Annotated in this window: 92 protein-coding genes, 1 tRNA gene and 1 pseudogene; 52 read left to right on the forward strand and 42 right to left on the reverse strand. The window is 71.0% G+C overall.

The genetic code is table 11. The features are described from left to right. Positions 1 to 223 (reverse strand): annotated as a pseudogene (locus CF165_RS52265) (hypothetical protein); the annotation flags it as partial. A 111-nt stretch (positions 224 to 334) separates the two neighbouring features. Then, a tRNA-Leu gene (locus CF165_RS44900) sits at positions 335 to 418 on the reverse strand. Positions 419 to 1,013: 595 nt separating this feature from the next. Here CF165_RS44900 and CF165_RS44905 point away from each other — a divergent pair. Continuing rightward, positions 1,014 to 1,583 carry a cellulose-binding domain-containing protein gene (locus CF165_RS44905; RefSeq protein ID WP_240522103.1) on the forward strand — a complete coding sequence of 190 codons (570 nt, stop codon included), beginning with the start codon at positions 1,014 to 1,016 and terminating at the stop codon, positions 1,581 to 1,583. A 74-nt stretch (positions 1,584 to 1,657) separates the two neighbouring features. Beyond that, positions 1,658 to 1,819 (forward strand): hypothetical protein, encoded by a 162-nt coding sequence (locus CF165_RS51515; RefSeq protein ID WP_158226928.1) that lies wholly within the window; start codon positions 1,658 to 1,660, stop codon positions 1,817 to 1,819. On the opposite strand, the gene CF165_RS44910 is transcribed toward CF165_RS51515, so the two are convergent. Both CF165_RS44910 and CF165_RS44915 read right to left on the reverse strand, forming a co-directional pair. Then, a complete protein-coding gene (locus CF165_RS44910) occupies positions 1,816 to 1,995 on the reverse strand; it encodes a hypothetical protein (RefSeq protein ID WP_093953712.1) in 180 nt (59 codons plus the stop codon). The two genes, CF165_RS51515 and CF165_RS44910, sit on opposite strands and share 4 nt — an antisense overlap. 38 nt (positions 1,996 to 2,033) lie before the next feature. Further along, positions 2,034 to 2,633 carry a DUF3156 family protein gene (locus CF165_RS44915; protein WP_093953713.1) on the reverse strand — a complete coding sequence of 200 codons (600 nt, stop codon included), beginning with the start codon at positions 2,631 to 2,633 and terminating at the stop codon, positions 2,034 to 2,036. Between the two features lie 105 nt (positions 2,634 to 2,738). Here CF165_RS44915 and CF165_RS44920 point away from each other — a divergent pair, with 105 nt between their 5' ends. After that, on the forward strand, positions 2,739 to 3,173 hold the full coding sequence (locus tag CF165_RS44920; RefSeq protein ID WP_093953714.1) for an Hsp20/alpha crystallin family protein: 435 nt from the start codon (positions 2,739 to 2,741) through the stop codon (positions 3,171 to 3,173). 200 nt (positions 3,174 to 3,373) lie between these two features. On the opposite strand, the gene CF165_RS44925 is transcribed toward CF165_RS44920, so the two are convergent. From CF165_RS44925 to CF165_RS44930, 3 genes are all read right to left on the reverse strand, one after another. Further along, positions 3,374 to 3,820, reverse strand: coding sequence for a nitroreductase family deazaflavin-dependent oxidoreductase (locus CF165_RS44925; RefSeq protein ID WP_240522104.1), 447 nt, complete (start codon positions 3,818 to 3,820; stop codon positions 3,374 to 3,376). A gap of 56 nt (positions 3,821 to 3,876) precedes the next feature. Continuing rightward, the gene (locus tag CF165_RS51950) at positions 3,877 to 4,053 is read right to left on the reverse strand and encodes a hypothetical protein (protein WP_167441762.1); all 177 of its coding nucleotides are present in this window, start codon (positions 4,051 to 4,053) and stop codon (positions 3,877 to 3,879) included. An 89-nt stretch (positions 4,054 to 4,142) separates the two neighbouring features. Beyond that, positions 4,143 to 4,505, reverse strand: a complete 363-nt coding sequence (locus CF165_RS44930) for an ArsR/SmtB family transcription factor (RefSeq protein ID WP_093953716.1) — start codon at positions 4,503 to 4,505, stop codon at positions 4,143 to 4,145. A gap of 54 nt (positions 4,506 to 4,559) precedes the next feature. On the opposite strand from CF165_RS44930, the gene CF165_RS44935 reads away from it, so the two are divergent. Then, positions 4,560 to 5,546 (forward strand): cation diffusion facilitator family transporter, encoded by a 987-nt coding sequence (locus CF165_RS44935; protein WP_093953717.1) that lies wholly within the window; start codon positions 4,560 to 4,562, stop codon positions 5,544 to 5,546. A gap of 13 nt (positions 5,547 to 5,559) precedes the next feature. Here the strand turns inward: CF165_RS44935 and CF165_RS44940 are convergent, their stop codons facing one another. Further along, the gene (locus tag CF165_RS44940) at positions 5,560 to 6,756 is read right to left on the reverse strand and encodes an MFS transporter (protein ID WP_093953718.1); all 1,197 of its coding nucleotides are present in this window, start codon (positions 6,754 to 6,756) and stop codon (positions 5,560 to 5,562) included. Then, positions 6,753 to 7,535 (reverse strand): DeoR/GlpR family DNA-binding transcription regulator, encoded by a 783-nt coding sequence (locus tag CF165_RS44945; RefSeq protein WP_093953719.1) that lies wholly within the window; start codon positions 7,533 to 7,535, stop codon positions 6,753 to 6,755. The genes CF165_RS44940 and CF165_RS44945 overlap by 4 nt, the downstream gene beginning before the upstream one ends. A gap of 123 nt (positions 7,536 to 7,658) precedes the next feature. Here CF165_RS44945 and CF165_RS44950 point away from each other — a divergent pair, with 123 nt between their 5' ends. Continuing rightward, complete coding sequence (locus CF165_RS44950) at positions 7,659 to 8,246, forward strand: TetR/AcrR family transcriptional regulator (protein ID WP_093953720.1); 588 nt, start codon at positions 7,659 to 7,661, stop codon at positions 8,244 to 8,246. On the opposite strand, the gene CF165_RS44955 is transcribed toward CF165_RS44950, so the two are convergent. Then, positions 8,243 to 9,346: a Gfo/Idh/MocA family protein gene (locus CF165_RS44955; protein ID WP_093953721.1), complete on the reverse strand. Its 1,104-nt coding sequence runs from the start codon at positions 9,344 to 9,346 to the stop codon at positions 8,243 to 8,245. The two genes, CF165_RS44950 and CF165_RS44955, sit on opposite strands and share 4 nt — an antisense overlap. Beyond that, positions 9,343 to 10,077: a sugar phosphate isomerase/epimerase family protein gene (locus tag CF165_RS44960; protein ID WP_093953722.1), complete on the reverse strand. Its 735-nt coding sequence runs from the start codon at positions 10,075 to 10,077 to the stop codon at positions 9,343 to 9,345. The genes CF165_RS44955 and CF165_RS44960 overlap by 4 nt, the downstream gene beginning before the upstream one ends. Before the next feature lie 210 nt (positions 10,078 to 10,287). Here CF165_RS44960 and CF165_RS44965 point away from each other — a divergent pair, with 210 nt between their 5' ends. Both CF165_RS44965 and CF165_RS44970 read left to right on the forward strand, forming a co-directional pair. Continuing rightward, positions 10,288 to 10,488 (forward strand): hypothetical protein, encoded by a 201-nt coding sequence (locus CF165_RS44965; RefSeq protein ID WP_093953723.1) that lies wholly within the window; start codon positions 10,288 to 10,290, stop codon positions 10,486 to 10,488. A gap of 99 nt (positions 10,489 to 10,587) precedes the next feature. Beyond that, positions 10,588 to 11,442, forward strand: a complete 855-nt coding sequence (locus CF165_RS44970; protein WP_093953724.1) for an SAM-dependent methyltransferase — start codon at positions 10,588 to 10,590, stop codon at positions 11,440 to 11,442. A gap of 1 nt (position 11,443) precedes the next feature. On the opposite strand, the gene CF165_RS44975 is transcribed toward CF165_RS44970, so the two are convergent. The 4 genes from CF165_RS44975 to CF165_RS44990 form a co-directional block, all read right to left on the reverse strand. Next, on the reverse strand, positions 11,444 to 14,299 hold the full coding sequence (locus CF165_RS44975) for an RICIN domain-containing protein (RefSeq protein WP_093953725.1): 2,856 nt from the start codon (positions 14,297 to 14,299) through the stop codon (positions 11,444 to 11,446). Positions 14,300 to 14,427: 128 nt separating this feature from the next. After that, entirely contained in the window at positions 14,428 to 15,399 is a 972-nt protein-coding gene (locus tag CF165_RS44980) for an ABC-2 membrane transporter-related protein (RefSeq protein WP_093953808.1), read from the reverse strand. Beyond that, positions 15,396 to 16,280, reverse strand: coding sequence for an ABC transporter ATP-binding protein (locus tag CF165_RS44985; protein ID WP_093953726.1), 885 nt, complete (start codon positions 16,278 to 16,280; stop codon positions 15,396 to 15,398). Before CF165_RS44985 ends, CF165_RS44980 begins: the two co-directional genes overlap by 4 nt. A 9-nt stretch (positions 16,281 to 16,289) precedes the next feature. Further along, complete coding sequence (locus CF165_RS44990) at positions 16,290 to 16,685, reverse strand: GntR family transcriptional regulator (RefSeq protein ID WP_093953728.1); 396 nt, start codon at positions 16,683 to 16,685, stop codon at positions 16,290 to 16,292. Between the two features lie 120 nt (positions 16,686 to 16,805). Here CF165_RS44990 and CF165_RS44995 point away from each other — a divergent pair, with 120 nt between their 5' ends. The 3 genes from CF165_RS44995 to CF165_RS45005 all read left to right on the forward strand — a co-directional run bounded on the left by CF165_RS44995 (position 16,806) and on the right by CF165_RS45005 (position 20,285). Next, on the forward strand, positions 16,806 to 17,579 hold the full coding sequence (locus CF165_RS44995; RefSeq protein ID WP_093953729.1) for a cyclase family protein: 774 nt from the start codon (positions 16,806 to 16,808) through the stop codon (positions 17,577 to 17,579). After that, positions 17,576 to 19,195 carry a thiamine pyrophosphate-binding protein gene (locus CF165_RS45000; RefSeq protein WP_093953730.1) on the forward strand — a complete coding sequence of 540 codons (1,620 nt, stop codon included), beginning with the start codon at positions 17,576 to 17,578 and terminating at the stop codon, positions 19,193 to 19,195. The genes CF165_RS44995 and CF165_RS45000 overlap by 4 nt, the downstream gene beginning before the upstream one ends. 91 nt (positions 19,196 to 19,286) lie before the next feature. Further along, positions 19,287 to 20,285: a hypothetical protein gene (locus CF165_RS45005; protein ID WP_093953731.1), complete on the forward strand. Its 999-nt coding sequence runs from the start codon at positions 19,287 to 19,289 to the stop codon at positions 20,283 to 20,285. Here CF165_RS45005 and CF165_RS45010 read toward each other — a convergent pair. From CF165_RS45010 to CF165_RS45020, 3 genes are all read right to left on the reverse strand, one after another. After that, positions 20,282 to 21,481 (reverse strand): MFS transporter, encoded by a 1,200-nt coding sequence (locus CF165_RS45010; RefSeq protein WP_093953732.1) that lies wholly within the window; start codon positions 21,479 to 21,481, stop codon positions 20,282 to 20,284. The two genes, CF165_RS45005 and CF165_RS45010, sit on opposite strands and share 4 nt — an antisense overlap. A 369-nt stretch (positions 21,482 to 21,850) precedes the next feature. Then, positions 21,851 to 23,080 (reverse strand): HNH endonuclease signature motif containing protein, encoded by a 1,230-nt coding sequence (locus CF165_RS45015; protein WP_093953733.1) that lies wholly within the window; start codon positions 23,078 to 23,080, stop codon positions 21,851 to 21,853. Positions 23,081 to 23,290: 210 nt separating this feature from the next. After that, a complete protein-coding gene (locus tag CF165_RS45020; protein ID WP_093953735.1) occupies positions 23,291 to 23,737 on the reverse strand; it encodes an Lrp/AsnC family transcriptional regulator in 447 nt (148 codons plus the stop codon). Positions 23,738 to 23,888: 151 nt separating this feature from the next. On the opposite strand from CF165_RS45020, the gene CF165_RS45025 reads away from it, so the two are divergent. Then, complete coding sequence (locus tag CF165_RS45025; RefSeq protein ID WP_240522105.1) at positions 23,889 to 27,254, forward strand: indolepyruvate ferredoxin oxidoreductase family protein; 3,366 nt, start codon at positions 23,889 to 23,891, stop codon at positions 27,252 to 27,254. On the opposite strand, the gene CF165_RS45030 is transcribed toward CF165_RS45025, so the two are convergent. From CF165_RS45030 to CF165_RS45040, 3 genes are all read right to left on the reverse strand, one after another. Then, complete coding sequence (locus CF165_RS45030) at positions 27,235 to 27,861, reverse strand: response regulator (RefSeq protein WP_093953736.1); 627 nt, start codon at positions 27,859 to 27,861, stop codon at positions 27,235 to 27,237. The genes CF165_RS45025 and CF165_RS45030 overlap by 20 nt on opposite strands. Positions 27,862 to 27,925: 64 nt before the next feature. Beyond that, positions 27,926 to 28,432 (reverse strand): histidine kinase, encoded by a 507-nt coding sequence (locus CF165_RS45035; RefSeq protein ID WP_093953737.1) that lies wholly within the window; start codon positions 28,430 to 28,432, stop codon positions 27,926 to 27,928. Between the two features lie 121 nt (positions 28,433 to 28,553). After that, positions 28,554 to 29,195, reverse strand: a complete 642-nt coding sequence (locus CF165_RS45040; protein WP_093953739.1) for an FMN-dependent NADH-azoreductase — start codon at positions 29,193 to 29,195, stop codon at positions 28,554 to 28,556. An 82-nt stretch (positions 29,196 to 29,277) separates the two neighbouring features. Between CF165_RS45040 and CF165_RS45045 the strand changes: the two genes are divergently transcribed. Beyond that, positions 29,278 to 29,751, forward strand: coding sequence for a MarR family winged helix-turn-helix transcriptional regulator (locus tag CF165_RS45045; RefSeq protein WP_093953741.1), 474 nt, complete (start codon positions 29,278 to 29,280; stop codon positions 29,749 to 29,751). Between the two features lie 3 nt (positions 29,752 to 29,754). Here CF165_RS45045 and CF165_RS45050 read toward each other — a convergent pair whose 3' ends face one another. From CF165_RS45050 to CF165_RS45060, 3 genes are read right to left on the reverse strand one after another with little or no spacing between them, the layout of a single operon-like run. Continuing rightward, positions 29,755 to 30,339 carry a CPBP family intramembrane glutamic endopeptidase gene (locus tag CF165_RS45050; protein WP_093953742.1) on the reverse strand — a complete coding sequence of 195 codons (585 nt, stop codon included), beginning with the start codon at positions 30,337 to 30,339 and terminating at the stop codon, positions 29,755 to 29,757. Then, on the reverse strand, positions 30,336 to 31,232 hold the full coding sequence (locus tag CF165_RS45055; protein ID WP_093953743.1) for an NAD(P)H-binding protein: 897 nt from the start codon (positions 31,230 to 31,232) through the stop codon (positions 30,336 to 30,338). Before CF165_RS45055 ends, CF165_RS45050 begins: the two co-directional genes overlap by 4 nt. 10 nt (positions 31,233 to 31,242) lie before the next feature. Then, positions 31,243 to 32,166, reverse strand: coding sequence for a DMT family transporter (locus CF165_RS45060; RefSeq protein ID WP_093953744.1), 924 nt, complete (start codon positions 32,164 to 32,166; stop codon positions 31,243 to 31,245). A 73-nt stretch (positions 32,167 to 32,239) separates the two neighbouring features. On the opposite strand from CF165_RS45060, the gene CF165_RS45065 reads away from it, so the two are divergent. After that, the gene (locus tag CF165_RS45065; protein WP_093953745.1) at positions 32,240 to 33,163 is read left to right on the forward strand and encodes a LysR family transcriptional regulator; all 924 of its coding nucleotides are present in this window, start codon (positions 32,240 to 32,242) and stop codon (positions 33,161 to 33,163) included. Positions 33,164 to 33,235: 72 nt separating this feature from the next. Here CF165_RS45065 and CF165_RS45070 read toward each other — a convergent pair whose 3' ends face one another. Further along, positions 33,236 to 34,129, reverse strand: coding sequence for a LysR family transcriptional regulator (locus CF165_RS45070; protein WP_093953747.1), 894 nt, complete (start codon positions 34,127 to 34,129; stop codon positions 33,236 to 33,238). Positions 34,130 to 34,213: 84 nt separating this feature from the next. Here CF165_RS45070 and CF165_RS45075 point away from each other — a divergent pair, with 84 nt between their 5' ends. After that, the gene (locus CF165_RS45075; RefSeq protein ID WP_093953748.1) at positions 34,214 to 35,173 is read left to right on the forward strand and encodes a threonine/serine dehydratase; all 960 of its coding nucleotides are present in this window, start codon (positions 34,214 to 34,216) and stop codon (positions 35,171 to 35,173) included. Here the strand turns inward: CF165_RS45075 and CF165_RS45080 are convergent. Beyond that, the gene (locus CF165_RS45080) at positions 35,115 to 35,933 is read right to left on the reverse strand and encodes an LLM class flavin-dependent oxidoreductase (protein WP_093953749.1); all 819 of its coding nucleotides are present in this window, start codon (positions 35,931 to 35,933) and stop codon (positions 35,115 to 35,117) included. The two genes, CF165_RS45075 and CF165_RS45080, sit on opposite strands and share 59 nt — an antisense overlap. 83 nt (positions 35,934 to 36,016) lie before the next feature. Then, the gene (locus tag CF165_RS45085) at positions 36,017 to 36,856 is read right to left on the reverse strand and encodes a peptidoglycan-binding domain-containing protein (protein WP_093953751.1); all 840 of its coding nucleotides are present in this window, start codon (positions 36,854 to 36,856) and stop codon (positions 36,017 to 36,019) included. A 482-nt stretch (positions 36,857 to 37,338) separates the two neighbouring features. On the opposite strand from CF165_RS45085, the gene CF165_RS45090 reads away from it, so the two are divergent. The 3 genes from CF165_RS45090 (at position 37,339) to CF165_RS45100 (ending at position 39,142) form a co-directional block, all read left to right on the forward strand. Further along, positions 37,339 to 38,391, forward strand: coding sequence for a C40 family peptidase (locus tag CF165_RS45090; RefSeq protein WP_093953752.1), 1,053 nt, complete (start codon positions 37,339 to 37,341; stop codon positions 38,389 to 38,391). A gap of 61 nt (positions 38,392 to 38,452) precedes the next feature. Further along, positions 38,453 to 38,875: a hypothetical protein gene (locus CF165_RS45095; protein WP_093953753.1), complete on the forward strand. Its 423-nt coding sequence runs from the start codon at positions 38,453 to 38,455 to the stop codon at positions 38,873 to 38,875. A gap of 66 nt (positions 38,876 to 38,941) precedes the next feature. Then, positions 38,942 to 39,142 (forward strand): DUF3072 domain-containing protein, encoded by a 201-nt coding sequence (locus CF165_RS45100; RefSeq protein WP_093953754.1) that lies wholly within the window; start codon positions 38,942 to 38,944, stop codon positions 39,140 to 39,142. A gap of 25 nt (positions 39,143 to 39,167) precedes the next feature. On the opposite strand, the gene CF165_RS45105 is transcribed toward CF165_RS45100, so the two are convergent. Continuing rightward, positions 39,168 to 39,599, reverse strand: a complete 432-nt coding sequence (locus tag CF165_RS45105; protein ID WP_093953755.1) for a PrsW family glutamic-type intramembrane protease — start codon at positions 39,597 to 39,599, stop codon at positions 39,168 to 39,170. A gap of 234 nt (positions 39,600 to 39,833) precedes the next feature. Between CF165_RS45105 and CF165_RS45110 the strand changes: the two genes are divergently transcribed. Next, the gene (locus tag CF165_RS45110) at positions 39,834 to 40,112 is read left to right on the forward strand and encodes a hypothetical protein (protein ID WP_093953756.1); all 279 of its coding nucleotides are present in this window, start codon (positions 39,834 to 39,836) and stop codon (positions 40,110 to 40,112) included. A 41-nt stretch (positions 40,113 to 40,153) separates the two neighbouring features. After that, positions 40,154 to 40,330 (forward strand): hypothetical protein, encoded by a 177-nt coding sequence (locus CF165_RS51955; RefSeq protein ID WP_167441763.1) that lies wholly within the window; start codon positions 40,154 to 40,156, stop codon positions 40,328 to 40,330. 4 nt (positions 40,331 to 40,334) lie between these two features. On the opposite strand, the gene rho is transcribed toward CF165_RS51955, so the two are convergent. After that, positions 40,335 to 41,396 carry a transcription termination factor Rho gene (gene rho / locus CF165_RS45115; protein ID WP_093953758.1) on the reverse strand — a complete coding sequence of 354 codons (1,062 nt, stop codon included), beginning with the start codon at positions 41,394 to 41,396 and terminating at the stop codon, positions 40,335 to 40,337. A 339-nt stretch (positions 41,397 to 41,735) separates the two neighbouring features. Here rho and CF165_RS45120 point away from each other — a divergent pair, with 339 nt between their 5' ends. Then, positions 41,736 to 42,158, forward strand: a complete 423-nt coding sequence (locus tag CF165_RS45120; RefSeq protein WP_093953759.1) for an ATP-binding protein — start codon at positions 41,736 to 41,738, stop codon at positions 42,156 to 42,158. 376 nt (positions 42,159 to 42,534) lie between these two features. On the opposite strand, the gene CF165_RS45125 is transcribed toward CF165_RS45120, so the two are convergent. Further along, positions 42,535 to 42,747 carry a hypothetical protein gene (locus tag CF165_RS45125; RefSeq protein ID WP_093953761.1) on the reverse strand — a complete coding sequence of 71 codons (213 nt, stop codon included), beginning with the start codon at positions 42,745 to 42,747 and terminating at the stop codon, positions 42,535 to 42,537. Positions 42,748 to 42,901: 154 nt separating this feature from the next. Then, the gene (locus CF165_RS53585; RefSeq protein WP_093953762.1) at positions 42,902 to 45,136 is read right to left on the reverse strand and encodes an extracellular catalytic domain type 1 short-chain-length polyhydroxyalkanoate depolymerase; all 2,235 of its coding nucleotides are present in this window, start codon (positions 45,134 to 45,136) and stop codon (positions 42,902 to 42,904) included. A 154-nt stretch (positions 45,137 to 45,290) separates the two neighbouring features. Between CF165_RS53585 and CF165_RS45135 the strand changes: the two genes are divergently transcribed. The 3 genes from CF165_RS45135 to CF165_RS45145 are packed head-to-tail and all read left to right on the forward strand — an operon-like array spanning position 45,291 to position 47,766. After that, on the forward strand, positions 45,291 to 46,145 hold the full coding sequence (locus CF165_RS45135; RefSeq protein WP_093953763.1) for a helix-turn-helix transcriptional regulator: 855 nt from the start codon (positions 45,291 to 45,293) through the stop codon (positions 46,143 to 46,145). A 41-nt stretch (positions 46,146 to 46,186) separates the two neighbouring features. After that, positions 46,187 to 47,050, forward strand: a complete 864-nt coding sequence (locus tag CF165_RS45140) for an oxidoreductase (protein WP_093953764.1) — start codon at positions 46,187 to 46,189, stop codon at positions 47,048 to 47,050. Then, on the forward strand, positions 47,047 to 47,766 hold the full coding sequence (locus CF165_RS45145) for an SDR family oxidoreductase (protein WP_093953765.1): 720 nt from the start codon (positions 47,047 to 47,049) through the stop codon (positions 47,764 to 47,766). Before CF165_RS45140 ends, CF165_RS45145 begins: the two co-directional genes overlap by 4 nt. 4 nt (positions 47,767 to 47,770) lie before the next feature. Here the strand turns inward: CF165_RS45145 and CF165_RS45150 are convergent, their stop codons facing one another. Then, positions 47,771 to 48,613, reverse strand: a complete 843-nt coding sequence (locus CF165_RS45150; RefSeq protein WP_240522106.1) for an NAD(P)H-hydrate dehydratase — start codon at positions 48,611 to 48,613, stop codon at positions 47,771 to 47,773. Positions 48,614 to 48,617: 4 nt separating this feature from the next. Continuing rightward, positions 48,618 to 49,337: a histidine phosphatase family protein gene (locus CF165_RS45155; protein WP_093953768.1), complete on the reverse strand. Its 720-nt coding sequence runs from the start codon at positions 49,335 to 49,337 to the stop codon at positions 48,618 to 48,620. A gap of 82 nt (positions 49,338 to 49,419) precedes the next feature. On the opposite strand from CF165_RS45155, the gene CF165_RS45160 reads away from it, so the two are divergent. Then, positions 49,420 to 50,646 (forward strand): PP2C family protein-serine/threonine phosphatase, encoded by a 1,227-nt coding sequence (locus CF165_RS45160; protein ID WP_093953770.1) that lies wholly within the window; start codon positions 49,420 to 49,422, stop codon positions 50,644 to 50,646. A gap of 19 nt (positions 50,647 to 50,665) precedes the next feature. Here the strand turns inward: CF165_RS45160 and CF165_RS45165 are convergent, their stop codons facing one another. Then, positions 50,666 to 51,049: an STAS domain-containing protein gene (locus CF165_RS45165; RefSeq protein ID WP_093953772.1), complete on the reverse strand. Its 384-nt coding sequence runs from the start codon at positions 51,047 to 51,049 to the stop codon at positions 50,666 to 50,668. Positions 51,050 to 51,216: 167 nt separating this feature from the next. Here CF165_RS45165 and CF165_RS45170 point away from each other — a divergent pair, with 167 nt between their 5' ends. From CF165_RS45170 to CF165_RS45190, 5 genes are all read left to right on the forward strand, one after another. Then, complete coding sequence (locus CF165_RS45170; RefSeq protein ID WP_093953774.1) at positions 51,217 to 51,585, forward strand: STAS domain-containing protein; 369 nt, start codon at positions 51,217 to 51,219, stop codon at positions 51,583 to 51,585. Further along, positions 51,585 to 51,965 carry a SpoIIE family protein phosphatase gene (locus tag CF165_RS53165; RefSeq protein ID WP_240522107.1) on the forward strand — a complete coding sequence of 127 codons (381 nt, stop codon included), beginning with the start codon at positions 51,585 to 51,587 and terminating at the stop codon, positions 51,963 to 51,965. The genes CF165_RS45170 and CF165_RS53165 overlap by 1 nt, the downstream gene beginning before the upstream one ends. Then, positions 51,962 to 52,408 (forward strand): ATP-binding protein, encoded by a 447-nt coding sequence (locus CF165_RS45180; protein ID WP_093953775.1) that lies wholly within the window; start codon positions 51,962 to 51,964, stop codon positions 52,406 to 52,408. The genes CF165_RS53165 and CF165_RS45180 overlap by 4 nt, the downstream gene beginning before the upstream one ends. Before the next feature lie 70 nt (positions 52,409 to 52,478). Then, entirely contained in the window at positions 52,479 to 56,558 is a 4,080-nt protein-coding gene (locus CF165_RS45185; RefSeq protein ID WP_093953776.1) for a SpoIIE family protein phosphatase, read from the forward strand. Between the two features lie 386 nt (positions 56,559 to 56,944). Continuing rightward, a complete protein-coding gene (locus tag CF165_RS45190; protein WP_093953777.1) occupies positions 56,945 to 57,679 on the forward strand; it encodes a GAF and ANTAR domain-containing protein in 735 nt (244 codons plus the stop codon). Between the two features lie 19 nt (positions 57,680 to 57,698). Here CF165_RS45190 and CF165_RS45195 read toward each other — a convergent pair whose 3' ends face one another. Next, positions 57,699 to 58,109: an ATP-binding protein gene (locus tag CF165_RS45195; RefSeq protein ID WP_093953810.1), complete on the reverse strand. Its 411-nt coding sequence runs from the start codon at positions 58,107 to 58,109 to the stop codon at positions 57,699 to 57,701. A gap of 108 nt (positions 58,110 to 58,217) precedes the next feature. Between CF165_RS45195 and CF165_RS45200 the strand changes: the two genes are divergently transcribed. Continuing rightward, positions 58,218 to 61,484: a glucodextranase DOMON-like domain-containing protein gene (locus CF165_RS45200; protein ID WP_093953779.1), complete on the forward strand. Its 3,267-nt coding sequence runs from the start codon at positions 58,218 to 58,220 to the stop codon at positions 61,482 to 61,484. Between the two features lie 33 nt (positions 61,485 to 61,517). Next, positions 61,518 to 62,081 (forward strand): DinB family protein, encoded by a 564-nt coding sequence (locus CF165_RS45205; RefSeq protein ID WP_093953781.1) that lies wholly within the window; start codon positions 61,518 to 61,520, stop codon positions 62,079 to 62,081. Between the two features lie 3 nt (positions 62,082 to 62,084). Here CF165_RS45205 and CF165_RS45210 read toward each other — a convergent pair whose 3' ends face one another. Further along, a complete protein-coding gene (locus CF165_RS45210) occupies positions 62,085 to 62,939 on the reverse strand; it encodes an SDR family NAD(P)-dependent oxidoreductase (RefSeq protein WP_093953783.1) in 855 nt (284 codons plus the stop codon). Positions 62,940 to 62,970: 31 nt separating this feature from the next. On the opposite strand from CF165_RS45210, the gene CF165_RS45215 reads away from it, so the two are divergent. After that, complete coding sequence (locus CF165_RS45215) at positions 62,971 to 63,585, forward strand: TetR/AcrR family transcriptional regulator (RefSeq protein ID WP_093953785.1); 615 nt, start codon at positions 62,971 to 62,973, stop codon at positions 63,583 to 63,585. A gap of 64 nt (positions 63,586 to 63,649) precedes the next feature. Further along, positions 63,650 to 64,480: an alpha/beta fold hydrolase gene (locus CF165_RS45220; RefSeq protein WP_093953786.1), complete on the forward strand. Its 831-nt coding sequence runs from the start codon at positions 63,650 to 63,652 to the stop codon at positions 64,478 to 64,480. Here the strand turns inward: CF165_RS45220 and CF165_RS45225 are convergent. After that, the gene (locus CF165_RS45225) at positions 64,467 to 64,838 is read right to left on the reverse strand and encodes a DUF742 domain-containing protein (protein ID WP_093953787.1); all 372 of its coding nucleotides are present in this window, start codon (positions 64,836 to 64,838) and stop codon (positions 64,467 to 64,469) included. The two genes, CF165_RS45220 and CF165_RS45225, sit on opposite strands and share 14 nt — an antisense overlap. A gap of 270 nt (positions 64,839 to 65,108) precedes the next feature. On the opposite strand from CF165_RS45225, the gene CF165_RS45230 reads away from it, so the two are divergent. From CF165_RS45230 to CF165_RS53175, 14 genes are all read left to right on the forward strand, one after another. Continuing rightward, positions 65,109 to 65,690 carry a dihydrofolate reductase family protein gene (locus CF165_RS45230; RefSeq protein ID WP_093953788.1) on the forward strand — a complete coding sequence of 194 codons (582 nt, stop codon included), beginning with the start codon at positions 65,109 to 65,111 and terminating at the stop codon, positions 65,688 to 65,690. A 91-nt stretch (positions 65,691 to 65,781) separates the two neighbouring features. Further along, positions 65,782 to 66,741, forward strand: coding sequence for an LppU/SCO3897 family protein (locus tag CF165_RS45235; protein WP_143268842.1), 960 nt, complete (start codon positions 65,782 to 65,784; stop codon positions 66,739 to 66,741). A 661-nt stretch (positions 66,742 to 67,402) separates the two neighbouring features. After that, a complete protein-coding gene (locus tag CF165_RS50785) occupies positions 67,403 to 68,800 on the forward strand; it encodes a hypothetical protein (protein ID WP_143268843.1) in 1,398 nt (465 codons plus the stop codon). 63 nt (positions 68,801 to 68,863) lie between these two features. After that, positions 68,864 to 70,099 (forward strand): helix-turn-helix domain-containing protein, encoded by a 1,236-nt coding sequence (locus CF165_RS45240; protein ID WP_093953790.1) that lies wholly within the window; start codon positions 68,864 to 68,866, stop codon positions 70,097 to 70,099. Positions 70,100 to 70,103: 4 nt separating this feature from the next. Continuing rightward, the gene (locus tag CF165_RS45245; protein WP_093953791.1) at positions 70,104 to 70,661 is read left to right on the forward strand and encodes a flavoprotein; all 558 of its coding nucleotides are present in this window, start codon (positions 70,104 to 70,106) and stop codon (positions 70,659 to 70,661) included. A gap of 103 nt (positions 70,662 to 70,764) precedes the next feature. Continuing rightward, entirely contained in the window at positions 70,765 to 71,037 is a 273-nt protein-coding gene (locus CF165_RS45250; protein ID WP_034286343.1) for a hypothetical protein, read from the forward strand. Between the two features lie 35 nt (positions 71,038 to 71,072). Further along, positions 71,073 to 71,534: a hypothetical protein gene (locus tag CF165_RS45255; protein WP_093953792.1), complete on the forward strand. Its 462-nt coding sequence runs from the start codon at positions 71,073 to 71,075 to the stop codon at positions 71,532 to 71,534. Positions 71,535 to 71,780: 246 nt separating this feature from the next. Next, a complete protein-coding gene (locus CF165_RS45260; protein ID WP_093953793.1) occupies positions 71,781 to 72,041 on the forward strand; it encodes a hypothetical protein in 261 nt (86 codons plus the stop codon). Between the two features lie 40 nt (positions 72,042 to 72,081). Further along, entirely contained in the window at positions 72,082 to 72,288 is a 207-nt protein-coding gene (locus tag CF165_RS53170; protein ID WP_439098553.1) for an AMED_5909 family protein, read from the forward strand. Positions 72,289 to 72,613: 325 nt separating this feature from the next. Further along, on the forward strand, positions 72,614 to 74,167 hold the full coding sequence (locus tag CF165_RS45270) for an FtsK/SpoIIIE domain-containing protein (protein ID WP_093953794.1): 1,554 nt from the start codon (positions 72,614 to 72,616) through the stop codon (positions 74,165 to 74,167). After that, complete coding sequence (locus CF165_RS45275) at positions 74,164 to 74,550, forward strand: hypothetical protein (RefSeq protein WP_093953795.1); 387 nt, start codon at positions 74,164 to 74,166, stop codon at positions 74,548 to 74,550. The genes CF165_RS45270 and CF165_RS45275 overlap by 4 nt, the downstream gene beginning before the upstream one ends. Then, positions 74,550 to 76,145, forward strand: coding sequence for a replication initiator (locus CF165_RS45280; RefSeq protein WP_093953796.1), 1,596 nt, complete (start codon positions 74,550 to 74,552; stop codon positions 76,143 to 76,145). Before CF165_RS45275 ends, CF165_RS45280 begins: the two co-directional genes overlap by 1 nt. A 27-nt stretch (positions 76,146 to 76,172) precedes the next feature. After that, positions 76,173 to 76,373 carry a helix-turn-helix transcriptional regulator gene (locus CF165_RS45285; protein WP_439098552.1) on the forward strand — a complete coding sequence of 67 codons (201 nt, stop codon included), beginning with the start codon at positions 76,173 to 76,175 and terminating at the stop codon, positions 76,371 to 76,373. A 94-nt stretch (positions 76,374 to 76,467) separates the two neighbouring features. Then, positions 76,468 to 77,775 (forward strand): tyrosine-type recombinase/integrase, encoded by a 1,308-nt coding sequence (locus tag CF165_RS53175; RefSeq protein WP_240522108.1) that lies wholly within the window; start codon positions 76,468 to 76,470, stop codon positions 77,773 to 77,775. Between the two features lie 38 nt (positions 77,776 to 77,813). Here CF165_RS53175 and CF165_RS45295 read toward each other — a convergent pair whose 3' ends face one another. Beyond that, complete coding sequence (locus CF165_RS45295) at positions 77,814 to 79,175, reverse strand: NAD-dependent succinate-semialdehyde dehydrogenase (protein WP_093953798.1); 1,362 nt, start codon at positions 79,173 to 79,175, stop codon at positions 77,814 to 77,816. 111 nt (positions 79,176 to 79,286) lie between these two features. On the opposite strand from CF165_RS45295, the gene CF165_RS45300 reads away from it, so the two are divergent. After that, entirely contained in the window at positions 79,287 to 79,724 is a 438-nt protein-coding gene (locus tag CF165_RS45300) for a hypothetical protein (RefSeq protein WP_093953799.1), read from the forward strand. Beyond that, positions 79,721 to 80,164, forward strand: coding sequence for a hypothetical protein (locus CF165_RS45305; protein WP_240522109.1), 444 nt, complete (start codon positions 79,721 to 79,723; stop codon positions 80,162 to 80,164). The genes CF165_RS45300 and CF165_RS45305 overlap by 4 nt, the downstream gene beginning before the upstream one ends. On the opposite strand, the gene CF165_RS45310 is transcribed toward CF165_RS45305, so the two are convergent. Both CF165_RS45310 and CF165_RS45315 read right to left on the reverse strand, forming a co-directional pair. Beyond that, a complete protein-coding gene (locus tag CF165_RS45310) occupies positions 80,119 to 80,556 on the reverse strand; it encodes a L,D-transpeptidase (RefSeq protein WP_093953800.1) in 438 nt (145 codons plus the stop codon). The genes CF165_RS45305 and CF165_RS45310 overlap by 46 nt on opposite strands. A gap of 69 nt (positions 80,557 to 80,625) precedes the next feature. Continuing rightward, a complete protein-coding gene (locus CF165_RS45315; RefSeq protein ID WP_093953801.1) occupies positions 80,626 to 81,543 on the reverse strand; it encodes a hypothetical protein in 918 nt (305 codons plus the stop codon). Positions 81,544 to 81,665: 122 nt separating this feature from the next. On the opposite strand from CF165_RS45315, the gene CF165_RS45320 reads away from it, so the two are divergent. Beyond that, entirely contained in the window at positions 81,666 to 81,983 is a 318-nt protein-coding gene (locus CF165_RS45320) for a hypothetical protein (RefSeq protein ID WP_093953802.1), read from the forward strand. Between the two features lie 43 nt (positions 81,984 to 82,026). On the opposite strand, the gene CF165_RS45325 is transcribed toward CF165_RS45320, so the two are convergent. After that, complete coding sequence (locus tag CF165_RS45325; RefSeq protein ID WP_093953803.1) at positions 82,027 to 82,608, reverse strand: DUF4760 domain-containing protein; 582 nt, start codon at positions 82,606 to 82,608, stop codon at positions 82,027 to 82,029. 385 nt (positions 82,609 to 82,993) lie between these two features. Between CF165_RS45325 and CF165_RS45330 the strand changes: the two genes are divergently transcribed. After that, positions 82,994 to 83,869, forward strand: coding sequence for a helix-turn-helix domain-containing protein (locus CF165_RS45330; RefSeq protein ID WP_093953804.1), 876 nt, complete (start codon positions 82,994 to 82,996; stop codon positions 83,867 to 83,869). A gap of 51 nt (positions 83,870 to 83,920) precedes the next feature. On the opposite strand, the gene CF165_RS45335 is transcribed toward CF165_RS45330, so the two are convergent. Next, positions 83,921 to 84,298, reverse strand: a complete 378-nt coding sequence (locus tag CF165_RS45335) for an STAS domain-containing protein (protein ID WP_093953805.1) — start codon at positions 84,296 to 84,298, stop codon at positions 83,921 to 83,923. A 174-nt stretch (positions 84,299 to 84,472) separates the two neighbouring features. Between CF165_RS45335 and msrA the strand changes: the two genes are divergently transcribed. Further along, entirely contained in the window at positions 84,473 to 84,988 is a 516-nt protein-coding gene (msrA, locus tag CF165_RS45340; protein WP_093953806.1) for a peptide-methionine (S)-S-oxide reductase MsrA, read from the forward strand. The last annotated feature ends 40 nt before the right edge of the window (positions 84,989 to 85,028 follow it).

Consider the following 85,028-nt stretch of genomic DNA (forward strand, 5'->3'; position numbering starts at 1 on the left):
CGCCGGGCAGCCAGCCGAGAGCGGCAAAGACCGCGCGATCGGCAACGCGGCCCCGGCAGTCCACAGCAGCCAGCCCGTACACGGTGCTGCTCGCGCGCGGCACCGGAACGACCGGCAGTGGCAACGTCCGGCGACCTGCCACCGGGCCAGAAGGTGCGCCCGTGGCATGACCGTCGTCAGGAAGAGCTGGAAGGACCAGCGGCTTGATCACGGCGCCGGTCACAACGACCACCCCGACCGAAGACGGCGGGATGGCCAGGAAAACGCTTGATCAGCGTGTTGAAGTGCGTTCGAGCACTGATACGTCAGATGTGGCAGGCTTGCCACGAAAGTGTGTCCGAGGGGGGACTTGAACCCCCACGCCCGTTAAGGGCACTAGCACCTCAAGCTAGCGCGTCTGCCATTCCGCCACTCGGACCTGCTGAAGAAAGAGTATACGGCCACCCGGCCCGGTCGTTCAGGGGGGTGCGGATCGACGCCGCCGGACGCCTGGCAAGATCGGTGAGTTTTCCGTCTCCCGTATCGATTCAGGCTCTCCACCTCGGCGAACACGCCCCGAATGTACGCCTGGCACGCGCTCGCCGGACTCTGCGGCGGGAGGCTGAGCCTTGACACTGCGGGGCGCCTGACCGAGGGCGGTTCCGCGTGATCGGTCTCCTCGGGGATGGCCGATAACGCCACGTCTGTCCAAACGGTTTACAAGACCGTCGCGGCTTCCTAGGATTCGCCGGGCAAGCCAGCGCGTTCGAGCGCCCGCAGGGACTGGAGGTTCCGGTATGGCGCGCGCCGGCCGGCGGCAGGATGATCAGTTCTCCGTTGATGAGCTTCTTCGGGAGACCGGGGCTGTTCCGCGGTCGCTCGAGGGGACGGTTCCGACCCTGCGAGTCCGGGAAGACGACACCGGTGAGGGCTACCGGGAACGGCTCGAACAGCGGGCGCGTGAGGCCGCTGCCGCTCAGCAGCGGGCCGGGCGGCGGATTCGGTGGGTCACCGCTGTCTGTGGTGCCGTTGTCGTGCTGGCCAGTCTGGTGATCATCGCCGTCACCTCCGAAAGCTCGCCGGGCCGGCAGACGGCGCTCGCTCCGGATCCGCTCGCTCCCGCGACCACGACTCCACGTGCCGTTTCCAGCGCTCCGGCCTCCAGTGCGAGTCCGACGCCGGTGCCCACCGTGCTGCGGCAGACCGCCGCCTCCACCTCGGCGGCCTCGTCCACGCCCCCCGCCAAGCCTCCGTCGCAGGCCGCGCCCCCGCCCGTGCCGGTCGCCTCGTGCACCGTGCACTACGCCGTGACCGACCAGTGGAACAACGGCTTCACCGCGGGCGTCGCCGTCACGAACACCGGCAGCGAAACGATCTCGCCGTGGACCGCCGGGTGGACCTTCACCGCCGGCCAGCGGGTGACGCACAGCTGGAACGGCGACTACTCGCAGAGCGGCTCCCGGGTCACCATGAAAGCCGTCTCCTACAACCTCACCCTCGCTCCGGGTGCGACCGTCAACATCGGGTTCAACGGCGCCTTCGACCACGGCAACCCGGCTCCCGGCGCGTTCACCCTCAACGGCGCCCGCTGCGACATCACCTGATCCGGCCCGCCGCGGTTGACGCCGGCGGCGCGCGGGTAGCCGCCGGGGATCGGCTACCCGCGGGAGGAACCACCATGTCGGAGCCCCACCACGAAACCGGCGAGCTGGACTCGAGCGGCAATCCCGTCGACGATCCGCCCCGGCGCGACGACCCCGACGGACCGCTCGAGGACGACGACGCCAAAGCGCGGCCCGGCCACCCCGGTTCGCAGGAGAACTTCCGCGGCGGCGACTAGGTCGTTTCCTCGGGACGGCGGCGGCCCAGCGTCGCTTCCGGGTGCTCGGTGCGGCGGTCGGAGTCGCGTAGTACCTCGCGTGCCTGGCCTTCCGGGTCCGCGCTGTCGACGGCCTTCTCTTCGGGCAGCAGTTCGGCGCGGGTCTCCGCCCGCTCGGCGATCTCGTCACGTGCCATATCCGGCTGGTACCCGCGCCGGCGCTGTCTCAGACACCTCAATCCCGCGAGCGGCGGTTGCCGGCGGCGTCGCGGCGGAGCCGGTCGGTGTGGGCCGAGATCTCCCCCAGCTGCTCGGCCAGTGCGCCGGTCAGGTGCGGCTGCGCGGCGGCCAGCGGCGGGAGCAGCCTCGCCGCGTCGTCGTCGCCGAGGGCCGCGCCGATGCGGTCCGCGCTCTCCTGTGCCGCCGGGCCTAGGCCGTCGAGCGTGCTCACCCGGCCGGCGAGCTGGCGCAGGATGGCGGAATTGCGCCGGGCCCAGTCCGCGACGGCGCGGTCGCCCGCCCGCCGGTCACGCTCCGCGTCGACCCGCGCCTCCCCCGTCTTCTCCCCCGTGTGCGACGGCTGCAGCCTCAGGTAACGGCGTTCCGCGGCCTGGCGGCTCGCGACGCCCAGCGCCGGCGCCAGCGCCACCCAGCTCGTGCCGGCCGCCCTGGCCGCGGCGATCAGCTCCGGTTCCCAGCCCGCGAGTTCCTCGCGCAGCAGGCGAAGCCCGGACAACGCGGTCAGCAGCTGGTCCTGGTCCGCCGAGCCCGTGCGGGCGGCCGCGACCACCTCCTGGAGCCGGCGCAGTGCGCCGGCGGGATCGATCCCTTCCATCCGTCATCCTTTCGACGACCTGTCTCTTGTCATCGTTTTGACGACATGCTAGAACAGAACCGCGTGTTGACACCAGAGTCGTCGAGCACCAGGAGGTGGATCTCCATGTTGATGCGCACTGACCCGTTCCGCGACCTCGACCGGTTCGCCCAGCAGGTCTTCGGCTCCCCCGGTACCTGGTCGAAGCCGTCCGCGATGCCCATGGACGCCTACCGCGCCGGCGACGAGTTCGTGGTCTGCTTCGACCTGCCCGGTGTCGATCCCGGCGCGATCGAACTGGACGTCGAGCGCAACGTCCTCACCGTCAAGGCCGAGCGACGGCCCCTTCCGGCCGGTGACGACGTCCGGATGCAGGTCTCCGAACGGCCGCTGGGCGTGTTCTCCCGCCAGCTGTTCCTCGGCGACACCCTGGACACCGAGCACATCACCGCCGGTTACGAGGCCGGCGTGCTGACCCTGCGCATCCCGGTCGCGGAAAAGGCCAAGCCGCGGCGCATCGAAATCACCGGTACCGGCGAACGCAAGGAGATCAAGGCCTGACCCGCCCGAGGCGGGGCCGCGAGCGCGACCCCGCCTCCACGGTGCCGAGGAGGGTTTGCGTTGACCGTACAAACCATGACCGGCGAGCAGGCCGCCCCGGTGACCGCATTGCTGACAGAGCTGCTGGAACGGATCGCCGCCGACGTGCCGGGCGCCCTGGGCACGGCGGTGTCCGTGCACCAGCGCGGCGGCCCGCTGACTCAGGCCCGTTCGACGCGGAAGACCGCGATACGGCCCGCCGCCGCCGCGACCGCGTCCGGTGTCGGCGCGTCCGCGAGGCCGGTCGTGACCAACCGCTTCCCCACGCTCGGCGGGCTCGTCTCCACCAGCTTGCGCAGGACGGGCCGCCGCTCCTCGACCGGCAGTTCGGTCAGCCGCGCGGTGGAGGAACGCCGGCCACGGGTGAGCGTCACTTCGGCCGCGGCCCGCACGTTCGCCACCCAGGCCGCCTTCGGATAGGCCTGGAAGATGTAGCGGTCACCGTCGATGGGGATGACCGCGATCGGGAACGTGCGCGGGACGCCGGTGCGCCGTCCGGGCACGGTGAGCAGTTGCATCGGGCCGAAGGCGACGCCGAGCCGATGCAGTCCCACGACGATCTTGTTGCCGGCGTTGACCATCCGGCGGTAGCTCTGCGCTGTTGTCATGCCACGACGGTACACCAGATCATATGACTTTCATATGATCTGGTTCTCGTAGTCGGTCACTCGCGGTCGGGGCCGGGTTTCGGCTCCGGCGGCAACGGGTCCGGCACGGGCGTCCCGGGTTCCGGCCGGTCCGGACCGGGGCCGGGCGACACCGGCTCCGGCCCGACGGGAGCGGGCTGGATCGGCTCGGGCGGCACCGGAGGTGCGGTCAAGCGAGCTTCTGCGATCGGCATCGGTCATCCCTCCGCCACGCTGCGCCGCCCGCGGTTCGGACGGCGATCACCCGCGGGTTACCCGGTCCGGCCGCCGGGGTAACGGAAGGTCAACTGGTCCGCGGGCGGTGCGAGTGCTTGGGCGAGGTGATCTCGCGGTCCACGTGGTCCGCGTGGTGCAGCGCCTGAGCCAGCAGGCTCCGCACGTGGTCGTCGGCCGCCGAGTAGTACACGAACGTGCCTTCGCGGCGGCCCCTCACCAGGCCCGCCAGGCGGAGCTTCGCCAGGTGCTGGCTGACCGCCGTCGGGGCCGCGCCCGCCAGTTCGGCCAGGCAGGCGACCGACGATTCTCCCTGCAGCAGCGCCCACAGCACCTTGATCCGGGTGGGGTCGGCCAGCAGCCGGAACGACTCCGCGGCCAAGTGGACCTGCTCTTCGGCAGGCATGTCGAAGTCCGGCAGCGAGGCGTGCATGCGCACAACCTTACTACTTGCGTATATGCGTGTATGCGCAGATACACTCATCTCATGACGGGACACGGGCATGGACACGGGCATCGCCACTCGCGGTGGCGCCCGCACAGCCACGACAGCGCCGACCGGGTCGACCACGCCCTCGAAACCAGCCGGCGCGGCGTGCGCGCCCTCGTGTGGTCCTTCGCCGCGTTGTTCGTCACGGCCGTCGCGCAGCTGGCGCTCGTCCTGGTCACCGGTTCGGTGGCGTTGCTGGGCGACACGATCCACAACTTCGCCGACGCGCTGACCGCCGTCCCGCTCGGCATCGCGTTCCTGCTCGGTCGCCGCGCGGCGACCCGCCGCTACACCTACGGCCTCGGCCGCGCCGAGGATCTGGCCGGGGTGGTCGTCGTGCTCGTCGTCGCGGCTTCGGGAGCGATCGCCGGCTACGAATCGGCGGTGCGGCTGTTCGACCCCCGGCCGGTCGGGCACCCGTGGGTGATCGCCGTGGCCGGCCTGATCGGCTTCGCCGGCAACGAACTGGTCGCGCGGTACCGGATCTCGGTCGGCCGCGAGATCGGCTCGGCCGCCCTGGTCGCCGACGGGCTGCACGCCCGCACGGACGGCTTCACCTCGCTGGCGGTCGTCGCGGGCGCGGCGGGCGTCGCTTTCGGCTTCCCCCTGGCGGACCCGATCGTCGGGCTCGGGATCACGGTCGCCATCCTCTTCGTCCTGCGCGACGCGGCGAAAGAGGTGTTCCGGCGGCTGCTCGACGCCGTCGACCCGGCGTCGGTCGAGCTGGCCGAGCGGACGGCCCGCGACGTCGAGGGCGTGCTGGCCGCCCGGGACCTCCGGATGCGCTGGATCGGGCACCACCTGCGAGCCGAACTGGCGGTGACGGTGGCGGCGGACCTGACGGTCGAAGCCGCCCACGCGCTCGCCCACGAGGTGGAACACCGGCTGCTGCACACGATCCCCCGCCTGACCGCGGTGGTGGTCCACACCGAACCGGCCACCGGGGCCGACCGGGCGCACGAAACCGTTGCCCACCACCGCTGATCCCGATGGGCGTTCAGGAGCAGACGGGCTGTTCCGCCGGCTCCGGCTTCGGGCTCAGCACCCCGGCGAACACCGCGGCCAGCACGCACAGCACCACGGGCACCGCGAAGGTGACGTTCAGCGGCATCCACCGCGTCAGTCCGCCGATGAGCGCCGGACCCGCCAGCAAGCCGACGTAGCCCAGGCCGACGACGCGGGCCATCAACGCGCCCGAAGCCCGGGTGTCCAGGTTGCCCGCGGCCGTGAACAGCTGGGGGACGCCACCCGAGAGGCCGAGGCCGAACAGGGCCCAGCCGACCAGGGACAGCGGCACCCACGGGGCCGCCGCGGCCGTCGTCAGGCCGACCGCCGCCAAGGCCGCGCCGTAGCGGACGATCGCCGCCGGGCCCGCCCAGGCCGCGACGCGGTCGGTCAGGAACCGGCCGGTCGTCATCGCGACCGCGAACGCGCCGTACGCCAGGGCCGCGGTCGACGCCGACGTGCCGAGCACCTTTTCCATGTGCAGCGCGGCCCAGTCGTTCGCCACGCCCTCCGAGAGCATCAGCGCCAGGGCCAGCAGGCCGAGCAGCCACACCGTCTTGCCCGGCGCGCGGCGGCGCACCGGCTGCGGTGTCTCCGGCGAGCCCGCCGGCTCCGGCGCGTCGGACGGCTCCATCAGGAACCGCGCGGAGGCCAGGGAAAGCAGCAGGCACAGCGCGCCCGTGCAGGTGAGGGTGACGCCGGTGGGCACGCCCGCGCCGAGCGTCGCCGCGCCGATGACCGCGGCGATCGCGCCGCCGATCGACCACATCGCGTGGAAGGCCGCCATGATCGGGCGCGGGTAGGCGCGCTCGACCACGACGGCGTGCGCGTTCATGCCGACGTCGATGGCGCCGTTGCCGAAGCCGAACAGGGCGAGCGCGAGCCCCAGCGTCCACCACGAGTCCGCGAATCCGGGGCCGCACAGCGAAAGGCCGAGGAAGATCCCGGCGGCGGGCACCAGCCGGCGGTGCCCGAGCCGGTCGGCGAGCGGTCCCGCCACCTGCATGCCGGCGAACGCGGCACCGCCGAGCACCAGCAGCAACGCGCCCAGTGTGCTGTGCGAGATGCCGGTCGCGCGCTCGACGTTCGGGATGTGCACCACCCACATGCCCATGCCGAACCCGTTGAGGCCGAAGTACAGGAAGGTCGCGAACCGGGCGGCGCGCGGGCGGGGCGGGGCGGTCGTCATCGGCTCTCCGTGGGGGTGGGGACGGCGACGTGCACGAGCACACCGCGTTCGGCCAGCGCCGCGCGCTGGTCCTCGGGTGCGCCCGGATCGGTGATCACCACGTCCGGGCGGTCGGCGGGGCAGACGTGGGCGAGCGCGGCGCGGCCCCACTTGGCGCCGTCGGCGAGCACGATCGCGCGGGCCGCGACGGCCAGGGCCTGCTGCTTGACCTCGGCGTCGCCGAGGTCGAAGGCGGTGAGCCCCGAGCCGACGTCGAAGGCGCACGGGCTCAGCACCGCGACGTCGAACCGCAGGGCCCGCAGCGACGCCAGCGTCAGCGGGCCCACCAGGGCCTGCTCCCCTGGCCGCGGCTCGCCGCCGGGCAGCAGCAGCCGGACGCCGGGCGCATCGGCCAGCTCGCGGGCCGCGTGCAGGGAAAGCGGCATCACCGTGATCGTGCGCCCGCGCAGCAACCGGGCCAGTTCCAGCGCGGTGGTGCCGCTGTCGAGCACGATCGTCTCGCCGTCGCGGATCAGCTCGGCCGCCGCCACCGCGATGGCCCGCTTCGCCTCGATCGCGGCCGTCGCGCGGGCGGCGAACGGTGGTTCGATCCCCGACGGCGACGCCGGGACGGCCCCGCCGTGCACGCGCCGCAGCACGCCCCGCGAGGCCAGCTGGTCGAGGTCGCGCCGGACGGTCATCTCCGATGCGCCGGTCGCCTCGGCCAGCTCGGCGACACCGACCTGGTCCGCGGCGCGCAGCCGCTCGACGATGACCCGTTGCCGTTCCGCGCTCTTCACGCCGCGATGCTCGCAAGCCGCACGCGTTCGCACAACCGAATTGTTCATCCGATCACGCAGATTGTGCGAACGCGCGGTGCGGCATGATGGGGCCGTGGACGCCGCCGAGACGATCGCGACCCCGTGACCGGGGGTTACCTGAAGGGCCGGATCCGCCGCGAGGACATCATCACGGCGGCCGCCGCGGCGTACGGCGAACTCGGTTACCACGGCTCGTCCCTGCGCGCGATCGCCAAGCGCGTCGGGATTTCGCACGCCGGCCTCCTCTACCACTTCCCCACCAAGGAAGCGCTGCTCGCCGCCGTGCTCGAACGGCGGGACGCCGAGGACTCCGAGCGCGAACAGCTGACGGTGCCGCCCGGGCTGGATGTCCTGCGGCACTTCCTCGCGCTGGCCGAGTACAACGTGCGCCACCCCGGCATCGTCGACCTCTACTCGCGGCTGGCCGCCGAAGCGGTCGCCCCGGACCACCCCGCGCACGAGTACTTCGTGCGCCACTACCGGGCCGCGCGCGACGGCGTGCACGAGTCGTTCGCGGCCCTCGCCGCCCGCGGCGAGCTGCGCGCGGGCGTCGAACCCGGGATGGCGGCCCTGACGTTCATCGCGCTGATGGACGGGCTGCAGGTGCAGTGGCTGACCACGCCCGGCGACGTGGACCTCGTCGGCTCGCTCCGCCGCTACCTGCAGAATCTGCTCACCGTCCCGCTCTAGAGGGTCTTCGCGTACGGGTCCCAGCCCGCCGGCAGGGCGGGCGGGACGGCGGCGGTGCTGCCGACCTCCACGGACTGCCCGCGGGTCAGGGACTCGTCGATCGCCAGCATCGCGTCGAGCACGTGGTAGGCCAGCTCGCCGGACGCGCGTTCCGGCACACCGGCCCGGATCGCCCTGGCCAGTTCCAGCGTGCCGGTGCCCCGTGAGGCCGCGTGCCCGTGGGACGCCAGTTCTTCCGGCTCGTCCGCCCCGGACCGGTACAGCCGCGTCGGGCCGTCGAACCGGTTGGGGTCCGGCAGCACGGCGGTGCCGAGCGTGCCGGTCAGCTCGACGAACCCGACCCGCCTCAGCGCCGAATCGAAGCTCAGCACGAGCTGGGCGGAGCTGCCCGCCTCGAACTCGACGAGCGCGGTGACCGTGGTCGGCACCGTCACCGGGAACGCGGTCCCGGCCCGGGGGCCGGACCCGATGACGCGGGTTTCCCGCGCGCGGCCGCCGGCTCCGGTGACGCGCCGGATCGGGCCCAGCAGGTGCACCAGCGTCGTCAGGTAGTACGGGCCCATGTCGAGCAACGGCCCGCCGCCGGCCTGGAAGAGGAACTCCGGGGCCGGGTGCCAGCTCTCCGGCCCGGGCACCTGGAACAGTGCCAGTGCGGTGAGGGGACGCCCGATCCGTCCCGCGTCGAGGGCCTGGCGCGCGGTCTGCAACCCGGCGCCGAGGACGGTGTCGGGCGCGCCGGCCACGCGCAGGTTCTTCTCGCGTGCCCGATCCAGCAGCTTGCGGCCGGTCTGGCGGTCGAGGGCCAGCGGCTTCTCCGCCCAGACGTGCTTGCCCGCCTCCAGCGCGGCGAGCCCGACCTCGACGTGCGAGGCCGGAAGGGTCAGGTTGACGACCAGCTCGACGTCCGGATCGCCGAGCAGTTCGGCCACCGTGCCCGGACGCGGCACGCCGAACCGGGCCGCCTGCGCCGCCGCGCGGCCGGGGTCGAGGTCCGCGATCCGCAGCACCCGGACGTCCGGGAAGCTCGTGAGGTTCTCGAGGTAGGTGCCGCTGATGGTGCCGGCGCCGACGACCCCCACGCCGACCGGGCCGCCGGTCACCGGACAGCGCCGGTCAGGAACGCGTGGCTGGCGGCGAGGGCCTCGAAGAGGTCGCCGTCGAAGGCGTCGAACTCGACGACGCGCAGGGCGTCCGGCGCGGCGGCGAGCACTTCGGCGACCGGGACCCGGCCCTGCCCGGCAGGGACCTGGCCGGTGGCGTCGGTGGCGAGCCCGCCGTCCTTGACGTGGATCGCGCGGACGCGGTCGCCGAGGCGCCTCAGCAGGGCGGCCGCGTCTTCGCCGCCCGCGGTCGCCCAGTAGGTGTCGACCTCCAGCGCCACGGCCGGATCGAGCTGGTCGGCGAACACTTCGAACGCGCTGCGGCCGTCGATCCGGGATTCCAGCTCCCACCAGTGGTTGTGGTAGCCGACGCGGACGCCGTGCTCGGCGGCGAGCTTGGCGGCGGTGTTGAGCGCTTCCGCCGTGGCCGAGATGTCGGCCGGGTCCTGCCACCGCTCCGGCCGGACCAGCGGGTCGATCACCAGGCCGATGCCCAGCTCGGCCGCGGCCGCGAACACGGCGGGCTGGTCGGTCCCGATCAGCCGGGCGTGCGCGGTCGGCGCGGTGAGGCCGTTCGCGGGCAGGCCGGACCGCAGCGCTTCGGCGTTCTCGACGACGCCGTACGGCTCGACCTGCGTGAAGCCGATCGCGGCGAGCCGCCGCAGGGTGCCGGCGGGATCGGCCGCGAAAGCGTCGCGGACCGAATACAGCTGCACGGAAAGCAGGCTCATCCCGGCTCCAGACGTCACGGTGGCGGCCCGCCCGCCACGGCTTTCCTCAATTCCTACCACCTGGTCGAAATTCGCACCAGGCTCACGTAGGCGCCTATCTTCGGAAGCTGTCTTGAGAAGCGGAGTTCGCCAGGCGGAGTTTTGGCGAGCGGCCGATGGGGCAGTAACCCGAAGAGGCGAACCCGAGGACCGATCCGGGAGGTGCGGCGAGTGGACAGGGCAGGGGACGAAACGGACACGCCGGCCTTCGGCCATCCCGCGTTCCGTCGCGACCTGACCGAGCTGTCCGAGGCCGCGCGGGACCTCGACCGCCGGATCGACCAGCACCTGGAACGCCTGCGCCGGGAACGCGGCCAGCGTCTCCGTGCCTATGACGACATTCCGGACCAGCGGCTCCGCCCGAGCGGCTGACCGGGCGACCTCGCGTTTACCGCTCGGACGCGGCCTACTACGCTGGGTGGCCCAAACGCCGGCCGCCAACGCCGCACACTGAAGTCCTGCGAGGTCGCCATGTCCGACACGCCACCCGCGCTGTCTCCGAGCCAGAAGCCGGTGGGGGTCGACCCCGACCGCCCGAGCATCGCGCGCATCTACGACGGGTTCCTCGGCGGCAGCAACTTCTACGAAGTCGACCGCGTGGTGATGGAGAAGATCCGCGCGGCCGTGCCGGAAGCGGTGGACATCGCCCGCGGCAACCGCGGGTTCCACAACCGCGCACTGCGGATGCTGGCGAACCAGACCAAGATCCGGCAGTACGTCGACTGCGGGTCCGGGCTGCCGACGGCGGAGAACACCCACCAGATCGTGCAGCGCATCGACAAGGACCACACGGTCGTCTACGTCGACAACGACCCGGTGGTGCTCGCGCACGGCCGGGCGCTGCTCGTCGAAAACGACTTCACCCACATGGTCGAGGCCGACATCTTCAAGCCGCAGGAGGTCCTGAGCCACCCGGACGTGCTGCGCCACATCGACTTCACCGAGCCGGTCGCACTGCTGCAGGTCGGCACGATGCACCACTTCGAGGGTGACGGCGTCGTCGACATCATGCGCGAGTACATCGACGCGCTGCCGTCGGGCTCGTACGTCGTGCTGTCGCACTTCTTCGACCCCGAAGTGCCGGAGCTGACCGAGATCGCCAAGCGCATCGAGCAGATCCTCGTCCAGGGTCCGCTCGGCGCCGGCCGCTTCCGCACCCGCGCGGAGATCGAGGCGATGCTGGACGGCCTCGAGCTGATCCAGCCGAACGCGACGTCCGAGCCGGGCCTGGCGGTGTGCGACGAGTGGTGGCCGGACGGTCCCCGGCTGACGCCGCTGAGCGGCTCGGCCCGCTGCGTAGCCGGGGTCGTCGGCCGCAAGCCCTGAGCTAGCGCAGCCGCCACAGGTGGTCCGCCGTCCCGCTGTCGGCGTACTGCACCACCTGCGCACTGTCCGCAGTGGACATCCCGTCGACGCCGAGCACCTTGCCGGAGTTGCGGTTCACGATCCGGAACCAGCCACTGCCGTCGTCACGCAGCCGCCACTGGTGATCCGCCGAGCCGTTGTCGGTGAACTGGACCACCGCCGCGCTGTCCGATGTGGACATCTGGTCCACCCCCAGCACCTTGCCCGAGTTCGCGTTGCGGATCAGGAACCAGCCGTCCGCCGACGGCTCGAAGCTCCACAGGTGGTCGGCCGTGCCGTTGTCGGCGAACTGGACGACGCGGGCGCTATCACCCGTCGACATCCGGTCGACACCGAGGACCTTGGCCGAATTCCGGTTCTCGATCCGCACCCGGCCGTCCGGCACCAGCCGCCAGAGGTGGTCCGCCGTGCCGCTGTCAGCGAACTGCACCACCTGCGCACTGTCCGCAGTGGACGCCCCGTCGACGCCGAGCACCTTGCCGGAGTTGCGGTTCTTCAGCCGCCAAGAGCCGTCGCCGTTGTCGACCGGCTGCCACAGGTGGTCCGCGGTGCCGTTGTCGGTGAACTGCACGACCGGTGCGCCGTCCGCGGCGGACATCAGATCCACGCCGAGCACCTTCCCGGAGTGGTGGTTGCGGATCCGGTACCAGCCGTCGCCGTTCGGGACCAGGTGCCAGAGGTGGTCGTCGGTGCCGTTGTCGGCGAACTGGACCACCCGCGCGCTGTCCGCAGTGGACATCCCACCGACACCGAGCACCTTGCCGGAGTTGCGGTTCACGATCCGGAACCCCGCGCCACCGCCACCCGGTAGCCACGGGTGCCCGTCCGGCGCGGCCGTCGGGAGCGACGTCACGCGGAGGCGGGCGGCGCCCATCGGGATCAGCGTGACCGTCTCGACCGGGGCGTCGCTGCGCGCCGGTGACGGCTGCAGCGGCGTCACGACGTGCTGGTCGTCCGTGGTCCATTCCGCGATCTTCCGTGCGGGCGCGGTGATCTTGACCGGCACGGTGTCCGGGGTGAACGGGTTCGCGGGCAGCGGCCCGCCGGACGCGGAGAAGGTCAGCGCGGCATCGGTGGTCAGCCCGTAGTTCCACGGCGTCGTCGCGTGGACGGCGTACTCCGGGAACTGCGCGGTCCCGCCGAGCTGTTCGTAGCTCTCGCCGATCTTCAGCGAGTACGTCAGCGGGCCGTGGTCGACCGACACGGAATCATGGTTCGCCGACCACGTCCGCGTGGTCGTGCGCTGCGGCAGCGTGAGCGTGACGACGTCGCCGTCCGCCCAGGTCCGGTCGACCTTCGCGAACCCGGGCCCGGCCGGGGCCGCGACCGGCGCCCCCGCCACGGTGACCCGCGGCGCGGCGCACCAGGCCGGGATCCGCAGGTACAGCGGGAACGCCAGCCGGCGCGGCGTGCGGACGGTGAAGGTGATCCGCTCGGAGAACGGGTAGTCGGTGTCCTCCGTGACGGTCACCGAGGTACCGTCCGCGACCTTCGCTGTGACACTGCTGGCCGCGTACATCGCCGCGACGAGCCCGTTGTCCGGAGTCGCGAGCCACAGCTCTTCGGTGAAGTACGGCCAGCCCATGCCGTAGTTGTGCGGGCAGCAGCGGTACTGCTCGACGCCCGGCAGGTAGGCCTGCATGGCGATGGTGTTCTGGAACTGGCCTTCGCTCTTCGGCACGTTGTCGAGGTCGACGCTGTTCGCGCTGGTGATGTAGTGCACCGCGCGGCCGGCCGGGTCGAGCGCGGCGGGCAGGGAGTTGAACGCGAGGTCCTCGCAGCGGTCGGCCCACACCGGGTCGCCGGTCAGCCGGGTCAGCAGCTGGTGGCTGGCCATGAACTCGACGATCCCGCACGTTTCGAAGCCCTGCCGCGGATCGCCGAAGCCGGGCCGCGCGTTCTCGTCGCCGGCGAAACCGCCGCCGGCGAACTGGCCGTAGGCCGCCATGATCGTGGCGTAGTCCGAGTAGGTGGCCTGGGTCAGCGACGCGGCGCCGGAGCGCAGCGCGTACTGCGCCGGCTCCCGGAACCCCTGGGCGACGTTGACGTTGTGCAGGCTCGGCAGGTTCCCGACCCAGTTCGCGCTGTAGGCGTGGATCTTGTCGGCGAGGTCGAGCAGGAACGCGTCGCCGGTGCGGTTGAACAGCCAGAAGACGCTGTCGAGCCCGTCGCCCCAGCGGACGGACACCCAGCTGGAGTCGAACGCGCTCTTGCCCTGGGCGTTCATGTACCGGAGGAACCGGGTGAGGAACGGCACGATCCGCGCGTCGCCGGTGGCCTCCTGCCAGGACCGCAGCGCCTGAAGCAGCGGCAGGTACGGCCAGAAGTCGGGGCCGTTGTTGAGCTTGGTCCGCAGCATGACCGGGCCGAAGAAGCCGTCGGCCTGCTGGGTGGCGAGGATGGCGTCGATCCAGCGGCGGGCCGTCGCGAGCGCCGTCGCGTCGCCGGTCAGCACCGCCAGGTCGACGTAGCCGCGAAGCCAGTACGGCACCTCTTCCCAGCCCTCGCCCTCGGGGTGGACCCAGCCGCTGGTGGCGAAGTTCAGGTAGTGCGACGTCTCGGCGTAGTGCCCGCAGAGGCCGTCGAGCTGCAGCCGCAGCTGCCAGGCGAGCCAGCCGCGGGCGGTGACCGCGCCGGGCGGGAGCCGGAGGAAGGCGGCGGGTTTCAGCGGCGCCGCGTTCGGCGTGTACAACCCGCCCTTCGCGGGCGCGACCTTCCGGCAGCGGAGCACAGCGGCCCCGGCTGCCGGGGTGTTCGCCCCGGTCAGCAGGGTGGCGGCGACGGCTCCGGCGACGAACTGCCTGCGGCTCAGCGACACGGGACCAGCCTCCGCTCATCTTTACAACGTTGTAAAAGACAGTCTGACCCATCCGATACAACGTTGTAAATCCGCCGTTCGCCGTACCACCCGTGACGGCCGGCTCGGGCGGCCGTCACGGGTGAAGGTCAGGCGAGGGTGCGGAGACGGCGGAACGCGAAGAACACCAGCGCCGCCGTCAGCAGCACGAAGATGCCGGTCTCGATGCCCTGGAAGGTCCAGAACCGGTCGCCCGGCTGGTACCGCAGCCAGTTGTAGGCGCCCGGTCCGGCCCCGGTGTTGCCGCAGCCGCTCGGTGGGCACGGGCCGATCTGCGCGCCCGGCAGCACCAGCTCACCCGCCGCATTGCGGACGCCGTTGTCGAGGACCCAGTCCCCCGAGGCGGGGTTCGGCGTCTGCCGTCCTCCCGGCGGGAACGAAAAGGTCTGGGCCGGCAGGTACCGCGGCCGGGCCAGGACCTCGACCGCCACGCGGATCGCCGCGAACCCGACCAGGGCGATCCCCATGGCGGGCAGGACTTTCCGCCAGTACGTCCCGGCGAAGACGCCCAGCGCCAGCGCGAACAGCGTGTACGCGACGGGAACGATCCCCTGGACGTCGAAGAAGATGTAGGTCAGCCGGCCGGTGCTCGCCGAGGCCAGCGGCTGGAACCACCAGGACACGCCCAGCGCGTACCCGACCGCCAGCACGGCGGTGATGGCGCCGAGCAGGCCGAACTTGACCAGCGCCCAGCGCAGGCGGCTTACCCCCTGTGTCCACACGAGACGGTGCGTGCCCTGCTCGACCTCGCGGGCGACCAGCGGCGCACCGAAGAACACGCCGACCAGGACCGGCAGGACCACGAACAGGACCGCGACGAACCCCATGCCGCTGAACTGCTGCTGGAACTGGTGACCCAGGCTGTCGCACCGGCTGACCGCTTCGGTCTGGGTGATCATCGACGCGCTGCCGAGCGCGGCCCGGCACGCGGGCAGGCCGAGGCTGTCGTACTTCGTGTGCATCGTCAGGCCCGTGGGCACCATGATCGCGGCCAGCGCGACCAGCGCACCGAGGGTGAACAGCGCCTGCTTGCGGTGCTGGCGCCAGGTCAGCCAGATCATGCCGGCACCCCCCACGCGGCCGCGCTCACCCGGGCGTCGGCGTCGTCGAGGTAGGCCAGCACCACGTCTTCCAACGTCACTTCGTGCTCCGTCCACAGTGGATCGATCGGGCCAGCGCCGCGGCGGACGAGCAGCGTCGACTGGCGTTCGGTGTGGCTCGCCCGGACCACCTCCGCCACCCCGGCGACGGATTCGCTGCCCGCCCGCGGGCCGACCAGCGTGCGGTGCGCGTCGAGCAGTTCCTCGACCGCGCCGGTCAGCCGGACGCGCGAAGCCTGCAGGACGACCAGGTAGTCGCAGGTGCGTTCGAGGTCGGCGAGCAGGTGGGAGGACAGCAGCACGGTGGTCTCGCTGTCGGCGACCGCACCCATCAGCGCCTGCATGAACTCACGGCGGGCGAGCGGGTCGAGGCTCGCGATGGGCTCGTCGAGCAGGAGCAGCCGGGGGCGCTTGGCCAGGGCCAGCGCCAGCGCGACCTGCGCCCGCTGGCCGCCCGACAGCTTGCCGACCGGCTTGTCCGGCGGGATGCCGAGCCGGGCGAGCCGTTCGCGGGCGAGCGCGGTGTCCCAGCGGCGGCGGTTGAGCTTGCCGCCCATGGTGATCAGCTCGGCCGCGGTGAAGTCCCGGTACAGCGGGGTGTCCTGCGCGACGAACCCGATGTCGGCGAGCACGGACCGCGGGTCGCGCCCGAACACGCGCACCTCCCCCGCGTCGGGCCGCGACAGCCCGACGGCCAGGTGCAGCAACGTCGTCTTGCCCGCGCCGTTCGGGCCCACCAGCGCGGCGATCCGCCCGGCGGGCAGCTCCAGCGCACAGTCCCGCAACGCCCAGGCGCGCCCGTACCGCTTGCCCAGCGCCCGGGCTTCCACCGCCAGTTCCATTCCGGACTCCTACCCCAGTTCGTGCGGCACCCTGGTGCCGCGAATCGTGGTCTCGATCAGTGCCGCGATGTCGTCGGCCGACATCCCGGCGGCTTCGGCGCGCTCCAGCCAGGCCACCAGCTCGTCCCGAAGTTGCGCCTGACTGCCCAAGGACGGGCCGGCCAGGCTGCCGGTGACGAACGTGCCCACCCCCGGCCTGCCCTCGGCCAGCCCTTCCAGGACCAGCTCCCGGTAGGCCTTGAGCACGGTGTTCGGGTTGATCGCCAGCTGCTGGGCCACTTCCCGCACCTTCGGCAGCTGGTCGCCGGAGCACAGCAGGCCGACCCGCAACGCCTGTTTCACCTGGACGACGAGCTGCATGTACGTCGCGACCCGGGAGCGGCCGTCGAGGACGAACTCGATCACCCTGCCTACCCTCCTATTGTCTTACGACATTAAGACAACACCCTCGGTCGAGGGACTGTCAAGGAGGAGCGGGCGGGCATAGGGTCTCGATCGGACGCACACCGGCACCGGGAGGCAGGCATGTCGTTGTTGGACGGGCTGAGCAAGGCGATCGCCGGCGGCGCGATCGAGATCGTCGACCTCACCGCTCCCCTGAGTTCGAGCACCCCGATCCTGCAGCTTCCGGAGCCGTTCGCCAACACCATCCCGTTCCGGCTGGAGGAGATCAGCCGCTACGACGAGCGTGGCCCGCGCTGGTACTGGAACGACATCCACACCGGCGAGCACACCGGCACCCACCTGGACGTCCCGGTGCACTGGGTGTCCGGAAAGGACGGTCACGACGTCTCGGAGGTGCCGCTGAAGACGCTCGTCGCCCCCGCGGTCGTGCTGGACTTCTCCGCGCAGGCGGCACAGGACCCGGACTTCCTGCTCTCCGTCGACGACGTCCGGGCGTGGACGGCCGGGCACGGGCCGCTGCCCGACGGCGGCTGGCTGCTGTACCGCACCGGCTGGGACGCGCGCAGCGGCGACCAGGAGGAGTTCCTCAACGCCGACGAAGCCGGCTCGCACACGCCGGGCGTCTCGCCGGAGTGCGCGCGGTGGCTCGCCGAAGAAACGCCGATCACCGGGCTCGGCGTCGAAACCGTGGGTACCGACGCGGGCCAGGCACCCGGGCTCGAGCCGATGTTCCCGTGCCACGAACTCCTGCTGGGCGCCGGGAAGCACGGCCTGACGCAGCTGCGGAACCTGGCCTCGCTGCCGCCGACCGGCGTGCTGCTGGTGGTCTCGCCGCTGCCGATCGTCGGCGGCTCCGGCAGCCCCGCCCGCGTGCTGGCGCTGGTGGAGCGGTGAACGTCGCCGAGCTCGTCGGCCGCACCCTCGCCGGCCTCGGCGCCGGGACCGCGTTCGGCGTGGTGGGCAGCGGCAACTTCGAGGTGACGAACGCGCTGCGCGCGGGCGGCGTCCGGTTCGTCGCCGCCCGGCACGAAGGCGGCGCGGCGAGCATGGCCGACGCCTACGCCCGGATCAGCGGCAAGGTCTCGGTGCTGTCGCTGCACCAGGGCTGCGGGCTGACCAACGCCATGACCGGGATCACCGAGGCGGCCAAGAGCCGGACGCCGATTCTGGTGCTCGCCGCCGATTCCGCGGGGTCGTCGGTGCTGTCGAACTTCCGCGTCGACCAGGACGGCCTGGCCGCCGCGGTCGGTGCGGTGCCGGAACGCGTGCACTCTGCCGCGAGCGCGGTCGCCGACACCGTCCGGGCCTTCCGGACGGCGCGCCAGCAGCGCCGGACCGTCGTGCTGAACCTGCCGCTCGACGTCCAGGCGCAGCCCGCGCCGGCGCAGCCTTCACCGCCGTCGGTTCCGGGGCCCGCGCCGGTGCGGCCGGACGCCGGTTCGGTGGCCGAGCTCGCCGATCTGCTCGCCGCCGCCGAGCGGCCGGTGTTCATCGCCGGCCGTGGCGCCCGCGGGAGCCGGAGACCGTTGCGGGCCTTGGCTTCCCGGTCCGGGGCACTGCTGGCGACGTCCGCCGTCGCGCACGGGCTGTTCCACGGCGAGGAGTTCGCGCTGGGCATCTCGGGCGGGTTCTCGTCGCCGGTGGCCGCCGAGCTGATCGTGGGGGCGGACCTGGTCGTCGGCTGGGGGTGCGCGCTGAACATGTGGACGACCCGCCACGGGACGCTGCTCAGCCCGCACGCGAAGCTCGCGCAGGTCGATGTCGAGCAGGCGGCCCTCGGCGCGCACCGCCCGATCGACCTCGGCGTCGTCGGCGACGTCGCCTGCACCGCTTCGGACGTTCTCGCCGTGGCGAAGGAGCGCGAGGGGTATCGCACGGCAGACGTCGCCGCCCGGATCGCGGCCGGGCGCTGGAACGACGTCGAGCACGACGACCTTTCCCGCGGCGGCCGGATCGACCCGCGGACGCTGAGCAAGCTCCTCGACGAGCTGCTGCCCGCGGAGCGGATCGTCTCGATCGACTCGGGCAACTTCATGGGTTACCCGAGCGCGTACCTCTCGGCGCCCGACGAACAGGGGTTCTGCTTCACGCAGGCGTTCCAGAGCATCGGGCTGGGCCTGGGCACGGCGATCGGCGCGGCGCTCGCCCGCCCGGACCGGCTGCCGGTGCTCGGCACCGGCGACGGCGGGCTCCACATGGCACTGTCCGAACTAGACACCGCCGTCCGGCTCGGCCTGCCGCTGGTCGTGATCGTCTACAACGACGCCGCCTACGGTGCGGAGATCCACCACTTCGGCGACGCCGACATGTCCACGGTCCGGTTCCCCGACTCCGACTTCGCCGCCATCGGCCGCGGGTTCGGCTGCGCCGGGGTGACCGTCCGGTCGGCCGAAGACCTCTTCGCCGTGCGCGAGTGGCTCGCGAGACCGCGTACCGCACCCCTGGTGATCGACGCGAAGATCGCCGACGACGGCGGTTCGTGGTGGCTGGCGGAGGCGTTCCGGCACTGACCCGCCCTTGACAGCGGCCCGGGCGGGACTGAATGCTGGCCGAGTTGTCCTACAGTCGTAGGACAGTGGGGGAACTATTCCGGGAGCTTCCATGCGCCTCTTCCGTACGGTCCTGGCCGTGCTCGCGGCCGCCACCCTGGTGGCGGCTCCGGCCGACGCGGGCCAGCCTCGGCCGCCGTCCGATCCCGCCGGCGCCCTGCTCGCCGCGTTCGACGACCACGCGATCGTCGCTAAGTCGAGCCCGGACGTCGGGACGTTCCTGTTCGACCTCGTCCGCGACCCGCGTGTCCCGGGCAAGGTGAACGACATCGTCGTGGAGTGCGGGAATTCGCGTCTCCAGCCGTTGCTCGACGCCTACATCGACGGCGGCGACGTCCCCGACGTCAACCGCGTCTGGCGGGACACGACCCAGCCGAGCTGCGGGTTTTCGACGTTCTACGAACAGCTTTTCGCCCTGGTTCGGCAAGTCAACACGACGGTGCCGGCGGCGCGGAAGATCCGCGTGCTGGCGGGCGACCCACCGATCGACTGGAGCGCCGTCCACGCCCCGGCGGACCTGGAGCCGTTCCTGGACCGGGACGCGTCGATCGTGTCCGTCGTGAAGACGCAGGTGCTGCAGAAGCACCGCAAGGCGCTGATGTTGTTCGGCTTGGGACACTTGACGCACGACGGCGGCAGCGGCGCGGTGGCGCAGCTGGAGCGCGAGTACCCGGGCGCGGCCTACGTCGTCGCGGACCACCGCGGGTTCGCTTCGGACAACACGAGGCTCGAGCAGCGGCTGGGGTCGTGGCCGGCCTTGGTGCCACTGAAGGGTTCCTGGCTGGGCACGCTCGACACAGCGTACTTCCCGACGAACCGCGACTATCCGCCGGGCACGCGCGGATATCCGGGCGTGGACGCGTACCTGTACGAGGGCCCGGCCGGTCTGCTGCTGCGCGAACCGCTGTCGGCCCGCGCGGTGCTGGACCAGGACTACCTCGCCGAGCTGCGTCGCCGGGCGACGGCGGTGGACGCGCCGCCGGACTCGATCGAGTGGCCGGAGACGTTCTTCGAGCGGGAACGCACGTCCGGGGTTCTGCTGCGCGGCTAGCCCGGCTGCCAGTCGAAGGGGCGGCGAGCGAGCGCCAGGGCGAGGGCGCTCGCGACGCCGAGGACGCCGGCACCGAGCAGGACGCCGGTGATGCCGACGAGGGTGGCGGCGGTGCCGGCGAGAGCGGTGAAGATGATGAGGCAGATGTCCTGGCCGCTGCGGGTGACACCGATGAGGCGGCCGTGGAGGTGGCGTGGACCGCCTTCGTGGAGGGCGGCCAGCAGGACGATGCTGAGGACGTTCCAGGCCCAACCCCCGCAGGCACGCAGGAGTGAGGCGACGGCGAGCCACGGAACGGCGGGCAGGAGCCCGAGCGCGAGCCCGGCGACGGCGAGACAGCCTACGGTGGCCCATTTCGCCGAGGCCCGGCGGCGGAGCAGGCCGACGGTCAAGCCGCCGAGGATGGCACCGACGGCGGTGAAGGTGCTGAGGATCCCGTAGCCGCGCGGCCCGCTGTGCAGGAACTCCGTGGCGTAGACGACCACGACGGTGTTGCTCGTGCCGAGGATGACACCGATCACGCACTGGACGAGGAAGGACGTGCGGACGGCGGGCGTGCGCCGGGCGTAGGCGATGATCCCGGTCGCGGTCGCCTCCTGGCGGTGGAGCCGGCGACGCGGCGGCAGGGCGACGAACGTGGCCACGGCGGAAAAGACGAACGTGGCGGCATCGATCAGGTAGGCGTCACGCGTGTGGCCGAGGGCGACGAGGGTGCCGGCGAGGAAGGGCGCGGCGAGCTGGCCGAGCCGCCGCGTGGACATGATCACGGCGTTGGCCCGCAGCAGCGGACCGGGTTCGGTGAGCGGAATGCAGGCTTGCTGCCCGACGAGCAGCGCCCGCCCGGTGACCCCGACGACCAGCGCGAGCGCGGCGACCGCCGGAAGAGCGGTGGCATAGGCGAAGACGACGAGCCCGGCGGTGGCAAGGTTGCCGAGCACGAGCCAAGCCCGCGCGGGGAGCCGGTCGATCAGCGTGCCCCCGGCGATCGCACCGACCAGGTTGCCCGCACTGAAGGCGACGAGAACGAAGCCCACGGTCCGCGCGGACCCGGTGGAGACGTACAGGTCGGCGATGAACGCCACGAAGAACAGGACATCGCCGAACTCGGACAGCCCGGCACCGGCGGCGAGAGCGACCAACCGGGAGTTGACGCCTTTGCTGGCCGGCGGAGCGCTCGGTGCGTCGGGCGTCGTCATGTCGGGGTCTTCTCACCGCCCAAGGTGCTGGTTGCCGGGCTTCGGTCAGCGGTGGTGCGGTGTGACACGGGCGGGCCCCCTCGTTGCTCGGCACGTGTTCTTCGCGCTTTCCATGCTGCAGGCGGAGCCCGTCCCCTTCAACCTCGACGGGCGCGGGTGACGGCGGGGCTGGTGGCGGGGCGGTTCGCCAGCGGGTGGGAGGCGGGCTGGATTTGCGAGGTCGCTCGCCGTCGCTGAGCAACTGGCTGAGGCCGCGTTGTGTGCCTCTGGCGGAGAACGGCCGGAGTTCGCGGAGTTCGGCGATCCGGCGTTGACGCATGTGGGTGTGGGCCCGTAGCCGTGTGGCTGCGGGCCTGTCCCATGCTGTGGTTATGCCGCGAAGGGCAAGGGTTGGTGCAGGTTGTTGCGCCTCGGTTTTCGACGCTTGTCCAAGAACACCGGAGGTAAGAACTCCGGGAGACCGTCAGCGGCGATCCGGACCTCCCACCCCGAGCGGTGCAGCAGCCGATGGTGGTGGGCGCACATCAGCACTAGATTGCCCAGCTCCGTCGGACCACCATCCGCCCAGTGACGGATGTGGTGACCGTGGCAGTGCCGAGGTGGCCGATGACACCCCGGGAAGGCACAGCCCCGATCACGCAGGTACAGGGCGTGGCGGATCGCTCGGGGCACCAGGCGACGCAGACGCCCCACATCGAGAGGTTCACTGCGGGTGCCGAGGACGGCGGGAATGATCATGCAGTCGCAGGCGTGCAGCCGGGCTTCGGCGGCGGAGATCGTTCCGGTATCGCCGAGGAGGGCGGTGCCGATACCGGTCTTCAGGTCGGTCAGGGAGACCGCGACCATCACGTGGGCGCGGTCCCCGGCCTGCATCGGCAGGTCCGGGGTGTTCAACGCCAGGTCGATCGCGTCGGAGAAGGCGTCGCCGTAGCGTTCCTGCGGCGACCGCAAATCCGGGCCCTCGCCGGCGGGGCGGCGCTGGGCCAGCGAATCCAGCAGGGCGCTGGCGCGGGCACCGGTCTCGTCATCGAGCTTGCCGTTAATCTCCCAGATCCCGGTCCGTTTCCGCCGCAGGGAGAGTTCCCGGGTCGGGGTGGCCGGTTCGGTGTCATCGGGTTCCGCACCATCGGGGTCGAGGTGGGCCAGGATCCGGGCGCCGAGCGCGGCGACCTGCCGATGCCCCGCCTCGGCGGCGAAGGTCAGCAGATGCCGCTCGGCGCCCTCCCGGTGTTCGGGTGGGATGTCCTGCAGGACCCCGGCAATCACGTCGATCATCGGGTTGCTCAGCTGTCCCGACCGGGCCACCACCCCCGTCGCGGCCGCGACCGCCGGAATCGGGGTGCCATCCAGGCTCAGGCCGGGGTTGACCGCCCGTGCCCGCTTCACCATCCGCTCGGCCGAAGATTTCGGGACATCCGCGAGATGCTCCAGCAACCGGGGAACCGACCGGTAGCCGAACAGCTCCAGCACACCCCGCTGCTCGATCTCGACCAGCAGCGCACCGAGTTCGGCTTCGGCGGACCGGATGCACGCGAACAGCGCACCGATGCGGTCGGCCAGGGCCACCGCATCGGACTGCCAGAGCGCGTGTTCGGTCATAACTCAAGATTACCGGCAATCGAACACCTGTCATCACACGAACAGGTAGCAACAAAGCAGAACTGTCACAGCGGCGGAACACCCCACGAAAGAGGCGGCAGAGGGACTCGATGCGTGGGGAATCGGCGCTGGCGACCACAAGGACAAGCAACCACGACAAGCGCCGATTTCCCACGCCACGGCGAAGCCGCATCTTGAAACCCAGGAACGTCAATTCCCCCGAGACCACGATTCCAAGGCGATCAGAGTCTTCGTACCGGTAACCTGATGATGCCGCCGAATCTCATCGATGGTTTTCTGCAGATGAGCCATATCCCGAACGCGCAGCCAAACGAGCGCATCCGGATCACCGGCGATCGTGAACACCGCCTGAGCCTCGGGCATCCGGGTGGTCGTGTGCAGGATCTCGTCGACCTTCGTGTTGCCGACGAAGCGAAGCTCGGTGAACGCCTCGATCCCCCAACCCAGCTTGGCGTGGTCGACCTGGACGGTGAACCCGGTGATCACCCCGGTCTCCCGCAGCCGGTCGATGCGCCGCTTGACGGCGGCCGTCGACAGCGTGACGCGGCCGGCGATGTCGGACAGCGTCCGGCGGGCGTCCTCGCGCAGCAGGCCGAGGATCTCGTGATCGGTGGCGTCGAGCAGCTCTTCAGGCATGCGCTCCAGCATAGCGAAACGCAAAAATCAGGACCAATCGAAGCAAAGGACTGCTGAAAGTTGCGTCCAAAGCACCAAAACAGCACAGCCTGTTGCGCGCCTGTGGCCCACGTCGCACTGTGCCCGAAAGCCGAGGCGAAGGGAGCGCGCCGTGGAGACGTTCACGCTGGAGGACCGCTATCTGCGGGAGGCGGGGACCGTGCACCTGACCGGGGTCCAGGCCCTGGTCAGGCTGCTGTTCGACCGCGTCCGCCACGACCGCGCGCTCGGCGGCGACCCCGCCGTGTTCGTCTCCGGCTACGAAGGCTCGCCGCTGGCCGGGTACGACCTCGAACTCGGCCGCCGCGCGACGCTGCTGGAGAAGCACGACGTCGTGCACCGGCCCGGCCTCAACGAGGAGCTGGCCGCCACGTCGGTCATGGGCAGCCAGCTCGTCGCGAGTGCCGGTGGACGAAGGGGTGTCACCGGCTTCTGGTACGGCAAGGCGCCCGGCCTCGACCGGGCCTCCGACGCCCTCCGCCACGCCAACCTGGCCGGCACCGACCCGCGCGGCGGCGCCGTCGCGCTCGTCGGCGACGATCCCAACGCGAAGTCGTCGACCGTTCCCTGCGCGTCCGAGCTCGCCCTCGCCGACCTCGCCATCCCGATCTTCTACCCCGCCGACCCTCAGGACGTCCTCGACCTGGGGATGCACGCGGTCGAGCTGTCGCGGGCCAGCGGGCTGTGGACGTCGATGAAGATCGTCGCGAACGTCGCCGACGCGTCCGGCACCGCGACCGTGAGTCCACAGTGGACCGTGCCGGAAATCGGGAAGGCCTACCGGCACGCCCCGACGTCACGACTCCTCGGCGCAAGCCTCGCCGAACTGGAACGCAGCCTCTTCACCGTCCGGCTGCCGCTCGCCCTCGAATACCTGCGCGCGAGCGGGATCAACCGGATCACCGCCCGCGGACCGGCCGACCGGATCGGCATCGTCTCCGCCGGAAAGTCCTATTTGGACCTCCAGCAGGCACTGCGCACGCTCGGTCTGGACGAGGAAAAGCACGGCATCCGCATCCTCAAGCTCGGCGCGATCCACCCGCTCGAACCGGGCATCGTCCGCGAGTTCGCCGACGGCCTCGACGAGATCGTCGTCGTCGAAGAGAAGCGCGCGTTCGTCGAAACCGCGCTCAAAGAGGTCCTCTACGGCGTTCCCGGCGCACCGAGGATCACCGGCAAGAAGGACCTCGACGGCCGGACGCTGTTCACCGAGCTCGGCGAGCTGGACCCGGACGGCATCGCCGCCGGCCTGGCCAAACGCCTGCCCGAAGGCATCCCGTCGGTCGACGCGTACCGGGGACGCCGTCGCCGCGAGCGCATCTCGGTCCCGCTGCTCGCGCGGACGCCGTACTTCTGCTCGGGCTGCCCGCACAACTCGTCGACGAAGGTCCCGGAAGGCACGCTGGTCGGCGGCGGCATCGGCTGCCACACCATGGCCCTGTTCATGGAGCCGGACCAGGTCGGCACCGTCCTCGGCGTGACGCAGATGGGCGGCGAAGGCACCCAGTGGATCGGCATGGCGCCGTTCGTCGAGGCTGACCACTTCGTCCAGAACATCGGCGACGGCACGTTCACCCACTCCGGCAGTCTCGCCGTGCGCGCGGCGGTCGCCGCCGGGGTCAACGTCACGTACAAGCTGCTCTACAACTCCGCCGTGGCGATGACCGGCGGCCAGGACGCGGTCGGCGGGCTGCCGGTCGAAAAGGTCGCGGAGCTGCTGCTCGTCGAAGGGGTGAAGCGGGTCGTGATCACCAGCGACGCACCGGCGAAGCGCCGGAAGCTGCCTGCCGGCGTCGAGGTCCGCGACCGCTCGGAACTCCTGGCCACGCAAGAGGAACTGGCCGCGATCAAGGGCGTCACCGTGCTCATCCACGAGCAGGAGTGCGCGGCCGAAAAGCGCCGGAAACGCCGTCGCGGCAAGCAGACCGCGCCCGCGACGCGCGTGGTGATCAACGAGCGCGTCTGCGAGGGCTGCGGCGACTGCGGCACCAAGTCCAACTGCCTGTCCGTGCAGCCGGTGGCGACCGAGTTCGGCCGCAAGACCGCGATCCACCAGTCGTCGTGCAACGTCGACTACTCCTGCCTCGCCGGCGACTGCCCGTCGTTCGTCACCGTCGTGCCGACCGGGCGCAAGCAGCGCCGGAAGCTCGCCGACCTGACCGCGGACGCCGTCCCGGCTCCGCCGATCGAGCCGAAGGACTTCACCGTGCGGATCACGGGCATCGGCGGCACCGGCGTGGTCACCGTGACACAGATCCTCGCCACCGCCGCGGTGCTCGACGGACGGCACGTCCGCACGCTCGACCAGACCGGGCTCGCGCAGAAGGGCGGCGCCGTGGTCTCGGACCTGAAGGTGACGGCGGAACCGGTCGAGCAAGCCCCGAAGCTGGCCGCCGGGGAATGCGACCTCTACCTGGCGTGCGACGCGCTCGTCGGGGCGGACGCGGCGAACCTCGCCGTGACCGACCCGGCCCGCACGACCGCCGTCGTCTCCACCACCCAGGTCCCGACCGGCCGGATGGTCGTCGACACGACGGTGTCCTTCCCGGACCCCGGCAGCGTCCTCGCGCCGCTGGAAACCGCGGCGGCACGCACCGTTTCGCTGGACGCCCGCGGCCTGGCCGAGACGCTCTTCGACGACGACCAGTTCGCCAACGTGCTGCAGCTGGGCGCCGCCTACCAGACCGGGGCCATCCCGCTCCCGGCCGCGGCCATCGAGCGGGCGATCGAGCTGAACGGCACCGCGGTCGCGGCGAACCTGCAGGCGTTCCGCCGCGGACGCCGGCTCGTCGCCGAGCCCGAAGCGCCCCGCCCGGCGCCGCGGCGTCCGGTCGCGCAACCCGCCGTGCGGGCGCTGGTCCACGCCGAGCCCGGGTCCGAACTGGCACGGCTGCTCGACATCCGGGTCCCCGACCTGGTCGCTTACCAGGACGAGGCCTATGCCCGCGCGTACGCCGAGTTCGTCGAGCGGGTGCGGGTGCTGGAGGATGGGCCGACGGAGATCACCGAAGCCGTCGCGAAGCACCTGTACAAGCTGATGGCGTACAAGGACGAGTACGAGGTCGCGCGGCTCTCGCTGGATCCGGCGTTCACCGCCGGGCTCGAGGAGGAGTTCGGCGACGGCACGCGGTACGCCTTCCGGCTGCACCCCCCGGTGCTGCGGGCGCTCGGGATGCGGCGCAAGATCAGCCTCGGCCCGTGGTTCCGGCCGGCTTTCCGGCTGCTGCACGCGCTGCGCCGGCTGCGTGGCACCCGCCTCGACCCGTTCGGCCGGGCGCACGTCCGGCGGGTCGAGCGCGAGCTGATCGACGACTACCGCGGCGTGGTCCTGCGGGCGTTCCGGAGCCAGGACCGGCAGCGGGTGCTCGCGCTCGCCGAACTCCCCGACGTCGTCCGCGGCTACGAAGACGTGAAGCTGGCGAACGTGGCCCGCTACCGCGAACGGCAGGCGGAAATCCTCACGCGCGCAGGTAACTGAGCATCGACTGGGTTTCGTCGGGGACGCGCAGCTTCGCGCTGACGTCCCCGGCGTGCCGCCGCGCGGCCTCGGTGCCGATGCCGAGCAGCCGCCCGATCGTCGGCACCGAGTGGCCTTCGGCCAGCAAGGCCACGACCTCGCGTTCGCGCTCGGTGAGCGTCGCCACCGGGTCGCCGGGCCGCGGCCTGGCCAGCTGGACGGCGACGACGTCCCGGTCCAGCACCGTGCCCCCGGCGGCGACGCGCCGCAGCGCGTCGAGGAACTCGTCGGGCTTGCCCACCCGCTCCTTCAGCAGGTACCCGGCTCCCCCGCCGCCGGCGGCCAGGAGGTCACCCGCGTAGCCGTCCTCGACGAACGCCGAAAGCGCGAGGATCGCCAGGCCCGGCACCCGGCGACGCGCCTCGAGAGCAGCGCGGAGCCCTTCGTCGGTGAACGTCGGCGGCATCCGGACGTCGACGACGGCCAGGTCCGGCGCCGCCGCCTCGACCGACGTCACCAGGTCGCCGGGGTGGTCCACGGCGGCGACGACGTCGAAGCCTTCGCTGCGCAGGAGCAGCACCAGCCCCTCCCGCAGCAGGGCGTCGTCCTCCGCGATCACGATGCGCACGGCGGCTGCCTCCTCCCGTCCACGTCATCCCTGCCTGGATGTACGGACGCGCGGGCGGAACCGTTCAGCTGTCGCCGGACCAGCCGCTCAGCCGGGTCAGCAGGCGCTCGAGCACCTGCGGGTCCGCGGCCACCGGGTCGCCGGAGACCGGCTCGTCGACCAGGGTCCGGCGGTCCTGCCGCCGCGGCAGGCGCACCTGCCGCGCGGTCATCCCGCCGGGCAGCGGCAGCTCGCACCACGTCGTGCGGCCGCCGCCGTCGGCGGGCGAGACGCCGACCCGCTCGCCGAGCCGGGCCTGCGGTTCCGCCAACCCGGGCACGTCGTCGTCGACCTCGATGGAAAGCACCTCGGCGCGGAGCCGCAGCCGCAGCGTGACGAAGGCCGGCGCCTTCGGGTCACTGGCGTCGATCACGGCCTGGACCAGCCGTTTCGCGGTGCCGGTCACCTGCTCCAGCATGGGCATGAGTGACCAGTCGGTGAGAATCAGGCGGACGAAGAGCTCCGTCACCGGCAGCGCGCTGGGCTGCGCGACGAGCCGGATGTCGTCCATCTGGGAGGTGTGCGCGCTCAACCCTGACCTTCCTCACCCAGGTGTGGCCGTTCCGGGTCCAGCATCTTGCCACCCGGCACCCGCGGCACGGTACCGGCCGGGCCGGCGTCGCCACCTTCGGGGCCACCCCGAGCGCGCCGGGTCAGACGCGGGCCGGCACCCACAGCTCGTCGATGGCGCGTTCCGCCGCCGCGAGACTCTCCTCGGCGAGGGGAATGAGCTCCGCGAGAGCCGGGCGGACCGGCGCCAGCGTCAGCTCCGCCGTGATGAACCGCGGCTCCAGCCCGGTCAGCGAGACGCCGTGGGACAGCCACTGCTGGGCGTGGTCCCAGCCTTCGCGGGGCGTGCCTTCGCCGTACCCGCCGCCGCGGGAGGCCAGCACGATGAACTCCCGGCCGCCGAGCAGGCCGGCGTACGTCTCGGGGTCGACCGAAAGGCCCGGGGCGATGAGGTGGTCCGCCCATGCCTTGACGCTGCTCGGCGGCCCGAAGTTGTACAGCGGCAGGCCCAGCAGCACCGCGTCGGCCGCTTTCACTTCGCCGACGATCTCCACGGTTCGGGCCCAGGTCGCCGCCTGCTCCGGGGTGTGCTGCTCCGGCGGCACCCGGCCGGCCAGGCCGCCGGCCGCGTCGAGGTGGGGCAGCGGGTCCGCGCCCAGGTCGCGGTAGGTGACCGTGCCGTCGGGGTGCGCGGCCCGCCACGCCGCCGCGGCCCGCGCGGTGAGGCGGCGGCTCACCGAACCGTCGCCCTGGATGCTCGAGTCGATGTGCAGGAGATGTGCCATGTCGTTAGCCACCCATAGATCGTTGGTGTTGGACAAACTATTGATAGCACATCGACCATTGCTGTGCCCATATACTGGGCGCATGACCTCGCTGCCGGTCGTCAACCAGCCGCCCCACCGGTGCGGTGCGCTGGTCGACCACCTCGCCCGCCGGCTGCGGCTGCGCAGCGAGTCGGTGCTGGCCCCGCTCGGGCTGCGGCCGCGGCACCTCATCGCGCTCACCGTGCTGCGCGACCAGGGCGGCAGCTCGCAGCAGGATCTGGCGAAGATCCTGGAAATGGACGGCACCAACGTCGTCACCCTGCTCAACGAGCTCGAGACCGAGGGCCTGATCGAGCGGCGCCGCTCCCCCGCGGACCGCCGCCGCCACCTCGTCGAGCTCACCGACGTCGGCGCGAAGCTGCTCGTGCGCGCCGAGTTCGCGCTCACCGCGGTCGAGGACGAGGTGTTCCACGCCCTCAGCCACGACCAGCGCGAGACGCTCTACGAGCTCCTGCAGCAGGCCGCCAGCAGGACCGGCGTGGAAGCCTGCCGGGAAAACACCGCCGGCTGCTGAGCTTCAGTCCGACGGCGGGAAGAGCCGCGGCAGGAACCCGAGCATCAGCGCCGACCAGGTCACGTGCGTCAGCAGCGGTGCCTGCACGCCGCCCGACCGGTGGCGTTGCGCGGCGAACAGCGTCCCCATCACCGCCGACGCCAGCACCAGCGCGGGATTCCTCGTCGCCGTGGTCGAAAGCACGTACACCACGGTGGACCCCCGCGCGCCGAGGCCGTCGTAGAGCGAGCCGCGGAAGAACAGCTCTTCCGCCGCGCCCGTGACCAGCGTCGCCGCCGCCACCGACGCCGCCGGGCCGCGGTGGGCGTGGTCGAGCACGCCGGCGATCGCGCGGCGCAGCGGCGGGATGCGCCGGGCCACCAGGGCGCACCCGTAGAACACGCCGAACGCGGCCGCGCCCGCGGCCACCGGCTGGACGACGTCCCGGCGGCCCCGGGGCACCGGCCCGGCCGCGCGGGCGCCGGCGAACCACGTCGCCGCGACCGACGCGGTGAGGACGGGGAACCGGCGCGACCCGGGACGGCTGGCCAGCGACGCGCCGAGCAGCCCGGATCCGGCGGCCGTCACGCCGGCGAGGAACGCCTTCACGCCGTCCGCCTGCTCTTCGCCCGCTCGCCCAGTGCCTGCAGCACGGCGTCGTCGTAGCCCATCGGCTCGAACTCGACGATCCGGCGGATCGCGTCGTCGCGGACGACGACCTCGTTGGTCATCGAGTCGATCAGGGCGCGCCCGGTCGTGACGTCGATGTCCGTGACCAGCGAAAGCCAGTACGACGACAACCGCGGGGACAGCAGCGGCACCGGCAGGATCAGCAGCGGCCTGCCCTCGATCGCCGCGACCCGCTGCAGCATGTCCCGGTAGGCCAGCACCTCGGGGCCGCCGATGTCGAACGTCCGCCCTCCGGCCTCCGGGTGGTCGAGGACGCCGACCAGGTAGCGGACGACGTCGGCGACCGCGATGGGCTGGGTGCGGGTGCCGACCCAGCGCGGGGTGACCATCGCCGGCAGGTGCTCCACCAGCTGGCGCGTCAGCTCCCACGACGTGCCGCCGTGGCCGATCACGATCCCGGCGCGCAGCACCGTGACCGGGACGCCGGTCTCTCCCAGCAGCCGCTCGACCTCGCGGCGGCTGGCCAGGTGGTCGGACAGCGAGTCGTCGTCGTCCCCGAGGCCGCCGAGGTAGACGATCCGGTGCAGGCGCGCGTCCGCCGCCGCGCGGGCGAACGCGCGCGCTGCATCCGCGTCGCGGCGCTTGAAGTCCGCGCTGTCGAGGGAATGCACGAGGTAGTAGGCGGCTTCGGCGCCTCGGAGCGCGTCACGCAGGGAACCGACGTCGGCGACATCGCCGCGGACGGCTTTCCCGGCACCGCGGTACTTCGCGGGGTGGCGGGTCATGGCGAGCACTTCGTGCCCGGCCGCCTCCAGCGCGGGGCACAACCGGGCGCCGACGAACCCCGACGCCCCGGCCACCAGCACCCGCATGCTCCCGACGTTAGCCGGAACGCCCTTCGCGCGCAGGTCGCCCGCGCCCGGCGAAGCAGACCGCGGCGACGACCGCCGCGCAGCCGGTCAGCTGCGCCCACCCGGGCGTCTCCCCGAGCAGGCCGACGCCCAGCAGCACCGCACCGACCGGCTGCAGCAGCATGAGCGTCGCCCCGGTGGTGGCGGACATCCGGGGCAGCGCGGCGGAGATGAGCAGCCAGCCGGCGAGCTGGCCGACCCCGGCGAGCGCGAGCAGCCAGCCGAACGCGGGCCAGCCCGGCGTCAGGTCGAGCGTGCCGCTCGGGAGGCCGAGCACGACGGCGACCAGGCCGGCCGAAACCGTCGCCAGCACCAGCGAGTGCACCTGCGCGCCCGTGCCGCCGCTGAGCCGGATCAGGAACAGGTAGCCGGCGTATCCGGCACCGGCGAGCAGCGCGGCGACCGCGCCGGTGACCGGGTCCGAGCCGAACGAGCCGGTGCCGGCGAACCCGCCGGCCAGCACGACCCCGCCGAGCAGGATCGGTGTCGTGACGAGGAACCGCTTCGACGGCCGTTCCGCCAGGAAGGCGAACGCCAGCAGCGGCACGATCACCACCTGCACGGCGAGGAGCACCGTCGCGATCCCGGCGCCGACCCGCGGGATCGCTTCGCCCCAGAGCACGAAGTCCAGGCCGAGCCCGGTACCGGCCAGCAGCGGGAACAGCACGCGACGGCGCTGTGCCGGGCCCGCCTTCCGCCGTTCGCGCCCGGCGAGCACGAGCAGGACCGGCAAGGCCAGCAGGCAGCGCCAGAACGCGCTCGTGCTGCCGCTGGTGTGCGAAACCTTGATGAAGACCGACGACAGCGAGATGCAGAAGCTGCCGAGCGCGGCCAGCAGGCGCGGGTCGAGGCGCCGGGTCAACGAAGGAGCCGGATGGGGGGCGGTCGTGGTCACCCCTTCAGCCTGGTAGCCCTGACTGTCAACGACAAGCGAATGTTTCTGCGCGGAATTCGGTAGGATCACTACCGTGTTCGGACTCGAGCGGATGCGCGCGCTGCACGCCGTCGCCACCCAGGGCTCGGTCGCCGCGGCGGCCGCGTCCCTGCACGTCACGCCGTCGGGGGTGTCGCAGCAGCTGGCGAAGCTGGAACGAGAGGCGGGCCAGCCGCTGCTGGAGCCCCGCGGCCGCGGCGTCCGGCTCACGAAGGCCGGCCAGGTGCTGGCCGGGCACGCCGAGCGGATCCTCGCGCAGGTCGCCGACGCGAGAGCGGACCTGGAGCTGCTGCGGGAGGACGTCATCGGGCCGCTGCGGATCGGCGCGATCCCGACGACGGTGCACGCGCTGCTGCCGCCCGCCCTGGCCACCCTCGCCGAGCGGCACCCGCGGCTGGAGGTGACGCTGCACGAGGGCGAAGCGGAACAGACCATGCCCCAGGTGCCGGACGGCGACCTCGACGTCGCGGTGGTGGAGAGCTGGACGGACCGCCCGACGGTGATCCCGCCTTCGACGACGCGCATCGAGCTCTTCTCCGACGTCGCGGACCTGGCCCTGCCCGCCGGGCACCGGCTCGCCCGCCGCAAGGCGGTCGATCTGTCCGAAGTGGACGATCTGCCGTGGATCGGCTGGAGCGCCGGGTCCGGCTGCTACGACTGGCTGGTCCAGGTCTTGCGCAAGCAGCGGCTGGAGCCGCGGATCAGCTGCACGGTCGGCGGCTACCCGACGCAGCTGGCGCTCGTCGCGGGCAACGTCGGCGCGGCGCTCGTGCCCCGCCTGGCCCGTGACCGGGTGCCCGAAGGCGTCCGCATCCTGGCCACGCGCCCGGCGCTGACCCGGACGATCTACGCGATCTGCCGCGCGGGCGAAGAGGACCACGGCGCGGTGCGCGCGTGCCTGGACGCGCTCCGGACGGCGTCCGCGCGCTTCGGGAGCACGGGGCGCCCGGCCGGCTGACCCCCCTCAGCATCGTCGCCGCACCCGGATGCAGTGAATGACTCATTCCTGTCGCCGGACGACAGGAATGAGTCATTCACAACGTCGGCGCAGCAGCTCGGCCATCTCGGTCACCAGCTTCCCCGGCCGCCGGTGGTGCACCAGGAAGATCTCCCGCACCGGCCGCGCGTCCACCGCGTCGCGCACCTCGATGCGGGCCGGGCCCACCCGGCCGAGCACGCTCTCCGGCACGAACGCGATCCCCAGCCCGGCCTCGACCAGCGCCAGGATCACCTGGTAGTCGCGCGTTTCGTAGGCGACCCGCAACGCCACCCCGGCGGTGCCCGCCAGCTGCTCCAGGCAGGCGCGGTTGGGCACGCCCGGGCTGCCGGAGATCCAGTCCTCCCCGGCCAGCGACCGCAGCGTGAGCCGGCGGGCGCGAGCCTTCGCGTGCCCCTTCGGCAGGATCAGCCGGAACCGCTCCGAGCGCAGCAGCGACCGCGTCAGCCCGCGCGGGTCGGGCAGCGGCGCCCCGGGGTAGCGGTGGGTGATCAGCAGGTCCAGATCACGCGAGCTGACCAGGCCGTACCCGTCGGGCGGCTCCAGGTCCAGCAGCCGCAGCGCCACCGCGGGGTGGTCGCGGCGGAACCGCGCGAGCGCGGCGGGCACCAGGGTCGTGCCCGCGCTGGCGAACGTGCCGACGGTGAGCTGCGCCGGTTCCTCGCCGAGCAGGCCGCGGACCGTCCGCTCGGCCGTGCGCAGCTCCCCGACGATGGTTTCCGCGTGGGCGAGCAGCGCCTCGCCGACCGGTGTCAGCGACACTCCGCGGGGATGGCGATTCAGCACTGACGCGCCGACGTCCCGCTCCAGCTTCGCCAGCTGCTGCGAGACCGCGGACGGCGTGAACGAAAGCCGCTGGGCCGCCCCGGCGATCGAGCCGGCGTGCGCGACCTCGGCGAGCAGGGTCAGGCGGTGGGCGTCGAGCACGTCAGCCTCCAGCCATAAGCAACGCTAATGCCAGTATAGGAGACGCCGCTGGTGCTTACGGCTCGCCGCGCGCATGCTGAAGCCATGATCAGCACTGCCGATGTCGAGCTGGCCGCCGCGCGGATCCGGGGCCGGGTCCGCCGGACCCCGGTGTTCGCCGCGGACGACGGCCTGTGGTTCAAGCTGGAACAGCTGCAGCACACGGGGTCGTTCAAGGCGCGCGGCGCCTTCAACCGGATCATCGCCGCGGGCGAGCTCTCGGCGGCCGGGGTGGTGGCCGCCTCGGGCGGCAACGCCGGTCTCGCCGTCGCCCACGCCGCCCGCGAATTCGGCCTGGCCGCGCGGGTTTTCGTGCCGGCGACCGCGCCCGTGGTGAAGGTGGCGAAACTGCGGCAGCTGGGCGCGGCCGTCGAACTGGTCGGCGAGAAGTACGCGGAGGCCTACGACGCCGCCGTGAAGCACGCGGCGGATTCCGGCGCGCTCTTCTGCCACGCCTACGACCAGCCGGACATCTGTGCGGGGCAAGGAACCCTCGGCCTGGAACTGCTGGAGCAGGCCGGCGAGCCGGACACGATCCTCGTGGCGGTCGGCGGCGGCGGGCTGCTGGCCGGCGTCGCCGCCGCGGTCGAAGGCCGGGCGCGGGTGGTCGGCGTCGAACCGCGCTCGTGCCCGACGCTGAACGCGGCGCTGGCCGCGGGAGCACCGGTGCCGGTCGAGGTCTCCGGCGTCGCCGCCGACTCCCTGGGCGCGACCCGGCTCGGCGACATCGCGTTCGCCGTGGCCACCCGCACCGGCGCCGGTTCGGTGCTGGTGGACGACACCGCGATCCTCGAGGCCCGCGCGGCGCTGTGGGACCGCTACCGCCTCGCCGTCGAACCCGGCGGAGCGACGGCGTTCGCCGCCCTGCTCGACGGCGCCTACCGGCCGGCGCCGGGCGAACGGGTCGCCGTCGTGCTCTGCGGCGCCAACACCGACCCCGCGACGCTCACTTCCCCGACAGCCGCTCCACCAGCGGCGCGAACTGCTCGAGGAACGCGCTGTTGACGCTGATGTAGGACACGCCGAATTGTTCGCGACGACGTTCGAGCTCCTCCGCCATGGCGTCGACGTCGCCCCGCAGCATCCCGAGCGAGTCGTGCTCGATGAGCGTCTCGGCGTCAACGCCGATGAAGCCGCGGATCCACGGCGGGACCTCGTCGCCGACGACCCAGATGTTCATCGCGAACTCGAGGTCGCGGTCGCCGGCCGCCGCACGGATTTCCCCGACGTACTCCGCCATTTCTTCGCGGGTCGTCAGCACGCCGCCGGCGAGCGTGACGATGTCGGCCTTCATCCCGGCGAGGCGGCGCGCCTTCGGCCCGCCCGCGGCGATCATCACCGGCGTGTGCGCGTCGCCGTCGAGCCGCCGGACGTGGTCGACGGTCTCGGAGATCGAGTCGAGGCGCTCCTGGCCGGAGCCGTACGGCAGCCCGAGCTCTTCGGCCTGCTGCCGCATTTCCGGGCGTCCGGTGCCGAGCCCGAGCTCGAACCGGCCGCCGGTGACGACGGTCAGGCTGTGCGCCTCCCACGCTGCCGCCCGCGCGGTGCGCAGCGGGCTGGCCAGGACGAACGACCCGACGCGCAGCTCGGTCGTCGCCGCGGCGGCGGCCGCGAGCGCCGCGGTCGGTGTCGGCAGGTTCAGGTTGTCCGGGCACAGCAGCGTCGAATAGCCGAGTTCTTCGGCGCGGCGAGCGGTGGCGAGCCATTTCGCGCCGCCTTCGGTCGCTCCCGCGACCACGCCGAACCGGAACGCCTTCTGTGGCATCGAAGCACCCCCAAGTCGTTGGTCCTTCGATCAAACCACCGGTGCGCCCGGCCGTGCCACCACGGCCGGGCGCGCGCCCGGCATCAGCCGCGCTGGTACTCCTCCCAGGTGACCTTCGTGACCTGGGGGCCGTCGTCGGCGCCGCGGCCGGCGAGGCCGTTCATGCCCAGGTAGTAGTCACCGGTCTGGTGCTGCGCACCCGACGACAGGTCCGGGTCGGAGACCGCCATGGCGTGGATGTGGTAGTCGAAGCCCTGCGCCGGCGTGCGGAGCCAGGCCGCGAACCCGACCTTGCGCAGCGCGGTCAGCAGCTTCGTCCGGTTCGCCGAGGACATGCCGGACACCGAGATGTCCATCGCGCCGCCACCGTCGTGCGTGCCGGCCGAAGCGTCCACGCCACCCGGGTTGTACGAACCCTGGGTGAGGGCGACCTGCGAGCCGTAGATCCCTTCCGCGGCCACGAGCATCGCCTTGGTGCGGGTGTTGAGGGTCTTGCTGTGGTAGGTCACCTGGCTGCCGGCGGAAACCGGGTTCGTGACCGTGTACCGGTTTTCGCCGAGCTTCTCCAGCGACGTCTTACCGGGCAGGCCGGAAGCGTCGATCCCGGTGTAGCCCAACGACTTCTGGTACGCCGAATACGCGTCGATGGTGCTGGTGCCGAAGTAACCGTCGACGAACTGGCTCGCCAGCAGCCCCTTCGCCTGCAGCGCCTGCTCGACGAGCAGGACGCTGTCGTGCGCGCCCGGCGTCAGGGTGTCGTCGGCACGGCGCGGGTCGATCTGGGCCGCCTTGAGGACGGCCTCCATGTTCGCCGTCGGCAACGCCGTCGTGACCGCGGTCTCGGCCTGAGCCGGTGCGGCTACGGCAAAGGTTGCAACTGCCGCAGAAGCCAGTGCCGTCAGGACGGCGGCCTTCGTGAACATCTTTTTCCTCCACTGTTGGGATTCGCTTACGACGAGAAGGATCACGCAACCGGATACAAGGGACGTACAAACCGGATCCGCCCCAACGGGAATCTTGTAGACGTCCACAAAGGACGCGCTGTCCCGGTTGCGCGTCACCCTCGGTCGCCGGGTGACACCAGAGCGTTGTAGCAGGAAGTAATGCCGCCCACACCGGTTTCGCGTTTCCGCTGGTCCAAGCGTGTTAGCGACTGTCACGGAGAGTTCCGGTGCTCCTGAGCTGGACGTTGTCGTGCTCATTTCGTAACCTGTTCGAGATCTCGCGGCCCCCGGTCGTCACGAGACGGCGACGCGAGATCGCCGCCGATACCCCCTGCCGGGTAGCGGAACCCACTGCGGGCTCTTCCTGTTGCGGTCGAGCGCGCGCCGGGCACGGGCGAGGCCCCCGACTCGCCCTTCCGGTACCCGTCGGCGGCCGATCAGCAAAGGAGACCCGCGCGAGAATGCGTTCGCATCCGATCAAGCGCGTGGTGTCAGGTGTCCTCGCCGCGGCTTCGGTGATCACCCTCGTCACCGTGGCCCAGCCGACGGCCACCGCCGCCCCCGTCCCCGTCCTCCAGGCGCCGCCCACCGGGTCGGACGCCCTCGCCAAGTACCGCGACCTCGCGGCACAGGCGGAAAAGCTCAACGAAGACCTGCTCCGGGCCCAGGACGACCTGACCGCCAAGCAGGGCCAGCTCGACAAGGCCAACGCCGACGTCACCGCCGCGAAGAACAGTGGCGCGCAGGCCATCGAAGCGAAGCGGACGTACCAGTCCGAAGTGGACAAGTTCGCCGACGCGTCGTTCACCAGCGGCGTCCAGATGAACAAGCTGTCGGCCCTGCTGGCCGGCACGTCCACCCAGGACTTCCTGGACCGCTCTGCGGCGCTCGAGGTCATCGCGACCGACAAGAACGCCGCGATGGGCAACCTCACCACCGCCGCCGACAAGGCCGAGGCGGCCGAGAAGGCGGCAGCCGACGCGGCGAAGCGAGCGCAGGACGCCCGCGACGCGGCGGCGAAGCTGGCTTCGGACATCCAGGCCAAGAAGAAGGACCTGCAGGCCCAGATCGACCAGATCGAAGCCCAGAGCCGCAACCTCAGCAGCGCCGACCGGGCCGCCCAGAAGGACACCGGCGGCTCGGCACCGAACGTCAAGGCGCCCACCGCGGCGGCGCAGACCGCCGTCAACGCGGCGCTGAGCAAGCTCGGCAGCGCCTACGTCTGGGGCGCCACCGGACCGAGCACGTTCGACTGCTCAGGTCTCATGCAGTGGGCGTACAAGCAGGCGGGCATCACCCTGCCCCGCACGTCGTCGGCGCAGGCCGGCTTCGGCACGCCGGTGTCGCGGGACCAGCTGCAGCCGGGCGACCTGGTCGCCTACTACTCCCCCGTGTCCCACATCGGGATGTACATCGGCGACGGCAAGATGGTGCACGCGCCGACGAGCGGCGACGTCGTCAAGATCTCGCCGCTGCTGAGCGAGTACGCGGGCGCGACCCGGCCGACGGCCTGAGCTCGCGCGAGTGCCCCGTTCCGGGAGGTGTAGAAATCCCCGAACGGGGCACTTTCCGCGCATGGTCGACAACTACGACACCGCGACGGTCGAGGCCGTCGGCAAGGTGACCGAGGCGCTCGAGACGATCGAACGCGCCCGGGGGCACCTCTACTCGTTCCACCAGCTGACCGGCGGCGCGGACCTGGTGCTCGGCGCGGCCGTGGAGAAGCTCGAGAAGGCCGGCCACCAGGACTGGGCGCGGCGGATCTCCGAAGAGCTCATCGGGCTCAACGTGTTACCCGATCGGTGGACGTTCCAGGTCGTCGAAGAGTACGACGACGGCTACTACAAGACGTGCCGCGACTTTGAGCGCGAGCTGCTGGCCGCCCTCACCGACGGCCGCCGCCACCTGCACGAACAGCAGATGAAGGACGACCGCCGCACGCACGGCAGGCCGGGTCACGAGGCGGGCGCGCCGAGCAGGCCGCCGGCGGGCGCGTGACCGGCGATTGTCGGACCCCTGAGCTACAGTCGAACGAAGACGAACAGATGTTCGATTGGAGGAGCGATGGCTGACCAGGTGGAACCGAACCCCGAGAAGGACCCGAGCGAGTGGACGACCGGTGACGAGCCGATGACCGGCCCGCAGCGGTCGTACCTGCAGACGCTCGCCCAGGAGGCGGGCGAAGAGGTGCCGGACAACCTCACGAAGGCCGAGGCGTCCGCTCGGATCGACGAACTGCAGAAGGCGACCGGGCGCGGCAGCTGAGGGCGGGTTTCGGCTGGTCCCGGCGTCACCGTGGCCGGGACGCCGGGATCCGCCACAGCACCGCGGCCGCCCGTTCCCCGCGCCGGGCCCGGGCCCGGACGGCGAGCAGCCACCCGATGCCGATCACCGACACCAGGGCGAGCCCGCCCCAGGAGAGCAGGGTGAAGACGTCGGCCTGCAGCGCGGTCGGCTGCGGCTGGTAGCCCTGTTCCAGCTGGACGTACTGCCACGGCGTGCCGGTGAGCAGCAGGGTCAGCACGAGGGCGATGCCGTGCATGGCGTCCCACAACGCGTGGAGCAGGGCGACGCCGAGGTAGCTGAGCAGCAGGCGGAGCGTCAGGGCGAAGTGTCGGTGGTCGCTGGCCGAGAACAGGACGCCGCCGAGGACGGCGGTCCACAGGCCGTGCCCGACCGGGGCGAGCACCCCGCGCAGCAGCTCGGTCTGGACGAGATCCATGAGCGAGAGGCTTCGGCCCTCGGGGTTGGCGGCCTGGGCTGGCCGCGGCTGCGCACCCGGCCGGGCAGGTGCACTCTCGCGGCGAACCCGCGGCCTGCCTGCGCGCGGCGTTCGATACTACCCACCTCAGCGCTGAGCACCGATCCGTCCGCATGTGCCCGAGACCACGGCATACCGGCCTCCGGGCGCGGGTAATCAACACGGAGATGCCCTACTCCCGAAGGAGGACATCCCGTGTACCTGATCGTGTTGCTCGTGACCATTGCCGGACTGGTCGTGCTCGGCGCATGTGTGCTGCGAGAGCTGCCCAAGGCGTACCCTCTCACCGCGAAGCGCACCCTCGTCGTGGCGTGGCTGGTGGCCGCGGGCGGGATCGCCTGGTGGGCCGCCGCTCCCGGTGCCGGGCCGGTCGTCGTCGCCGTGGTCGGGTTCGGCTTTGTCGTGGCCACTTTGAACCGCGCGCCCGAACGGCCGTCCTATCCGCGTTCCACGCCCTACCAGCCACCCCGCTGACCGGCGCGGTTGACGATCCGGCTCCGGGGTATCACCCGGGCATGTCCCAACCGAACGAACAGCAGCCCGAGATCGCCCGGCCCGGCGCGCCCGATCCCGGCCGGGCGGACGACAACCTCTACCGGCCCGGGGAAGGCGAACCACCGGACAGCGCCGAAGAAGCCGAAGGCGTGGGACAGAAAGTGATCGGCGAGCTGCGGGAACGTCGCGAAAACTGAAGGCTCAAGCCGCTGCGGGCAACGCCGCGCCCGTCACGCGCAGCAGGAACTCGGCGTTGGACCCGGTCTTGCGGAGCTGGTCCAACAGCTGCTCGATCGCGTGCGGGCCCGGCAACGCCCGCCGGACTTCGCGCATCGCGGCCAGTTCGCCCGGCGTCACCAGGAGTTCTTCGCGCCGGGTGCCGGAGGCGGCGAGGTCGACCGCCGGGAAGACCCGCCGCTCGGCGGTTTTGCGGTCCAGCTTGAGTTCGGCGTTGCCGGTGCTCTTCAGCTCCTCGAAGAACACCGTGTCCGCCAGCGATCCGGTTTCCACCAGCGCCGTCGCGACGATCGTGAGTGAACCGCCGCCCTCGACGTTGCGGGCGGCGCCGAGGATCCGCTTCATCGGCTGCAACGCGGCCGCGTCGACGCCGCCGGAGAGCGTCCGGCCGGACGGGCGCACCGAAAGGTTGTACGCGCGGCCGAGCCGGGTGAGCGAATCGAGCAGCAGCACGACGTCTTCGCCGCGCTCCACCAACCGTTTCGCGCGCTCGACGGCGAGTTCCGCCACCGCGACGTGTTCGGCGGGCGGACGGTCGAAAGTGGACGCGATCACCTCGCCGCGCACGGTCCGGCTCAGCTCGGTGACCTCTTCCGGCCGTTCGTCGGCGAGCAGCACCAGCAGCCGGCAGTCCGGGTGGTTGGCCGCGACGCCGTGGCCGATTTCGCGCAGCACCGTGGTTTTTCCGGCTTTCGGCGGCGAAACGACGAGAGCGCGCTGGCCCTTGCCGAGCGGGGTGACGAGGTCGATGACGCGCGGCAGCAGCCGCGTCGGCGTTGTTTCGAGCAGCAGCCGCCGGTCCGGGTGAACCGGGACGAGGTCGGCGAAGTCGGGACGCGGCTCGCCGGGGTCGGCGCCGTTGACGCTCGTGATCTCCTCGGTGGTGCCGGTGATTTCGTCGCCGGGGCGCAGTTTGTGCTTGCGGACCAGGGAAAGTGGCAGGGCGACGTCGTCGGGCGCCGGTCGGTAGCCGGGCCGGACGAACGCCGTTTTGCCGGACAGGTCAAGGATTCCGTGAAAGGACATGGGTGTCTCCTGGGATGAGGGCCGGCGCGCGAACAGCTGACCGGGGAACGAGGAAAGAGGCCGAACGGCCTGGATCCGGGAGCTTCCTCCGGGCGGCCGACGGCCGGCATCCGCGAGGAGCACGTCCACTGTAGCGAGCCATCTCACGAAACACAACGGGTAAGACCCCGTGGCGCTGGGTAGCCCACAGGAGAAGCCCGCCGAAACGGGGAAACCCCGGCTGTCCGATGGGAGCGGATCGTGTATCGACATACCCCGGAAACTGCCGTCGACACCGGCGAAAACACCGACGCGGACCAAGCCGGGACCACGGCCCCGGTACGCCATACCCCCGGAGTCGTGGTCGTGTCGACCTTCGAAGAACTCGCGCCGGCCCTGCCCAACGAGATGGCCGACCTGCGCCGCAAGCTGACCGGCTGGCTGGGCGAGCTCCCGCTCGACCCGGGCAGCACGCACGACATCACGCTGGCCACGTACGAAGCACTGGCGAACGTGGCGGCCCACGCCTACCCGGACGGCCACGGCTGGGCGCGCCTGGAAGCCGAGCGCACCGGCGACACGGTGACGGTCACGGTCACCGACACCGGCTGCGGCATCCCCTCGACCCGTCCCCGGGTGGCGGGCCTGCGCACCTCCGGTGGCCGCGGCCTGCTGTTGATCGACCAGGTGACGGACCAGTCCGACATCGACTCCGGCACCCACGGAACGACGGTCCGGATGACCTGGCGCCCGGCCACGCTCCGAGACCCCGGCGCGGCCTGAACCGCGGTAAACCCGCGGAGGGCAACCGCCCGTGGCTCACGAAGGTGGCAGGACTTCCCTGGACACCGGAGCGCTGAAGGCTCGCGCATGGTGGACGGCACCAGCCGCAGCCCCGCGGGACACAGCTCAGCCACTCAGCCTGCCGCGCAATACAGCACCGCAAGCCAGGTCGACCCGGCAAGAAACCCGCCGCGGCAGCACTCAGCCTGCCAGCGCAACACAGCACCCCAAGCCAGGCCGCCCCGGCAAGAAACCAGCCGCGGCAGCACAAATCAGCTCGGCCTGCACCCTCTGCCCACCCTGCCACCGCCGATGCCCCCGCCCGGCGCTGCCTCTCCCCCTCCAAGCACGCCGCGAAAGCGCGCCGCGGCCACCCTCAGGCCGCGCCGGCCAGGCGGACCAGGCGGTTGCGCGGGTAGGAAACCAGCTCCCGCTCCTCGTCCGTCGTGAAGATCTCGACGGAATCCTCCAGCAGTTCGGCCGAATTCACCTGCAGCTGCCACGCGGGCAGCCCCGGTGCCGGCTCGTGCCAGAACCACTGGCCCTTGGTCAGCTGGTGCGCCGGGACCGTCGCGTCGTCCGTGTTCATGTGATGAGGCTAGCCGCCACCACCGACAGTTTCCGCACGGCCCGGGCCCGGTGATCACCGGTGTGACGACGAGCACTTCCACTGTGGACACGGGGCTGGACAGAAGGCTGGACACGGGCGGTTCCGCCGCGCCTGGCGGAACCGCCCGTGAGCGTCAGCCCACCGCGCAGGTCACGGTCGGCGCCGTCAGGTTCCCACCGTGCTCGACGGTGAAGCCGATGACGTTGCCGCTGCCGTTGGGCCTCGCCGTCAGCACGTATCCCGTGCTGTCCCAGGTTCCCGTGTAGTTCCAGCTGCCGATGACCTTCTGGGGCGCGTGGAACGTCACCGTGAGCACCCAGTTGTTCGTCCCCGACACCGACACCTGGCCGTTGAAGCCGACGTTCCACTGCGCGGTCGTGGCGTAGACCGCGGTGCAGCCGCCCGGCTGCGGGGTCGTGGTGGTCGGCGTCGTTGGCGTGGTCGTCGGGCCGCCGTCCGGCGGTGCGCCGTTGTTCAGCGCGTCGAGCACCGCGGTGTAGGCCGCCTTCTTCTGCCCGTTGCCGTCGAACAGCAGCGGGGTGGCCGACGCCCGCCAGGAGTCCGTGTCACGGATTCCCCACACCGTCATGCCGGTGCACCGCGCAACCGCCAGGCAGGCCTGCGTGACAGTCCGGTAGTTGTTCGCCTGCGCGGTCCCCGAGCCTTCGATGTCCAGCTCGGTGATCTGCACGTCCACGCCGAGGCCGGTGAAGTTCTGCAGCGTCGTCTGGTAGTTCGACGGCACCGGGCTGTTGCCGTTGAAGTGCGACTGGAAGCCGACGCAGTCGATCGGCACGCCGCGGGACTTGAAGTCCTGCACCATGCGGTACACGGCCTGGGTCTTCGCCTGGCTCCAGTCGTCGGTGTTGTAGTCGTTGTAGCAGAGCTTCGCGTCCGGGTCGGCCGCCCGCGCGGCGCGGAACGCCGCCTCGATCCAGTCGTCGCCGGTGCGCTGGAGGTTGGAGTCGCGCCGGGCGCCGGAACCGCCGTCGGCGAACGCCTCGTTCACCACGTCCCACGCGTAGATCTTGCCGCGGTAGTGGGTCATCACCTGGGTGATGTGGTTCAGCATCGCCTGCCGCAGCGCCGAACCCTCCATGCTCTGCATCCAGCCGGGCTGCTGCGAGTGCCAGGCCAGCGTGTGCCCGCGCATCCGGGCGCCCTGGCTGGTCGCCTGGTTCACGATCCGGTCCGCGTTGGCGTACGAGAATTGGCCCTGCGAAGGCTCGGTCGCGTCGATCTTCATCTCGTTCTCGGGCGTGATCATGGTGAACTCGCGGCTCAGGATGCCGGTGTAGACGCTGTCCGAGAGCTTGCCCGCCGAAACCGCGGTGCCGAAGTAACGCCCGGTCCGCGCCGCCGCGCTGCCCAGGGTCGTGCCGGCGGGCGCCGACGACGTCGTCGTCGTGGGTGTCGTCGGTGTCGTGGTGCCCGGGCCGCTGCTGTTCAGGCCCAGGAACGCGATCGCGTACTGCACCATCCCGCTCTGCGGCAGGGCGTGCCCCACACCCTGGACGCTGATGCCCTCGACCGGCGCCTGCGTGCCGGTGCCGCCGTAGCGGGTGCGTGTCCAGCCGGACTGGGGCGAGTCACTCGACGACGGCGTCTGGCTCACGCCCTGCAGGTTCGTCCACTGCTTGATCTCTTCGCCGAAGTTGGGGTAGCGCAGGGTGTCGTCGGCCGTGCCGTGCCACAGCTGCATCCGCGGGTAAGGGCCGCTGCGCCCGCCGCTCATCTGCCGGGCCTGGTCGCCCCACTGCTGCGCGGTCTTGGTGATCTGGCCGTTCGCGCACTGGCTGTTCCAGCTGGACCCGTCGGTGGTGCCGAAGCAGCCCGCGGGCACGCCCATGAACGCCGAGCCGGCGGCGAACACGTCCGGGTACTCCGCGGCGAGCACGTTCGTCATCATCGCGCCCGAGGAGAACCCGGTGACGTACACGCGGGAGGAGTCGACGTTGTAGCGCTGCTTGGCCCAGTTGACCATCGAAAGGATGCCGACGGGGTCGCTGCCGCCGCCGCGGGTGAGGGCCTGCGGCGAGGAGACGTCGAAGCACTGCCCGCTGCGCGTGGCTTCCGGGAACACGATGACGTACCCGTACTGGTCGGCGGCGGTGACGTAGTCGTGGGCGGAGCCGTTGAACACCGCCGACGCCGAACCGGTGCAGTAGTGGATCGCGACGAGCAGTGCCGGGCGGCTCGCGACGTGGTCCGGGACGTAGGTGTACATGTTGAGGTTGCTGGGGTTGCTGCCGAAGTCGGTCACCCGCGTCAGCGAGGCCGCGGACGCCGGCTGCGCCGCCACGACCAGCACGATCGCCGTGGCGATCGACAGCATGGCGGCGGACAGAGCGGTGAGGAGCCTTCGCACTCGAGGCCATCCTTTCCGGGGGCGGGAGAGGAACTGCGACGATGGTTCGTCTCCGTGTCCGGGCGGTCAACGATTATCGCAATGTTTCGACGCCTTTCGAGGGTGGGTGCGACACGGCCACCCTCTCCGGCTTGATCGGAGTTAGGCTCGAACCATGGCCAAGGAAAACGCGCTCGGGGAGTTCCTCCGCGCCCGCCGTGAGCAGGTGCGGCCCGAAGACCTCGGCCTGCCCGCCGGCGGGTCGCGCCGGGTGGCCGGGCTGCGGCGCGAGGAGGTCGCGCTCCTGGCCGGGGTCAGCACCGACTACTACGTCCGGCTCGAGCAGGGCCGGGAGCGGAACCCGTCGGCGCAGGTCGTCGACGCGCTGGCCCGCGGGCTGGCGCTGGACGACGACGCCGTCGCCCACCTGCACCGGCTGGCCCGGCCGGCCCCGAAGGCGCGCCGTCGCGCGCGGCGGCGGGAGCAGGTCAGCCCGAACCTGCTGCGCCTGATGGAGGGCTGGCCGGGCACGCCCGCGGTGGTCCTGGACCGCTGCCTGACGGTGCTGGCGCACAACGCGCTGGGCAAGGCCCTGTTCGACGGGCACACCCACAGCGGTGACCTGGTCCGGCTGGTGTTCCTCGACCCGGACGCGCGCGAGTTCTACCCGGACTGGGAGCGCGTCGCGGTCAACACCGTCGGCGGCCTGCGCGCGGCCGCCGGGATCGACCCGGACGACCCGCAGCTCGTCGAGACCGTCGGTGAGCTGTCGGTCAAGAGCGAGGCGTTCCGCCGGCTGTGGGCCCGGCACGACATCCGGCAGAAGACCCACGAAACCAAGCGGTTCCACCACCGCCTGGTCGGCGAGCTGGTCCTGAGCTACGAAGCGCTGACCGTGAACAGCGCGCCCGGCCAGCAGCTGATCGTCTACCAGGCCGAGCCGGGCAGCCCGTCGGAAGCCGCTTTGGCGCTGCTGGGCAGTCTCACCGCCGAGACGGCGGAAGCCCCGGAAAACGCCAACCGGAAGTAATCACCCTTTCTTTCGTTCCACAATGGACGGAGTACTTCGTCATGCCTGAAAACCCCCATCCCGACAACACTGTCTGGTTCATCACCGGCTGCTCCACCGGCCTCGGCCGCGCACTGGCGTCCGCCGTGCTCGGCCGCGGGCTGCGGGCGGTCGTCACCGCCCGTGACCCGGCGCAGGTCGCCGACCTGGCCGCCGGACACGGCGACCGCGCGCTGGTCCTGCCGCTCGACGTCACCGACCACGCGCAGGTCGTCGACGCGGTGAAACAGGCCGAATCGGCGTTCGGCCGGATCGACGTCCTGGTCAACAACGCCGGCTACGGCTACCTCGCCGCGGTCGAAGAAGGCGAGGACGACGAGATCCGCAAGCTGTTCGACACCAACGTCTTCGGCCTCGCCGACGTCACCCGCGCGGTACTGCCGGGCATGCGGGCGCGCCGCGGCGGGCACGTCGTCACCGTGTCGTCGCTCGGCGGCCTGGCCGCCTTCGGCGCGACCGGCTACTACCACGCGACGAAGTTCGCCGTGGAAGGACTTTCCGAGTCACTGGCCGCCGAGGTGGCCCCGCTGGGCATCAAGGTGACCATCGTCGAGCCGGCGGCGTTCCGCACCAACTGGTCCGGGCCCTCCATGCGGCAGTCGGCGATCCACATCGACGACTACGCCGAGACGGCGGGAGCCCGCCGGGCGGCGACCACGGCGACGTACGGCCACCAGCCGGGCGATCCGGTGCGCGCGGCCGAAGCGGTCATCGACGCCGTCGGCGCCGAAGAACCTCCGCTTCGCCTGCTCCTCGGCAAGGCCGCCTACGACATCGCCACCGCCCGGCTCGGCACCCTCCGCTCCACTTTCGACACCTGGCGCGAGACCACCCTCGGCGCCGACTTCCCGGAAGGAGCCCCGTGAAAACCGTCCTCATCACCGGCGCCAGCAGCGGCATCGGATACGCCACCGCGCTGCGGCTGGCCGGCGAAGGCCACCACGTCGTGCTCGGCGCCCGGCGGGAAGACCGGCTGACGACGCTGGCGAAGGAGATCCACGACGCCGGCGGCACCGCGGACGTGCACCGCCTCGACGTCACCGACCGCGCCGAGGTCGCCGCGTTCGCCGACACGGCGGTGAAGCAGCATGGGCGGCTCGACGTCTTCGTCGCCAACGCCGGCGTGATGCCACTGTCGCGTTTGGACTCCCTGCTCGTCGAGGAGTGGGACCGGATGATCGACGTCAACGTCCGCGGCCTGCTGCACGGGATCGCGGCGGCCCTGCCGCACTTCCGGCGGCAGGGCTCCGGGCACTTCGTGACGATCGCCTCCACCGGCGCGCACGAGGTGGTGCCGACGGCCGCGGTGTACTGCGGCACCAAGTACGCCGCCCGGGCGGTCACCGAAGGGCTGCGCCTGGAGGCGGATCCCGGCATCCGCGTCACGACCGTTTCGCCGGGCGTCACCGAGTCCGAACTGGCCGACAGCATCACCGAGGCCGGGGCGAAGGCGGCGATGCGGGACTACCGCGCGGTGACCCTCCCGCCGGACGCCATCGCCGCGGCGATCTCGTACGCGATCGGGCAGCCGGACGGCGTCGACGTGAACGAGGTCGTCGTCCGGCCGACCGCCCAGCGGTAGCCGCTCAGCGCTCCAGTTCGGCGATGACCCTCGGGATCTCCGCCACGAGCTCCCGGGCCAGCAGCCCGGTGCTGCCGGTGTCGGGGATCAGCCGCTGGCCGGCCACGGCGTGGACGTGCGTCGCCCAGCAGGCCGCCTGGTCGACGGCCGCGCCGCGGGCGAGGAAGCCGCCGGTCAGGCCGGCCAGCACGTCGCCGCTGCCGGACGTCGCCAGCCCGACGTGGCCGCTCCCGTCCCGCCAGGTGCGCCCGCCCGGCTCGGCGACCACGCCCATGAGCAGCACCACGCCGCCGTAGCGCCCGGCGATCCGCACCGCCGTCTCCAGGTCGTCGACGTCCTTCTCCTCGCAGCCGTCGAGGAAGGCGGCTTCGACCCGGTTCGGGGTGAGCAGGAGCCTGCCCGCCAAGGGTTCCGCCAGCGCCGGGTCCCGGCTCAGCGCGCCGAGGGCGAACGCGTCGAGCACCACCCGCGCGTCCGGGGCGATGGCGGGCACCAGCCGCCGCAGCAGGTCTTCGGTCTCGGACACGCCGGTGAGGCCCGGACCGACGACGACGGTGCCGGCCCCGGGCAGGACGTCGGCCAGGCGGTCGACGGCGTCGCCGCCGATCGCGCCGGACGCCGTCTCGGGCAGGCCGAACACCGACGACTCGGGCACCGAAACGCCGATGGCGCTCGCGTGCCGTTCGGCGACCGCCAGCTGAAGCGTGCCCGCTCCGGCGCGCAAGGCGGCGGTCCCGGACAGTGCCGGCGCCCCCGGCACGGTCCTCGCTCCGCCGACGACGAGGACGGTTCCGCGGTCCTCGGTGCCGATCCGCCTGTCCCGCAACAGGGCCGGGCTGATCGGCACCGGGTCAGGAGAGCTGTTCGGCTGCATCGTCGTCCGCCGTCGGTGGGGTGCCGGTCGCGTGCAGGTGGCCGACTTCCTGGGCGAGGACCATCGTGAACCCGCCGTCGCGGTCGCGTTCCCAGGCCGTCACCGAGCCGTTCGGTACCTCGGTGGCGTCCGCGGCCCGCAGCAGGTCGGGTTCCGGCAGGCCTTCGAGGAGGTAGCGCAGGGCGAAGACCGTCATCTCGTGCGCGGCCAGCAGCACCCGGCCGCCGGGCCGCTCGACGCTCAGCTCGGACAGCAGCGACCGCACCCGCAGCACGACGTCGGCCCAGGACTCGCCGCCCGGGGGCCGGTAGTAGAACTTGCCCAGCCGCCGCTTGCGCCGCAGTTCGTCCGGCCACCGCTCGCGGACGCCGTGCGAGGTGAGCAGGTCCAGCACGCCGAGCTCGCGGTCGCGCAGCCGTTCGTCCGGGACGACCGCGACGCCGTCCGGCGCGGCCAGCCGGGCGGTGTCCCAGGCCCGGCGGTAGGTGGAGGTGACCACGACGTCCAGCGGGCGCCCCGCGAGGAACTCCCCCGCGGCCTTCGCCTGCTCCTCCCCCAGTTCGCTGAGCGGCACGTCGGCGTCACGCTCGGCGATGTCGATCACGTCCGCCCCCGCCGACTCCGCCTCTTCCCGTGCCACGTTCCCGGTGCTCTGTCCGTGCCGGAGCACGCCCACCCATTCCAAGTCGACGCTCACGCCGGGCTGGATACCCCGGCGGACCCGCCGTCGAAACCCGGGATGGTTAGGCGTGCGAAAGGCTTGCGGTTAGGGTCGTTCCATGTCGCGAAGTCTCGACGCCCACGACCGGCTGCAGCAGCTGGAGACGATCATCGGTGCCCCGGCCGAGCACCTCGGCCTGACCGAGCTGCTCACCGAGACACTGCGGCGCCTGCGCGATGCCATGGAGGTCGACACCGCGACCGTGCTGCGGTACCAGGCCAACGGCCGTCAGCTCGTGGCCTACGCCGCGGCCGGCATCGAGGAGGAGGTCCACCAGGGCGTGCGGGTGCCGGTCGGCAGCGGGTTCGCCGGCAAGGTCGCGCTCGAACGGGCCCCGGTCATCATCGACCACGTCGACGAGACCACCGTCGTGAACTCCCTGCTCTGGGAACGGGGTTTGCACTCCCTGCTCGGCGTGCCCATGCTGGCCGGGAGCGAGCTCGTCGGCGTGCTGCACGTCGGTTCCGTCGCGCCGCGGCAGTTCGGGGAATCCGAAGTGGCCACCATGCAGCTGGTCGCCGATCGCCTCGCGATGGCGATCCAGGTGGAGGCGCTGGAGGAGAACCGCACCGCGACCATGGCGCTGCAGCGCAGCCTGCTGCCGAGCAGCCTGCCCGAGGTGCACGGCCTGGCCTTCGGCGCCCGGTACGTGCCCGGCGCGGAAACCGGCCTCGGCGGCGACTGGTACGACCTGTTCTCCCTGCCGGGCGACCGGCTCGGCATCGTGATGGGCGACGTCTCCGGCCACGGCCTCGAAGCGGCCGTGATCATGGGACGGCTGCGCAGCGCCTTGCGTGCCTACGCGCTCGACTGCGAAAGCCCGGCCGAGGTGCTCGCCAAGCTCGACCGGAAGGCCAACCACTTCGAGCACGGCGCGATGGCCACGGTGGCCTACGGGATCATCGGCCCGAGCCGGGAGGCGCTGACGTTGTCCCTCGCGGGGCACCTGCCGCCGGTGCTGGCCGTGCCCGGCGAAGAAGCGGGCCGGCTGGTGGACGTGGCCCCGGACCCGCCGATCGGGCTGACCATCGGCCGGCCCGACCGGCGTACCAGCGTGGTCGGACTGCCGCCCGGCGCGGTGCTCGCCTTCTACACCGACGGCCTGGTCGAGCGGCGGGACCGTCCGGTGGACTCCGGCATGCACCAGCTCGAGGCGGCGGTGCGCCCGGGAGAGCCGGAGCGCGTCTGCGCGCGGATCATGGCCGTGATGATCGGCAACCGGGCGGCCCAGGACGACGTCGCCCTGCTGGCCATCCAGCGCCGGACCGTCCCGACCGGGACCTGAGCCGCGGCGGGCACGACGCTCAGCCCCCGGCCAGCGCCGCCTCACGGGTCGGGAACAGTGAGAGGCTTTCCTCGAGTCCGGTCAGCTGGATCGGGCGCAGGGTCGCCCGGCCGGACGCGACGATCCGGACCGCGGTGCCGGGTCCGGCGTTGCGGTGGATCGTCAGCAGGGCGGTCAGGCCGGGCGAGGCGAGGAACTCGACGCGGCTCAGGTCGACCACGAGCACCGGCGGCTGGTCCGCCAGCGCGGCGTCGGCGGCCTGGACGACAGCGGGCGCGGTGGTCGTGTCCACGTCTCCGGCGACTTCGACGACGACCGCTCCTTCCTGCTCCGTCCGGGCGATCCTGAACTCTCCGAACGGCACAGCGGTGGCCGAGCTTTCGGTGTGGGCGTGCTCGGTCATGGTGTTTCTCCTGCCCTCAGCAGCACCACCGGAACTTCCGATGGGCGTGCGTGATCACGAAGGCTGTCTGCTCAACCGCTCCCCATCATGCCCGCCCTGGCGACACGCCGCCGTGTCAGCGCCCGTTGCGCTTTTCGCCGCGCCCGCGAGCAGGCAGGATGGGCGCCATGGCCGAAAGAGACGTGACCGGGGCCTCGTTCGGTGACTCGGGGTCGGTGGTCCTGGAGGACCACGACGGCGCGGCGGTCCTGCGCGTCGACGGCGCTCTCGACCTCGCGCTGGCGCCGAAGCTCCGGCAGCTGGCCGAACGCGCCGCCCGGCTGCGGCCGTCGAAGGTCGTCATCGACCTGACCGGCGTGACTTTCCTGGCCTCGGCCGGGATGGCCGAGCTCGTGCGGGCGCACCGCGGGCCGGCCGCGCCGGCGCCGCTGCGGGTGGTGGCCGGCAGCCGGATCACCCTGCGGCCGCTGGAACTGACCCGCCTGATCGACGAGCTCGCGATCTACCCGTCGCTGTCCGAGGCGCTGGCCTCCTGATGACGTCCCCGCCGGAGTTCGACGCCGTGCGCCGGGCGTTCGACGCCGACGGCGGGGAGCACGGCGCAGTGGTCTATACCACGACGAACGGTACCGACCGGATCGTGCAGTACGCGACCGACGCGGCCACAAAGGCGACCGGAGCCGGCTTCGGCGCGTCCGGCGCAGATCTGGTGCTGGACACCGACGGGCTGGTCGAAAGCCGCACCCGCGACCTCACGGTCGGTGTCGAATGGCTGCCGGCGGGTATCCCGCAGGTGCTGACCGCCGACGACCTCGGCACGGCCTGGGACAAGCTCGTCGAGGAACTGACCCACGGACGGCACGACGACGACATCGCCGTCATCCACGTGCGCCACCGCGGAGAGGACGGAACATGACGGACCCCCTCCCCCCGGGCGCGCCCGCGCCCCCGGCCTCGTTCCACCGGCGCACGGCCGCGGTGGCCGACCGGCTGCCGGACCTGCGCGAAGCACTGGGCCGCTGGCTGGACACGCTCGACCTGGGCATCGAGCGGCACGAAGACGTCGTCCTCGCCGGCTACGAGGCGATGGCGAACTCGGCCGAGCACGCCTACCGCGACCGCGAACCGGGCCCGATCGACGTCCGGGCCGAAGCGCTGCCCGGGCGGCTGACGGTGACGGTCAGCGACTACGGCACCTGGCAGCCGCCGTCGGAGACGAACGGGCTGCGCGGCCGCGGCCTGCTGCTCATCGACAGCCTCGCCGACCACTGCGCCCAGGTGCACCGCGAGGACGGCACGACGGTGACGATGACCTGGCTGACCGGCGATCTTCCGGCGGCGCCTCACCCGGACGCGTGAGCCCGCTGCGCACGGCAGGACGGGTCCCGGACGGTTAGGCTCGCGCGGGGCCGCGTGAACCGGGAGTGTGATGAGCGTCGGGAGCGAATCCGGCCACCGTGCCGCGTTTCCCGGGACCAGCCGGATGGCCGCCCGGATGCGGGACTTCGACTGGGCGTCGTCCCCGCTGGGCGAACCGCGGGACTGGCCGGCCAGCCTGACGACGGCGGTCCGCATCTGCCTCACCTCGCGCTTCCCGATGATCGTCTGGTGGGGCCCGGAGCTGCGGTTCCTCTACAACGACGCGTACCTGCCGCTGCTGGGCGGCAAGCACCCCGCGCTGGCCAAGCCGGGCGCGGAGGTCTGGGGCGAGATCTGGCACATCGTCGGCCCGATGCTGGCCGGCGTCATGGCCACCGGCGAAGCGACCTGCTCGGAGGACCTGCTGCTGCCGATGAACCGGCACGGCTACTGGGAAGAGACCTACTGGACCTACTCCTACAGCCCGGTGCACGACGACGAGGGCACCGTGCGCGCGGTGTTCACCGCGGTCACCGAGACCACCGAGCGCGTCGTCAGCGAGCGCCGGCTGGCGACGCTGCGCGAGCTCGGCGCCCAGGCGGGGGTCGCCCGCACCGTCGGCGAGGCCTGTGAGCTGGTCGCCGGGGTGCTCGGGCGAGCCGGCGCCGACGTCCCGTACGCCGCGATCCACGTCCGCGACGGCGAAGGCGGGCCGGTGCCGGCGGCCGTCACCCCCGGCGGCGAAGGCGCCGGCGACGTGGCCGCCTGGCCGCTGGCGGAAGTGCTCGCCGACGGCGTGCCGCGGGCGGTGCCGGACGGCGCCATCGGCGAGCTGCCTTCGGGTGGCTGGTCCACGCCGCCCACCGAGGCGGTGGTGCTGCCGTTGCCCGGGGACGCCGATGACGCGGTGACCGGCGTGATCGTGCTGGCGGCGAGCGCCGGGCGCCCGCTCGACGAGTCCTGCCGGACGTTCCTCGGGCTGGTCGCCCAGCAGACGACGGCGCTGGTCAACGGCGCGATCGCCTACCAGGTGCAGCAGCAGCGCGCCGAGGAGCTGACCGCGCTCGACGAGGCGAAGACGACGTTCTTCGCCAACGTCAGCCACGAGTTCCGGACTCCGCTCACCCTGATCCTGGGCCCCGCGGCCGAGCTGCGGGAGGCGCTGGGCGACGCCGGCGAGCGGGTGCGGGAGGAGGTCGACGTCATCCACCGCAACGCGCTGCGGCTGGGCCGGCTGGTGAACACCCTGCTCGACTTCTCCCGCATCGAGGCGGGCCGGATGCAGGCCCGCTTCGAGCCGGTCGACCTCGCCGCGCTCACCGCGGAGCTGGCGAGCGTCTTCCGCGCCGCCGTCGAGCGGGCCGGGCTGGCCTTCGAGGTCGACTGCGCCCCGGTGGGCGAGCCGGTGCACGTCGATCGCGGGATGTGGGAGAAGGTCGTCTTCAACCTGCTGTCCAACGCGGTCAAGTTCACCTTCGACGGCACGATCCGCGTGAGCACCAGCCTGACGGGCGGGCACGCCGTCGTCGCGGTGTCCGACACCGGGATCGGGATCGACGCGGTGGAGCTGCCCCGGCTGTTCGAGCGGTTCCACCGGATCCCGTCGGCGCGGGCGCGCTCGAACGAGGGCAGCGGGATCGGCTTGGCGCTGGTGCGGGAGCTCGTCGGCATCCACGGCGGCGGTGTCACGGTGGAGAGCACGCCGGGCGCCGGGACGACGTTCCGGATCCGGCTGCCGCTGGGCACCCGGCACCTGCCCGCCGAGCACGTCGTCAGCGAACCCTCGGCCCGCGGGATCGCGGCGGACACCGCGGAACCGTACGTGCAGGAAGCCCTGCGCTGGCTGCCGGACAGCCGCCCCGCACCCGGCGCCGCGCCCGCGGTGGCCCCGGGCGCACGGGTGCTGGTCGCCGACGACAACGCCGACATGCGCGGCTACCTGGTCCGGCTGCTGCGCGACGACTACGCGGTGACGGCGGTGCGCGACGGCGTCGAAGCGTTCGCCGCCGCGTCCGCCGAGCCGCCCGAGCTGATCATCAGCGACGTCATGATGCCGCGGCTGGACGGCCTCGGCCTGCTCGCCAAGCTGCGGGGCGACCCGCGCACCGCCGCCGTGCCCGTGCTGCTGCTGTCCGCGCGGGCCGGGCAGGAGGCCGCCGTCGACGGGCTGGCCGCCGGGGCCGACGACTACCTCGTGAAGCCGTTCTCGGCACGGGAGCTGCTCGCGCGCGTCCGCACGACCATCCGGCTGGCCCGGCTGCGGACCCAGCATTCGCGGTGGCGCGCGGCGATGATCGACTCCCTGCAGGAGGGGTTCTTCGTCTGCGACGCCGACGGGCAGGTCGTGGAGATCAACGCCGCCTGCGCCGAGCTGCTGGGGTTCGGCCCCGAGGGGCTGCCCTACGCGCCGCCGCATCCGTGGTGGCCGGGCCGCGACACCGATCCCGTCGCCTACCGGCAGGTCGCCGACGCCTTCGGCCACGCGCGCGACGAGCCGTCAGGCAGCTTCGTGCTGCCGCTGCGGCACCGGGACGGGCACCGGGTGTGGGCTGCGGTCGCCTACAACGAGCTGCACGACGACGAAGGACGGCGCCGGCTGGTCGGCACGATCCGCGACGTCACGGCCGAGCGCTACGCCGTGCAGCGCGAAAGCGCGCTCGCGTCGATGAACCAGCGCCTGGCCGAGGTCAGCGGGGTTCCGGAGGTGCTCCGCACCGCGCTCGAGCTGCTGCGCGAGCTGTGGCAGGCCGAGCGCGTCCTCGCGGTGAGCCGGCCGCACGACGGCGAACCGGAGCTCACCTCGACCGATCCCGCCGACCGGCGCTGGACGGACCTCGCCGCGCCGCTGCGCGCGACCCTCGACCACGTCCGCTCGCTCCCGGCGCTGCACGCGAGCCCGGCCGGCGGCGGCGCGGGCACCACCCTCGACCACCCCGGCGGCCGGCTGACGCTCTGGGTCGAACCCGCGCCGGGACGTCCGTTCGGCACCGAAGACCGGACGCTGCTGGCGCTGCTGGCCGGGACGCTCGCCCACGCCCTGCGCCGCGCCCACCGCGACGACCGGCAGCGGGAGGTCGCCCTCGCGCTGCAGCGCTCGATCCTCGGCCCGGCCCGGCTGCCCGACGGCTTCGCGGTGCGCTACGAGCCGGCGAACCCGCCGCTGGAGGTCGGCGGCGACTGGTACGACGTCATCGCGCTGGCCGGCGACCGGATCGGCATCGTCGTCGGCGACTGCGTCGGCCGGGGGCTCGCGGCGGCCGCGGTGATGGGCCAGCTGCGCAGCGCCTGCCGTGCGCTGCTGCTGGAGGCCGGCAGCCCGGCGCACACGCTGACCGCGCTCGACCGCTTCGCCGATCGGCTCCCGGGTGCCTTGTGCACCACCGTGTTCTGCGGGGTCCTCGACCCGGACGGCGGCACCCTCACCTACAGCAGCGCCGGGCACCCGCCGGCCACCCTCGTGCACCGGGACGGCGCGGCGCAGTTCCTCGACGAGGGCGGCAGCGTCCCGCTCGCCGTCCGCCTCGACGGTCCGCGGCCGGAGGCCACGGCGGCCGTGCCGATCGGCTCGCTGCTGATGCTCTACACCGACGGGCTCGTCGAACGCCGCCGCGAGTCGCTGGACGACGGCATTCAGCGGGCCACCGAGATCGCCCACGACGTGCGGGACGCCGAGCTGCCCGACCTGGCGGCCACCCTGATGAGCAGGCTCCGGCCGGAGGACGGCTACGAGGACGACGTCGCGCTGCTGCTCTACCGCCGGTCGGTGCCGCCGCTGGCCCTGGACTTCCCGGCGCACCCGGACAGCCTCGCCTCCACCCGCCACTGGCTGCGCGCGTGGCTGGCCAACGCGGCGATCGAACCGGACCTCGCGCAGGACGTGCTCGTCGCGGCGGGCGAAGCCTGCGCCAACGCCGTCGAACACGCGTATCTCGGCGGCACCGGGGCGGCCGCGCACCTCGCGGCCCGGCTCACCGGCGCGCACCTGGTCGTCACGGTGACCGACCACGGGCGCTGGAAGCAGCCGCCGCCGGACAACCACGTGCTGCGCGGGCGCGGGGTGCCGATGATGGAAGCGCTGGCCGACGTGGTCACCTTCCGGCACGGCGCGACCGGGACCACCGTCACGCTGGAATGGAGGATCGGTTCGTGACGACGGCACTCACACTGGTCGTCGGCCCGGACGAAGACGGGGACCGGGTGCTGACCGCCACGGGCGCCGCGGCTGCTCGACCGGGTGCTGCGGGTCTCCGGGCTCACCCAGGTCACGAAGGTGCTGATCCGCTGAACGGTTGGCGAACCGCCCACGGGGTATGCCTGCCGCAGCGACGGCCCGTTCGGTGGGTTGTGCGGCCGGCTGTCGTCAGGTGGCCCCGGCGCCAACCCACGACGTTCAGCAGCGAGCGCCGGGCCGGAGCCACCGCCCCTCGGGGTCGGATGTTACGGAGGACGCGCCGGACGCGAGTAAGGTTTTGATGTTGGCGTTGAAACCGCAGCCGTCCGACATCTGCAGCATCCGTCCGGGACGGAGATGACCGAGTGACCGGTGAGCCGATCCTGCCCGAGCACCTCGACGAGCTGACGGCCGCCATGGCGGACCTCACCGGCGCACTGGAGACCGAGCCCGCCGAGGCCGAGATCCTCGACGCCGTCTGCGCCGAAGCCGTCCGCGCGGTGCCCGGCGCCGACCTGGCCAGCATCACGGCGATCCGGGACGGCGATCCGGAGACCGCGGCGTCCACCGACGACCGCGCCGTCGAAATCGACAAGGCCCAGTACGCGGCGGCCGCCGGCCCGTGCCTGGAAGCGGCGGAGACCGGCAAGATCGTCCGCGTGCCGCTCGCGACAGCCGGGGCGGAGTGGCCCGAGTTCACCGCCCGCGCCCGGGAGCTCGGGGTCGGCAGCTACCTGGCCGCGCCGCTGCGCGTCGACGAGCACCTTTCCGGCGCCCTCAACCTCTTCGGCTACGGCGACCACGGGTTCGCCGAGACCGACTCGCAGCTGTTGAAGCTCTACACCACGGTCGTCTCGTTCGGGTTGCGCACCACGCGGCGCTACCACCAGGCCCGGCGCCGGACGTCCGACCTCGAGGCGGCGATGCGGTCACGCGCGGTGATCGAACAGGCCAAGGGCATTTTGATGGCCGTGCACCGGATCAGCGCCGATGACGCCATGAAGCGTCTCGTCACGGAATCGCAGCACACCAACGTGAAGGTGCGGGACGTCGCGGCGAGGTTCGTCGAAGAGCTGTCCTCGGTGCCCTCGCGCGGCTAGCTGTATTCGGCGGCGCGGGTCAGGCGGTGTGGCGGGCCGGGAACGGCCAGGTGAGCGTGATGACGGTGCCGTTGTCGGTCGACCGGAGGTCGAGCCCGTCGACCAGGGCCTGGATCAGGCGCAGGCCGCGGCCGTCGTCGGTGCGTTCCGCCAGCGAGGCCCAGCGGCCCTGGTCGGCCACGGTGACGATCAGCACGTCCTGGTCGATCCGGGCGCGGATGTCGATCAGCCCGGGACGGCCGTGGTAGGCGTGGCCGAGCACGTTGGCCATCGCTTCCCAGCAGGCCAGGACGACGTCGTCGGCCTGCCGCCCGACCTCGTCGCCCGCGCGCCGCCGCAGCCACGACACCAGGTGCCGCCGCAGGCTCGGCAACGTCCGTGGCGAAATCGTGCCGCGGTACCGCCAGCCGTCCGTTCCCAGCTCTTCCACGTTCACCTCCCCGGGGGACTCTCAGGTTTCCTACCCACCGTGACGGATCTTCAATCAGCTGCCGTTCGGACCTGGTGCGGCCCGGGCCGGACGTGGTCGGATGTGCGGATGACTCGGTCGACGTCGTCCGTGGTGCTGTGCGCGGTGCTGGCCGCGGCCGCCCTCCTGCCCGCCCCGGCCGCCACCGCCGACACAGCCACCACCGGCCCGGGCGCGGTCTCGCACTTCGGCCTGGCGCGCAAGGACTGCCTGGGCACCGCGCGGAACACGACCAGCAAGGCGTGGTTCACCGTGGCCGGCGGGGTGCTGTCCGACGTCTACGCGCCGGTGATCGACAACACGAACGTCGAGACACTGCAGTTCGCCGTCACCGATGGGCGCAGCTTCACCGATCTGCAGGCCCGGGACATGACCTACACCGTGCGCACGAGCGCGGGCGGGATGGCCTGCGAGGTGACGTCGACCGCGCGCAGCGGCGCCTACCGGCTGGTCACCGAGTACCTGGCCGACCCGGCCCGGACCGGCGTGCTCATCCGCACCCGGCTTGAGCCGCTGCGGGGTTACGGGCAGGACCTCAAGGTTTACGTGCGGTTCGACGCGAGCGTCAACGGCAACGGCGGGGGTGGCCCGGCCAACGGCGGCGGCGACACCGCCACCGTCGACGCGGCGACGAGCGCGCTGGTCAGCGCCGACGCGAACACGGTGTCCAGCGCGCCGGCCCGCGACTACGGCACGCCGCTGGCCGCGGCGCTGCGCGCCGACCGGCGGTTCCTGGCCACCGGCAGCGGGTTCGCCGGCACCGCGGCCGACGGGCTGGCCCAGCTCGACCGCGACCACCGGCTCACCGATACGACGCCGTCGGCGGTGAACGGCAACGTCGTGCAGACCGCGCAGCTGGACCTGTCTCCGCGTCAACCGGCCGTGCTGGCGCTCGGGTTCGGCACGGACGCCCGGGCCGCGGTCGCCACGGCCGGTGCGAGCCTGCGGACGCCGTTCGACCAGAGCTACCGCCGGTACGCGCGCGAATGGCGTGACTACGACAACGGGCTGACGCCCTTGCGTGGCAAGGACTCTGACGCCTACTTCCAATCCGTCAACGTGCTGAAAGCCAGTGAGGACAAGACTTTCCCCGGCGCGGTGGTCGCCTCCCTCGGCAGCCCGTGGGGGCAGGCGGTGTCCGCGGGCGACGCGCCCGGCGGCAAACCGGTCTACTTCGGTTCCTACCGCGAAATCTTCGCCCGCGACCTCTACGAAAGCTTCTCCGGGCTGCTGTCCGCCGGCGACCGCGAGACGGCGCGGGCGAGCGTCCGCTGGCTGTTCGCGCGCCAGCAGCAGCCGGACGGCCGGTTCCCGCGCAACTCGCTGCTCAACGGCAAGAAGGCGCCCGACTCCGGCGGCGACCAGCTCGACGAGAGCGCGTACCCGATCCTGATGGCGTTGCAGGCCGGGCTCGACCGCGACCGCACGCTCTACACCGAGCACATCCGCGCGGCCGCGGACTTCGTCGTCGCGCACGGGCCGGCGTTCGGCTCGGAGCGCTGGGAGGAACAGGGCGGCTACTCCCCCTCGACGATCGCCGCCGAGATCGCCGGGCTCGTCGCCGCGGGCGTGATCGCCGACCGCAACGGCGACAGTGCACGCGCGAACGTCTACCGCGCCACGGCGGATCACTTCCAGCGCAATATCAAGGGCTGGACGGTGACGTCCACCGGGCCCTACGGCGGCCGGTACTTCCTGCGGCTGACCAAGAACGGCAACCCGGACTCCGAGTGGTTCTACAACCTCGGCAACGGCTCGGTCGACGCCGACCAGCGCGCGGTCGTCGACGCCGGGTTCCTCGAGCTGACGCGCCTCGGCGTGCTGCCCGCGAACGACCCGGACGTCGCCGCGTCGCTCGCGGTCGTGGACCGCGTGATCAAGCGGGACACCCCGGCCGGCCCGGGCTGGTACCGCTACGGCACGTCGGCTCCGGGCAGCGAAGACGGCTACGGCGACTGCTACGAGCCGGACCCGACGAACTGCGGCCCGACCGGTGCGCCGTGGCCGTCGACGAACACCGGGTCCGGGCACCTGTGGCCGGTGCTCGCCGGCGAACGCGGCGAGCAGGCCGTGCAGACCGGGGACCGCGCCGGCGCGGCCGCCCTGCTGCGCGCGATGCGGGCCCAGACCGGCGGCACCGGGCTGATTCCCGAGCAGATCTGGGAAAACCCGGCGCTGCCCGCGTCGCCGTACGGCTCGGACCCGAAGACGGCGTCGATCGGCTTCACGCCGGGGCAGTCCGTCGGTTCGGTGGCGCCGCTGAGCTGGGCGCAGTCGCAGTCGGTGCGGCTGGCCAGGGCCCTCGACGACGGACGGCTGCCCGAGCAGCCCGCCGAAGTCCGTTCGCGGTACGTCCACGCGCCGGCCGCCTTGGCCGTCACCCTCGACGCGCCCGCGTCGGTGTCCACCGCGACCGCCGTGGTCACCGGCACCGCGCCCGCCGGCAGCCGCGTCGACCTCGCCGTCTCGGCCACCGACGCGGGAACGACTTCGGTGCTGTCGGTCCGCGCTTCCTCGGCGGGGACGTTCAGTGCGACGGTGCCGACACCACTCGGCGCGAGCGTGGTCACGGCGGCCGCGACGGGCGCCGGGACCGGGTACGCGCAGAAGACCATCAGCTCGGACTTCGTCACCGGCACGGTGCTGCTGGACACCACGGACCCGGACGGCGACGACAACGGACCGGGTACCTACACCTACCCGACGGCGGGCGACTTCCACGCGGGCGCGTTCGACCTGCAGCGGTTCCAGGTGATCGATTCCGGCACCACCCTGGTGTTCCGGGCGCAGGTCCGCGATCTGTCGCCGACGTTCGGCTCGCCACTGGGCGCCCAGCTGCTGACGATCTACGGGCACGACCCGGCCGCGACGGCGACGTCGACCGCGGCACCCTTCCCGAGCCGGGCGTACACGATCGCGGCGCAGGACGCGTGGAGCCGGCGCATCGAGGTCCAGGGCTTCGCCGAACCAGCGCTCGTCGACGCTTCGGGCGCTTCGCTCGCAACGCCGTCAGTGCAGGCTTCGCAGGCGACGCGGTACATCACGGTCAGCGTGGCGAAGGCGGCGTTCGGGACGCCGGGCCCGGGCTGGACGTTCGCCGTGGTGCTCACCGGGCAGGACGGCAACTCCCCCGACCAGGCCCGGCCGTTCACGCCGACGTCGGAGCAGTACACGTTCGGCCTCTGCGCGGCCGGGGGCACGGCGCCGATCTGCGCCGCGGACCCGGCGACCGCGCCGAAGGCGTTCGACGTGCTGACGCCGTCCGGCGTGGACCAGAAGGCGGAGCTGGACCCGACGCGGGGGCCGGTCGCGGTGCGCGGCGTGCCCGTGGGCTGATCTGACACGGGGTTGACCTGGCATGGTGGAGCCATGATCGACGAGTTCGCGAAACAGTACCTGCACGGCGATTTGCGCGAGATCCGCGAAGAGATGCTCGGAAAGCTCGACGGGCTCGGCGAATACGACATCCGCCGTCCCCTGACCGCGACCGGCACCAACCTGCTCGGTCTCGTCAAGCACCTGACGCTGACCGAAGCCCGGTACTTCGGCGACATCTTCGGCAGGCCGTTCCCCGAACCGCTGCCCCGGTGGGACGACCGCGCCGTGCGCGGCAAGGACATGTGGGCGACCGAGCACGAGACGCGGGACGAGATCATCAGCCGGTACCGGCAGGCGTGGGCCCACTCCGACGCGACGATCACGGAACTGGCCGTCGACACGCCGGGGCACGTGCCCTGGTGGCCCCGGCCGGACGTGATGCTGTTCAACATCCTGGTGCACGTCCTCACCGAGACGAACCGGCACGCCGGGCACGCCGACATCCTGCGTGAACAGCTCGACGGCGCGCTCGCCAGCGACGGCCACCACGACGCGGAGTTCTGGGCGTCCCGGCACGCGGAGATCGAACGCGCCGCCCGAGCCGTCGCCCAGTGACGGTCAGGGCAGCGGGTCGAGACCGGTCAGCTTGACGCTTTCCGTCCACAGCCGCGCGGCGGCCGCTTCGTCGGTCAGGTTGGCCCACAACGGTTCGAGCCGCGGCCTTCCCCGCAGCCCGAAGACCCGCGGCCCCCACAGCTGCCCGCCTTCGACGTCCGGGCCGAGCACCGCCCGGACGGCGGGCCGTGCGCCGGCGTCCTTGCCGTGCAGCAGAACCCGGGCCGGCACCCCGCTCAGCCACTGGCCGGTGGTCCGCGTGTGGACCGGCGGCCGCGACGGCGTCAGCGAGTCGAGCGCGCCGCCGGGGTGGGCGAGCACGCTGAGCCGCTTCGAGCCCGCGGCCCGCAGCCGCCGGTCGAGTTCGAGCGCGAACAGCATCTGCGCGAGCTTGGAACGCTCGTAGGCGCGCTTCGGGTGGTAATCGGTTTCGCTTTGCAGGTCGGCGAAGTCGAGACTCGCGGACTTCGCCGCGAAGCTGCCGGTGGTGACGATGCGCGCCTCCGCCGTCAGCACCGGCATCAGCCGGGCGACCAGGGCGAAGTGGCCGAGGTGGTTGGTGCCGAACATCAGCTCGTGGCCGTCCGGGGTCTCCCGGCGCGGCGGGTCGTCGAGCGCCACCCCGGCGTTGCACACGACGGCGTCGAGCTCGCCGGTGTCGACCGGTTCGAGGGCGGCCAGGTCCATCCGGACGTGCCCGGCCCGCGCGCCGGCGACCCGGGAGCGGATCGCGGCGACGGCGGCTTCGGCTTTCGCCGGGTCGCGGCTGCCGATCACCACTTCCGCGCCCGCCGAGGCCAGCTGCTCGGCCACGAAGTAGCCGATTCCGGCATTGCCCCCGGTCACCAGTACCCGCATCCGTCCCCCTCGTCGTGCCAAGCTGTCCCCCGTGGACAACGCTACCGACCCGGGTGGGGCGGGCTACCGACGGTCGGCCGGCTCGCCGCGCGGCGAGGCCCGGCGCCGGGAGCTGCTGGCGAAGATCACCGACGACGTCGCCGAGAACGGTCTGGTGGACTTCTCGCTGCGGCGCGCCGCGCGGGCGGCCGGGACGACGCACAAGGTGCTGCTCTACCACTTCGAAGGCGCCGAAGACCTGCTCCGGCAGGTGGTCGCCGCCCTGCGCGAGCGGCGGGTGGGGAACGCGCTGGCGGCGGTCGCCGGCTCGTCGTCGACCCTGGCCGACCGCGTCCGCGCGGCTTGGGAAAGCCTGCGCGACGAGGAGACGCAGCTGCGCCGCGTGCTCGACCAGGCGATGGGCCTGGCGATGTACGACCCCGGCCGGTACGCGGCGCTCGGCCGCGGCGCGTCGCAGAAGTACCTGCCGACGCTCGTGTCGTTCTGCCCCGAGGGCTGGCCCGAGCGGCGGAAGCTGGAGGTCGCCTCGATGATCCTCGCCGCGTTGCGCGGCTTCTTGGTGAACCTGCTGATCGACGACGACTTCGCGACAGCCGGCTTCGAGGCGTTGCTGCGGGCCGTCGAACGGGAGGAAGCGGCTCCCTGATTCTCGACAGTTTGCGAACCACGTGGTTCACTTCCGGCGGGGGTCACTTCACCGGGAGGCCGGGATGCAGGTCGAGCTGTCCGCGGGAACCATCGAGTACACCGACACCGGCGGCACGGGCCCGGTCGTCGTCTTCGTCCACGGGCTGCTGATGGACGGCTCGCTGTGGGACGGCCCGGTCGCGGAGCTCGACGGCCTCCGCTGCGTCGTCCCGACGCTCCCACTGGGCGCGCACGGGCACCCGATGCGCGAGGACGCCGACCTGTCGCTGCCCGGCATCGCGGCCCTGCTCGCGGAGTTCCTCGAGCGCCTCGACCTGCCGGACGTCACGCTGGTCGGCGTCGACACGGGCGGCGCACTGGTGCAGCTGCTGATGGCCGGCGGCGTCTCCCGGGTGAGCCGCGTGGTCCTCGCGTCGTGCGACGCGTTCGACAACTTCCCGCCGGGCCTCACCGGCAAGACGCTGTTCCTGACCGGGAAGCTGCCGCCGGGCTTGTTCGGGCTGTTCATGCAGCAGCTGCGCCTGCGCCCGGTGCGACGGCTCCCGATCGCGTTCGGCTGGCTGACGAAACGCGGCGACGCGGTCACGCGCGGCTGGCTCAGGCCGCTGCTGAGCCAGGCCGCCATCCGCCGTGACACGGTCCGCGTCCTGCGGGCGGCCGCGGCGTCACCGGGAATCCTGCTGGAGGCCGCCGAGCGGCTGCCGGGCTTCGACCGGCCGGCGCTCGTGGTCTGGGCCACCGAGGATCGCGTGATGCCCCCGGAGCACGGCGAGCGCCTGGCCGCCTTGCTGCCCAAGGGAAAGCTCGTCGAGGTGGCCGACAGCTACACGCTGCTGCCACTGGACCAGCCGGCGGAGCTGGCGCGGCTGATCAGGGAGTTCACAGCCGGCTGAGGCCGTGCAGGATCCGTTTCATGAGGTCGACGCTCGGCCGGTTGCCGACGCCCATCTTCGCGGTGTGCACGGCGACCAGCCCGCGGTCGGCCAGGTCGGACAGCAGCACCCGGGCGACCCCCAGCGGAATCCGCCGCCGCGCGGCGACCTCGGCGACCGACTGCGAAGTGCGGCACAGCACGCAGATTTCCGACTCTTCCTGCGAACTCCCCCGCGTGATCGCCCGCCCCCGCGCGGTGGTCGAGACGAGCGTCTCGACCGGAAGGTCACGCGTCGGCCGGGTCCGGCCATGGGTCCGGAAGTACGGACGGACGAGCCCCGCCGCCCCTCCGTCTTCGAGCGCGGTCCCCCAATGCACAGCGAACTCCTCACGGCGATTAATCCCTGTAGGCGATTATTCGACACGGTGATCGACTGCGCCGCAATCGACCGAACAGAGCAACGCCGGGAAAGCCGCAGGTCAACCGCTCACCAGTGAACGGGTTCGGCCATCCGTGGCCCTCGTTCACAGAGGGATTATCAGATCCCTGACAACCCGGCCCCGCCGGAGCCACCGACAACTTTTTTTGTCTTGACAACTCGCACTGTCCGAAGCAGGCTTACGGGCAAGCCAACCAGGGAGCCGCAAATGAGAAACCTCAAGATCATCGAGCACATCTCGCTGGACGGCGTGATCCAGCACTCCGCCGACGACGGCGATTTCCCCTACCCGGACTGGACTGCGCCCTATCGAAGCCCCGAAGGCCGGGACGCGATGCTCGCCGCCCACGGCGACCGGTTCGATCTGCTGCTCGGCCGCCGCACGTACGACATGTGGTCGGACATCTGGCCGAAGGCGCCGAGCAACCCGATGGTGGACCGCCTCAACGCGGCCACGAAGTTCGTCGCGACCCACCGTCCGGACAGCCTCGAATGGGGCCCGGCCGAGGGCCTGGGACAGGACGTCATCGAGGGCGTCCGCCGGGTGAAGTCCGCGGACGGCCCGGATCTCGTCCTTTCGGGCAGCTCCACGTTGACCTCGCCGCTGCTCGAACACGGGCTCGCCGACGAAGTCCTGCTGCTCGTCTACCCGGTTGTGCTGGGGACGGGGAAGCGCTTCTTCTCGGAAGGCACTCCGGCGCAAGCATTCGAACTGGCGGACACGAAAGCCATGCCGTCGGGCATCATCCTGACCACATACCGGCTCGTGGGGGCATTGAAGACCGCATAATCAGCCGAAGCCGGACTCGGGTGACGGAATGACCTCCGGTTAAGATTTGGCTGCCGATCATGTGCAGACCTGGGGGAGACCTTCCGTGACGATGCCCGAAGACAGACCGCAGCAGCCCGCGCCGGAAGCGAATCCCTTCCAGCCCCCGAACCCGGGGGCTGCCCTGCCGCAGTACCCGCCCACGCCGTACCCGACTCCTCCGCCAGTCGGCTTGCCGCCCAAGAAGCGCGGTGGCGTCAAACTCGCGCTGCGGATCGGTATTCCCCTCGTGTTCCTCGCGGTCGTGGTCGTGGTCGGGCTGACCTCGTCCACGGCCAAGAGCAGCAACGTGGGCGACTGCCTCAAGGGCAACACGGACGACGCCGACAGCGTGACCTCGGTGGCTTGTGGGCCGGAGGCCAGCTACAAGATCGTCGGCAAGGTCCCGGACCAGTCTCGCCTGGCACTGACCCTCGGCGGCGGCTGCGACCAGTTCCCGACCGCGACCGTCGCGTACTGGGAGGGCGTCGAGTCCTCGAAGGGCACGCTGCTCTGCCTGGAAGACGTGAAGAACCCGGGCAAGGGCATGCCGCTGGTGGGCGACTGCGTCAAGGGAGACCTCTCCGATGCCGCCCACACCGAAAAGGTCCCTTGTGGACCGGAGGCGGCCTACAAGGTCGCCGGTGTCGAGAACGGCGGCGCGCTGGGCGGGTTCACGACCGCGGTCTGCGCCAAGGTCCCGTCCGCGGCCGCCTCGATGGAGTGGAAGAGGCAGGGCAGCCTGTCGTCGAAGATCCTGTGCCTGGAAGACCTGAAGAACCCGGACAACCGGAAGCCCGCCGTCGGCGAGTGCATGGCGACCGGCGCCAACGACGAGCTCCACCTCGCCCCCTGCAAGAAGGGTGCGGCGAAGGTACTCGGCCAGGTGGACGGCCTGACCAAGATGGACGGCCTGTCGAAGACCGTCGAGGAGATCTGCAAGGACTTCCCCGGCTCGGACCAGGCGGCTTCCTGGAGCATGCAGGGCTCCCTCGCGACGACCACCTTCTGCATGCAGTCGGTCAAGAAGTAGGGATTGGTGGCTGGTTTCGTAAATAGCAGTAAACAGCAGGTCAGAGGCGTATCGGTTTCTTGTTCACGAACTATCCAGGCGGTCAGCAGGCCTGGGGTCGTTCTTGGGCGGACCGCCTCTGACCTGCTCTTTTGCGTCTGTTGGGTCCGGTTGCGTCCGGGCCTGTCTGGACGTCTGACGGCCTGTAGACGGCCTGGCTCCTCGCTGCCGCTGTGCCCGTCTGGCCTGGTGGCGGCCCTCCCCCGTCTTCCTCGTCCCCGCTGCTGTTAGCACCGGAGGGCCGGTGTCAAGGGTGGGCGCTTGCGTCCATCGCGCAGCGACGCCGTAGGCGCCCTTGATGGCGGTCGGCCGGTGTTAAACGATCGCTGACGAGGAAGCGGGTCACCCGATCGTGACGCCGAACGGCGTAACACTGATCGACTCGGCGACGTCTCTGGGCGTATGTGGACGGGTGGATCAATCAGCTCTCGGCGGCGCGCGTACGCGGCCGGCCCTCCGGCGGGCCGCCCGGCGACCGGCGGCCGGAGCGGAGCGGCAGGCCGTCCGTGTCGCATGCGGGCGAGCCCGCCGCACGGGTGGTGACGTGCGCGCCGCCGACGGCGGCGCGCCTTGATCCCATAGAGCCGAATTCGGCAAATCATCACCCACAGGAGAGCATTCAGTGAAGAAGCCCTCAGACGGTCCAAGCAGCACCTACTTCGGGGATGCCCGCGACGAAATACTACGCCGAGCCGAAAACGTCGACCTTGAGGCAAGCGTAAACGATGTGAAACACGCAGCCACAGGGGAGCACCAAAGATATCTATCACTCCAGTTTCCAAACGGCAGAAACCAGAGATCGACTGTGATAACCAAAGAGGACGCTGAGATTATCTCTGGAGCAGACTTTGAGCATTGGGTATTCTTAGGTGAATACAACGCAATATTAGATCGCAAGAACAGTTCCATAGAAGCAGTATTATCATCGAACAATCGTCCGTCTCCGCTATTTGTTCGACGCCTCATCGGCCTCCCGGGCGTTGAGCCACTTGACTCGAGCGGGAACCCCGTAAACGTATCCGAGGAGCCGGAGAAACTCGAGGATAGAATTGAAACTTACCGACTTATTGAGCTCGCAGACGGTAAGCACTCCATAAGGCCTGAGGATCCATGGAGGATCAGACTTCAGACTCACAGCAGCCCGATCTCGGCGGAAATATCAAGACCGAGCATCCCCTTCTCGAGATTGTTTGTTCAATTCGACATGCCAGCGAATTCGGCCTATCACCTCAGCCTCAAAGTGCGGAAGCCGGGACTATCTCGCCACGACGACGCACTGGAATTCCTAGAGAACTACTTCGCATCGCTATCGTTCGAAGTCGACTTGCGGTTCGACACCATGATGGCCCTTGACCGAAAACGAGATCGCACGGCCGTCCCGCGAAGAGCTGCAACGCCGGGAACTTCGCCGATAACTCCACCGCGCAAGAAGTACGCCAAGGAAGCAGTGTCTCTATACACGTACGGTCGAGCATCCAGCGGGCGGCCACTATTTCAATACTTGGCCTACTACCAGGCGATAGAATTCTTTTTTCCTTCCTTTCACGGCGAAGAAGTTCTCCGTCGGCTACGAAATGAGATTCGCGACCCCAGATTCGATGCCGAAGACGATAGCAATCTTCAAAAAGTCATCAACATCGCCACAAATAGTGGCCGCATGTACACTTCAGAAAAGGAGCAGCTTCTCGCCACACTACATGGATCGATCACAGATTCTGACGCTAGAGATTTGATAAAACAGACTCACGGGATGGCTGAATTCTTTTCGAAAGCTAACCACATTAAGGGCGTTCCCGAGGTTTCAATAGGCCCGCGAGCGAAGGTCGTAGACCTGATTGCGGAACGCGTATATAAGCTTCGATGCAGGATTGTTCACACCAAGTCCGACGGCGGCGGAAATCTCCCCGAGGTTCTCTTACCTTACAGTTCTGAAGCAGAAAAAATGCACTATGACCTAATTCTTATCCACTATTTGTGCCAGAAGGTAATAATAGCTGGAAGTCGAGGAAGTCTGTGGTAGCGTCGCAACCACTCAAACATACTCTCGCGCGGACCTAGGTATCGGTTCTGTTAACCTGGAGTCATGCGTGGTGCGGGTGACCAGCTCAGCATCGGTGAGCGGATCGCGTTCTACCGGCGGCGGCGTGGACTGTCGCAGGCGGTGCTTGCTGACCTGGTGGGCCGTACCGAGGACTGGTTGAGCAAAATCGAGCGCGGTGAGCGGGACATCCGCAGGCTGGACGTACTGGCCGATCTCGCGCGGGCGCTGCGGGTGACGCTCGGTGACCTGCTCGGCGAACCCGTGCTGATGGAGGAGCAAGACAAGCACGACGACGTCCCGGCGATCCGCGATGCGCTGATGGCTCCGCGCCGGCTGTCGCGGACGCTGTTCTCCTCGGCCATGTCGCCCGAGTACATCGATCCGCAGCCTGTTCGGCAGCTGGTGGAAGGTGCCTGGTCGAGCTATCAGAAGGGCGACCTGGGGCGCGTTGTCACGGCACTGCCTGGGCTGATCAAGACCACGCAGGCGATGGAGGCGGCCTCGGCCGACGATGCCGGGTACAAACGGGCCTGCGCGGCCATCTCGGCGCGAGTGCACCACCTGGCCGCGACCACGTTGAGCAAGATCGGTGAGGCTGACCTCGCGTGGATCGCGGCCGAACGCGCTATGCAGGCGGCGGACGACTCCGATGATCCGCTAGTTCTGGCCTCGGCTGCCCGCTCCGGCACGCACGCGCTCCTGGCTGTGGGCCGGTTCGACGACGCGCTTGAGCTGGGCGACGTCGCGGCGAAGTGGCTGCTGCCGAGGATGGCCGAGGGTGATCCGGCCGCGCTGAGCCTGTACGGGATGCTCTACCTCCGTACCGCTGTCGCGGCGGCGCGACACCAGGACCGGACCACCGCGAACGACCTGCTCGGGCACGCGAAAACCGCAGCTGATCAGCTGGGCGTGGACGCGAACTACTGGCAGACCGGGTTCGGGCCGGCCAACGTGGAGCTCCACCGGCTGTCGGCCGCCTTGGACCTCGGCGACGTCAGCCAGGTGATCGAGACCGCCCCGCGTGTCGACGTCGACCACCTGCCGGTGGAACGACAGGTCACGCACCTGATCGACTTCGCCCGCGCGCTGAGCCTGCTCGCGAAGGACGACGACGCCCTACAAGTCCTCCTGGAGGCCGAGCAGAAGTCGCCGACCATCGTCCGGCACAACACGATGGTGCGGGAGGTCGTGCGGTCGATGTACCGGCGTGCCCCGGCCACGGCTGGTAAGTCCTCGGCGCTGCTTGCGCTGGCTGAGCGCTGCGGCGCGGTGAGGTAATCGGATGTCCCGAGTTCTCGGGCTGGTCGCCTCCGGGGCCGGCGGGGTCGAAGACCTGCTTCCACGCCTGATCAAGCCTGCCCAAGAAACGGGCTGGACCGTCGCGGTCACCCTGACGCCCACCGCCGGCCGCTGGCTGGCCGAGACCGGACAGCTTGACGAGATCGAGCAGGCCACCGGCTACCCGGTACGGGTCGAGCCCCGATCGCCGTCGCAGAAGAGCCCACATCCCGCCCCAAGCTGCTACCTGGTGGCGCCGGCCTCGGCGAACTTTGTCGCGAAGATGTCCCTCGGCATCGCCGACAATCAGGCGTTGACGCAGGTCAACGAGGCGATCGGGACGCTGAACCTGCCGGTCATCGTGTTCCCGCGCGTCAACGCGGCCCACGCGCGTCAGCCGTTCTGGACCATGCACATCGAGAACCTGCAGCGCGTCGGCGTGGACTTGCTCTACGGTGACGATGTCTGGCCACTGCATGAACCGCGGTCCGCTCCTGGCCGGGATCTGCCCTGGTCAGCCATGCTGGACGCGATCGAGAAGGCCGTTCCGGCCGACCGCTAGAACCCACCCGGACAGTTTGTCCGGGTGACCTCTCCCACTCGGGTGTCTCCTGGTCCCAGCGCGCCCAATTGGACGCGCTGAAGCCGAGACATCGGGAGAGCACATGGGCATTCACGTGGTGATTCAGCCCCTCGTCGGATACGGCGCTGCCGTCGTGTCACCTTCCCCGGGAGTCCGCCAACTGGTGGCCGGGGGCGATGAAACCGCGATCATGATCCAGGTACCGGCTCGGATCGGCGGCCTGATGGACACCGCGCGGTTCGCGCGGAGCCTCGCCGTGGCCGCGAACGAGTTCGGCGAGTGGTGCGAGACGCAGAACCGCACGCGCACCTACTCCTCTCCTCTCGGCGACCAGTGGTCGGAAGAGCGCGACTGAGCGCAAGAAACCCATACAAGCAAAGGGAATTCAGCATGGCTATCGACAAGGGACATCGGTTCAGCATCGACTTCGACGACGCGTTCACACACGGACTCGTCATGGTGGGCGAAGTGTCGCCTGACAACGAGTATCAGTCGCGGGAGGACCGGGCCGCCAACCGCCCGGTGCGGCAGCGAGTCGACGAGATCACGGGTAAGCGGCAGTGGAAGGTCATGGTCACCGACCCGGCCGAGACGCGGGCGAAGCGGGCCTCGTTCGAGATCACCCTTCTCGCCGATGTCCAGCCGGTGCCGACCACCTCGGAGGCGCTGCCCGGGATGCGGCCGATCGAGCTAGACGGCCTGACCGCCGAACCGCGCGTGGCGGGGCAGGGCGAGTTCAAGTATCAGTCCTACGTCTTCCGCGCGACCGGCTTCACGCAGGCCACCAGCAACGCGAAGGCGTCCCGGTCCGGTGGGTCCGGTGGGTCCGGTGAGACGCCGAAGGCGGCGTGACGGTGGTGGGCTTCCGCGAGCGGGTCGAGGCGTGGGAGCAGGCGTATCGGGACTACATGGCCGCGTGGGAGCACGGCCGTGCGGTGCTGTCGCCGACGAGTGCGACGAACACGGCGAATGCTGCTCGGCGGGTTTCCCGGGCGTGGCACGAGCTGGCGCAGGCGCGCGGGTTGCCGTGGTGGTGCGTGGCGGCGTTGGAGTCGGCGGCCGAGGGCTTCGCCGATCTGGCCCGGGAATGGGAACAGCATGACGGCAACATGGGACGGGCTGGGCCTGCGGTGGACGGTGGGCGCGGGTACCGAGGTGACGGTGGAAGAGACCGGAACGGGCGCAGCGTGTCCGCCGGTCCTGGTGCTGGCTGGTGGGCTGTGCGTGGTGACGCTGGTGCCGCCGGAGGACCCGACCGCCTGGAGGGGATGCGCGGTGTTCCTTCGCCGGCTCCGCGACCACGCCGAGGACCTGGCGGCGCTGCTGGAAGCCCGCGCGGGGAGGCGTGACGGTGCGTAAGGGTGAGCCGAAGACGCTGCGGGACGCCCACGAGGTCGTGATGGACCGCCGGCCGCCGAACGACGCGAACCCGTCCGTGTGGCTGGCGTTCCGCCTCGGCAACGCGCGGCTCTATAAGGCGGTCGCGGACGTCGACCGGGTCATCACCACGAGGCGCTGTACTGGGCCGGATACGAGGAACGGCAGGCGGGTGAGATCTCGGCGGAAATTCAGGCGGAGGGCAAGTCTGCGGACTAGTCCCATGTAGACGAGCGAAAAGTCAACAGTATCAGCGAAAAACGCACGCTATGACGTGCGGCGATGAAGCACGTCCTGATGTGGGTGCGTGTGATCCGTTAAGGCGCAGAAGCGGAACCTGGCTACCAACCTTGCCGCTCCTGCGCTGTCCACAACCAGCGGAAGTGAACAATGACAACGCTAAACGACGACAACCGGCGAGCGTCAACGGGGGTCACCCGAACGCGCTGCGCCTCCTGCAAACGATTCGCCAAACTCCTTCCCGGCGAAACCAAGTGCGCTCCCTGCCTAGGGATGCTGCCGCTAGACCTCCACGTGAAGCGGGGTGGTCGGTGATGTCTCCCGGCTTCGCGGTGGTCGCCCTGGCCGGGCTGGGCCTCGGCGTGTGGGTGCTGCACAAGATCGGCCGCGCCTTGGCTTCGATCCTGGAAGCCTTGGCTGCGGCGGCGGTGGTGTTCGTGGCCCTGTGGTGGCTGTGCAAGGCCGCGGTGTGGATGCTCGCGCAGGTGGCGACGCGTTGGCGGACCAGCCTCGCCGTCGTCGCGGTCTACGTCTGGGGCGAGCTGCTGGGCTGGGTGTCGCTCGCCTTGGTTCTGGGCGGCATAGCAGTTGTCCTGACGGCGTGGTGGGCGATCAACGCTGTCTCGTTCGATCAGTGGTGCTGGCGGTTCCTGCGCTCCTGGTGGGCGCGGTGGGCGGTCTACGGGCGGAAGCTGCCGGAGTGGCTGCATGCCTGCGGTCTCTCGGTGCGGGATGAGGCGTTGCCGGTGGTGGTGAACGTGAACCTCGTCGGCCGCCGACGCGCCCTCTCCCGCTCCACATCGAACCGGGCGAACGCGCGGCTGCCAAAGGTGCTCGGGGTCCGCTCTGGTGCGTCGTGGGATGAGGTTCGGGTGGAGCTGATGCCGGGGCAAAAGCCAGAGGACTTCGACGAGGCCGCACGGGCGCTGGCTGTCGCGCGGAAGGTTGCTCGCTGCCAGGTCCGCGAGCTGGCACCCAACGTCGTGTCCATCGACTTCCAACGGCGCGACCTCCTCGGCGGCGGGGTGGCTGGCCCGCAGGTCCCGGACGGCGTCGACTCGACCGGCGTGGACCTGCGCAACGTCTGGGCGGGCCGGACCGAGTACGGGCGTGACTGGCGCGTTCCGCTGCTCGGCTCCGGTGCTCACTGCCTGACCGCCGGGGCATCGGGTGCGGGCAAGAACTCGGTGATGTGGTGCCCGCTGGTCGCGGCGGCCTCGGCGATCCGGGCCGGGGTGGTGCGCATGTCCGGCATCGACCCGAAAGGCATGGAACTCGCCTACGGGCGCGGCATCTTCACCCGCTATGCCGTCGGCGGCAAGGACGCCGTGGAACTACTTGACGGCCTAGTGGAGGAGATGGAATCGCGCAAGCGCGCCTTCGCTGGTCGGCTGCGCACGATCCCGGTGTCGACCGAATACCCGTTGGAGCTGCTGGAGTTCGACGAGATCGGCGCGCTGACCAAGTACACCGATCGCAAGACCCGTGAGGCCATTGTGGAACGCGTCGCCCTCCTCACCACTCAAGGGCGCGCGCTGGGGATCTCGGTCCGTGGCTACGTGCAGGAGCCCACCAAGGACACCGTCCCGGTCCGTGAGCTGTTCACCCGGCGGGTGTGTCTGCGGGTCACGTCCAAGACGCACGTCGGCATGGTGCTGGGCGACGGCGCGTACGAGCGCGGGGCGTGGGCCAACCGCATCGGCGACTCGGAGGCCGGCGTGGGCTACGTCTGGGGCGAAGGCATCCGCGAGCCCCTGCGCATCCGTGCCGGGTGGGTCTCCGACGCCACGGTCAAGGCGCTGGAGGCGTACGTGACCAACGGAGGTGTCGCGGATCTGCGACACGGCGGCGAGGGGGTGGCCGCGTGAATCGACTGATGGTTTTCCTTGACGCGATCCGCGATCACCTCGACTCGCACCACCTGCCGCCGGCCGCCTCGGTCGACGTCAATGCCTGGTCCAGCCCGATCACGGTCCAGTTGGACGTGGACGGGCTGCCGGAGGTCGCTCGGGCGTTGCTGGTGTGGAGCCAGACGCTCGAGGACGTGTCGGCGCGGCTGTGGCGGCTGTGCGACAGCAAGTGGGTGCACATCTCGATCACCGGCCGGACACCCTGCGGCATCCCGGTCCAGGTCTTCGGCGTCGTGCGGTTCGAGCCGAGTACGTTTCCGGACCTCCCGGCCGGGGCGAAGCAAGACATGCCGGTGTATCTGCTGCGCTGCTGGACGACGCCCGGGGAGGTGGCGGCCTGATGACCGAGACACGCGCCGAACGGATGCGCACGCCACTTGCTGCCGATGTCATCCGTGCGACGGCGGAGAAGCACGGGGTCTGCGTCCGGCCGTTCACGATGGAGGTCGGCGACACCGCCACGGGCGAACTGCGCTACGTGCCGGTGCCGTGCGGGTCCACCGTGGAGTCGGTGTGCCTGCCGTGCGCTCGGAAGGCGAAGGCTCTACGGCAGGCTCAGTGCCGCGAGGGCTGGCACATGACCGAAGAACCAGTCCTCGCCGTCGAGCCGCCCTCGGAGGACCACAAAGAGCTGCTGACCTACCGCGCCGACCTCGTCGCCGCCTATCGGGAGGTTGTCGAGCACGACCAGGCAGAAGCCGAGGAACTGCGGGAGGAGATCACGGGGGTTGACGCGGAACTTCGGCAACTCGGGATGCGGGGCCGGCTGCCCGCCCTCGACATCCCGACCAAGCGGGCGGTGAAGCGGTCGACCAAGCGGCGGCAGGACGCGCCGAACCTGCCTCGACGGAGGGTCGCGAAGACGACGGTCGGACGGGAGTACGCGGGGAAGTTCCGGCCCTCGATGTTCGTGACCCTGACTTGCGACACCTATGGCCCGGTCCGTAGCGACGGCTCTCCGGTCGCCCCGTCCCGCTATGACTACCGGCGAGCGGCCCGAGACGCGGTGCACTTCTCCGCGCTGGTGGACCGATGGTGGCAGAACCTGCGTCGAGTTGTCGGCTGGGACGCCCAGTACTTCGCGACGGTCGAGCCGCAGCGGCGGGCCGCTCCGCATCTGCACGCGGCGATCCGGGGTTCGGTGCCGCACGACGTGATCCGCCAGGTCACCGAAGCCACCTATCACCAGGTCTGGTGGCCGGCGCACGACGAGATCGTCTACACCGATCGCCTGCCGGTCTGGGACGGCCCGCAGACCGGGTTCGTCGACCCGGAGACGCGCCAGCCGCTGACCCGCTGGGACGACGCGGTGGAGGCCGTGGAGCGTCCGGCGCACGTCGTCACGTTCGGGCGGCAAGTCCACTCGAAGGGCATCCTCGGCGGCACCGACGAGGCCGGCCGCCACATCGGCTACCTGACCAAATACCTCACCAAGTCCACCGGCGAAGTCGTCGAGGCGGACAGCGCGGCCCAGTCCTATCACCACGACCGGCTACACGCCGAGCTGTCCGTCACGCCGTGCTCACCACGCTGCGCGGTCTGGCTGCTCTACGGCGTCCAACCCAAGGGCGTCACCGGCAAGACCACCCCGGGGCACTGCAAGGGCCGGGCCCACCGCCGGACCACGCTCGGGCTGCCCGGCCGCCGGGTCCTGGTCTCGCGCAAGTGGTCGGGCAAGACGCTCGTCGACCACAAGGCTGACCGGCGGGCCTTCGTGCTCCAGGCGCTCGCGGCCGTCGGGATCGAGAAGCCAGAAGCCGACCGGTCACAGCAGGTCTGGCGCAAGGTCGAGCCCGGCGACCCGCAGGTCCCGCCTCGCCCGCACCTGGTCATGCGCGCGATCGCGGAACGGATCACCTGGAAGGCCGAGTACGACCGGGCACTGCTGGCAGCGGAGAGACCTCCAGAAACTTCGGCAACTGGACTCGCGGCCTGAACAAAGGGGGAAGTAATGGAAGCACGTGTGAAGGTCATCACCGTCGAGGGACTGTGGACTCCGGATGATCTGGGCACGTTCCTCGGCATACCCGTGAAAACACTGCGGGACTGGCGTTTCAAGGGCTACGGCCCACAGTGGCTGCGACTGGGAAAGCACGTTCGGTACGACCCGGAGACGGTGCGCCAATGGATCGACAGTCTGAACGCATCGACAGAAGCCGCGTAGCCGTCAACAACCCACGACGAGGACCTACCCCATGCCTCAACCGAGAGGCATGGGGTAGGCGAGTTTTCCTGTCAACAAAGAGAAAGGTGAGTTCATGAAAGGCCACGTGCAAGACCGGTGGTGGCGGCAGAAGAAGGACGAGAACGACAAGCCGGTCTTCAACGCCAAGGGTCACCCGGTCCGTGAGAAGACCGAACTGTTCGGCAAGGGCGACCGGTACAAGGTCCGCTACTACGACCCCGAGGGCAACGAACGGAGCAAGTCCTTTCCGGACAAGCAACTCACGAAGGCCAAAACCTTCCTGACCAAGATGCAACACGACGTGCTCGCCGGTGAGTACATCTCGGCCGAGTCCGGCGAAGAGAAGTTCCGCGACTTCACGGCCCAGTGGCGCAAGGGGCAGTCCGCCGACGCAGGGACCCGGCAGACCGTGAGCAACCACCTCAAGACCGGGATCTTCCCGTTCCTCGGGGATAAGCCCCTAAAGGTGGCAGCAAAGACCGACACGATTCGTGACTGGCTCGACTGGCTGGAACGGCCGAAAAGCGAAGGCGGACGCGGCTTGATGGCCTCCACTCGCGCGGTGCTGTTCGATACCGTCTCCGCCATCCTCCAGGCGGCCTACGACGACAAGAAGATCCGGGCGAACCCCTGTCGAGCGAAGAGCGTCAAGCGGCCCAAGCCCGTCCAACGGAAGGTCATCCCGTGGCCGGACAGCCGGGTCCGCGCGGTGCGGCTCGCCCTGCCCGCCGAGTACACCGTCACGGTGCCGCTCGGGGCCGGTCTCGGGCTGCGGCAGATGGAGATCTTCGGGTTCAGTCCGGACGACGTCGACCGGGACGAGATGATCGTCAACGTTCAGCGTCAGATCCGGTGGATCGGCACTCAGCCGGTGTTCTCCCCGCCCAAGGGCGGCAAGACGCGTGTGGTGCCGCTCGGGCAAGGCGTGCTCGACGACATCGACGACTACATGGCCACCTTCGAGCCGGTCACGCTGACGCTCCCCTGGCTCGAACCGGGTGGCCGCCCCGAGACCGTGCGCGTTCTGATCGCCCGGACGACGAAGCGCAGCGTCTACGCGGGGCAGCCGATCAGGAACGTGATCAAGGGTGCCAATTTCACGTACCACGTCTGGCGGCCAGCCTTCGCGGGTGCAGGACTCGACTACGTCGAACGCCGAGACGGCATGCACGCCATGCGGCACTTCTTCGCCTCGACGATGCTCGCCAACGGCGTGTCGATCAAGGAAGTCGCCGAGTACCTCGGCCACCACGACCCCGGCTACACGCTCCGCATCTACACCCACCTTGTCCCGTCGAGCCACAAGCGGGCTCGGGCGGCGACCAACCGCGTGTTCAAGCCCCGCCAGCCGCAGACGGCCCAGGATTCCGTGACGGCCTGACGACGGCCTGACGGGGCCAAACGCAGCAAAACAGCAGGTCAGAGGCGTATAGGCTTCTTGTTCATGAACTCTTCGATGCCCAGCGGCCCGAGTTCACGCCCGATCCCCGACCGCTTGATGCCCCCGAACGGCAAGTCCGCCTCGGAACCACCCGATTTGTTCAGGTAAACCATCCCCGCCTCAAGACGGCGCGCCACCCGCACCATCCGTGGACGGTCCGTGCCGAACACGCTCGCGCCCAGGCCGAACGGGGTGTCGTTGGCCAGTGCGATCGCTTCCTCCTCCGTCTCCGCGCGGAACACCAGCGCCACCGGGCCGAAGATCTCCTCGTGGTACGCCGCCATCTCGCGTGTCACGTCCGTCAGCACCGTCGCCTCCAGGTACGCGCCCGGGCCCGGGACGCGGTGGCCGCCCGCGCGCAGGGTTGCTCCTTCGCGGATCGCCGTCTCGATCTGGGCCGCCACCTCCTCCGCCGCGGCGATCGAGGCCAAGGGGGGCAGCGTGGTCGCCGGGTCCGCCGGGTCGCCTGGCACGTAGTACTCCGTGACGCGCTTGGCGAACCGGTCGACGAACTCGTCGTACAGCTCGCCCAGCACGATGATGCGCTTGGGCGCGTTGCACGACTGGCCGCAGTTGCGCATCCGGGCCGTTGCCGTGAGCTTGACCGTTTCGTCCAGGTCGTCGGTGTCCAGCACGATCAGCGGGTCGGATCCGCCGAGCTCCAGCACGCACTTCTTGAGGTTCCGGCCGGCGTCGGCCGCGACCGAGATGCCCGCCTGCTCGCTGCCGGTGAGCGACACACCCTGGATGCGCGGGTCGGCGAGGATGCCGGGAACCTGGCGGCTCGACGCGAACACGTTCACGTAGGCGTCCGACGGCACCCCGGCATCGCGCAGCACGGACTCGATCGCCACCGCCGAACGCGGGCAGATCGACGCGTGCTTGAGCAGGATCGTGTTGCCCAGCACCAGGTTCGGCGCGACGAACCGGGCCACCTGGTAACACGGGAAGTTCCACGGCATGACGCCGAGCAGCGGCCCGATCGGCTCCTTGGTCAGCACCGCTTCGCCGCCGCGCAGCGCCAGGGGTTCGTCCGCCAGCAGGTCCGGGCCGCGCTCGCCGTAGTAGCGGAAGATGTCGACGACGACGCCGACTTCGCCGCGGCCTTCGTTGATCCGCTTCCCCATCTCGAGGGTCATGATGGCGGCCAGCTCGTCGGCGCGTTCGGCGAACAGCTCCGCCGCCCGCAGCACGATCGCCGCGCGCTCGGCGACCGGCCGGGCCCGCCAGGCCGCGTACCCACGGTGCACCCGGGCGATCGCGGTGCCGACCTCCTCGTCGGTCGCGTTCGGGACCTCCTCCACCAGCTCGCCCGTCGCGGGGTCGGTGACTGAATACATGACGGCCTCCTCTGCCCACGGTATGCCTACTGGATACTGTATACACTATGTGGCAGCGATCGGCACCCGCGCGGCGGTACCCGCGCCCCCTTGATCGACTATCGTTTTCCCATGACGCTGGACCTTGCCGGCGGACTCGAATTCGCCATGCCCCAACCGGAAAAACCCCGCTGGACCCGGCAGTACGCCGACCGCGCGGTCACCTTCGGCTGTCCCGCGCGCACGTCGGAACGCACTCCGCGGGTCTGGAGCGGACGCGGTCTCGGCCTGCCGGAAGCGGAACTGGCGGGGTTCGCCGCGCAGCTGCGTCGCGTCATGAAGGACGACGTCTACTGGAACGCGCGCGCCGCCTGCGGGGATCGTCACGCGGGCGAAGCAGCGGTGTGGTCGTCAGGCCGCTACGACGACGAAGACGGCTTCGTGTACTTCGCCGGCCCGTGCACCCACGGCCACCCGTGGCCCGGCTACCGCCCGACCGGGGCGTTCACTATCGCGCTCCCCCACGTCCGTGGCCTGCGGATCCGCGTCGCGGCCTACCTGGCCGTATGAGAGCCGTGCGTGCCGGAGCAGTCGCGGCGATCGTCAGCGGTATACCGTCGACCGTCTACGCGCTTCTCACCGGCGGTGACGTCCTGGCCGCGACCCGCGCGGCGGGCACGTTGCTGCCGGGCCGGCGCGACCGGCCCGGCGTCGCCGCCGGGCTGATCGCGCACCTCGCCGTCTCCGCCCTCTGGACGTGCGTGCTCGCCACGGCCGCGCGCCGTCACCGGCTGGGCGCCGGCGGCGGTGCGGTGGCCGGGCTGGCCATCGCGGCGCTGGATCTCGGGATCGCGGCCCGCGCGTACCCCGCCGTGCGGGCGTTGCCGCGCGGGCCGCAGATCCTGGACCACCTGGTGTTCGGCGCCGTCACCGGCGCGCTCCTCGACCGTCCACAAGGGACGGGTCAGGGCACGACCTCGACGACGTCACCCGGGTGCAGCGAGTTGTAGAACGTCACCGCGGCACCGTGCGAAAGGTGCACGCACCCGTGGGACTTGACCTTCAGGCTCCCCTGGTGGAACGCGACCCCGGTGGTGGTGAAGAACACCGAGTACGGCATCGGCCCGTTGAACTGCTTGCTGTAGTGGTCGATGTCCTTGTACTGCACGTGGAACTTCCCGAGCGGGGTCGGGTACTTCGGCAGCCCGACGGTGATCGGGACGCCGCCGTAGGTGACGTTCCCGGCGCCGTCCGTCAGCCATGCGGTATTCGAACTGCGCTGGACGCAGGCCTTCGCTTCGGCACTGCACGGCGTCGACGCCGCTTCGGCCGTTCCCGCGAACGCCATGGTCCCCGCCATCGCGGCGACCCCGCCCAGTAGTGCGATCATCCTCCGGTTCATCGTGTGCCTCCCGTTGTCGTTCGGCTACACGATGAGAGTGCCCAGCCGGGGGATCTTCGAACCGGGAGATCAGTCCGCAGGCCGGGAAAGCCCGAGGAACTCGGCCTGCTCGCGGTCGTAGCGCTGGGTCAGGCCGGTGCCGTAGCGGTCCCACCAGTTCTGCGTGTGGCCGCCCTGGGTGGTGTTCGTCCCGCCGTAGATCTGCCGGTCGTATTCGATGCGGGCGTCGCGGAACTCCTGCTGGAACTGCTCGGGCGTCAGCCCCTGGACGTGCTGGATCGTCGCGTCGCCGAGCGTGCGCGAGCTCCGCACGATGTCCTCGCCCGCCATGTGGTTCAGGATCGCGCGGACGCCGCCGGCGCCGCGCATGTGGGCACCGGACATGATCGCGGCCTGCGTGCCGGGGTCGGTGAAGTTGAGCGCGCCCGCCCGCCGCGCGTTGGCGGTCATGAGGTCGGCGACGACCGCGCGTTCCTCGGCGCTGCCCTGCCCGTACAGCTCGCGCGCGGCGATGATCCGGTCGTAGCCGTTGTGCATGTTCTGCCGGAAGCCGTAGGCCTCGGGCACTCCGCCCTGCTCCCCCGTCGCGCCTTCGGACCGCATGATCGAGTCGACCACGCGCGGGTCGAGCTGCTGCGGCGGTGCCGCCGCGGCCGCGCCGCCCCCGCCGTGGGCGGCGTCCTGGCCGCCGCCGTAGGCACGGGCGACGTCGGAGTCGGCCGCGCGGTAGGCGTCCGCGGCCGCCTGGACGTTCTGGTTGAGGTTCGTGATCAGGCTGAGGAACTTCTGCAGCGCGTGACCCAGCGTCGAGTGCAGGGCCGCGTTCGCCGCGGCGACCCCGCTGCCGATCCCGGCGAACGACACCGCGTCCAGCACCAGGCCCTCCAGGTCGCGGGTCACCGACAGGAAGGTCGATCCGACGTCTTCGACCGCCCTGGCGACCGTCCCCATCTCCGCCGTTTCGGCGTGGTAGGCCCCGGCACTCATGGTCTGCTCCCTCCGGACACCGGCTGTGCGCCTCGAGAATCCCGGACCGCACCGCGCCGCTCCACGGCCGAATTACCCACTGGTCACGGCAGGACTGCCCACACCGGCGCTAAAGTCGGGAGATGACCCGACCCGGCGAGGACCCTGACGTGGTCGACGGCGAGATCGTCGACGAGACCCCGACCGCCGCACTGGCGATCCCGTCGCCGCCACTGCCGCAATCACTGCCCGACCCGGACTACAGCGAGGGCGGCGTGCCGAGCTTCGACTTCGTCCGCGACAAGATCGAAAACCGCTACACGACGTCACTCGGCTCGGTCGACGTCGCCGGCCTCGGCACCGAGAACACGGCCGAGGCCCTCGACAAGAAGATCGCCGACCGCGACCAGGCGGCGAAGGACCGGCTGGCCGAGATCCGCCGCTCGATGCGCGGCGAGTGACCCGGACCCGACGTGCCGTGAACACGGTTCACCATACGCCGGGTCAGTCGCCCACGCCCTTGCCCGTGGCAGCGACCGCGGGCATGTCAAGCCTGGGCAACCCCAGCCGTCGCACGATGACTTCACTCGCGCTTCGACCACCTGATTTCCGCACCAGAACGACCAAGTACTCGAAGTAGACGAGGAATCCGGCGGGCGCGTCCACCGGACACACGCGTCTCCGATGGACGCGTTCCGCCATGATATACGGCTGCAGCAGATACCAGGCCCGCATGATGTGCGTCCCCAAAGCACTCAGGACGACATCCTTCTCTATCATCCCGAAAGCCAGCAACACTCCCAGATAATCGAAGAAGTAGCATACCGTGTATACACTGTCTCGATGTTTCGCCGAAAGGTGGTCGATTCCCCCCTCTTCGGAGGGCTCTTCGCCGATCCCGGCGAAGACCACGGCCAGGTGCTCACGAAACTCCGCCGAGCGGACCTGCTGGAAGATTTCGGTGGTCACCCGGAGCGAATTGGCTTTCAGCAAGGAAACGCTGTTCCGGCGAGTCGCCCAGACCGCCACGCCGACGGCACCGATCGAAGCCAGCAGAGATATCCACGGGACAAGAAGGTTCATCATCGACCGGACTCCGTCCCCGAGCGGACTCGTACTTTGACATCAGTGATCGGCCGCGGACCGCAAAAAGTAAAGGTCGACGCCGGATTTGTGATGAGAAGACCTCGCCCCGAGACGCGGGGCCGGGGAGTGCGAGAATATCAAGTTCCGCCGGGCAATGACATTCCTGGAACGCCGCGTCGTGCAAGTCCCACCTGCCGGGGTTGCACCGCGCAACTCCCACTCTGGGCAGCCAATCCTTCCGGCTCACGCGCCGGAAAGCCACGATTAGGCCGTTCGAGGCAGGACCGGGCGGGTCAGGCGGCCACTTCGGTACTGTGCCTGGCACCGCGGGAATCCCACCGCACAGTTCCCATGAGATCCCGCCGAACCGGAGAACGAAGGTTCCATGGCCCCCACGCAAGGTCCGATCGTGCCGCGCCGCCGGATCGCGGACACGCTCAAGAGCCTGCGTGACGAGTCCGGCCGCACCCTCGAGGAAGTGGCCGACGCGCTGCTGATCTCGACTTCGAAGCTGTCGCGGCTCGAGAACGCGCAGGGCAGCCCACAGGCCAGGGACGTCCGCGACCTGATCCGCTTCTACGGCATCGATACCACGCAGCTGGCCGACCGGCTGATGCGGTGGGTGAAGGCCGCCGGACGGCAGGGCTGGTGGACCGACTACTCGCAGACCACGGCGACCCCCGGGCTCGACGCCCACCTCGCGTACGAATCCGAAGCGACCGTGGCCCGGATCTACACGATCCCCTTCCTGCCGGTGCTCCTGCAGACTCCGGACTACGCGCGCGCCCAGTACTCGACGCACGAGCCCTGGTGGTCCGCCGAGGAGGTCGACCGGCTCGTCGACCTGCGCGAGCGCCGCAAGCACGTCCTCGCCGGACGCGAGGACACGGACCCGCTGAGACTGGTCGCGGTGACCCACGAGTGCGCCGTCCGGCAGTTCGTCGGGTCCCGGGAGATCATGCACGCCCAGCTGGACCACCTGGTCGAGCGGTCGACCGCGCCGAACATCGAGCTGCGCGTGTTCCCGTTCGCCCATCCCCCGCTGTTCACGATGACCTGCATGTACGCCTACTTCGAGTTCGACCACGAACTGGACCGCGACATCGTGCACATCGAGACCCACGCGGGGTTCCGGCACATCGAGATCGCCCAGACGGTCGAGTACTACCGCGGCTACCACGACGCCCTGGTGGCCGCCTCCCTCGCGCCCGACGAGAGCCGCACGCTGATCCGCCGGATCCAAGCCGAACAGTTCGCCTGAACCACCGCCCACCGCGACGCGCCGCTGTGCACAGTGGACTGCCGGCGCGACCTAGCACGCCAGCCATCGCACCTCGAGGGGCTGGTACCTGGCGACCGTCGCCAGGCGGTCCGGGAAGACCGGCACGTGGGCGCCGAGGCCGGCGTGGCGGACCGCCCGGTCGACGCCGGTGCCGGGCGGGGCGACCAGGCAGCCCGGAAGGCCGCGGTGGCGGCAGCTCTCGAACGCCTCGAACAGGCCACGCGCGTCGCGCTCGGAGAGGCAGTCCAGCCGGCCGAGGTCGATCACCAGCAGCCGGGGGGACGGCAGTTCGCAGAGGGCGGTCTCGAGCACCGTCGCCCAGCGCAGCACCGTCGTGATGCCCGGCTCACCGCGCACCTCGACGACCAGCACACCGCCGGGCCGTTCCGGGGCGAGTCCGTAGCGCATCGCGCCTCCTGGAGCCATCCCGTCCCAGGGCCATCGTGTCACACCGGGGCACGCGAAGCGACGGCGAAACGGGGCGCGCGGGTGTCAGGGTTCCGTAATACCCGCGTGGAATCATCGGGGGCCGGAGGCAGTTGTACCAGCTGGTAGCACCGCACGAGGAGAAGGAGTGACGCCGTGACCACGTCAACCGAAAGGGCCGTCCTGGCCGGCGGCTGCTTCTGGGGCATGCAGGAGCTGTTCCGCCGTCAGCCCGGGGTGATCTCGACCCGGGTCGGTTACAGCGGCGGCGACGTCCCGAACGCCACCTACCGCAACCACGGCTCGCACGCCGAGGCCATCGAGGTGGTCTACGACCCCGCGCAGACCACGTTCCGCGACCTGCTCGAGTTCTTCTTCCAGGTGCACGACCCCACGACGAAGAACCGCCAGGGCAACGACATCGGCCTGAGCTACCGCTCGGCGATCTTCTTCGAGAACGACGAGCAGAAGCGGGTCGCCGAGGACACGATCGCCGACGTCGAGGCGTCGGGGCTGTGGCCGGGCAAGGTCGTCACCGAGGTCAGCCCCGTGGGTGACTTCTGGGAGGCCGAGCCGGAGCACCAGGACTACCTGCAGCGCATCCCGAACGGGTACACGTGCCACTTCGTGCGCCCGGGCTGGAAGCTCCCGAAGCGCGAGAAGACCGCCTGACCCTCAGCACCACCGAAGGCCCCTTCGCCGATTCCCCGGC

The organism is Amycolatopsis vastitatis (assembly GCF_002234595.1).
GTDB classification, from domain to species: domain Bacteria; phylum Actinomycetota; class Actinomycetes; order Mycobacteriales; family Pseudonocardiaceae; genus Amycolatopsis; species Amycolatopsis vastitatis.

Bases quoted from the DNA above. Each gene is read 5' to 3' on its own strand.
- CF165_RS51515 (WP_158226928.1), top strand. From the start codon at position 1,658: ATGTCGGAGCCCCACCACGAAACCGGCGAGCTGGACTCGAGCGGCAAT.
- CF165_RS44910 (WP_093953712.1), bottom strand. From the start codon at position 1,995: ATGGCACGTGACGAGATCGCCGAGCGGGCGGAGACCCGCGCCGAACTG.
- CF165_RS44915 (WP_093953713.1), bottom strand. From the start codon at position 2,633: ATGGAAGGGATCGATCCCGCCGGCGCACTGCGCCGGCTCCAGGAGGTG.
- CF165_RS44920 (WP_093953714.1), top strand. From the start codon at position 2,739: ATGTTGATGCGCACTGACCCGTTCCGCGACCTCGACCGGTTCGCCCAG.
- CF165_RS44925 (WP_240522104.1), bottom strand. From the start codon at position 3,820: ATGACAACAGCGCAGAGCTACCGCCGGATGGTCAACGCCGGCAACAAG.
- CF165_RS51950 (WP_167441762.1), bottom strand. From the start codon at position 4,053: ATGCCGATCGCAGAAGCTCGCTTGACCGCACCTCCGGTGCCGCCCGAG.
- CF165_RS44930 (WP_093953716.1), bottom strand. From the start codon at position 4,505: ATGCACGCCTCGCTGCCGGACTTCGACATGCCTGCCGAAGAGCAGGTC.
- CF165_RS44935 (WP_093953717.1), top strand. From the start codon at position 4,560: ATGACGGGACACGGGCATGGACACGGGCATCGCCACTCGCGGTGGCGC.
- CF165_RS44940 (WP_093953718.1), bottom strand. From the start codon at position 6,756: ATGACGACCGCCCCGCCCCGCCCGCGCGCCGCCCGGTTCGCGACCTTC.
- CF165_RS44960 (WP_093953722.1), bottom strand. From the start codon at position 10,077: ATGAGCCTGCTTTCCGTGCAGCTGTATTCGGTCCGCGACGCTTTCGCG.
- CF165_RS44970 (WP_093953724.1), top strand. From the start codon at position 10,588: ATGTCCGACACGCCACCCGCGCTGTCTCCGAGCCAGAAGCCGGTGGGG.
- CF165_RS44980 (WP_093953808.1), bottom strand. From the start codon at position 15,399: ATGATCTGGCTGACCTGGCGCCAGCACCGCAAGCAGGCGCTGTTCACC.
- CF165_RS44985 (WP_093953726.1), bottom strand. From the start codon at position 16,280: ATGGAACTGGCGGTGGAAGCCCGGGCGCTGGGCAAGCGGTACGGGCGC.
- CF165_RS44995 (WP_093953729.1), top strand. From the start codon at position 16,806: ATGTCGTTGTTGGACGGGCTGAGCAAGGCGATCGCCGGCGGCGCGATC.
- CF165_RS45005 (WP_093953731.1), top strand. From the start codon at position 19,287: ATGCGCCTCTTCCGTACGGTCCTGGCCGTGCTCGCGGCCGCCACCCTG.
- CF165_RS45010 (WP_093953732.1), bottom strand. From the start codon at position 21,481: ATGACGACGCCCGACGCACCGAGCGCTCCGCCGGCCAGCAAAGGCGTC.
- CF165_RS45015 (WP_093953733.1), bottom strand. From the start codon at position 23,080: ATGACCGAACACGCGCTCTGGCAGTCCGATGCGGTGGCCCTGGCCGAC.
- CF165_RS45020 (WP_093953735.1), bottom strand. From the start codon at position 23,737: ATGCCTGAAGAGCTGCTCGACGCCACCGATCACGAGATCCTCGGCCTG.
- CF165_RS45040 (WP_093953739.1), bottom strand. From the start codon at position 29,195: ATGGCACATCTCCTGCACATCGACTCGAGCATCCAGGGCGACGGTTCG.
- CF165_RS45045 (WP_093953741.1), top strand. From the start codon at position 29,278: ATGACCTCGCTGCCGGTCGTCAACCAGCCGCCCCACCGGTGCGGTGCG.
- CF165_RS45055 (WP_093953743.1), bottom strand. From the start codon at position 31,232: ATGCGGGTGCTGGTGGCCGGGGCGTCGGGGTTCGTCGGCGCCCGGTTG.
- CF165_RS45075 (WP_093953748.1), top strand. From the start codon at position 34,214: ATGATCAGCACTGCCGATGTCGAGCTGGCCGCCGCGCGGATCCGGGGC.
- CF165_RS45080 (WP_093953749.1), bottom strand. From the start codon at position 35,933: ATGCCACAGAAGGCGTTCCGGTTCGGCGTGGTCGCGGGAGCGACCGAA.
- CF165_RS45085 (WP_093953751.1), bottom strand. From the start codon at position 36,856: ATGTTCACGAAGGCCGCCGTCCTGACGGCACTGGCTTCTGCGGCAGTT.
- CF165_RS45090 (WP_093953752.1), top strand. From the start codon at position 37,339: ATGCGTTCGCATCCGATCAAGCGCGTGGTGTCAGGTGTCCTCGCCGCG.
- CF165_RS45095 (WP_093953753.1), top strand. From the start codon at position 38,453: ATGGTCGACAACTACGACACCGCGACGGTCGAGGCCGTCGGCAAGGTG.
- CF165_RS45100 (WP_093953754.1), top strand. From the start codon at position 38,942: ATGGCTGACCAGGTGGAACCGAACCCCGAGAAGGACCCGAGCGAGTGG.
- CF165_RS45105 (WP_093953755.1), bottom strand. From the start codon at position 39,599: ATGGATCTCGTCCAGACCGAGCTGCTGCGCGGGGTGCTCGCCCCGGTC.
- CF165_RS51955 (WP_167441763.1), top strand. From the start codon at position 40,154: ATGTCCCAACCGAACGAACAGCAGCCCGAGATCGCCCGGCCCGGCGCG.
- rho (WP_093953758.1), bottom strand. From the start codon at position 41,396: ATGTCCTTTCACGGAATCCTTGACCTGTCCGGCAAAACGGCGTTCGTC.
- CF165_RS45125 (WP_093953761.1), bottom strand. From the start codon at position 42,747: ATGAACACGGACGACGCGACGGTCCCGGCGCACCAGCTGACCAAGGGC.
- CF165_RS45135 (WP_093953763.1), top strand. From the start codon at position 45,291: ATGGCCAAGGAAAACGCGCTCGGGGAGTTCCTCCGCGCCCGCCGTGAG.
- CF165_RS45140 (WP_093953764.1), top strand. From the start codon at position 46,187: ATGCCTGAAAACCCCCATCCCGACAACACTGTCTGGTTCATCACCGGC.
- CF165_RS45160 (WP_093953770.1), top strand. From the start codon at position 49,420: ATGTCGCGAAGTCTCGACGCCCACGACCGGCTGCAGCAGCTGGAGACG.
- CF165_RS45165 (WP_093953772.1), bottom strand. From the start codon at position 51,049: ATGACCGAGCACGCCCACACCGAAAGCTCGGCCACCGCTGTGCCGTTC.
- CF165_RS45170 (WP_093953774.1), top strand. From the start codon at position 51,217: ATGGCCGAAAGAGACGTGACCGGGGCCTCGTTCGGTGACTCGGGGTCG.
- CF165_RS53165 (WP_240522107.1), top strand. From the start codon at position 51,585: ATGACGTCCCCGCCGGAGTTCGACGCCGTGCGCCGGGCGTTCGACGCC.
- CF165_RS45180 (WP_093953775.1), top strand. From the start codon at position 51,962: ATGACGGACCCCCTCCCCCCGGGCGCGCCCGCGCCCCCGGCCTCGTTC.
- CF165_RS45185 (WP_093953776.1), top strand. From the start codon at position 52,479: ATGAGCGTCGGGAGCGAATCCGGCCACCGTGCCGCGTTTCCCGGGACC.
- CF165_RS45200 (WP_093953779.1), top strand. From the start codon at position 58,218: ATGACTCGGTCGACGTCGTCCGTGGTGCTGTGCGCGGTGCTGGCCGCG.
- CF165_RS45205 (WP_093953781.1), top strand. From the start codon at position 61,518: ATGATCGACGAGTTCGCGAAACAGTACCTGCACGGCGATTTGCGCGAG.
- CF165_RS45210 (WP_093953783.1), bottom strand. From the start codon at position 62,939: ATGCGGGTACTGGTGACCGGGGGCAATGCCGGAATCGGCTACTTCGTG.
- CF165_RS45220 (WP_093953786.1), top strand. From the start codon at position 63,650: ATGCAGGTCGAGCTGTCCGCGGGAACCATCGAGTACACCGACACCGGC.
- CF165_RS45230 (WP_093953788.1), top strand. From the start codon at position 65,109: ATGAGAAACCTCAAGATCATCGAGCACATCTCGCTGGACGGCGTGATC.
- CF165_RS45235 (WP_143268842.1), top strand. From the start codon at position 65,782: ATGCCCGAAGACAGACCGCAGCAGCCCGCGCCGGAAGCGAATCCCTTC.
- CF165_RS45240 (WP_093953790.1), top strand. From the start codon at position 68,864: ATGCGTGGTGCGGGTGACCAGCTCAGCATCGGTGAGCGGATCGCGTTC.
- CF165_RS45245 (WP_093953791.1), top strand. From the start codon at position 70,104: ATGTCCCGAGTTCTCGGGCTGGTCGCCTCCGGGGCCGGCGGGGTCGAA.
- CF165_RS45250 (WP_034286343.1), top strand. From the start codon at position 70,765: ATGGGCATTCACGTGGTGATTCAGCCCCTCGTCGGATACGGCGCTGCC.
- CF165_RS45255 (WP_093953792.1), top strand. From the start codon at position 71,073: ATGGCTATCGACAAGGGACATCGGTTCAGCATCGACTTCGACGACGCG.
- CF165_RS45260 (WP_093953793.1), top strand. From the start codon at position 71,781: ATGACGGCAACATGGGACGGGCTGGGCCTGCGGTGGACGGTGGGCGCG.
- CF165_RS53170 (WP_439098553.1), top strand. From the start codon at position 72,082: ATGGACCGCCGGCCGCCGAACGACGCGAACCCGTCCGTGTGGCTGGCG.
- CF165_RS45270 (WP_093953794.1), top strand. From the start codon at position 72,614: ATGTCTCCCGGCTTCGCGGTGGTCGCCCTGGCCGGGCTGGGCCTCGGC.
- CF165_RS45280 (WP_093953796.1), top strand. From the start codon at position 74,550: ATGACCGAGACACGCGCCGAACGGATGCGCACGCCACTTGCTGCCGAT.
- CF165_RS53175 (WP_240522108.1), top strand. From the start codon at position 76,468: ATGAAAGGCCACGTGCAAGACCGGTGGTGGCGGCAGAAGAAGGACGAG.
- CF165_RS45295 (WP_093953798.1), bottom strand. From the start codon at position 79,175: ATGTATTCAGTCACCGACCCCGCGACGGGCGAGCTGGTGGAGGAGGTC.
- CF165_RS45300 (WP_093953799.1), top strand. From the start codon at position 79,287: ATGACGCTGGACCTTGCCGGCGGACTCGAATTCGCCATGCCCCAACCG.
- CF165_RS45305 (WP_240522109.1), top strand. From the start codon at position 79,721: ATGAGAGCCGTGCGTGCCGGAGCAGTCGCGGCGATCGTCAGCGGTATA.
- CF165_RS45310 (WP_093953800.1), bottom strand. From the start codon at position 80,556: ATGAACCGGAGGATGATCGCACTACTGGGCGGGGTCGCCGCGATGGCG.
- CF165_RS45315 (WP_093953801.1), bottom strand. From the start codon at position 81,543: ATGAGTGCCGGGGCCTACCACGCCGAAACGGCGGAGATGGGGACGGTC.
- CF165_RS45320 (WP_093953802.1), top strand. From the start codon at position 81,666: ATGACCCGACCCGGCGAGGACCCTGACGTGGTCGACGGCGAGATCGTC.
- CF165_RS45325 (WP_093953803.1), bottom strand. From the start codon at position 82,608: ATGATGAACCTTCTTGTCCCGTGGATATCTCTGCTGGCTTCGATCGGT.
- CF165_RS45330 (WP_093953804.1), top strand. From the start codon at position 82,994: ATGGCCCCCACGCAAGGTCCGATCGTGCCGCGCCGCCGGATCGCGGAC.
- CF165_RS45335 (WP_093953805.1), bottom strand. From the start codon at position 84,298: ATGCGCTACGGACTCGCCCCGGAACGGCCCGGCGGTGTGCTGGTCGTC.